The sequence below is a fragment of the Cellulophaga sp. Hel_I_12 genome (assembly GCF_000799565.1).
Lineage (GTDB): Bacteria > Bacteroidota > Bacteroidia > Flavobacteriales > Flavobacteriaceae > Cellulophaga.
Window position 1 is genome coordinate 1,555,631 of the sequence record NZ_JUHB01000001.1, and the last position, 115,343, is coordinate 1,670,973.

99 protein-coding genes and 1 tRNA gene (1 of these 100 cut by a window edge) are annotated in these 115,343 nt (G+C 36.0%); 54 read left to right on the forward strand and 46 right to left on the reverse strand.

Going from position 1 to position 115,343, the window contains the following annotated elements; translation table 11 throughout:
* Position 1 precedes the first annotated feature (1 nt).
* Together rpsG and rpsL are read right to left on the reverse strand one after the other, a co-directional pair.
* Positions 2-478, reverse strand: a complete 477-nt coding sequence (gene rpsG, locus GQ45_RS07095; protein WP_047416287.1) for a 30S ribosomal protein S7 — start codon at positions 476-478, stop codon at positions 2-4.
* A gap of 20 nt (positions 479-498) precedes the next feature.
* Complete coding sequence (rpsL, locus tag GQ45_RS07100; protein ID WP_013305196.1) at positions 499-873, reverse strand: 30S ribosomal protein S12; 375 nt, start codon at positions 871-873, stop codon at positions 499-501.
* Between the two features lie 331 nt (positions 874-1,204).
* On the opposite strand from rpsL, the gene rlmB reads away from it, so the two are divergent.
* Positions 1,205-1,939, forward strand: a complete 735-nt coding sequence (gene rlmB, locus GQ45_RS07105) for a 23S rRNA (guanosine(2251)-2'-O)-methyltransferase RlmB (RefSeq protein WP_047416292.1) — start codon at positions 1,205-1,207, stop codon at positions 1,937-1,939.
* 57 nt (positions 1,940-1,996) lie between these two features.
* On the opposite strand, the gene GQ45_RS07110 is transcribed toward rlmB, so the two are convergent.
* Complete coding sequence (locus GQ45_RS07110; RefSeq protein ID WP_047416294.1) at positions 1,997-2,725, reverse strand: rhomboid family intramembrane serine protease; 729 nt, start codon at positions 2,723-2,725, stop codon at positions 1,997-1,999.
* Between the two features lie 182 nt (positions 2,726-2,907).
* Here GQ45_RS07110 and GQ45_RS07115 point away from each other — a divergent pair, with 182 nt between their 5' ends.
* Positions 2,908-4,185, forward strand: coding sequence for a replication-associated recombination protein A (locus tag GQ45_RS07115; protein ID WP_047416296.1), 1,278 nt, complete (start codon positions 2,908-2,910; stop codon positions 4,183-4,185).
* On the opposite strand, the gene GQ45_RS07120 is transcribed toward GQ45_RS07115, so the two are convergent.
* The 7 genes from GQ45_RS07120 to murC form a co-directional block, all read right to left on the reverse strand.
* Positions 4,182-5,018 (reverse strand): hypothetical protein, encoded by an 837-nt coding sequence (locus tag GQ45_RS07120; RefSeq protein ID WP_047416299.1) that lies wholly within the window; start codon positions 5,016-5,018, stop codon positions 4,182-4,184. The genes GQ45_RS07115 and GQ45_RS07120 overlap by 4 nt on opposite strands.
* A 14-nt stretch (positions 5,019-5,032) precedes the next feature.
* Positions 5,033-6,481, reverse strand: a complete 1,449-nt coding sequence (locus tag GQ45_RS07125) for a DUF5723 family protein (protein ID WP_047416301.1) — start codon at positions 6,479-6,481, stop codon at positions 5,033-5,035.
* Entirely contained in the window at positions 6,478-7,032 is a 555-nt protein-coding gene (locus GQ45_RS07130) for a hypothetical protein (protein WP_052188148.1), read from the reverse strand. Before GQ45_RS07130 ends, GQ45_RS07125 begins: the two co-directional genes overlap by 4 nt.
* Before the next feature lie 62 nt (positions 7,033-7,094).
* Positions 7,095-7,784, reverse strand: coding sequence for a YjjG family noncanonical pyrimidine nucleotidase (locus GQ45_RS07135; protein WP_047416303.1), 690 nt, complete (start codon positions 7,782-7,784; stop codon positions 7,095-7,097).
* Complete coding sequence (locus GQ45_RS07140) at positions 7,777-9,024, reverse strand: polysaccharide deacetylase family protein (RefSeq protein WP_369798280.1); 1,248 nt, start codon at positions 9,022-9,024, stop codon at positions 7,777-7,779. The genes GQ45_RS07135 and GQ45_RS07140 overlap by 8 nt, the downstream gene beginning before the upstream one ends.
* An 89-nt stretch (positions 9,025-9,113) precedes the next feature.
* Positions 9,114-9,812: a DNA repair protein RadC gene (radC, locus tag GQ45_RS07145; RefSeq protein WP_047416306.1), complete on the reverse strand. Its 699-nt coding sequence runs from the start codon at positions 9,810-9,812 to the stop codon at positions 9,114-9,116.
* A gap of 129 nt (positions 9,813-9,941) precedes the next feature.
* Positions 9,942-11,300 carry a UDP-N-acetylmuramate--L-alanine ligase gene (gene murC / locus GQ45_RS07150; protein WP_047416308.1) on the reverse strand — a complete coding sequence of 453 codons (1,359 nt, stop codon included), beginning with the start codon at positions 11,298-11,300 and terminating at the stop codon, positions 9,942-9,944.
* 98 nt (positions 11,301-11,398) lie between these two features.
* Here murC and GQ45_RS07155 point away from each other — a divergent pair, with 98 nt between their 5' ends.
* From GQ45_RS07155 to GQ45_RS07165, 3 genes are all read left to right on the forward strand, one after another.
* On the forward strand, positions 11,399-11,716 hold the full coding sequence (locus GQ45_RS07155; RefSeq protein ID WP_047416309.1) for a cupin domain-containing protein: 318 nt from the start codon (positions 11,399-11,401) through the stop codon (positions 11,714-11,716).
* Between the two features lie 89 nt (positions 11,717-11,805).
* Positions 11,806-12,591 (forward strand): SDR family oxidoreductase, encoded by a 786-nt coding sequence (locus GQ45_RS07160; protein ID WP_047416311.1) that lies wholly within the window; start codon positions 11,806-11,808, stop codon positions 12,589-12,591.
* Positions 12,592-12,778: 187 nt separating this feature from the next.
* Complete coding sequence (locus GQ45_RS07165) at positions 12,779-18,838, forward strand: alpha-2-macroglobulin (protein ID WP_047416313.1); 6,060 nt, start codon at positions 12,779-12,781, stop codon at positions 18,836-18,838.
* 160 nt (positions 18,839-18,998) lie between these two features.
* On the opposite strand, the gene GQ45_RS07170 is transcribed toward GQ45_RS07165, so the two are convergent.
* From GQ45_RS07170 to GQ45_RS17790, 9 genes are all read right to left on the reverse strand, one after another.
* A complete protein-coding gene (locus tag GQ45_RS07170; protein WP_047416315.1) occupies positions 18,999-19,742 on the reverse strand; it encodes a LytTR family DNA-binding domain-containing protein in 744 nt (247 codons plus the stop codon).
* Positions 19,739-20,791 (reverse strand): sensor histidine kinase, encoded by a 1,053-nt coding sequence (locus GQ45_RS07175; protein WP_047416316.1) that lies wholly within the window; start codon positions 20,789-20,791, stop codon positions 19,739-19,741. The genes GQ45_RS07170 and GQ45_RS07175 overlap by 4 nt, the downstream gene beginning before the upstream one ends.
* A complete protein-coding gene (locus GQ45_RS17530; protein ID WP_052188149.1) occupies positions 20,792-21,874 on the reverse strand; it encodes a sensor histidine kinase in 1,083 nt (360 codons plus the stop codon).
* A 237-nt stretch (positions 21,875-22,111) separates the two neighbouring features.
* A complete protein-coding gene (locus GQ45_RS07185; RefSeq protein WP_047416318.1) occupies positions 22,112-22,480 on the reverse strand; it encodes a hypothetical protein in 369 nt (122 codons plus the stop codon).
* A 30-nt stretch (positions 22,481-22,510) separates the two neighbouring features.
* A complete protein-coding gene (locus GQ45_RS18000) occupies positions 22,511-22,651 on the reverse strand; it encodes a hypothetical protein (protein WP_156125373.1) in 141 nt (46 codons plus the stop codon).
* 313 nt (positions 22,652-22,964) lie between these two features.
* Entirely contained in the window at positions 22,965-23,348 is a 384-nt protein-coding gene (locus GQ45_RS07190) for an ankyrin repeat domain-containing protein (RefSeq protein WP_047416319.1), read from the reverse strand.
* A gap of 288 nt (positions 23,349-23,636) precedes the next feature.
* Positions 23,637-24,161 carry a DUF4136 domain-containing protein gene (locus GQ45_RS07195; protein ID WP_047416321.1) on the reverse strand — a complete coding sequence of 175 codons (525 nt, stop codon included), beginning with the start codon at positions 24,159-24,161 and terminating at the stop codon, positions 23,637-23,639.
* 158 nt (positions 24,162-24,319) lie between these two features.
* Positions 24,320-25,321, reverse strand: coding sequence for a GTPase ObgE (obgE, locus tag GQ45_RS07200; protein ID WP_047416322.1), 1,002 nt, complete (start codon positions 25,319-25,321; stop codon positions 24,320-24,322).
* Positions 25,322-25,526: 205 nt separating this feature from the next.
* Positions 25,527-26,633, reverse strand: a complete 1,107-nt coding sequence (locus GQ45_RS17790; RefSeq protein ID WP_081980966.1) for an adenylate kinase — start codon at positions 26,631-26,633, stop codon at positions 25,527-25,529.
* Positions 26,634-26,749: 116 nt separating this feature from the next.
* Here GQ45_RS17790 and GQ45_RS07210 point away from each other — a divergent pair, with 116 nt between their 5' ends.
* From GQ45_RS07210 to GQ45_RS07320, 22 genes are all read left to right on the forward strand, one after another.
* Entirely contained in the window at positions 26,750-27,922 is a 1,173-nt protein-coding gene (locus GQ45_RS07210) for a 5-(carboxyamino)imidazole ribonucleotide synthase (protein WP_047416324.1), read from the forward strand.
* A 33-nt stretch (positions 27,923-27,955) separates the two neighbouring features.
* The gene (locus tag GQ45_RS07215) at positions 27,956-28,135 is read left to right on the forward strand and encodes a hypothetical protein (RefSeq protein ID WP_047416325.1); all 180 of its coding nucleotides are present in this window, start codon (positions 27,956-27,958) and stop codon (positions 28,133-28,135) included.
* Positions 28,132-28,506, forward strand: a complete 375-nt coding sequence (locus tag GQ45_RS07220; protein WP_047416327.1) for a type II toxin-antitoxin system death-on-curing family toxin — start codon at positions 28,132-28,134, stop codon at positions 28,504-28,506. The genes GQ45_RS07215 and GQ45_RS07220 overlap by 4 nt, the downstream gene beginning before the upstream one ends.
* Before the next feature lies 1 nt (position 28,507).
* Entirely contained in the window at positions 28,508-28,999 is a 492-nt protein-coding gene (purE, locus tag GQ45_RS07225; protein WP_047416329.1) for a 5-(carboxyamino)imidazole ribonucleotide mutase, read from the forward strand.
* A 162-nt stretch (positions 29,000-29,161) separates the two neighbouring features.
* Positions 29,162-31,177 carry a M3 family metallopeptidase gene (locus GQ45_RS07230; RefSeq protein WP_047416331.1) on the forward strand — a complete coding sequence of 672 codons (2,016 nt, stop codon included), beginning with the start codon at positions 29,162-29,164 and terminating at the stop codon, positions 31,175-31,177.
* Between the two features lie 440 nt (positions 31,178-31,617).
* Positions 31,618-32,184: a class I SAM-dependent methyltransferase gene (locus GQ45_RS07235; protein ID WP_047416333.1), complete on the forward strand. Its 567-nt coding sequence runs from the start codon at positions 31,618-31,620 to the stop codon at positions 32,182-32,184.
* 153 nt (positions 32,185-32,337) lie between these two features.
* Entirely contained in the window at positions 32,338-33,207 is an 870-nt protein-coding gene (locus GQ45_RS07240; RefSeq protein WP_047416334.1) for a hypothetical protein, read from the forward strand.
* Between the two features lie 2 nt (positions 33,208-33,209).
* Positions 33,210-33,608: a hypothetical protein gene (locus tag GQ45_RS07245; RefSeq protein ID WP_047416336.1), complete on the forward strand. Its 399-nt coding sequence runs from the start codon at positions 33,210-33,212 to the stop codon at positions 33,606-33,608.
* Between the two features lie 252 nt (positions 33,609-33,860).
* Positions 33,861-34,691 carry a hypothetical protein gene (locus GQ45_RS07250; protein ID WP_047416337.1) on the forward strand — a complete coding sequence of 277 codons (831 nt, stop codon included), beginning with the start codon at positions 33,861-33,863 and terminating at the stop codon, positions 34,689-34,691.
* A gap of 61 nt (positions 34,692-34,752) precedes the next feature.
* Positions 34,753-35,307 carry a hypothetical protein gene (locus GQ45_RS07255; protein ID WP_047416339.1) on the forward strand — a complete coding sequence of 185 codons (555 nt, stop codon included), beginning with the start codon at positions 34,753-34,755 and terminating at the stop codon, positions 35,305-35,307.
* 73 nt (positions 35,308-35,380) lie between these two features.
* Positions 35,381-35,581, forward strand: a complete 201-nt coding sequence (locus GQ45_RS07260) for a PspC domain-containing protein (protein WP_047416340.1) — start codon at positions 35,381-35,383, stop codon at positions 35,579-35,581.
* Positions 35,582-35,981: 400 nt separating this feature from the next.
* Entirely contained in the window at positions 35,982-36,581 is a 600-nt protein-coding gene (locus GQ45_RS07270) for a GNAT family N-acetyltransferase (protein ID WP_231555165.1), read from the forward strand.
* A gap of 145 nt (positions 36,582-36,726) precedes the next feature.
* A complete protein-coding gene (locus tag GQ45_RS07275) occupies positions 36,727-37,365 on the forward strand; it encodes a viroplasmin family protein (protein ID WP_047420153.1) in 639 nt (212 codons plus the stop codon).
* Between the two features lie 3 nt (positions 37,366-37,368).
* Positions 37,369-39,522, forward strand: coding sequence for a UvrD-helicase domain-containing protein (locus GQ45_RS07280; protein WP_081980897.1), 2,154 nt, complete (start codon positions 37,369-37,371; stop codon positions 39,520-39,522).
* A gap of 60 nt (positions 39,523-39,582) precedes the next feature.
* Positions 39,583-40,182 (forward strand): GNAT family N-acetyltransferase, encoded by a 600-nt coding sequence (locus tag GQ45_RS07285; RefSeq protein ID WP_231555166.1) that lies wholly within the window; start codon positions 39,583-39,585, stop codon positions 40,180-40,182.
* A 152-nt stretch (positions 40,183-40,334) separates the two neighbouring features.
* Positions 40,335-41,018, forward strand: coding sequence for an ankyrin repeat domain-containing protein (locus GQ45_RS07290; RefSeq protein WP_052188150.1), 684 nt, complete (start codon positions 40,335-40,337; stop codon positions 41,016-41,018).
* Positions 41,019-41,040: 22 nt separating this feature from the next.
* Positions 41,041-41,610, forward strand: coding sequence for a hypothetical protein (locus tag GQ45_RS07295; RefSeq protein ID WP_047416348.1), 570 nt, complete (start codon positions 41,041-41,043; stop codon positions 41,608-41,610).
* A 190-nt stretch (positions 41,611-41,800) separates the two neighbouring features.
* Complete coding sequence (locus GQ45_RS07300) at positions 41,801-42,274, forward strand: hypothetical protein (RefSeq protein ID WP_047420159.1); 474 nt, start codon at positions 41,801-41,803, stop codon at positions 42,272-42,274.
* A gap of 205 nt (positions 42,275-42,479) precedes the next feature.
* Entirely contained in the window at positions 42,480-42,944 is a 465-nt protein-coding gene (locus tag GQ45_RS07305; protein WP_047420161.1) for a hypothetical protein, read from the forward strand.
* Positions 42,941-44,101: a serine hydrolase gene (locus GQ45_RS07310; RefSeq protein WP_047416350.1), complete on the forward strand. Its 1,161-nt coding sequence runs from the start codon at positions 42,941-42,943 to the stop codon at positions 44,099-44,101. The genes GQ45_RS07305 and GQ45_RS07310 overlap by 4 nt, the downstream gene beginning before the upstream one ends.
* 149 nt (positions 44,102-44,250) lie before the next feature.
* Positions 44,251-45,030, forward strand: a complete 780-nt coding sequence (locus tag GQ45_RS07315; protein WP_047416351.1) for a HipA family kinase — start codon at positions 44,251-44,253, stop codon at positions 45,028-45,030.
* Complete coding sequence (locus GQ45_RS07320) at positions 45,020-45,403, forward strand: DUF3037 domain-containing protein (RefSeq protein ID WP_047416353.1); 384 nt, start codon at positions 45,020-45,022, stop codon at positions 45,401-45,403. The genes GQ45_RS07315 and GQ45_RS07320 overlap by 11 nt, the downstream gene beginning before the upstream one ends.
* A gap of 200 nt (positions 45,404-45,603) precedes the next feature.
* Here GQ45_RS07320 and GQ45_RS07325 read toward each other — a convergent pair whose 3' ends face one another.
* On the reverse strand, positions 45,604-45,921 hold the full coding sequence (locus GQ45_RS07325; RefSeq protein WP_231555167.1) for a rhodanese-like domain-containing protein: 318 nt from the start codon (positions 45,919-45,921) through the stop codon (positions 45,604-45,606).
* Positions 45,922-46,085: 164 nt separating this feature from the next.
* Between GQ45_RS07325 and GQ45_RS07330 the strand changes: the two genes are divergently transcribed.
* Positions 46,086-46,646, forward strand: a complete 561-nt coding sequence (locus tag GQ45_RS07330) for a sigma-70 family RNA polymerase sigma factor (RefSeq protein ID WP_047416355.1) — start codon at positions 46,086-46,088, stop codon at positions 46,644-46,646.
* 220 nt (positions 46,647-46,866) lie between these two features.
* On the opposite strand, the gene GQ45_RS07340 is transcribed toward GQ45_RS07330, so the two are convergent.
* Positions 46,867-47,691 carry a hypothetical protein gene (locus GQ45_RS07340; RefSeq protein ID WP_047416359.1) on the reverse strand — a complete coding sequence of 275 codons (825 nt, stop codon included), beginning with the start codon at positions 47,689-47,691 and terminating at the stop codon, positions 46,867-46,869.
* 138 nt (positions 47,692-47,829) lie between these two features.
* On the opposite strand from GQ45_RS07340, the gene gcvP reads away from it, so the two are divergent.
* From gcvP to GQ45_RS07410, 14 genes are all read left to right on the forward strand, one after another.
* Positions 47,830-50,679, forward strand: a complete 2,850-nt coding sequence (gene gcvP / locus GQ45_RS07345) for an aminomethyl-transferring glycine dehydrogenase (RefSeq protein WP_047416361.1) — start codon at positions 47,830-47,832, stop codon at positions 50,677-50,679.
* Between the two features lie 168 nt (positions 50,680-50,847).
* Complete coding sequence (locus GQ45_RS07350; protein ID WP_047416363.1) at positions 50,848-51,906, forward strand: 3-oxoacyl-ACP synthase III family protein; 1,059 nt, start codon at positions 50,848-50,850, stop codon at positions 51,904-51,906.
* Between the two features lie 14 nt (positions 51,907-51,920).
* A complete protein-coding gene (locus GQ45_RS07355) occupies positions 51,921-52,445 on the forward strand; it encodes a methyltransferase (protein ID WP_047416364.1) in 525 nt (174 codons plus the stop codon).
* A 94-nt stretch (positions 52,446-52,539) separates the two neighbouring features.
* Positions 52,540-53,034 (forward strand): DUF1905 domain-containing protein, encoded by a 495-nt coding sequence (locus tag GQ45_RS07360; RefSeq protein ID WP_231555168.1) that lies wholly within the window; start codon positions 52,540-52,542, stop codon positions 53,032-53,034.
* A gap of 174 nt (positions 53,035-53,208) precedes the next feature.
* Positions 53,209-54,252: a HAMP domain-containing sensor histidine kinase gene (locus GQ45_RS07365; protein ID WP_047416366.1), complete on the forward strand. Its 1,044-nt coding sequence runs from the start codon at positions 53,209-53,211 to the stop codon at positions 54,250-54,252.
* A gap of 491 nt (positions 54,253-54,743) precedes the next feature.
* The gene (locus GQ45_RS07370) at positions 54,744-55,286 is read left to right on the forward strand and encodes a DUF4287 domain-containing protein (RefSeq protein ID WP_047416368.1); all 543 of its coding nucleotides are present in this window, start codon (positions 54,744-54,746) and stop codon (positions 55,284-55,286) included.
* A 295-nt stretch (positions 55,287-55,581) separates the two neighbouring features.
* On the forward strand, positions 55,582-56,571 hold the full coding sequence (locus GQ45_RS07375; protein ID WP_052188152.1) for a M28 family peptidase: 990 nt from the start codon (positions 55,582-55,584) through the stop codon (positions 56,569-56,571).
* A 156-nt stretch (positions 56,572-56,727) separates the two neighbouring features.
* Positions 56,728-57,321 carry a Crp/Fnr family transcriptional regulator gene (locus GQ45_RS07380; protein ID WP_047416370.1) on the forward strand — a complete coding sequence of 198 codons (594 nt, stop codon included), beginning with the start codon at positions 56,728-56,730 and terminating at the stop codon, positions 57,319-57,321.
* 81 nt (positions 57,322-57,402) lie between these two features.
* Positions 57,403-57,912, forward strand: coding sequence for a YceI family protein (locus GQ45_RS07385; RefSeq protein ID WP_047416372.1), 510 nt, complete (start codon positions 57,403-57,405; stop codon positions 57,910-57,912).
* A 405-nt stretch (positions 57,913-58,317) separates the two neighbouring features.
* Positions 58,318-58,998 carry a hypothetical protein gene (locus GQ45_RS07390; protein ID WP_047416374.1) on the forward strand — a complete coding sequence of 227 codons (681 nt, stop codon included), beginning with the start codon at positions 58,318-58,320 and terminating at the stop codon, positions 58,996-58,998.
* A 73-nt stretch (positions 58,999-59,071) separates the two neighbouring features.
* A complete protein-coding gene (locus GQ45_RS07395; protein ID WP_047416376.1) occupies positions 59,072-59,752 on the forward strand; it encodes an RluA family pseudouridine synthase in 681 nt (226 codons plus the stop codon).
* A gap of 111 nt (positions 59,753-59,863) precedes the next feature.
* The gene (locus tag GQ45_RS07400) at positions 59,864-62,059 is read left to right on the forward strand and encodes a heavy metal translocating P-type ATPase (RefSeq protein ID WP_047416378.1); all 2,196 of its coding nucleotides are present in this window, start codon (positions 59,864-59,866) and stop codon (positions 62,057-62,059) included.
* Positions 62,060-62,195: 136 nt separating this feature from the next.
* Positions 62,196-62,858: a hypothetical protein gene (locus GQ45_RS07405; RefSeq protein WP_047416380.1), complete on the forward strand. Its 663-nt coding sequence runs from the start codon at positions 62,196-62,198 to the stop codon at positions 62,856-62,858.
* 192 nt (positions 62,859-63,050) lie between these two features.
* Positions 63,051-63,935 carry an FAD-dependent oxidoreductase gene (locus GQ45_RS07410; RefSeq protein ID WP_231555169.1) on the forward strand — a complete coding sequence of 295 codons (885 nt, stop codon included), beginning with the start codon at positions 63,051-63,053 and terminating at the stop codon, positions 63,933-63,935.
* A 203-nt stretch (positions 63,936-64,138) separates the two neighbouring features.
* Here the strand turns inward: GQ45_RS07410 and GQ45_RS07415 are convergent, their stop codons facing one another.
* The 3 genes from GQ45_RS07415 to GQ45_RS07425 all read right to left on the reverse strand — a co-directional run bounded on the left by GQ45_RS07415 (position 64,139) and on the right by GQ45_RS07425 (position 68,730).
* Complete coding sequence (locus GQ45_RS07415) at positions 64,139-64,771, reverse strand: response regulator transcription factor (protein ID WP_047416382.1); 633 nt, start codon at positions 64,769-64,771, stop codon at positions 64,139-64,141.
* A gap of 849 nt (positions 64,772-65,620) precedes the next feature.
* Positions 65,621-67,393, reverse strand: coding sequence for a PorP/SprF family type IX secretion system membrane protein (locus GQ45_RS07420; protein WP_047416384.1), 1,773 nt, complete (start codon positions 67,391-67,393; stop codon positions 65,621-65,623).
* A 74-nt stretch (positions 67,394-67,467) separates the two neighbouring features.
* The gene (locus GQ45_RS07425; protein ID WP_047416386.1) at positions 67,468-68,730 is read right to left on the reverse strand and encodes a PD40 domain-containing protein; all 1,263 of its coding nucleotides are present in this window, start codon (positions 68,728-68,730) and stop codon (positions 67,468-67,470) included.
* A 242-nt stretch (positions 68,731-68,972) separates the two neighbouring features.
* On the opposite strand from GQ45_RS07425, the gene GQ45_RS07430 reads away from it, so the two are divergent.
* A complete protein-coding gene (locus tag GQ45_RS07430) occupies positions 68,973-69,821 on the forward strand; it encodes a glycosyltransferase family 2 protein (RefSeq protein ID WP_047416388.1) in 849 nt (282 codons plus the stop codon).
* A gap of 129 nt (positions 69,822-69,950) precedes the next feature.
* On the opposite strand, the gene pafA is transcribed toward GQ45_RS07430, so the two are convergent.
* Entirely contained in the window at positions 69,951-71,660 is a 1,710-nt protein-coding gene (gene pafA, locus GQ45_RS07435; RefSeq protein ID WP_047416389.1) for an alkaline phosphatase PafA, read from the reverse strand.
* Positions 71,661-71,899: 239 nt separating this feature from the next.
* Here pafA and GQ45_RS07440 point away from each other — a divergent pair, with 239 nt between their 5' ends.
* On the forward strand, positions 71,900-72,637 hold the full coding sequence (locus tag GQ45_RS07440; protein ID WP_047416391.1) for an ABC transporter permease: 738 nt from the start codon (positions 71,900-71,902) through the stop codon (positions 72,635-72,637).
* Positions 72,637-73,404 (forward strand): ABC transporter ATP-binding protein, encoded by a 768-nt coding sequence (locus tag GQ45_RS07445; RefSeq protein ID WP_047416393.1) that lies wholly within the window; start codon positions 72,637-72,639, stop codon positions 73,402-73,404. Before GQ45_RS07440 ends, GQ45_RS07445 begins: the two co-directional genes overlap by 1 nt.
* Positions 73,405-73,504: 100 nt before the next feature.
* Here GQ45_RS07445 and GQ45_RS07450 read toward each other — a convergent pair whose 3' ends face one another.
* From GQ45_RS07450 to porV, 9 genes are all read right to left on the reverse strand, one after another.
* Entirely contained in the window at positions 73,505-75,007 is a 1,503-nt protein-coding gene (locus tag GQ45_RS07450; protein ID WP_047416394.1) for a DUF389 domain-containing protein, read from the reverse strand.
* A 3-nt stretch (positions 75,008-75,010) separates the two neighbouring features.
* Positions 75,011-76,090, reverse strand: coding sequence for a mannose-1-phosphate guanylyltransferase (locus GQ45_RS07455; RefSeq protein WP_047416396.1), 1,080 nt, complete (start codon positions 76,088-76,090; stop codon positions 75,011-75,013).
* 4 nt (positions 76,091-76,094) lie between these two features.
* The gene (locus tag GQ45_RS07460; RefSeq protein WP_047416398.1) at positions 76,095-76,697 is read right to left on the reverse strand and encodes a SprT-like domain-containing protein; all 603 of its coding nucleotides are present in this window, start codon (positions 76,695-76,697) and stop codon (positions 76,095-76,097) included.
* Positions 76,698-76,881: 184 nt separating this feature from the next.
* Entirely contained in the window at positions 76,882-77,562 is a 681-nt protein-coding gene (locus GQ45_RS07465) for an SDR family oxidoreductase (RefSeq protein ID WP_047416400.1), read from the reverse strand.
* Positions 77,562-78,593: a M20/M25/M40 family metallo-hydrolase gene (locus GQ45_RS07470; protein WP_047420168.1), complete on the reverse strand. Its 1,032-nt coding sequence runs from the start codon at positions 78,591-78,593 to the stop codon at positions 77,562-77,564. Before GQ45_RS07470 ends, GQ45_RS07465 begins: the two co-directional genes overlap by 1 nt.
* 106 nt (positions 78,594-78,699) lie before the next feature.
* Positions 78,700-80,370 (reverse strand): pyruvate dehydrogenase complex dihydrolipoamide acetyltransferase, encoded by a 1,671-nt coding sequence (locus GQ45_RS07475; protein ID WP_047416402.1) that lies wholly within the window; start codon positions 80,368-80,370, stop codon positions 78,700-78,702.
* A 4-nt stretch (positions 80,371-80,374) separates the two neighbouring features.
* Positions 80,375-81,373, reverse strand: coding sequence for a pyruvate dehydrogenase (acetyl-transferring) E1 component subunit alpha (pdhA, locus tag GQ45_RS07480; protein ID WP_047416404.1), 999 nt, complete (start codon positions 81,371-81,373; stop codon positions 80,375-80,377).
* A 210-nt stretch (positions 81,374-81,583) separates the two neighbouring features.
* Positions 81,584-82,066, reverse strand: a complete 483-nt coding sequence (cdd, locus tag GQ45_RS07485) for a cytidine deaminase (protein ID WP_047416406.1) — start codon at positions 82,064-82,066, stop codon at positions 81,584-81,586.
* Between the two features lie 138 nt (positions 82,067-82,204).
* A complete protein-coding gene (porV, locus tag GQ45_RS07490) occupies positions 82,205-83,359 on the reverse strand; it encodes a type IX secretion system outer membrane channel protein PorV (protein ID WP_047416408.1) in 1,155 nt (384 codons plus the stop codon).
* A gap of 427 nt (positions 83,360-83,786) precedes the next feature.
* On the opposite strand from porV, the gene gldJ reads away from it, so the two are divergent.
* From gldJ to GQ45_RS07515, 5 genes are all read left to right on the forward strand, one after another.
* Complete coding sequence (gene gldJ, locus GQ45_RS07495) at positions 83,787-85,442, forward strand: gliding motility lipoprotein GldJ (protein ID WP_047416410.1); 1,656 nt, start codon at positions 83,787-83,789, stop codon at positions 85,440-85,442.
* A 160-nt stretch (positions 85,443-85,602) separates the two neighbouring features.
* Complete coding sequence (gene murF / locus GQ45_RS07500; RefSeq protein ID WP_047416412.1) at positions 85,603-86,877, forward strand: UDP-N-acetylmuramoyl-tripeptide--D-alanyl-D-alanine ligase; 1,275 nt, start codon at positions 85,603-85,605, stop codon at positions 86,875-86,877.
* Between the two features lie 230 nt (positions 86,878-87,107).
* Complete coding sequence (gene pta / locus GQ45_RS07505) at positions 87,108-89,201, forward strand: phosphate acetyltransferase (RefSeq protein WP_047416414.1); 2,094 nt, start codon at positions 87,108-87,110, stop codon at positions 89,199-89,201.
* 20 nt (positions 89,202-89,221) lie between these two features.
* The gene (locus GQ45_RS07510; protein ID WP_047416416.1) at positions 89,222-90,412 is read left to right on the forward strand and encodes an acetate/propionate family kinase; all 1,191 of its coding nucleotides are present in this window, start codon (positions 89,222-89,224) and stop codon (positions 90,410-90,412) included.
* A gap of 273 nt (positions 90,413-90,685) precedes the next feature.
* On the forward strand, positions 90,686-91,453 hold the full coding sequence (locus tag GQ45_RS07515) for an exodeoxyribonuclease III (RefSeq protein ID WP_047416418.1): 768 nt from the start codon (positions 90,686-90,688) through the stop codon (positions 91,451-91,453).
* A gap of 245 nt (positions 91,454-91,698) precedes the next feature.
* Here the strand turns inward: GQ45_RS07515 and GQ45_RS17795 are convergent, their stop codons facing one another.
* From GQ45_RS17795 to GQ45_RS07535, 5 genes are all read right to left on the reverse strand, one after another.
* Positions 91,699-91,905 carry a DUF2892 domain-containing protein gene (locus GQ45_RS17795; protein WP_081980899.1) on the reverse strand — a complete coding sequence of 69 codons (207 nt, stop codon included), beginning with the start codon at positions 91,903-91,905 and terminating at the stop codon, positions 91,699-91,701.
* Between the two features lie 17 nt (positions 91,906-91,922).
* On the reverse strand, positions 91,923-92,228 hold the full coding sequence (locus GQ45_RS07520) for a hypothetical protein (protein WP_047416420.1): 306 nt from the start codon (positions 92,226-92,228) through the stop codon (positions 91,923-91,925).
* A gap of 139 nt (positions 92,229-92,367) precedes the next feature.
* Complete coding sequence (locus tag GQ45_RS07525) at positions 92,368-95,607, reverse strand: efflux RND transporter permease subunit (RefSeq protein ID WP_081980901.1); 3,240 nt, start codon at positions 95,605-95,607, stop codon at positions 92,368-92,370.
* A 133-nt stretch (positions 95,608-95,740) separates the two neighbouring features.
* Complete coding sequence (locus tag GQ45_RS07530; RefSeq protein ID WP_047416422.1) at positions 95,741-96,820, reverse strand: efflux RND transporter periplasmic adaptor subunit; 1,080 nt, start codon at positions 96,818-96,820, stop codon at positions 95,741-95,743.
* 65 nt (positions 96,821-96,885) lie between these two features.
* Complete coding sequence (locus GQ45_RS07535; protein ID WP_047416424.1) at positions 96,886-98,187, reverse strand: TolC family protein; 1,302 nt, start codon at positions 98,185-98,187, stop codon at positions 96,886-96,888.
* Between the two features lie 262 nt (positions 98,188-98,449).
* Between GQ45_RS07535 and GQ45_RS07540 the strand changes: the two genes are divergently transcribed.
* Positions 98,450-103,459, forward strand: a complete 5,010-nt coding sequence (locus GQ45_RS07540; RefSeq protein ID WP_047416425.1) for a translocation/assembly module TamB — start codon at positions 98,450-98,452, stop codon at positions 103,457-103,459.
* Between the two features lie 59 nt (positions 103,460-103,518).
* Positions 103,519-105,837, forward strand: a complete 2,319-nt coding sequence (locus GQ45_RS07545) for a BamA/TamA family outer membrane protein (RefSeq protein ID WP_047416427.1) — start codon at positions 103,519-103,521, stop codon at positions 105,835-105,837.
* 260 nt (positions 105,838-106,097) lie between these two features.
* On the opposite strand, the gene GQ45_RS07550 is transcribed toward GQ45_RS07545, so the two are convergent.
* The 7 genes from GQ45_RS07550 to GQ45_RS07580 form a co-directional block, all read right to left on the reverse strand.
* Positions 106,098-106,172 (reverse strand) — tRNA-Val (locus GQ45_RS07550).
* Positions 106,173-106,252: 80 nt separating this feature from the next.
* Positions 106,253-107,470 carry a folylpolyglutamate synthase/dihydrofolate synthase family protein gene (locus GQ45_RS07555; RefSeq protein WP_047416429.1) on the reverse strand — a complete coding sequence of 406 codons (1,218 nt, stop codon included), beginning with the start codon at positions 107,468-107,470 and terminating at the stop codon, positions 106,253-106,255.
* A 3-nt stretch (positions 107,471-107,473) separates the two neighbouring features.
* Positions 107,474-108,364 (reverse strand): energy transducer TonB, encoded by an 891-nt coding sequence (locus GQ45_RS07560; RefSeq protein WP_047416430.1) that lies wholly within the window; start codon positions 108,362-108,364, stop codon positions 107,474-107,476.
* Positions 108,364-108,750 carry a biopolymer transporter ExbD gene (locus GQ45_RS07565; protein ID WP_047416432.1) on the reverse strand — a complete coding sequence of 129 codons (387 nt, stop codon included), beginning with the start codon at positions 108,748-108,750 and terminating at the stop codon, positions 108,364-108,366. The genes GQ45_RS07560 and GQ45_RS07565 overlap by 1 nt, the downstream gene beginning before the upstream one ends.
* Before the next feature lie 30 nt (positions 108,751-108,780).
* Complete coding sequence (locus GQ45_RS07570; RefSeq protein ID WP_047416434.1) at positions 108,781-109,473, reverse strand: MotA/TolQ/ExbB proton channel family protein; 693 nt, start codon at positions 109,471-109,473, stop codon at positions 108,781-108,783.
* A gap of 49 nt (positions 109,474-109,522) precedes the next feature.
* Positions 109,523-110,857: a sodium:proton antiporter NhaD gene (gene nhaD / locus GQ45_RS07575; protein WP_047416436.1), complete on the reverse strand. Its 1,335-nt coding sequence runs from the start codon at positions 110,855-110,857 to the stop codon at positions 109,523-109,525.
* A 13-nt stretch (positions 110,858-110,870) separates the two neighbouring features.
* Positions 110,871-112,097: a Glu/Leu/Phe/Val dehydrogenase dimerization domain-containing protein gene (locus tag GQ45_RS07580; RefSeq protein WP_047416437.1), complete on the reverse strand. Its 1,227-nt coding sequence runs from the start codon at positions 112,095-112,097 to the stop codon at positions 110,871-110,873.
* Positions 112,098-112,412: 315 nt separating this feature from the next.
* On the opposite strand from GQ45_RS07580, the gene GQ45_RS07585 reads away from it, so the two are divergent.
* Together GQ45_RS07585 and gltB are read left to right on the forward strand one after the other, a co-directional pair.
* Complete coding sequence (locus GQ45_RS07585) at positions 112,413-113,555, forward strand: acyl-CoA dehydrogenase family protein (RefSeq protein WP_047416439.1); 1,143 nt, start codon at positions 112,413-112,415, stop codon at positions 113,553-113,555.
* A 318-nt stretch (positions 113,556-113,873) separates the two neighbouring features.
* Positions 113,874-115,343: the 5' end (the start) of a glutamate synthase large subunit gene (gltB, locus tag GQ45_RS07590; RefSeq protein WP_047416441.1), read on the forward strand. The gene runs 3,039 nt beyond the window's last position; 1,470 of the gene's 4,509 nt are visible here — the first part of the coding sequence; its start codon is at positions 113,874-113,876; the stop codon falls past the right edge of the window.

A 115,343-nucleotide genomic window follows, 5' to 3' on the forward strand; every position in this document is an offset into this window, starting at 1 on the left:
ATTAAAATCTAAAGTGAGAGAAAGCCTTATTGGCTTCTGCCATTTTGTGAGTATCTGTTCTTTTCTTAACCGCAGCACCTTCTTCTTTGGCTGCTGCTAATATCTCCCCAGCTAACTTTTGTGACATAGCTTTCTCGTTTCTTTTACGAGAGTAACTAATTAACCACTTCATTGCTGTTGAAATTTTTCTGTCCGGTCTAATCTGCATCGGAATTTGAAAGGTAGCCCCACCAACTCTTCTACTTCTAACCTCTACATGCGGCATAACATTAGAAAGAGCATCTTTCCATATTTCTAAAGCCGTTTTTTCTTCGTCCGTTTTCTTTTCTGCTACGATATCAATCGCATCATAAAATACTTTGTATGCTATTGACTTTTTACCATCCCACATCATCATATTAACGAAACGAGTTACTAACTGGTCGTTAAATCTTGGATCTGGCAAAAGAGGTCTCTTTTTAGCCTGTTTTTTTCTCATTGCTTCTGTTTAAAGTTTGATTACTTCTTAGGTCTTTTAGCACCATACTTAGATCTACGTTGGGTTCTTCCAGCAACACCTGCTGTATCTAAAGCACCTCTAACGATATGATACCTAACACCTGGTAAATCCTTAACTCTTCCGCCCCTTACTAATACTATCGAGTGCTCTTGTAAATTGTGACCCTCACCTGGGATGTATGCGTTTACTTCCTTACCATTTGTTAACCTAACCCTTGCAACTTTACGCATTGCAGAATTTGGTTTCTTTGGTGTAGTTGTGTAAACACGAGTACAAACCCCTCTTCTTTGAGGACACGAATCTAAAGCAGCCGATTTACTCTTCTTAGTAATCGTGGCCCTTCCTTTTCGTACTAATTGTGAAATTGTTGGCATACTATAATTGTATCTATATATAATTTACCCTTTTTTAAGGGTCGGCAAATGTAGTAATATTTCGTGATAATTCAAACTTAGAGTAATTTATTTTGAATTATTTTTTTGATCATGAATTTACAAGAAATAATTATTGCGTTCTTATTTCCCAAAAATGAGCTTTTTTGCCTTCCCGAAAACACAATTCGTCATCAGCGGTAAAAACAAGCAAAAATCTACCTAAGTCGAATTTTTAAGAAAAATAATTTCCCGTTTTTGTTTTTTTTAAATTTTCTTTAGAAATATAATTTGAAACCTACTAAAAATTTTGATTTAACATATATTTGCAGTGATGGAAAGCAACACTCAAATTTACGGTATAAGGGCTATTTTAGAAGCGATTAAAGCAGATAAGCCCATTGATAAGGTATTTATTCAAAAAGGCTTAAAAGGCGATTTATTTAAAGAGCTCGAAACTTCGATCCGTAAAAACGGAATTAATTCATCGTACGTGCCGATTGAAAAGTTAAACCGACTTACCAAAGGCAATCATCAAGGTGCGGTAGCTAATATATCGCCTATCACGTTTTACGAACTTGAAAATTTAGTCGAGAAAGTTAAAGCGACCAAAGAAGCTCCCCTATTTTTATTATTAGATCAGCTTTCTGACGTTCGTAATTTTGGTGCTATTATCCGAACCGCAGAATGCACTGGTGTCGACGGAATTATCATCCAGAAAAAAGGTGCTGCACCTGTTACTGCCGATACGATAAAGACCTCAGCAGGCGCTGCATTTAAAATTCCAATTGCCAAAGTAGATCACATAAAAGATGCTGTTTTTTATTTACAAGCTTCTGATATAAAAGTTATCGCTGCCACCGAAAAAACAGAAACTAGTCTTTATGATGTAAATTTTAAAGAATCATGTGCTATCATCATGGGGTCTGAAGATCTGGGGATTTCTCCTTCTATTTTAAAAATCGTAGATGACAAAGCTAAACTGCCCTTACTAGGCGAAATAGGGTCTCTTAACGTTTCTGTAGCCTGTGGCGTATTCTTATATGAAGTTGTGAGGCAAAGGCGGTAAGTCAGAATGTCGAAAGTTGCTATAAAAGAGGCTTGGCTTAAACGTTAAATGAATTCTCTATTTTGGTTCTTCTTTGTAATGATACCTAATGGTAATACTTTGTTCCTCAAAAGTTTCTTCTGACTTTTTTTCTATAAAATTACCGTGTTCGTCAAAGTGTTGTAAAAACTCATCCTCTTCTTCATTAAAATCATCTTTTTCCCATTCGTATTTTTTAAGGTCTGGAATAGGTACCTTGATAAGTACCGCAAATAGTAGACCTGCTAAAAAACCTCCCAAATGCCCTTCCCATGAAATGGTAGTATCGATAGGAAAAATAAACCACAACATACTGCCATAGATGAAAACAACGATTAATGAAAGAGCCACTAATCGGTAATATTTAGTAAAAACCCCCTTGAAAAATATAAAACTAGCCAAAACATAAATTAAGCCACTAGCCCCAATGTGATACGATTCTCTGCCTATACACCAGGTTATAATTCCCGATAGTAAAATCCCATAAAAAAGAATCTTAAAAGCCGCCTTTCTATAAAAATACAAGACCGAACTCGACAAGAGCACTAAGGGTATAGTGTTATTATACAAATGCTCTATAGAACCATGAATAAAAGGGCTAAATAAAATACCTTTTAAACCCGAGAGCTTTCTAGGCAACACCCCGTAGGTATTGAAGTTCATCCCTAAACGCACTTCAATTAAAAAAACAATCCAAATCAAGAGCATAAGCGCTAATGGCACTAAAATTACCCTATTTGAAAACTTAAAATGTGTGATCTCTGACATGTTATATTCTATAACGCGGATTCGGCTAAAAAAAGTTTATTACTTAGCAATTAAAAAAAATTCGTGAGAATTAATTGATTTAAGTTCATTTTCTCCACATCTTTTTACAATAGGTCTCAAAAACGTCACCATAAAATACAAACCTGTTAAATTGTCATACCCATAATTTGTATTTTTGTGGCATGAATGAACCACTTGCAGAAAGAGTACGCCCAAAAACCCTAGATGACTATATTAGTCAAAGTCATTTGGTTGGCGAAAATGGCTCGTTAACACATCAAATTAAGAAAGGAATTATTCCTTCGTTAATTCTTTGGGGACCTCCAGGGACAGGTAAAACAACTTTAGCCCATATTATTGCTAAAGAAAGTGGAAGACCTTTCTATGCTTTAAGTGCTATTAACAGTGGTGTTAAAGATATTCGAGACGTCATCGATAAAGCCAAGCAAAGTGGCGGCTTATTTACCTCTAAAAATCCAATTTTATTTATTGATGAAATTCATAGATTCAGTAAATCGCAGCAAGATTCACTTTTGGCGGCTGTTGAAAAAGGTTGGGTTACGCTCGTTGGTGCCACAACAGAAAATCCAAGTTTTGAAGTTATTCCTGCACTACTTTCTAGATGCCAAGTATATATATTGAATGAATTTGGGAAAGAAGATTTAGAAGCGCTACTCCATAGAGCTTTGAAAGAAGACGGTATTTTAAAATCAAAAAAAATAACACTAAAAGAAACGGAGGCTTTACTGCGTTTGTCTGGAGGCGATGGAAGAAAACTATTAAATATTTTTGAACTCGTTATTCATTCGGAAAATTCAGATACGATTGTGATCACGGATGAATTGGTGATGCAAAAAATTCAAAAAAACACAGTTCGCTATGATAAAACTGGTGAGCAACACTACGATATTATCTCAGCTTTTATAAAATCTATTCGTGGAAGTGACCCGAACGCTGCTGTCTATTGGCTAGCAAGAATCATTGAAGGTGGTGAGGATGTGAAATTTATTGCACGGAGAATGCTGATTGCGGCTTCTGAAGACATTGGCCTGGCAAACCCTACGGCTTTAGTTATGGCCAATACCACTTTTCAAGCTGTTACTACCATTGGATACCCTGAGGCGCGTATTATTTTGAGTCAATGTGCTATTTATTTGGCGACCTCCCCAAAAAGTAATGGAAGCTATATGGCAATAAATAATGCTTTGAACACCGTAAAACAAACCGGCGATTTATCAGTGCCTTTGCCCTTGAGAAATGCACCGACTAAATTAATGAAAGACATAGGCTATGGTGCAGACTATAAATATGCACACAACTATCAAAATAATTTCGTGGAAGCCGAATTTTTACCTAAAGAAATTTCAGGCACATCATTCTATGTTCCCAATAAAAATCCGAGAGAAGACGCTATTAAAGAGTTTTTAAAAAATAGGTGGAAGGGCAAGTACAATCTTTAAAATTTGATTCTTAAAGATTTCACTAGGAGTGTCGTATCTTCATAATACTCAAAAAACCATGCTCCCTTTTCACCCGCATAAATAATCCCTGAATAGCCATTGATTTCTTCGGCCAAAAAAATATTGGATTTTGATGTAGCCAACATTTTCATTACTATTTTTGGAGAACTATCTACCAGTTGATAGCCGTTTTCAATAGGTTGCGCATAGTAGTCCACTTCTGAAATGCCTGTGTTTTCGAGGGGTACTACTTTTACTATTTGTTCAGCAATACTCGCACTATTTTCGGCCTCCCGATTTTTAAGCGCTCCACTAGACGACTTTGCTTCTGAGCCAGCATTCTGAACTTTAGGGGCTATATTTTTTACATCGTTTTGAAAAGAAACGACTACTGGTTTTGATGCTTGTTCTGTGTACTGGTAATTCATAGTATTTAAGGAGCTTAAGGCATTTTTAATAGCCTCATTATAAGAGCCTTTATATTCTTTAATTTTACTTGTGCCCTCAGCGGTCGTATATACTATTTTCGTTTGACAATCTTTAAAAGCAATGGCTGTTTTAGTCGTAAACATGTTCGAATTATTGACTAAAACTACCAAAAGACCTAAGCATCTATTAGCGTTTAGTTCACTAGGCAAATCGTCATCATAGAAGACATTAAAGCCTTGATTCTCGAGAACGTATTTTACCAAAGTACTTGTTTGATATTGGTTTTCTTCCTTAAAAGTTTCGAACTGTTTAGGAACAATAATGTATTTATAGTTGTTCAATTGTTCTTGAGCAAAAGATGTTGCCGTAACAATTAGCAGTAACAAGATGCTATATTTTTTCATGTAGAAGTATGGTATTATTTCTTGCCCCAAGATATAATATTAAAACCAAATTGAAATGATGCGTAGCGAGAATCTGCAATATTCCTGTAGCTCAAAAGATTATCAGCCATAAGATACATGTTTACAGCACCCATCTGGATACTTCCGCCCAATCCAATATTGGTAGCAGAAAATTTATCGACGGTATAGGTGCTTTTTAATGACATTATAGTTCCAAACCTGTATTGATAAAAAGCGGTCAAGGCTGCTTGCGGTCCACGCGGTCTGTTGATGGCATAAAGATGAGCTCCAAAACTATTTTTATACAGCTGTCCTCGATTATTACCTCCCACTGTAGAGGTACAATAACAATTTTCTCTAGATTCAATTTGTTTGCCAAAATCACGACGGATCGATGCATTTAGTTTTGTTGGCCTAAACGTGAGGTAATTTTCACTGGACTCCGTGTAAGGCACCAAAGCTTCTAATTCATCCACTAAATTTCGCCATTGATCCTCAGGGTTATTTAAATCGGCGGGAATAAAAAAGGATATTCCTTCTGTACTTGCTGTACCCCTTAAGGAATAGGTTCGCGTATCTTTGGTATGATAAATAAAGCCTACATCTAATACACTTGCTGTAACCGTTGTTCTTTGGTCTAAGTTGTAGGTAAAACCGGCATCAAAACCTAGTCCTAAATTACCCCCTAACAAAGCTCTTTTGGTTAAAATACTTGAAATTCCCGAACCATTAGCTACTGCATCGTCATCTAAAACATCTTTCAGTTCAAAAATGCCTGAGGTTCTAATTTCTATATCTGCGTCTAAAGTAGTTCTGAGTAGGTTATTCTGACCTTCGGTAGTTAAAAAATATCCTTTGTTCTTTGTGGAAGAAAAATTTAGAAAACTAGCATATAGTTTAGCTCGAATACCCACTGATAACTGATTTGATACTCTTTTGTTGATCCCAAAATGATATACATTCAAGATTTCTCCTCTGGTTTTCAAATGACTTAAATCAAATTTTTTATTTAAATTATTTGTATTTCCTTCATAGGCTAACTGCGCATAATCCTTAAAATAATAGCCAATAGCATCTCCTTCATTATAGGCCCCGAAAGAGTAGAATACGTCGTCATTTTTTCGACTTCTAAAGCCTATATTTATTAGTTCTATTTGGTACGTACCACTGAGCTCATCTCTAAAACTCATGCCATTAATAACCTTTTCTCTAAATTTAGTATTAAAGTCTACACCGTCAACAGCAAACAAGTCATTTGAAGTGATTCCACTACTTCCTGCTTGAAAACTAATGCCCGAAATTAAAGGAATACCTGCATACCATTTAAAAGAAGTAGCCATACCAGGATTCAATAACAAGGATTGTGGTACCTCGTTAAAATCGTAAAGCAACTGCTTGTTTTGCCCTACACAAGTTACACTGAATAGCATAAAAAGGATGGTAAGCCTCAGTGTTTGCCTCATTCTACTAATCTTAACTTAAAGCTTGCGCTAGACTTAAAAATTAATTTAGGGTTTGAGAGTGATGAAACACTAGTATTATCGCTAGCATTCACATAGGTTAATTGAATGCTCGACGTATTTCTTATAATCGCTATGTTTCGGCCAGAAGGTGGCCCGTATGCCACTTCTAACTCACTTGTGGTTTCTGGCGGTGCTGCTAAAGCCGTGACTTGAAAAGAATCTAAAGGGACTCCCGAGGCATCAAGAAAATCAATTTGCACCTGCATATTTTTACTCGTTGTATTTTCTAATTGAAATTTGACAGACCCTGAAATTACCTTGTCGGAAAATATACTGGAGGTAAAGGCATCGAAATTAATGTTTTGAGTAATTGTACCCGGTGAAGTACTATTAATAATCGCCTCTGTAGTTTCTACATACACTATGGATCCCGACACGTCTGGAATAACTTCTAGGTCTTTAGCTTGATTAAAATCTTGTGGTTCAGAACAAGAAAATAAAAAAAGAAAACAAAGACTATAAAAAAATATAAGTGGGTTTATTTTTTTCATAAGAAATCATAAAGACGAAAATTAAGGTTCGCCATAGGTGACTGTGTTCTACTATGATAACTCTATAAGTACGATTTTATTTCATTTAAGTCTGTAATCATGATAGATAAATCGTGTTTTTCTTCTTGATGAGCATTAAAATGTAGTGTGTGAATGCCTATCGCCTGCGCCCCTAAAATATCTGCTTCCAAACTATCACCAATCATCATGGCTTTTTCTGGTAGTACATTTGCCTTTTCCAGTGCCAGTTTAAAAATAATAGGATTCGGTTTTTTTACCCCTGCCATTTCTGCATTTATGATAATGCTAAAATAATCGAAGATACCTGCATTGATCATTTTTTTATCTTGAATCTCTTGAAACCCATTGGTGATAATGTGCATCTTGTACTTGGGTTTTAAATAATTTAAAACTTCAATGGTATTAGGAAAAAGATGGTTGTAATTCGTTAAATTTTCAATATACTCTTCTGCCAAACGATTGATGGTGGCGTCAGACACCTTCATTTTTAAGGTATCAAAAGTTAATTTTAACCGTTGGTATCGCAAATCTGATTTACTGATTTTTTCATCTCTAAACAGTTTCCAAAAAATTAAATTATTAGGTACATACACCTTGAGGAAATCGGCCAACTCAACCTTCACCTCATTCGCAGCTAAAATTTTTTCAAAGGTTAAGGCTGAATTTTTCTCAAAATCCCACAACGTATGATCTAAATCAAAAAAAACATCAGTTACTTTAGTATTAAACATTGTAATTTTTTAAAATATGTTCGTAAATTTCTTTCCATGAAACGCTGTTGGCTTCTCCAAACAATTCGTTCGAAAAAACAGTGGTAAAATTACCATTAACTTGATGAACTTGCTCGTAAAGTGATGCTAATTTTTCTTGAATTTCCTGACTATCTTTCATTTTTAAAAATGAATAATCATGAGCGGCAAAAGGGTGGATTTTGATGGGCTGTTGCACTTCTAAATTAATATCATAGAAATAAAATGGATGCGCTGTACTGGCACGAAAACCTAATTCGTGCGTATATCCCATGGTATAATCATCTGTAAATTCTGCAGCTACCAAATCTCTATAGGTTAAGGGGATATCTACCCTATTGTATCTCATCCGAGAGGAATTTACAGGCCTATTGATGACATTAGAAAGTGCCTTTTTTTCTTTTTTGAGTAAGCTTACATTGCCAAAGGAACTGTACGAAGCGCTTAATGACACTTTGCTATAGTCCGATATAGATTTGATAAGATAAATAAATTTATGGTTATGTGTCGATACGTTTTTGTCGAAGGTTGAATAGGCGGCAAATTGAAAAAAATACAAGCAAGTGATATCATATTTTTTATGAGAAGCAATAAACCAATCATAGTTGTTATAAGGATCTTTTTGCGGGTAAAACCAAACGTTAATTCTTTCTGCAACGCGTTTAAATCTCAAACCAGTAAAATCTAAAAACAAACCCGCGAAACTACGAACTAAACCTCTATGAGCATAACAATGCGAAGCGGTCACATCCAAAATAGAAGTATAGGCATACTTCTTTGGATTGGATTGCAGGTCTGGGAAACGCTCTTTTAATTTTTTAAGTACTTTTAAAGCCCAAATATCAACAACAGGCAATGCTAAGAATTGATTTTTATAGGCTAGGCTTTCGGTAGGTGGAAACCTACCATGGCTATCTTTTACATGCGGTAAATATTCTTCATACCTACTTAATAAATAAAAACTCGCTGAAAAAATATCAAAAGGAATACTACTGCGTTCTCCAGCATTAAAAAAACAGGGAACTCCTTCCCAATCACCCACCTTAATCTGCAAATCATTGATTCCTTGTTCAAACAATAAATCGTTACTTCTGACAAAAAATTCGTTTTGTAGCGGAAGCTTCGTATAGGTAATTTTAGCACCAGAATGCTTTATAAAATCTTCTACTTTTGCTGTAAATAAAATTTCAATACCCAAAATACGCTGAAATATTTGTTTCATTACGAAACTAAATCTAGGCGTTATTTTATGCGTATAAATTAAAAGCATATTTTTTAAATTCTAAGTTGAACATCACGGAATTAGGTTGGCTAAAGTATATTGTCATCTGCAAAACTAAAATATTCAGTTTGTGTGATAATCAGGTGGTCTAAAACCTTAATATCTAATCCTGTCGCAGCATTTTTAATTTTTTCTGTAATTTGCTTGTCAGCCTCACTTGGCTTCAGTGTACCCGAAGGATGATTATGCGCCAGAATCATGGCTACAGCACCTAGTTCCAAGGCTTCTTTCATAATTAACCTTACATCTACCAAGGTTCCTGTGATAGAGCCTTTACTTTGCTGAACGCTTTGCAAGACTTTATTAGAATTATTCAAATAAACAATCCAGAACTCTTCATGAGGTAAATCACCCAAAAAAGGATGTAAAAGTTCAAAAACACTTTTGCTACTGGTGATTTTTGTAATTTTTTTGACATTTTCTCCTCTTCGCCGCCTTCCAATTTCTAAAGCTGCTGCAATAGCCACGGCTTTAGCTTCTCCAATCCCCTTAAACTGCATTAATTTTTGAACCGATAAAGTACCTAATTTGTTGATGTTATGATCAACAGATGCCAAAATTCTTTTGGATAGTTCTACAGCACTTTCATTTCTGTTACCCGAACCAATTAAAATGGCAATTAACTCTGCATCAGACAACACTGATCTACCTTTGAGCATTAGCTTTTCTCTTGGCTTATCATCGTCTGACCAATTTTTAATGGAAAACGAATTTTGGTTTTCTTGCATTGGTTAAAGATAATAAAGAATTTATTTAGAATTAATGTGTTAATTCGTATTCGGTAGACAGTTATAGTGAGCAGTTCTATACCAGTAACTCCTAAAAACTGCTTGCTGCATAGTACAACTACCTACTCCTTAAGCTTCTACACGCTCTTTTAATGCCTTTAAATCTAAACCTCCATAGGTGCCAGAACTCATTAACAAAAGTACGGTATGGTCTAAACTTTGGCCGTTTACAAACTTTTGCAATTCGTCTGAAGTGGTAAAAATATTCAAATCTTCACGCTGAAAAGCGGTTCTAATTTGTGCCTCTGAAACAGGCGCTAATTTTTTTATGGCCACTGATTCGGGCAAATAGAAAACAATAGGCATATCGGCTGCATTTAAAGCACCGTTGTATAGTTTTATAAATTCAGGATTAAAGCTGCTGTAGGTGTGTAATTCTAATAAGGCAATTAATTTACGCTCCGGATATTGTTCTTTTACTGCTTTTGTAGTAGCCGCCACTTTACTAGGCGAGTGTGCAAAATCTTTAAAGACTACACAAGTTGCACTTTCGGCAATTTTCTCTAAGCGTTTTGATGCTCCTTTAAAGGTGGCGATGGCTTCATAAAAATCATCCTCATCAACCCCCATGTTCTGGCAAATCCATTTTGCACCGGAAAGATTGCTTAAATTATGGGCTCCAAAAACTTCAATAGGCATTAAGCCTTCAGGAGTTTCTAATAAGGTTTCTCCGTTTTCAACGCTATACTGAGGAACTGTATAGGCTAATTTTCTAATCGCATTTTCGGAAGCCTGTACTACCTTACACACATTTTCATCGTCTTGGTTATAGGTAATACTGCCCCCTTTTACAATACTATCCACAAAAATTTGAAACTGTTCTACGTAATTTTCAAAGCTTGGAAATACATTGATATGATCCCAAGCTATGCCGCTTATTAAGGCAATATTAGGTTTGTACAAATGAAATTTTGGTCTTCTGTCTATAGGAGAAGACAAATATTCGTCGCCTTCTAAAACTATAAAATCGTTCTCTTCGGTTAAGTGCACCATACGTTCAAAGCCATCTAATTGTGCTCCAACCATATAGTCTACCTCACGACCATGATATTTTAAAACATGCAAAATCATGGAGGTAATCGTAGTTTTCCCATGGCTCCCGCCAATCACTACTCTTGTTTTATTTTTCGATTGCTCGTATAGAAATTCTGGATAGGAATAGATGGGCAATCCTAATTCTTGTGCTTTTAGTAATTCTGGATTATCTGCTTTAGCGTGCATTCCTAAGATAACAACGTCTATAGCATTTGTGATTTTTTCAGGAAACCACCCAAACACCTCTGGCAATAAGTTTTTTTCTGCTAATCGAGTTTTGGAGGGCTCAAAAATAACGTCATCGCTTCCTGTGATGGTATCCCCTTTATGGTTTAATGCTAAGGCTAGATTGTGCATAGCACTTCCACCAATGGCAATAAAATGTATGTTCATGTAACGTAAATTATACGGCAAAGATAAGAATAGAAAAGTCGTATTCAAATTGAAACCTATTTCATTCTTTATTTTTACCTTAGGTGAAAATTTACAAAATGAATTTAAAGTTATCTGAAATAGTTGCCCAAGAAATTATGCCTGGTTACCACGGCAAACTCGTCCACACGAAAAACATGAGCTTAGCTTTTTGGGAGGTAGAAAAAGATGCCGTAGTGCCGGAACATTCGCATGTTAATGAGCAGGTGATGCAGGTTTTAGAAGGGAAGTTCGAATTTACTTTAAACGGAGTAACCAAAATTTATGAACCGGGTGATTTAGTAGTGATTGGTTCTTTTGTGCCCCATAGCGGAAAGGCACTCACCCCTTGTAAATTAATGGATGTTTTTAGTCCGACAAGAGAGGAATATAAATAAACGCCCCCTAACCCCCAAAGGGGGAATTAAAAACTCCCCTCTCCGTAGGGAGCCGGGAGTTTAAAAAAAATATAAATAATTTTTAAAAAATGAACATCTCTTTAAAAGGTAAAAAAGCCTTAGTCGGCGGAAGTAGCGATGGTATCGGAAAAGCAATTGCTATTCAACTTGCCGAATGTGGCGCTAGTGTAACTTTGGTCTCTAGGTCTGAAGATAAATTGAAAAAACTATTAAAAACACTTGCTAGCACTGACGGACAAAAGCACCAATACATCCTTGTGGACTACACTAATTTTGACGATTACAAAACTAAAATTTCGAGTTTTTTTAAAACGAATTCTATAGATATTTTAGTGAATAATACCCAAGGACCTGCCGCTGGAAATACCTTAGAGAAAAATACTGAGGATTATCAAGCGGCATTCGATTTACTGTTTAAAAATACCGTTTTTACCACTGAATTGGCCCTTGAAACTATGATCAAAAACAAATGGGGACGTATCATTAATGTGGCTTCTGTTTCTGTAAAAGAACCCTTATCGTATTTAGCCCTATCCAATACCATAAGAGCCGCTGTGGTTACTTGGGGAAAATCTTTGGCTGGTGATGTTGGCCCCCATCAGATTACCGTAAATAGTGTATTAACGGGTTTTTTTGACACCAACAGAATTGCACAATTAAACGCGAGCAAAGCCAAGCAACTACAGATTTCAGAAGCAAAAGTGCGACATGAAATGGAAGAAAAAGTAGCCTTGAAACGTATTGGAAAACCAGAAGAATATGGGTATTTAGTGGCTTTTTTAGCTTCGGATCATGCCGCCTATATTACAGGAACTTCTATCCCGATTGATGGTGGACTTTTAAAAACTTTATAAAAATTGTGTGCAGGATTCAGTGTTCAGTATAATCAAAAAAAAAAAAACTGTGCACTGTTACGGTACACTGCTCGCTTTTTAATAATCTGATGTAACTTCACTCACCGAAATCAGGGTTTTACGCATTTTAACTTGTAGGTACATTGGTTATCATTCATATTTGCTTTAAAATTTAAATGAATTCTTTATGAAAACAGCATCGCTTCTTATTGCCCTTCTTATATGTACTCAGCTGGTGACTGGTCAAGAAAATTCAGATTCCTACGAGGTACTATGGAAACAAGTGGCACAATTTGATACTGAAAATCTACCGAAATCAGCACAAAAAGTAGTCGGTGTGATTACAGAAAAGGCTAGAAAAGAAAAAAATACGCCGCAGCTCGTTAAGTCACTTATCTATGCATCAAAATATACCTTAACACTCGAAGAGGAAGCACAACTAAGCATCATAAACGATTTTAAATCTGAAATTGAAAAAGCAGAATTGCCCACAAAAAATATTTTGGAAAGCTATTTAGCCAATTTATATTGGCAGTACTTTCAACAAAATAGATATTTATTTTATAATCGTACAGAAACTGCTGAAAAAGTAGATAGTACTGATTTTAGAACTTGGGATTTAACGACACTTTTTAATGAAATAAGCATACATTTTGAGGCTTCTTTACAAAATAGCGCTGCCTTACAAAAAATAAAAGTTTCAGATTTTGACGTGATTTTGAATCAACAAAAAAATTCTGAAAAATACCGCCCTACACTTTATGATTTATTAGCGCATACCGCTTTAAACTTCTATAAAACAAGTGAAAATAGTATTACAAGACCTGCAGCTAAATTTGAAATAGATCGCATTGATCTCTTGTGTGAAGGGTATCAATTTATCCAAAAAGAAATTAAAACTACGGACGAAACTTCCTTACAAGCGAAAGCATTATTGATGTATCAAGAATTATTAAAATTTCATACCCAAGATACTTCTCTAGAGGCCTACACGGCTATAGATATTGAACGTTTACAATTTATTAAAGAAAATGCCACTTTTGCTGACAAAGAACTACAGTATATATCCGTATTAAAAAATTCGGCAGAGCAGGTCAAAACAAATGCCATTTGGGGCCTTTACCAACATGAAATAGCGGCACAGTATCAACAGTGGGGCATGCAATATGAGCCAAAGCATCAAGAAGAATACCGCTGGAAACTTAAAGAAGCTTTGGAAGTATCCGAAGCTATTATTTTAAAATACCCTGAAAGTGTTGCTGCAGAAAAAAGCAAAAGCTTAATTGCCTCTATTTTGAGCAAAGAGCTAAGACTTACCAATGAAACCTATATTCCTATAAACGAAATTTCAAAGCTACTCATTCAACATAAAAACATAGACCTTGTAAGCCTTACTGCGTACAAAAGTAGTCCTGAACAACTAGAAAAATTAAATAACTTTTATGATAAGGATGAAAAAATAGCATTTATAAAATCGTTAAAACCCCATAAAAATTGGAGTTCCATTTTAAAAAATGAGGGGGATCACCAAAGCCACCGTAGCGAAGTTGCAATCCCTGAATTAAAAAACGGCTATTATATTTTGGTCGCGACCAGCAATCCTGATGCTATAGATTCTTTTGCCTATAGCGGTTTACAAGTCACAAATATGGCCCTTGTTGAATCACAAAACGATAGGACGCACACCTTTCAAGTAATTGACAGAACTAATGGAAAACCTATAGCTGGCGCATCTTTACAGTTAAATTACAGGATTAATTACGATAAAAAATTCTTATCTAAAACCTTCACAGCTGATGCTAAGGGTCAAATACACATCTCAAAATCTTTAGAAAATTGGACAGAGATTAAAGCCAAAGTTAGCTACGCCAAAGAAACTGCTCTTTTTAGTCCCTATTATATTAATAGCGACTATACTAACAACCCCTCTAAAGAGATCAGCTATTCTTGTTTTTTATTTACGGATCGCAGTATGTACAGACCTGGTCAAGCGCTTTATTTTAAGGGTATTGCAGTGTCTAGAACTGCGGACAAACAAGCTGTTTCACCAAATACTACAGTTATAGTATCACTCTATGATACGAATGGTCAAGAAGTTGCACAGCAAACGTTAAAAACCAACGCCTATGGGTCTTTTGCTAGTGAATTTATGCTTCCAAATAACGGTCTTACGGGTAATTATAGCTTGCGCGTAAACTCAACTCAAGTGAACATCAATGGATATACTAGTTTTACTGTTGAAGAATACAAAAGACCAAAATTCGAGGCTACTTTTCTACCAGTAACGGAAACCTACAAAGTAAATGATGTCATTACTGTAAAAGGTAAAGCTCTGGCCTATGCCGGAAGTACTATTACCGATGCTAAGGTAAGCTACCGCGTAAAACGCGTAGTGAATTTTCCTAGGTGGTATTATTGGTATCGCCCTTATTTTAATTCCACGCCACAAGAAATTACTTTTGGAGACACAACAACAGATGGTTCTGGTGAATTTAAAATTGATTTTAAAGCACTACCTGACACCAGCACTTCAGCAACTAATTTACCCACGTTCAGCTATGAGGTTACTGCTGATATTACAGATCTTAATGGGGAAACACACAGCGCTAGCACTACAGTACATGTGGGGTATCATGCGCTAACGGCCAGCATCGAAATGGCAAGCAGCATAGATAAAGATAATCCTGAACAACGAAAGCTGCGTATCGGCACCTATAACTTAAACGGACAATTTGTGGGGGCTAAAGGCACGCTTAAAGTCTATAAATTAAAAGCTCCAAATGATGTTCTTAGACCCAGAGTTTGGGCTGCGCCCGATTATGACACTTTTGGTGAAGAAAAGTTTAAGACCTTATTTCCACATGATGCGCATAACAATGAACACGATAGTAACCAATGGGAAAAGGAAAAATTAGTTTGGGAAACGACTTTTGATACCGAAACGTCACAAGAAGTAAAGCTACCCAATCTTAAAAAATGGAGGTCTGGCAAATACATGATCGAACTAGAAACAAAAGATACATTTGGTCAAATCGTCGAAGAAAAGGCACAAACAAGATTGTTTAGTGACAGTGATAAATTTCCTGCGGATAATGAATTATTTACCATGACGTCCGATAAAACAAGTTATGGCATTGGTGATACCGTAATATTAAAATTAAGCAGCGCTGCGAAAGACCTTTTGGTCACCGTTTCTATTGAAAAAGACAGGGAAATCATCGAGACTAAAATTGTGAAACTATCCCGTAATTCTGAAACACTGACCATTCCTGTACACAAGGAAGATATAGGCGGGTTTGCGGTGAACTATAGTTTCTCGGCTTTTAATTATTTTCAATCTAATTCTTTAGTGATTCCAGTACCTTATCCATCTACAGATTTAGAGGTTGAAACCCTTACTTTTCGTGATCAATTACAACCAGGTACAGATGAAACATGGTCGTTTAAAATAAAAGGCGCAAAAGGCGATCAGGTTACGGCTGAACTTTTAGCCAGTATGTATGATGCTTCTTTAGATGCTTTTAAACCACATAACTGGAATTTTCATCCCTTAGACCAACCCTATTATTATTCAAATCGACGCAGTAATGCCACTCAAAGTTATGGGATAAATGGTTTTAGGACCTATTGGAATTTTGGTGAGGGTTATTATTACAAACCACAGTATTATGATGCTTTTGATTGGTTTGGATTGCAGTTTGGGAATTCGTACTTTGCCTATGGTCGCGCACGTAGTACGGCAAAAAATAGTTCTGGCGCACCTATTGAAATGGAACTGGCAGCATCTGCCATGGATATGGAAAATGATATGTCGGCTTTGGATGAAACAGTGGTTGTTGGTTATGAAGTAAAAAATGATACTACTGAAAAACCAACTAAAACTGATTTTGATGCTATTAAAATCCGAAAAAACCTGCAAGAAACCGCTTTTTTCTTTCCGCAATTACAAACTGATGCAGCAGGAAATGTCTCATTTAGTTTTACCACACCCGAGGCCCTAAGCCGATGGAAGTTGCAGTTGGTAGCACACACCAAAGACCTGCAAAGTGCTACCCGAACCTTACAAACGGTGACCCAGAAAGAGTTGATGCTAACACCTAATGCACCTCGTTTTTTAAGAGAAGGTGATACCATCATCATTAGCTCAAAAATTGCTAACCTCACAGACAAAATTTTAACTGGAGCTGCCAAATTGGTACTAACGGATGCCCTTACCAATAAAGAAATTAATTCCTTAATTTCAGGCGGTGAGCAAAAAGAATTTAGGGTCGATGCTAGCGGCAATACGCAAGTTTCTTGGACGCTTAACATCCCTAAAGGCTTACAAGCGGTACAGTATACAATAGTAGCTAAAGCAGGCGATTTTAGTGATGGTGAACAAAATGTATTGCCTGTTTTAACCAACCGAATGTTGGTAACAGAGTCATTACCTATGTGGGTACGTAGCAATCAAACTAAAACTTTTAGCTTAGATAAGTTGCAAAAAACGACTTCGACTTCGCTCAGCCACCATACGTTGACCTTAGAAGTAACCTCTAATCCGGCTTGGTATGCGGTACAGGCACTACCCTATTTAATGGAATATCCGTACGAGTGCAATGAGCAAACCTTTGCGCGGTATTATGCCAATAGTTTAGCTAGCTATGTTGCGAATAGCAACCCTAGAATTCAAGAGGTCTTTAACCAATGGGCTTCTTCAGGCGCTATGCTCAGCAATCTTGAAAAGAACGAAGAATTAAAATCGCTTTTAATTCAAGAAACACCTTGGTTGCGCGATGCCCAATCAGAGACCGAACAGAAAAAACGTATAGCATTGCTTTTTAACTTGAATAAAATGAACGCTGAACAAGCAACAGCCATGAAGAAATTAGAGCAAAATCAGCTCTCCTCAGGTGCTTGGGCTTGGTTTGCCGGCGGTAAAGAAAATCGGTACATCACACAACACATGGTTACAGGTTTGGGGCATTTAGATAAATTGACTTCTACTCAGCTCAATCAAAGCTCGGTGGCTGAACAAGCTCGAAGCCAAATGATTATAAACGCAATTTCGTATTTAGACGCTGAATTTATTGCTGAGTACGAGTATATGAAAAAGCGCACTTCAAACATCAATAACGACCATTTGAGTACTACGCAAGTGCATTACTTATATATGCGAAGCTTTTTTAAAGACCTTAAACCGTCTAAAAAAGTTGCTGAAATTATTACTTATTATCAAGGACAAGCACAGAAATACTGGAAAAAGAAAGATTTATATACCCAAGGGATGCTTTCCTTAGTACTGTATCGGATGAATGATACCATGACGGCGAAGGCTATTATAAAATCCTTAGATGAAAATAGTATTACTAGTGAAGCCTTAGGCATGTACTGGAAAGAAAACACCAGCTCTTGGTACTGGTATCAAGCACCGATAGAAACGCAGAGTTTATTGATTGAAGCCTTTTCTGAAATTCAAAATGACCTTGCTACTATTGACAATTTAAAAATATGGTTGTTAAAAAATAAGCAAACGAACCAATGGAAAACTACTAAAGCAACTACCGAAGCTGTTTATGCGCTTTTATTACAAGGCAGCGATTGGTTGTCGGTTACTGATGCCGTTGAAGTTTTAGTTGGTGGAGAAAAAATAAATTCTACAAAACTAGAAAATGTAAAGGTAGAAGCTGGCACGGGCTATTACAAAACCTCTTGGAATAAAGATGAAATAAAGCCTAAAATGGGCGAAATTCAAATGAGCAAAAAAGGAAATGGTATTGCCTGGGGCGCTTTATACTGGCAATATTTTGAGGACTTAGATAAGATCACCTCAGCGGAAACACCTTTAAAATTAAAGAAGAAATTATTCCTTAAAAAAAACACAGCCACAGGAGAACAGATAAGCGAAATAACTGCACAAACAAAACTAAAGCTTGGCGATGTCGTTCGAGTTCGGATTGAGTTACGGGCTGATCGTGATATGGAATTTATTCATATGAAAGATATGCGCGCTGCTGGTTTTGAGCCGATTAACGTACTATCTCGCTACAAATGGCAAGATGGTTTAGGCTACTATGAAAGCACAAAAGATGCCAGTACCAACTTCTTTTTTGATGATCTACCAAAAGGCGTTTATGTTTTTGAATACGATGTACGGGTAAATAACGCAGGAGATTTTAGTAACGGAATTACCACCATTCAAAGCATGTATGCCCCTGAGTTTAGCAGTCATAGTGAAGGGATTCGGGTTCATATAACCACTGAATAGATTGTTGAATGGTACTACCTGATGGGTAATTTGATAGTTTAGGGTATAGCCATATTTCTATAGGCAACACCTTTCTAGGTCATATCGCCACCTATGTGGTTAAAGTAAAGCCCTTTTAGTGTTTACTGAACACGGCTACTGCCTACTTTTTTAAGTAAAACTATAAACTCATTTTATCTTTGAATATATAGGACTGTCTTCGAGACACCTCTACTTCTTCACCATTATTCATCATTAGTTTTAGTTTGCCATTGAACCAAGGAACTACATTTTTAATATGATTCATGTTGATGATTTGCTGTCTGTTTACCCTAAAAAAGTTTTCCTCAGGTAGCTTTTCCTCGACTTGATTTAAAGACTTATACAACATAGGTTTTTGATCTTGAAAATAAACTCTAGAATAATTTCCAACGATCTCAATGAGTAAAATATCTCCAATTTTTACCAACCAACACTTTTCGCCATCCTTGATAAAAATCTGACTCGTATTTGTTAATTTTTCAATGGTTGACGTGGGTTTCGATTCCTTATCCTTAGCTGCACTTTCTAGTTTTGCTTTTACCTTCTCGATGGCCACACCAAAACGCTTATCGTTTATAGGTTTTAATAAGTAATCGAGCGCATTATATTCAAAAGACTTAATCGCGTATTCATCAAATGCTGTGGTAAAAACAGTAATGGGTACTTCATCTAGCATTTCTAACAGCTCGAAGCCATCTTTCTCGGGCATATTAATATCTAATAACAGCAAATCTGGTTTTGTAGCCGTGATCAATTCAAAACCTTCATCTACATTTTCAGCCTCACCCACCAAGATCAATTCGGGATATTGTTTTAATAACTCTTTAATTTCGTTTCGTGCTAAACGAGAATCTTCAACAATAACTGTTTTTATAGTTTTCATAGGATAGGTATTTTTATCATGGCCAGCACATGACCTTCAATTTCATCTAAGGTGAACTCAGCTTTTACGCCGTAAAGCAACCGCAATCGTTGTTGTATGTTCTTTAAACCCAATTTAGTTGAATTTTCACTAATCGCCAAGTGACCTGTGTTGCGAACTTCGATATGCAACTCTTGTTGGGTAACACGAGTGCTTAGGCTAATGATGCCTCCATTCTTTAAATTGGCAATACCATGCTTAGCCGCATTTTCCACTAATAACTGAATAATCATTGGCGGAATTAAAACAGATAAGCTGTTTTCGTCGATATGTTTCTGATATTCTAAACGATCTTCCATCTGAATTTTAGCTAGGGCAATATAGTTATCGACCATTTCTAATTCCTCACTAAGCGCTATGGCATTAACCGTATTTTTGGATAAGGCATACTGCAACATTTCAGACAGTTTGCTGATCATCTCTCTTGATTTTTCTACATCTTCTAGCATTAAACCTCTAATATTATTAAGGCTATTAAACATAAAATGAGGATTCACCTGCCCTTTCAAGGTATTTAACTGCGCTTCTTTCAGCGTCGATTGCAGTTCTAAATTCTCTAATCTATTTTTATTTATACCAATGATGAATTTGATACCCGAATAAATAATAGTCCATGCCAGTATGATGAAGGTGGTACTTAAAAGGCTATACAAAAAAGACGATTTATCCTCAAACCATTGTGTTTCTAGGGGCGTTTTTTGCCATAGTAGTTCATAAAAATAATCGGTAAAAATAAATAGGAAATAGTAGGTTGCCACACATATTATAAAGCTAAAAAATAGTTTAATTAGATTTTTTTTCTTGAAACTATTAAAATCTATATGCTGTTTCAAGTAGTAGCGATACCCACTTGTTGCAAGAATAGCTACCGCAGTTCCGGTGAAAAAAGAGTAGATCTTATAGGTATTTGTAAGTTCTGGAATAATGAACATCACAGAACTCAACATACTCCAACCCACGAGTTGTAGCACCCAAAAAAGTAATTCAGAATACTTATTTTTTAAGTCCATCTAAGCCTCTGGTTTTGTGTTGGCCTTTACAGGCAAAACCACCCATAAGGTATGGGTGTCTAATTCGTGATTCGACATAAAAGTAGCTTCATTACCATACAATAATTTTAGCCGCTGTTTTAATGTGTTTTCTAATACTTGACGAGGCTTACTTAAGGTCATAGGCCCTGTATGTAAAATACTTATTTTTAAACTCTGGTTTTTTAGTTCACTTTTCAAACTAATCGTATCCTCATTTTTAGTAGAAAGCACACCATATCTTGTGGCTAATTCTATCAAGTTTGGCAATAGTAAAGGAGGTACCTGTAAGGATAGCGTCTCGGGAGCTATATGGTACTTCGTGTGCAATACTTTCTTATTATCAATCATTAATAAGTCCATATAGCTTTTGGTAATGACTATTTCTTCGTCTAAAATAACAGTATTGATATCGGTTTTAGTTAATGAATACCGAAGCAATTCAGATAGGGTGGTCAGCATGGCTCGCGCTTGTTTTACGTCTTCTAACATTAAGCCTTTTATATTTGTTAATGCGGTAAAAATAAATTGCGGATTAATATGGCCCTTTAAGGTATTTAGTTGTGCTTGTTTTACCTGATCTTTTAAACGTAAACGCCGTAGTCTTTCGTTGTTAGAATTTCGAATGAGTTTTATGATGAAAAAGAAAATTGTCCATCCACCCAAAATAATCGTATAAATAATGTACTTCCCAAAGGTATTGGGTTCGGAAGGTGGTTTATTGAAAATTTCTTTACTATCTACGAAGACAAACTTGCCAATTTTTCCGACACCATAACCCACATAGTAGGTGACCGTAGGCGTTAACATGGCTACTATAAAGACGGCAACAACTATCTTAACCAACATGATGGGTTTAAAATTTTCTAGCGGTGCAACCTTATTTAAAATCCAACGCAAGAAAGAAGTTATCCCAATAAATACCACCATATTCCCTATGGTAATCACCAAAATGCCCTTCCAATTTTCACTTAAATTAGCAACGAATGCTAAAAACAAGGAAAAAGCGCCCCAACCCAAAAACTGAAGGATCCAAAATAAATTTTTAGAAAAAAATCGTTGCATTAATGGTTTTTAATTACTGAAGACATTGGGGCTTATTGTTGGCTTACTGTCTTTAAAGCAAGATAAGACTTAAAATAAGTTCTAAGATAATTTTAGCTAAAGTAATCATGGTTTTAAATTTTAAAGTTAATATTTTACCAGGGCTTAAAACTAGTAGGTATTCGATTCATGTTGGTCACAATTATGGCGAACGGTAAATACGACCTAGTGAACGGTAGGGTAAAGATGTTTTTCATCCTATTTTAATCGTATGCAATCTTCAATACTCGCTTTCGTAAAATTTTGGGAGTCCTCGAATTCTAAAATAATAAGCGCATCTTCACATAGTTTTGAATCATTTAAGGCTTTTATAATGGTATCGATTTGAGCTTCAAAATTTACAGTAGTGCAATCTGTCATTTGAAATTCATAGCGCTGACCCAGGCTTGAGGCATCCTCTTTTGAAAAGGTAATTCCGTATGTGGCTATCATGGGTTCAACCGTTGCGCAGTCACAATTATTTTTTATCAGCTCGGCAATCTTATCATTAGAATCCGTGGCACTCGTACAAGCAAAAACGAGTAATGTGCTGACTAAAGTGGTAAAAAGTTTAAAGGTATTTTTCATGGTGATTATTTTTATAGGAACAACTTTTAATTAAAATCCTATTTGAGCGATATATGTACCTACTGCATGTCCTAGATGATAGAGGACATATCCCGCAATTACTATACTGAATAGGCTTGCTTGAATTATTTCTTTTTGTTTAATACTAGTACTGTTTGTTGTTGCTTTCATCTTGTTGATTTTTAAGTTATTTTTTTAGATACTATAAATTTAGGCTGATTATCAACACTTTAAAACCCAATTATGATGAACGGTAAAATTTAATCCGTAAACGGAAAGTCAATTTGTAAGACTATACAGATGCGCTACATATGAGGGGCAAAATTGCTCTTAAAGTCTTGTATAGCGGGCAGCACTACAACTTACGATGACAAGAAGTGCTACCTTTAGAAAACACCATCCTAAAACTTAAACATCTTGAAAAAAAAAGCCATCTCAATCGTTGAGACGGCCTGTTTCTTCATGACATATGAATTGGTGTTGATTATTTTAAAAGAGAAGCTACATCTTTAGCTCCAGATAATTCGGCATAATCTAAAGCGGTATAGCCTAGTTTTGAAGTAGCGTTTATATCCGCGCCATTTAGCACTAATACGTTGACCATTTCTACATTATTATAACGTGCCGCATACATCAAAGGCGTCATACCGTTTACTTCTGTTTTTATTTCGATATCCGCTCCGAACTCTAAAAACTTTTTTACCGTTTCTAGATCACTCTTGGCTACGGCAATGCTAAGCGGTGCCACATCTTTAATACTTGTTGTCGCAATTTTTACATTTTTTGTAGTTGGATTTACATTAGCATGGCTCATGTTAGAGAGTGCCATACTTAAAACGATGCCTAAGGTAATTACTGAATTTTTCATAGTGTTAATTTTAAAAGATTACTATTTGTTTTTTATTTCTGATGTAAAACTACAGGGAAAGTGACGCTTTTAAAACGAGTATATGACCAACGGTAAAATTTAATCACTGAACGGAAATAAAGAAGGGAAAAGCAAAAAGATTGCCCTAGCAGGCGTTATTTGCCCTTTGTGCCCATGGCATCATCGTTTTTCACGAGAGGTAATCAAAACTAATTTTAATAACACAAGAAATGCTCATGAGGTATACTCATGATGAAGAACAGCAGCTCTTATACTAAAAGGCTATGACTATTTAATTTCTGGAGGATACTTTACAAATACTTTATTCGTAATTACTCTTAAATTTTCTTCCCGCAGTTGAGGAGATACGTTTTCTTTAAAAGGACTGGCACTCACTGCCTGCCAAAACAACACATCTTTTTGGCTATCCACAAAATCGAACTTTATTTCACGCTCTAGTTTTGGTTGCCCTACAGGAATTCCGATAGAAATACCGCCACCGACATTTCGACCACCACCACCAAGGCCAACGCCTACATTGTTATTCTGTGAGGCGCTATAGGAAGCACTTTGAATATTGATGTAAAAATCAGGTTCTTCTGAATATAAAATTCCTTTGGCTAGCATGGTAGAGTCTACCAGCACCAATAATCGCTGCGTATCTAAATCACTTAACCCTGTTTGCATCTCTGGTAAATAGCTATAGGTCGTATAGGCTGAAAAGTCTGCCTTTTTATCATAATCATAGTTCACACGAACCGTTGTACAGGATACGAAAGAAAAAACCAATAAAAAATAAACGAGAAATTTCATAGTGTAAAAATTATTATAGCGTAAGAAGATTAAAGATAAGTCATACGACTTTCAAATACAATAACGGCCGAAGAAACAGTTAGCGGATAGGTATACTTCGTAAAACAAATCGTTTTAAGTGCGCCTTTCTCACGCTTCGAAAATATAATAAACGAGCTTTAATCGTTTAACATTTTCCAAAGCATATCTTTAAGTTCGGTTAAGCCCATTTGTGCTACAGAGGAAATAAACATAAAAGAAACCCCGGTAAGTTGAGCATCTAATTCTGTTTTCATTTCAGCTTTCAACTCTTCATCGAGCATATCGCTCTTAGAAATGACCACTAAACGTTCTTTATCTAGCATTTCCGGATTATACCTGCGTAATTCATCCAAAAGAATTTCATACTCTTTTTTAATGTCTTTACTATCTGCTGGAATTAAAAATAATAGCGTAGAGTTACGCTCAATATGTCTTAAAAAGTAATAGCCTAAGCCTTTCCCTTCGGCAGCACCTTCAATAATTCCTGGAATATCGGCCATCACGAAACTCTGAAATTCGCGGTATTTTACAATCCCTAAATTTGGCTTCAGGGTCGTAAATTCATAATCGGCAATCTTAGGTTTTGCCGTTGTTAAAACAGAAAGTAAGGTCGACTTTCCCGCATTCGGAAAACCTACTAAACCTACATCCGCTAACAATTTCAATTCCATTATGATGGCTAGTTCCTGCCCAGGAATTCCCGGTTGAGCGTATCTTGGTGTCTGGTTGGTAGAGGTTCTAAAATGCCAATTACCACGACCCCCTAAGCCTCCAGGAAGAATTATTTTCTCTTCACCTTCATCGGTAATCTCCATGATAACCTCTTCTGTTTCGGCATCTTTAATAACGGTACCCAAGGGTACGTCTAAATACACATCTTCTCCATCGGCTCCTGTACTTCTGCTCTTCGCCCCATGTTCTCCATGACCAGCTCTAAAACTTCGGCTAAATTTAAAACTTAACAAAGTCCATAAATCTTTATTCCCACGAATAATCACATGACCACCGCGACCTCCATCGCCACCATCAGGACCTCCTTTGGTAATAAATTTTTCGCGATGTAAATGAACAGAGCCTTTACCACCGTTTCCCGATGTTAAATTAACTTTTACATAATCTACAAAATTGCCTTCTGTCATGGTGTTTTAAATGTGTTGTAATGATTAGTCTTACATGTATTCTTGACCGCTATAATGCCACAAACAAAATTGCGGTGCTTATAGCGTCAAAAACTTAGACTTTTTCTTTTCCCTACCTCGAGAATTCGGGGTAGCTGGTTAAATATAATTTGGTGTGCACTGTTCCGAGATTTTACTCCAAGGAAATGCTTGGCACCTGTACTGCTTAAAGTTTATCAATAACCGTTTTAATTCTTTCTGTAATCTCTGCGATGTCGCCGATACCGTTTACGCTATACAACTTGTTTTTACCTTGGTAGTAGTCTATTAATGGTGCCGTTTTTTCGTTGTATTCTTCAAAACGATTTCTAATTTTCGTTTCATCTTGATCATCTGCTCTACCACTTACTTTTCCACGGCCTACAATACGCTGAATTAAAACCTCATCATTGGCCTCAAGCGCAATCGTAGCATTTATTTTCATGTCTTTTGAATCTAAAAAAGCATCCAGAGCCTCAGCTTGTGCCGTAGTTCTCGGGAAACCATCAAAAATAAAACCATTGGCATCGGCATTTTTATCAACCTCATCTTCAAGCATTTTAATGGTCACTTCATCGGGCACTAAATCACCTTTATCCATGTATGATTTCGCCAACTTACCTAATGCTGTATCGTTTTTGATATTGTATCGAAAAACATCCCCAGTAGAAATATGCTTTAAATTATATTCCGATTTTAAAAATTCTGCCTGTGTGCCCTTGCCAGCACCTGGTTTTCCGAATAACACAAGATTAATCATAGTATTTTGGTTTAGTTGGTAAACTTCATTTAAATTTCTACCTAGCTCTTTATAATCTAGGCCGTATCCCACAATAAATTTGTCAGGAATTTCCATGCCTACATAATCTATATTGTATTCTCCATTATATACCGTTGGCTTATGGAATAAGGTGGCAATTTTAAACTCCCGGACATTTGAATTTGAAAATAAATGCACCAGCTCTTTTAAGGTACGTCCGGTATCTATAATATCTTCAAGAATAATAACGCTTTTACCTTTTACATTTTCTGGAACATCTAACAGTGTTTCTACAATACCGGTAGAGGTCAATCCGCTGTATGAGCTTAATTTTACAAAAGACACTTCACAAGGATGCTGATATTCCTTTAAAAAATCAGCTACAAACATAAAAGAACCATTCAAAACACCCACAAAAATGGGGGTTTCCTCTTTATAATCGGCCGCAACTGCCAAGGCCACTTTTTTAACAGCCGCCTGGATTTGTTCCTGACTTAAAAATGGTTTAAAATGTTTGTCGTGCAGTTGTATCACCTTTATTTTTTTAAGAACGACAAATATACTATTTTGATTTCTCTTTTTTGCGCTAAGTAAGGTCGTTTTAAGAAATCGGTGTATTTTTGTAAAGAACACAGAATTCATTTCATCATATGCCAAATCAAAATTCAACAAGCTATTTTTCGTCGGACTTTAAACTCGGAATATTAGGAGGTGGGCAACTAGGAAAAATGTTACTCTACGAGACCAGAAAATTTGATATTCATACCAAAGTATTAGAGGCCTCTAAAGATGCACCGTGTAATATTGCCTGTGATGAGTTTATTATTGGTGATTTAATGAATTTTGATGATGTGTATCAATTTGGTAAAAAGGTAGATCTTTTAACCATTGAAATAGAAAACGTAAACCTTGATGCCCTAGAAAAACTAGAAGATGAAGGTTTAAAAGTATACCCCCCAACAGAAACCTTACGAACCATACAAAATAAAGCCAGACAAAAGTTATTTTATGTAGACCATGGTATTCCTACGGCCGATTTTTCACGTTTTGCCTATCTAAGTGAAATTAAGGACAGTATTAACAATGGTGGCATTGAATTTCCCTTTGTATGGAAAGCCACTCAGTTTGGGTATGACGGTCAAGGCGTTAAAATAGTACGTAATTTTCAGGATTTAGAAAACTTACCCAAAGGCGAATGTATTGCTGAGGCGATGATTCCGTTTAAAAACGAACTCGCCGTGATTGTAGTTCGTAATTTAAAAGGCGAGGTGGTGACCTATCCTGTGGTGGAAATGGAATTTCACCCTGAAGCCAACCAAGTTGAATATGTGATTTGTCCTGCTCGTATTGAAGCTAGCGTAGCTAAAAAAGCCACGGAGATTGCTTTAAAAGTATCGGAGCACATGAAGCATATTGGTATTTTAGCGGTAGAAATGTTCCAAACTAAGGACGATCAAATTTTAGTCAACGAAGTAGCTCCAAGGCCGCACAATAGTGGTCATTACAGTATTGAAGCCAGCTATACCAATCAGTTTGAACAGCATATACGGGCTATTTTAAATTTACCTTTAGGAAGTACAGAAAGTAAGCTCGCCGGGATTATGGTGAATTTAGTAGGCGCCGAAGGCTATACCGGTGATGTTATTTACGAAAACATGGAAGAAATTTTAAAACTCGAGGGCGTAACCCCACATATTTACGGTAAAAAACAAACCCGCCCATTTCGTAAAATGGGTCATGTGACCATTGTTCATAAAAATCTTGGATTGGCAAGAGTAATTGCTCAAAAAGTAAAGGAAACGATAAAAGTGATCAGTAAATAGGATTTTTGTAAATTTGATATAAATCGGACTGTTATGACGGCAATAGAGAAGAAACAAAGACTGATAAAAATAATTGATAACCTTCCGGAAGGGCATTTAGATGAATTATTTTTTATCGTTGAAGATTTGTCAAAAAAAAATGAAAACAGAACTGAATTTGTCAAAAACCTTTTACTAAAAGAAGAAGCACTTTTTAAAAGACTTGCTGAATGATTTCAAAAGAGCTTGTTTTAAATCTAAATAAAATTATAGCCGAATTTTCTGGCGGTTCTGCTGGAATTAGAGATGAAAAATTACTTTTATCAGCCATCAATAGGCCTTTTCAAACTTTTGACGGAAAAGAACTGTACCCTTCGGCCATTGATAAATCTGCAGCTATTTTTCAAAGTATTATTATAAATCATCCTTTTATAGACGGTAATAAACGTATGGCCTATGCTTTTTTACGATTGATGCTTTTTGAAGATGGTCTCGATATTGATGCTTCGGATGATGAAAAATATCAATTTGTAATGGAAGCTTCAAAAGGTAACTTAGATTTTGACCAAATAAAACATTGGATTATTAGTAATTTAAAAAAATAATATGAGTAAAGTAGCCGTAGTGATGGGAAGTACAAGTGACCTTCCAGTAATGCAAGAAGCCATTGATATTTTAAAAGGCTTTGATATAGAGGTTGATGTAGATATTGTTTCTGCGCACCGTACGCCCGAAAAACTATACGATTTTAGCAAAAACGCCCACTTAAAAGGCTATACAGTTATCATTGCTGGCGCTGGTGGTGCTGCACATTTACCGGGTATGGTAGCCTCCATGTCGCCCCTACCTGTCATTGGGGTTCCTGTAAAAAGCAGCAACTCTATCGATGGTTGGGATTCGGTTTTGTCTATCTTACAAATGCCAGGTGGTGTTCCTGTAGCCACCGTAGCTTTAAACGGCGCAAAAAATGCGGGTATTTTAGCAGCTCAAATTATTGGCGCTTCCGACAAATGCGTGCTGGACAAAATTATTTTATACAAAGAAGGCTTAAAACAGAAGGTCTTAGAAGGAGCGAAATCAGTGAACAGTAAACAGTGAGCAGTGATCAGTGAGCAGTAAACAGTAAAAAAATAGTTATTGTTTTACGACCATACCTGAAACTTTTCTACAGTAAACATTAGATACCTTTATAAAAAACCAGAAACCTGAAACCTGAAACTTTTCTACATTAGACATTAGACATTAGACATTAGACAAAATATGAATCCACTTTTAAGCGCTTTTGATACCGCTCCATTTTCTCAATTAAAAAACGAACATTTTATGCCTGCCTTTGTGCAAGCCATTGCCGATGCCAGAGCTGAAATTGATGCGATTACCGATAACAAAGCAGTCCCAAGCTTTAAAAATACCATTGCTGCCCTCGATTATTCGGGCAAACAACTCGATAGAGTCTCCAGTGTATTTTTCAATCTTAATTCGGCAGAGACTAACGATGAAATTCAGAAAATAGCCCAAGAAGTTTCGCCACTTTTGTCTGAGTTTGGAAACGATATCACTTTAAATGTTGCTTTATTCAAAAGAGTAAAAGCCGTTTACGACCAAAGAGAGTCTTTAGATTTAACCGTAGAAGAACAAACGCTATTAGACAAAAAATACAAAGGTTTTAGCCGAAATGGCGCTAATTTATCCGAAGACAAAAAGAAACGACTGCGGGAGATTGATGCGGAATTGGCCAAACTAAAACTCACTTTTGGTGAAAATGTATTGGCAGAAACCAACGCTTACCAAATGCACCTGACTGATGAAGCCGATTTGGACGGTTTACCAGAGGGTGAGAAGGAAGCTGCCGCGCAATTGGCGCAATCAAAAGATAAGGAAGGCTGGCTCATAACACTGGATTATCCCAGTTATATTCCGTTTATGAAATATGCCACCAATAGAAAATTACGCAAAGAATTATCTATTGCCTTCGGGAGCAAGGGTTTTCATAAGGATGCTTTAGACAACCAAGAAAACGTATTAAAAATTGCCCGCTTACGCCATGAAAGAGCAGCTCTTTTAGGCTATGCCACCCATGCCCATTTTGTATTGGAAGAGCGTATGGCAGAAACGCCTGAAAAGGTACAAGAGTTTTTAAACGAATTATTAGCCAAAGCAAAACCGGCAGCGGTTAAAGAGTTTCAACAACTAAAAGACTTCGCTAAAGAATTAGATGGTATTGAGCAGCTCCAAAAATGGGACGCCTCGTACTATTCTGAAAAGCTAAAGCAAAAACTATTTGACCTAGATGACGAAAAACTAAAGCCCTATTTTAAATTAGAAAATGTAATTGCGGGCGTATTTAAAGTTGCTGAAAAATTATTCGGGTTACAATTCCAAGAAGTTTTTGATATCGACACCTACCATAGTGATGTAAAAACATACCGCATTTATGATGAACATAAAAAATTAGTTTCCTTGTTTTATGCTGATTTTCACCCTAGAGCCGGAAAACGTGGTGGCGCTTGGATGACTTCATTTAAATCGCAATATGTAGAAAATGGCCTTAACGAACGCCCACAGGTCTCGAACGTATGCAATTTTACCAAACCCACAGCAAGCAAACCCTCCTTATTAACCTTTAATGAGGTAACCACTTTATTCCATGAATTTGGGCATGGCTTACACGGCATGCTGGCCAATACCGTATACCCTAGTTTATCGGGAACCTCAGTATACTGGGATTTTGTGGAATTACCGAGCCAAATTTTAGAAAACTGGTGCTACGAAAAAGAAGCGCTAGCCCTTTTTGCCACCCATTACGAAACCGGCGCTGTTATTCCTATGGAATTGGTACAAAAAATAAAAGATTCTGCCACCTTCCAAGAAGGCATGCAGACCCTACGCCAATTGAGTTTTGGATTGCTTGATATGGCTTGGCATGGCGCAGACCCGAAGGCCATTACCGATGTAAAAGCACATGAAGACCAGGCTTTTGAAGGAACAGACCTATACCCTGCTACGCCCGAAACCTGTATGAGCACCTCTTTTTCTCATATTTTTCAAGGGGGCTATGCTTCAGGCTATTATAGCTACAAGTGGGCAGAGGTTTTAGATGCTGATGCTTTTGCCTATTTTAAGGAAGAAGGCATTTTTAACAAAGAAGTCGCCACCAAGTTTAAAGAGCATATTTTATCAAAAGGAGGAACGGAAAACCCGATGGAATTATACAAAAAATTCCGTGGTGCCGAACCTAAAATTGAACCGCTCTTAGAGCGTGCTGGCTTGCTGTAACGAGTAGCTAAGTCTTTTAAAAGTCCGAATATAGTTTTGCTATTTCGGACTTTTTTAGGTTTAAAAAATCTTTACAATTAAATTGCTTTGTCAGTTTTAGTGTTTTTAGCGCAATGAAATAAAGCTAAAAGTGTATCGAGAACTACCCAATCTTATGTCAGTTCGCGTGTTTTTAGCGAAATGAAATGAAGCTAAAAATGTATCGAGAACCCTCGCCACCGAAAAGACTTCTCAACCTGACGCTATACGCGTATCCACAAGGCAAAAAATAACCGTTCACCGATGATTTTAAGCACTACAACCAATAGTTGATAAATCCTACATATCTTGTGGAAAAGCGCAGGGTTGTTTAGAAAATAGCTCTTATTTTTAGTTGCTGAATTAGAAATAACAGTAATCATACCTATAGCCGTATGTTGTGCTTAATGTAAAAAGACCGAATGACAGTAACCTATGACAAATACTATCAGACAAAAAACTTATTTGGAGAACCTTACCCCGAATTGATTAAGTTTTTTGCTGAATTTCCAAGGAAAGGAAAAGTACTTGACCTAGGTTGCGGACAAGGAAGAGATGCAATTGCTTTGGCGCGACTTGGCTACTCTGTGACAGGAATTGACAACTCAAAAGTCGGTATCAACCAAATGAACGAAATCGGACAAAATGAAAAATTGGATTTGGACGGACAAGTCGGAGACATTTACGCTTTTGACCGTTTTAGTGAGTTTGACTTTGTTCTTTTAGACAGTATGTTTCATTTCGCCAAGAAGGACAAGGAACAAGAAATAGGACTGATTATGAAAATCGTTTCGGATATAAGAAACGGAAGTCGTGTGGTCATTTGCATTCAGGACACAGGAGATAAAGTCCAAACGCTCAACAAAGCAATTGACATTGAAAGAAAACATAAACGATTATTCGACAAAGAGTTTAAGTACATATTTGAAGACAGTGACAGTGGACATAAATCTGAAACTGATTATCGAATGATAGTAATTGAAAAATAAAGAAAAACACTAAGCACAACATCGGCTATAGCAAATGCGGGCTGACTGCTTAAAAATGAAAATATCACAACTAAATAACATTCGGTCTGGCAGACAAAGATTCGGCATCAAAACCCCGCACTTACCATAGCCAAGGCCGTTGGCAAACATTTCATGAAAGAGAGAATCCCATATTTATTAGAAATTTATCAAGCTTTTAAATCAGATGATATCAAATCTCGGTTGAAGCACTTTGATATACTTACAAATTCTCTTTTTACACTCACTCAAAGTCTCTTTGATAATAAAGTTCAAATCGAACATCATCATGCAGAAATTGAAAATAAATATTTTCGATATGGAATGGCAAATCATAGCATAAAAAAACTGCTAGGAGGAAATCGTTTTTTTATTATTAATAAAGAAATAGACATTACGGATTTGTTTTCAGCTTTTGCTTTAACTAGAATGCAAATAGAGTCTTTTGCTATCATGCACTATCTATTCTTTGACAAAGTTGACACAATCGAAAAGAATTTTAGATATGAAATTTACAAATTACATGGTCTTCAAAAGCAAAATAAATTTCCCGTAGAATTTGAAAAAAATAAGGAGAAAAAGAAAAAAATTGAAAGTGATATTCAAATTCTAGTTGAAAAAATAAAAGGTTACGAAAGGTTTCAAAATTCCAATGATAAACAACAAAAAGTATATTTAAATCCTAAGCATGCTAAACTAGAAACAACTAAAGACATATTAGTTAAAAGTGGAATTGATTCCAACCGTATTAATGATATGTGGAACTTGTATTCGAATCATGCTCATGGGGAACATATAAGTGACAGACAATACAATTACATTTATAAAAACAAAAAGTCCACATTAGAGGAGTCTATGACAGTTATATCTCTAAATACAATTTTGACTTCGACCCTTTGTAAATTAATTTCTGAAGAGTTTGAAGGAGTAAAAAAGAAATACAAGGAACTGCATTTAGGAGATAAAGTACAAATAGAAGTTTGGAGTAATTTAAAGAAAAAATAAAAATGGCAAAAATGACTATTAATGTAATGGGCCTTGAACAAGGGAAAAGAATCATGGATGTCATAATGCAATCCGTAAGAAGAGAGGGAAAATATGAATTGCCTGTTAGGAATAGCGTACAACCAGAAGACTTAATGGCAAACAAACTGGTTGGCTATAAAGTTTTGACAAGAAAATTTGTTAGAAATCATCCTAGAGCAGCTGATGTATATGAATATAATGCTGGTGAATATTTTGCAAATGCTGATATTAAAGGCGCTCACAAATTTATAGAAGAAGAAAAGAAAAGGCTTGACCCTTCATATATTCAGCGAAATTGGAATAAAATAAGTAATAACGCATTAATTTCTGGCATTATTGGAGCTATAATTGGTGCTATAATAACTTTGATTTTTGCATGAAAAAATAAAAACGATTTGCCAACAATGCCTAAACGTAATGCGGACTTTAGGGCTAAAACGAAAGGTCTGTGTATATTTATAATGTCGCTAAATCTTATGGATTTAGCTTTGGAACAAAAAAAGAAAAAGCAAAACAATAAGCTTTAGCTTCGTGCGTAGACGGTAACGAAAAGTTTCCTTGCCTGCCCCACTTGCCATAGCCTAAACGCTAGGTACAATTAGATTAAACATTAGGAAAAGCAAAATAATCGAATGATAACAATACTTTATTTAACTGATTTATATTATAATGCGAAAGGACGAAAATATTATGAAGAAGATTTATTTATTACGTCAAAACTAAAAGAGCATTTTAACATTCTTATTGGGAATCCACAGCAAGCAATTTCACATCTGAATTATGTAGACATTGTGATTTTCAGAAATACCGGAGTAGTCATGTATTTTAGTGACTATTTTCAAAAATTTCTACATGAAGTTTCTAACAACAACATTTTGACCTTTAATTCTTTTGATGGTAAAGCTGATATTAGAGGGAAAGAGTATTTATTAAACTTAACAAATATAGGGTTCCCAGTTATTCCAACAATTGATAAATTGTCTGACCTAAGTCAATTAGGCAACCCAGAAAAGTATCTGATAAAGATTAAAAATGGAGCGGATTCTATTGGAATGGAAATTCTCAGTAAAGAAGAACTATTAGATACTGAATTAAAAAATAAACTTATACAGCCTTACCTTGATTTTGAATATGAAATCTCTTTTTATTATTTGAATAATGAATTTCAATATGCTCTGTATGCTCCCGATAAAAATAAAAGGTGGGAACTTAAAGAAATTGAAGCATCGCTAGAAGATATAAAGTTCGCAGATAAATTTATTACATGGAACAATATTCAACATGGAATTACTCGAGTTGATGCCTGTAGGCTCAGAGACAATTCACTATTGCTTGTAGAGTTAGAAGATTTGAATCCATTTTTATCCATTGAATTATTAAGCGAGCAAAAACAAGAAGAATTTATATCTAGATTAATAAAAACATTAAAGACGCTTAAAAAAACTGTACCTAACACTATATAAAAATGCATTGAAACGTATTTTACATTAAACGTTAGGATGCATTTAATAACAGACGAAATAAATGAATGAAATTGATGTTGAAAAATCTATAGAAAATAATAGATTGATTTGCAGAAGCTTAATTTTAAAAGTAACTGAAGTAATTTATATTATTTTGCTTTTTGGTTCTCTACTTTTTATGTTTACAATTGATTCATTCTTAAAAATTGAAATTGATAATATAGGAACTTTAATGATCCCACTTATAACAATTATTATTTCTACCTTATTTATTTATTGGTATTTAAAAAATGACAAGTTACATCGCGAAAAGAATATTTTAACTGATAAAAATAAACTGATTATTGAAAAATATTTATTTCAACTAACTGAACAAAGAGAATGGAGTTTTACTGAAAATTCTGAATATTTAAAAATTATGAATATTCCTATGTGGCAGATACAAATTGGAAACTATAGTAAATTATATTTAATTTACGATCATGATGATTTACTTTTAAACTTCTCAAGCTATGGTTTGTTCGGACTTAAATTCCCTGTAAATTATATTTGTAATCGCAATGTAGAACAAAAGCTTATTCAGAAAATAAAGACTAAAATAAAAAACGCACCCTAACACCATATAAAAATAATTGAGGTTTAGTGCTTAATCAAAGGTAGTTGTGTGTAACTAAATAACCATATGAAATATGAATACTAAAAAACTTAAGAAATCTAATGACAAAATGATCGCTGGAATTTGTTCTGGAATTGCTGAATATCTTGGTTGGCAAACTTCGCACGTAAGAATACTATTCGTTGTCGCTACAATGTTAGGCGCTGCTGGATTAATCATATATACTATTTTAAGCTTCGTGATGCCTAATGCTAATAATGACTCTTTAGTATAGCGGTTTAAAAACAAACAAACGAAGCTAAACACAAAGCCGTGTATAATTAATAGCTAGTACTTGACTACTTACAAAAATCCAAGGCAGATTTTATATTCGGTTTGTATGTGCTAAATTGGGTACTTAAAACACCTTGCCATACATTAGGGAACGCAACAATTAAGTAGTTAAATTAAGAATTTTGAAACCATATTTTTCATGAAAAAAGCAGGCTTAATTAGCATTGCATTAGTTTGGATTTTAGCTTTACTAATTTTAATAATAGCGCTGACTGACTTGTACCCGAATACTATTTTTAGAGACTATCGCTTCATAATGGTAATTGCATTTATTGCTCTAACTAGATTTTTAAAACCAATTTATAATGCTGTTATCCATATAAAATAAGCACAAGCAACGTATGATGATGAACTTTAAAGAAGAATATATTCTTGAAAACAGCATAGTGAGGTTAACCCCTGTAAAAGCAACTGACTTTGATCATTTAGTGCACTTTGCAACGAATGAACCTGAATTATGGACCTATTCTTTAATTCAAGCAAGTTCAGCTGAAAAAATGAAAATCTATATTGACAAGGCACTTGAAGCAAGAAAAAATAAAAATTCATATGCCTTTCTTGTATTTGACAAACGGAAAAATCAATATGCAGGAAGTACAAGATTTTATGATATTCAAGTAGATAACGCTTCCTTACAACTTGGCTATACTTGGTACGGAAAAGAATTTCAAGGAACTGGAATAAACAAAAATTGTAAATTATTGCTTTTAGAATTTGCTTTTGATGTTCTGAAAATGCAAAGGGTAGAATTTAGAGCGGATCATAAAAACCAAAGAAGTATAAATGCTATGAAAAGTATGGGTTGTGTTGTTGAAGGAGTGCTAAGAAGTAACACCTATACACCAAATGGAGAACGAAGGGATAGCATTGTTTTGAGTATACTAAAAGACGAATGGAACAACAGCGTAAAACAAAAACTTCAAGTATATGCCAACCACTAACAATGAATATAAAAAATAGGCAAAACAGTAATGAATTCAAAGCTTTTGGCTCGCATCAAACTTTGTGCTTAACCGAAAGTTTCGTGCTTCGAAATCGCCTACTTTTTATATACTAAACGTTAGCTCCAAGTTTGAACGAAATATCGTGAGTAAAAAAAAGAAGAAATATTATGTCGTTTGGAAAGGTTCTAAAACTGGAATTTTGGAATCTTGGGAAGAATGTAAAAACGCAATTCACGGTTTCAAAGGTGCTGAATATAAATCATTCACAACTCTTGAACTTGCTAAAAAAGCATATTCTGAAAACTATGAGGAATACAAAGGCAAAACCTTTTTTGAAAGTACTCTATCAAAAGAACAACTTGAATTAATTGGAGAACCAAACTTGGAGTCTGTTTCAGTAGATGCTGCTTGTAGCGGAAACCCTGGAATTGTGGAATATCAATGTGTTGACACCAAAACAAAAGAAATAATATTTTATTTTGGACCTTTGTATGATTCTACAAATAACGTTGGAGAATTTTTAGGTTTAGTTCATACGCTTGCACATATGAAAAAAGCAAATGACAAAAGACCTATCTATACAGACAGTAAAACAGCGATAAGTTGGGTAAAGGGTAAGATATATAGAACAAGCCTTGAAAAAAGCCACCAAAATAGCAAATCATTTGAATTAATGGATAGAGCTGTTAAATGGTTGAACGAAAATAAAATAGAAAATAAAATTTTAAAATGGGAAACTCAAGCTTGGGGAGAAATTCCAGCTGATTTTGGAAGAAAATAAACTATGCAGACAACCAAAACTGATTTAAGCGGATTAAATGAAAAACAAAGTCAAGCGGTAGTTTCCGAATGCAAAAGACTTCTTGTTCTTGCAGGTGCAGGTTCAGGAAAAACTAAAACACTTCTTCAAAAACTAATCTATCTCATTGAAGAAAAAGCTGTAAATCCAAACAATATTTTGGCAATCACATTTACTAAAAATGCTGCTAATGAAATGCTTGATAGATTAATCATTTCAGCAGACGACACGGAAGAATATGCTGAAATTCTTGCAGACAAAAATCGAACAACCAAAGAGAAAGATACTGAACGCTACTTTTTCACCAAAAAGCACAAATGGATTGACAACTTAACTTTAAGAACGTTTCATAGCCTCTGTTACAGCATTATCAGAAACTTTGGTGTAAATGAGTTTGACAACAAATTCAAAATTATTGGAGACACTAAAGCAAAAGATGATGAATTTGCCAAATACTCGGCAACAGAAACTGCTTTTGAGGTCAATCATAAAATCTTAATCGAGAACTGTGAATCTAATGAATATCTACTCGATTTGAAAAGGTATATTTTAGATTATATGATTGATAAAATTCATATTGAAAAAGACAAACGTATTTCTTTACCAAAAGATGGTAAATTCTATACAACATTAAATGGAACAAAAGTTAGGTCTAAATCTGAACAATATATAGCTGATTGGCTTTATCGCCACAGCGTTAAATTTGAATATGAGCCTAACGTAAACTTTAGAGATTTTGATTTTCGACCAGATTTCTATATTCCAGAAGCTAATTTATATTTGGAGCACGTAAGTCAAAAAAGCTACCCAACAAAAGGGAAAGAGCAACAATTCAATAAAGCAAATAAATTACTTGTTAAAACATTTGAGCATCAAACAAAAGATACTGCTCTATTTAATTTAGCATTAGAACGCATTGTAAAAAATAAGCTTCCTTCAAACTATCATTTTTCAACTTCTTTATCATTTGAAGAAGAATTCAAATATTACCACAAAGAAGTTAAGGACTTTTTGCGTCAAACAATGCGAGTGATTGATATGATTAAAGTGGAAAACTTTCCAACGAAAAACGTTTTAGAACAATCACAAGAAGACCAACACGAAAGAGTAAGAGACTTTTATAAACTTGCAATTCCAATCATCGAGCAATATCAATCATTTTGCACTAACAAATCATATCTCGACTTTAACGATATGATTACAAGAACTATTTCGTTATTCAAGAATCACAAGGAAATTGCAGACAAGTTTAGAGGAAAATATGAGTACATTCTTGTAGATGAATTCCAAGACGTGAATAACTTACAAGTTGAATTAATAAAACTTCTACTAACAGACAATAATCAACTTTTCTGTGTTGGAGACGATTGGCAAAGTATTTATGGTTTCAGAGGCTCAAATGTAGATTATATAGTTAACTTCAAAGACCACTTTAAAGAATCAGAAACTTTAAAGTTGAGTATGAATTACAGAAGTACTGAATACATTGTTGGTGCTAGTAATGAAGTAATCAAACACAACAAATTTAAGGTTGACAAAGATGTTCGCTCAAACAAAAAGTCAAATAGTAAAATTCGCGTTTATGCAGGTAAAAACCAAGCTGAAAACATTGAATATGTACTTGATCAAATCAATACGCTAAAAGATAAAGGGTATACAAAAGAAGACATTCTATTTCTATATCGAAGAAGTAAAATGTATAGCCCATATTTTGAAAGATTTAAACAAGAACGAGTATTTGTTTCAGGCAAAACAATTCACGCTTCTAAAGGACTTGAAGCAAAAGCAGTATTCATAATCGGCTTAACAGAAGGTAATGGAGGCTTTCCTGACATTTGGATGGAAGACAGAATTTACCAAGTAATCAAAAAATCAAATCACGATTTGTTGGTTGAAGAAGAAAGGCGACTGTTTTACGTTGCAATTACAAGAGCAAAAGATGAATTATTCCTTATTACGGAGAAAGGAAATGAATCAAGTTTCTTAAAAGAAATTCCAGATGATTTTACATTCAAGACAAGTATTCCTTTTAAATCTGTAATTGAGGATATAACACTATGTTCGAATTGTAGCAACCGATTAGACGAAGGATTCGCATTTTGTCCATATTGCGGCGAAGAACAGAAATTTGATGAATAAAAAACAAAAACCATAAAAAAAGGGCATGTTTTAAGAAAATAAAATAAGCACAAGCAACGTATGATGATGGACTTTAAAGAAGATTATATTCTTGAAAACAGCATCGTGAGGTTAACCCCTTTAAAAGCAACTGACTTTGATCATTTAGTGCACTTTGCAACGAATGAACCTGAATTATGGACCTACGCTTTAATTCAAGCAAGTTCAGCTGAAAAAATGAAAATCTATATTGACAAGGCACTTGAAGCAAGAAAAAATAAAAATTCATATGCCTTTCTTGTATATGACAAGCGGAAAAATCAATATGCAGGAAGTACAAGATTTTATGATATTCAAGTAGATAACGCTTCATCACAACTTGGCTATACTTGGTACGGAAAAGAATTTCAAGGAACTGGCATAAACAAAAATTGTAAATTATTGCTTTTAGAATTTGCTTTTGATGTTCTGAACATGGAAAGGGTAGAATTTAGAGCGGATTATAAAAACCAAAGAAGTATAAATGCCATGAAAAGTATGGGTTGTGTTGTTGAGGGAGTGCTAAGAAGTAACACCTATACACCAAATGGAGAACGAAGGGATAGCATTGTTTTGAGCATACTAAAAGACGAATGGAACAACAGCGTAAAACAAAAACTTCAAACAAATGCCAGCCGCTAACCGTAAATCAAAGCAATACCGGTTCAGGTAAAAAATGGAACTTTTTTGTATTTTACAAAGTATATGACGTTCCAAAAGTACGCGTGTTTTAATGCACCACTACTTTTATACGAAGCATGGTATAGGATACCTAAAACATAGCACCACTGAAGATGAAAAAACTAATTGAACTAATTAAAACAGGAGATAAGGTACAATTAGCGGATACATTGAATCAAGACCCTTTACTTGCAGCGATTAAGACTGACCAAGGAATTTCATTATTGCAATTTGCTGCGTATTGCAGAAATGCTGAAGCGATAGCCATTCTAAGAGAACACATACCTCATCTCGATATTTTCGAAGCAGCAACGTTGGGAGATCTTGAACACCTGAAGCTATTATTAAATCAAAAACCAGAATTATTACATGGCTATTCGGCTGACGGTTTTACCTTATTGGGACTTGCTGCGTTTTTTAATCATTTAAACCTAGCTCAGGAACTTCTCAAAAAAGGGGCTGACCCCAATGTTGCCGCAAATAACTCATTCAAAGTTACGCCACTGCATTCCGCTTGCGCAAGCTCGAACCTAAAGATGGCTGCACTTCTAATTCAAAATGGTGCTGACGTGAATGCAAAACAAATGCAAAACATAACGCCTCTTCATGCTGCTGCCCACAACGGACAAACAGCGCTTGTACAGCTTCTTGCTGACCATGGAGCAGACCTTAAGGCAAAAACAGATAATGGCAAGACCCCTTTGTCAATGGCAGAAGAATCAGCATTCACCGAAACTGCAGAATTGATACGACAACTAGTTAGCCATACAAGCACGAACGCAAAAAAAAAGCAATAAGCAGCAAAAGAACCTCGAACCCATGAAGAACATTTTAGTCATTTTTATAGTCCTTATAATTTCTAGTTGCAGCGAAAAAAACAATACGCCTTCTGAGTTAATCACGGCGTACTTCAAAGGCTTTAAGAATGCGGACTATAGCCAAGTAAAAAAAACCATAGCGGATAGCCTTATCACTATCGAAGGCGATTATACCATGGCCTTTTCCCGTGAAAGTTACTATGAAAAATTTAAATGGGATTCTGTTTTTAAGCCTACTTACAAATTGCTGAGCATAGACACTCAGGCGGAGCAAACAATTGCCACCGTTTCTTTGACTTCTTTAAAACTTGAATTTTTGAAGAATAGCCCCATGACCTGTCGCTATCAGTTTTATTTTACATCAGGAAAAATAAGCAAAATTGAAAACATAGCCTGTAGTGATGCCGATTGGGAAGTATGGGAAAAAGAAGTAAACACTTTAGTGCAATGGGTGCAGCGCAACCACCCCGAACTAGACGGTTTTATTTATGACTTAAGCATGAAAGGTGCCATAGACTATGTGAATGCTATAGCCTTGTATAAAAAAAGTCAAGCTAAGGCCAAGGAGTGAAGATCAGTGGCCAATTGCGTAAAAAAATAACTACTCCTCCCCTTTTCACGAAGCCCGAAGCCTAAGGAATCTTGGTTTTTCTATTCAGTTTTAATTGGCTAACTTTCGTGCTGTACTGCACCATAAAGCCAACGTAGGCCTAAGGGCAACGAGCTTAAAAAGCTGGGGAAACAAGCATCAAAATCTAAGGATGAAAAAACAAGAACATCAACTAAAGCTCCTATGCTATGCCATATCTACTTTGGCGGCGCTAGTCATCCTAGTTGATTTTGTTGCGCCGGGAAGCCTTGTAAACGATGACATCATCGAGGTACAACAGGTGCGACAAAACTATTACAATGCCGCCAGAAACTACCATTATTCGTATAAAGTAATCACTAACGATCATTCATTTTTAGTGACCAAAGATTTTGCGGCCTTAGAACTGGAAAATAAAAAAATCGAATACGCTGTTTCTCCCCTATTTAAAGAAGTAAACTGGTATCGATTGCTTGACTCTGAAAAAAAATCTTATTCTTCTTTAAGAATTGTATCTGCACTTGTTCTTCCCTTACTAGCGCTCATTGCAATTTTTTTGGCCTATGGGTATCACAAGAAAATAGGGAGTCTAGTTTTTATACTTCAGCTACTATTGCTAGCAGATCTGGTTTTTTTAATAACCTAAAGCAATACCCTTACCTCCTAAAGCTGTGCATACTGATGGCTTAAGACCAGTTACCTGCCCTAAGCATCTTTACACTTCATTTAAGAAAATAGTCCCTAAAACATTTAAATTCTTTTTTAAATTTCGCCTTACTAATAATTTTGTCGAATTTAGAGCTGTCCTAAAATGGGAAAGCCCAAAATGCTGCTTCCTAAAAAGTATAACCATGGAAATTAAGGAACTAAAGAAAAGATCAAGTATCGCTGAAAATAAAAAGCTAATGAGCGCCGTTACGCAATTCAACGAACTTTTAAAGCAATTGAAAACCAGAGAACTTTCTGATCCACTGATACTAGCTATCAATACCCATATAGATCAAATTAACGCTATTTCAGGTTCAGAAAAAGAGTGGGGAAAACAAATCAGAAAGAGTCAGTCAAGTATACTGCAACTGCTAGAGAAAGAGCTTAAACTCGTGACAAAAAATCACTATCGAAATACGTGGTTGGCCCTTGGCATGGCCACATTTGGGATTCCTATTGGAGTGGCTTTTGGAGCCATTCTTAAAAATATGGGATTGCTTGGCATTGGGCTACCTATCGGAATGGCCATTGGGATCGCGGTAGGCAGCAAAATGGACCAAAAAGCATTAAAAGAAGGAAGACAAATTAACTTAGAAATAAAATTATGAAAAATAGCATTCTACTAGTTGTATTCAGCCTATGCTTTTCTATGGTAAAAGCACAGACCAATTATTTTCCAGACGAAAACTGGCAAGTAAAATCAGCGGCTGAACTAAAGTTGAACAAGACTTATTTGGATAGCGCCGTTACTTTTGCTCTAAACAATGAAAACAAGGTTGAGAGAGATTTGCGCATTGCCAATCTCAAAGCCTATGCAAGAGAACCGGAGTATAAGATGTTAGGCCCTATGAAAGAACGCGGGGGTCCAGCGGGTCTCATCTTAAAAAATGGCTATATCGTAGCCCAATGGGGAGATATTCATCGTGTAGACATGACCTTTAGTGTCACAAAAAGTTTTCTTTCTACCATGGCAGGGTTGGCCGTTGACGAAAAGCTTATAAAAAGCGTCAATGACAGTGTAAAAAATTATGTTTGGGATGGTACTTTTGAAGGGAACCATAATAAAAAAATTACCTGGGATCATTTACTCAACCAGTCTTCTGATTGGAGCGGAACGCTATTTGGACTGCATGATTGGGCAGACCGACCACCGAGGGAAGGAAATATAGATGATTGGAAAAACAGGAAGCTCAACGAGCCGGGCACTGTGTATGAATACAATGATGTGCGCGTTAACCTGCTTGCCTATTCGTTACTTCAAGTTTGGAGAAAACCATTGCCTGCCCTACTTAAAGAAAAAATTATGGATCCCATTGGGGCCTCTACGACCTGGCGTTGGTATGGCTATGAAAATTCGTTTAGCAATGTGGATGGCTTGATGATGCAGTCGGTTAGTGGTGGTGGCCACTCAGGTGGTGGTATCTTTATCAGTGCCATAGACCAAGCTAGGTTTGGCCTATTATTTTTAAGAAAAGGCAAATGGAAAAATCAACAATTACTATCCGAAAAATGGGTGCAGATGGCCCATCAACCTTCAGCTGCACAGCGCAATTATGGCTATATGTGGTGGCTCAATACCGATAGAGGGGGTAATTTGGGTAAAGAATGGAAAGACGTTTCTTCTGAGGTGTACTTTGCTGCTGGTTTTGGTGGAAATTTTATTGTTATTGATGAAGCCAATGACTTGGTGGTCGTGACACGATGGATGGACAACAGAAGCATGAGCGAATTCATGAATTTGGTGAACCAAGCCCTAAAAAAGTAAGCAATGTCTAGGGAAGTACGCACAGCCCACATGCATTTTTGAGTTTTGGTGAACTTATGATACGATTTATAAACTACCGTATTCAGAAAGTTACACTTTATTAAAATGCACCACTACAACCTGCACATTCTTTTTTTATCTTCGTAGCCATGAATAAGCTTGAAATAAGGACGGTTAATGTGGTACAATACATAAAGCCTTTACGCGAAGGTGGCTCTTTGCCTGCTATTGTAAAGGCTGATGACGACTTTTTGTATGTACTAAAGTTCAGAGGTGCGGGGCAAGGTAAAAAAGCCTTGATTGCCGAGCTCTTGGGGGGCGAACTTGCTCGGGCTGTCGGGTTAAAAATGCCTGAATTGGTGTTTATGCATTTAGAAGATACCTTCAGCCAAACCGAACCAGATGAAGAAATTCAAGACTTATTAAAGTTTAGCGTTGGGCTTAATCTGGGCTTACACTTTTTATCGAGTGCTATTACGTATGATCCTTTGGTCTCTACCATAGATGCTTTAACAGCATCAAAAGTACTGCTTTTAGACAGCCTTATCAGCAATATTGATCGTACAGCCAAAAACACCAACCTACTCGATTGGAATCGGGAATTATGGGTGATAGATAATGGTGCTAGTTTTTATTTTCATCATAATTGGAGTACCTATAAAAACCATTTAACGCGAAGCTTCCCCATGATTAAAGATCATGTGCTTCTAGAGCCTGCGACTGTATTGACAAAAGCATCGCTAGACATTCAACAAGCCTTGACGGATGAAAAAATAAAAGAGATTATTGCATTAATCCCTGAAGAATGGTTGCAGAATGAAACAGATGTGATGACACCTAACGAAATGCGGCAGGCGTATTTGGAGTACTTGAAAGCAAAACTTGCGATGATTGATGTACTGGTTAAAGAAGCGGAAGATGCACGATAGCGTAAAATACGAGTATGCCATTATCCGCATTGTACCTAAGGTAGAGCGCGAAGAATTTTTTAATGTCGGGGTCATTTTATTCTGCAAGTCAAAAAAATTCTTAGGCATAAGCTACCATATAGATCCTAAAAAATTAAGCAGTTTTTGTTGTGAAAAAGACGTTGAAGACCTCAAAGCCTATTTAAAAGGTTGGGAATTGGTATGCAAAGGCGAAGCTTCTGGTGGTCGTATCGGAAAACTAGATCAGGTAGATCGTTTTCGTTGGTTAACGGCGTCTCGCAGTACCATCATACAAAGTTCAATGACCCATACGGGCTTGTGCACAGATCCAGAAAAAGAATTATTGGCTATTTTTAAGGCCTGCGTTTTGTAAATTAGTAGTATGTGAGCTACTACCCAAAATAGCCTTTTAAAACAATGAAACGTATACGTATGGGTTTTGTAGTTGCGCCAATCCCTACAAAGCAGCTTGAGACCACTTTATAAGTACATTATAAAAAATACCACCTACCCTAGTCACAGTATTTTTATTGTAACCTAAGGTACGGGCAGCAACAGAACAGCGTTTATTGGCTAGTTATTCCCTTTAGACTCGATCTTCTTTAAGTAGTGCTCCGTTTTTTGATACGCCTGATACCCACCTTCTAAATCCAGTATCGTATACCCCAAAGCGATTAATTTCTCAGCGGCCAAACCACTACGTCGCCCCGACCTACAGTACAGATAAATAGTTTGGTCTTTTGGAAGTGCTTTATCTGCTTGGTCTAAAAAGTCTTCATCGAACCAATTGATGTTTAAAGCATTTGGTATATGACCTTCACTAAATTCTTCTGGAGTGCGTACATCGAGTAAAACCACTTTACTTAATTCCTCTGCTGTCACTTCAGCCATAGGTTTACTTGGTATTTGAGAGCATCCAAAATTGATAAAAAGAAAAAAAAAGAAAACTATCCGGTGTTGCATATATGGTTTAGGTTGAAATTAAAAACATGTCTAAAAATAATACTATTTCATCAGAAAAAAATTAGATACCTTTGAAGATACTAAAAATAACCATGGTTACGAACACTTTGCATCCTGAAACTTGGGTTGATCAATATGCAGATTACCTTTTTAATTATGCTGTTTCGCGCGTAAGCGATGCTGAAATTGCTAAAGATTTGGTACAAGACACCTTTATTGCAGGGCTAAAGTCTGCTAAAAATTTTAAGGGTGATGCCGCGGAACGCACTTGGCTTATCGCTATTTTAAAGCGCAAGGTGATTGATCACTATCGTAAAATAAATTCTAATAAAGGCAAAGCTGAAGTGCGTATGAACTACAGCACCCAAACCGATGCCCAAGGCGATTGGCTAGAAGAAAAGGTAGCAGACCCCTATAGTTTATTAGAAAACGACAGCATTGAAAATGAAGAATTAGGCATCGCTATTCAAGACTGTATTACCAAACTCCCTAAAAAACAAGCTTTGGTCTTTACCATGAAAACCATCCAAGGGATAAGTACCGAAGATATTTGTAATGAATTAAGTATCAATCCGTCTAATCTTTGGGTAATGATCCATAGGTCTAGAACAACACTTATGGAATGCCTTAATAAAAATTGGTTTAACCTATGAATTCTTGCGAAAAAGTTGCTATCATATGCAACAAAGCCCAGTATCACGAAGCTACTTTACTTGAAAAGTTACAGCTTAAATTTCATGTGCTTATGTGTAAAAGATGTTCTAAATACACTAAAAAAAACACCAAATTATCGAGCCTATGCGATAAAGCAAATCTTCAAGCCTTATCAAACGCTGATAAAATGAGTATGAAAGAAAACCTAAAAAAAACAAATTAAAAAAAATACTGTAGCCATAACAATATCCCAAGCCAAAAAATAGGGATCGCCTCAACCCAAAAAGAGGAGAAATAACGTGATTGTTTTGGTTTTGTACGATACATAGTGAACCCCAAAACTAAAAAAAGAATACCTTTTCCGAGTATATCAACCATCAAAAAACTATCCTTCAAAAAAGTTAAGACGTAGAATAGAAGCACTCCAAACGAGGCATAAATTTTTGTACGGGTCACCCCGAAACGCTGTGGCAACGTTTTTAATTCAGGTACATCGTAGGCTAAATCTCTAATTTCAAAAGGAACTAATAAAATAAGCACCACCAAAAAACGCTGTACGGTTTCTATCATCACATCCCAAGAAATGGCTATGCCCTCTTTTATAGCGGGAAAAATAACCGTGGTTCCTGCCCAAACTAAGGCTACAATAAAAATTTTTAATCCGCCTAGGTTTCTAAGGTTTTTGGTATGCGGCAAAACAGGAATGGCATATAAGCCCGTTAAGACCAGTATTCCAAGTAAAAAATACCAACTGCTTTTATCTAAAAAACTAAGATGATATAGGGCAATTAGCGCACAAAAAATACTGAATATTTGAATATATTTATGATAAGGTGTAGCGACTAAAACATACTTTTTAGCCTCTACTCCATATTTTATAAAATTATAGGCAGTGATCGTGCCAAAAAAAACAAAAAAATTTAAATGTATATCTATCGAAATGTTTAACAAAACATCGGTAGCGTACAACAAAGAAACTACCGCTAAAGCTACGTGGATACTAGCATCAATATAAAAATTGAAAAACTGTTTTAAAAGCTTCATTAAACAAAAATAACGAAACTGTTTATAACCGCTGCTTTTGGTTCAAAACTTTAGTTATACAATTCTTAAAAGGTCTTTTTTGAGCAAATTAATTCTTATTTTTGCAGCTTCAAATTCATCCAAAAAAAAATTTGTTTCATGAGGACAGACGTGTTTGCATCACGCCATATTGGCATCAGAGAAGAAGACCTTCAACACATGTTAGAAAAAGTGGGCGTTGAAAATCTAGAACAATTAATTTACGAAACTATTCCTACTGATATTCGTTTAAAGAATCCGCTGAAGCTGGAAGCAGCCATGAGCGAAAATGAATTCTTAGAACACATTCAACAGCTTTCAGAAAAAAATAAAGTTTTTTCTACCTACATTGGCTTAGGATATCACGAAAGTATTACCCCTTCGGTGATCAAGAGAAATATTTTTGAAAATCCAGGATGGTATACGGCCTACACGCCTTACCAAGCTGAAATTGCACAAGGTCGCTTAGAAGCTTTGTTGAATTTTCAAACCATGATCTGCGACTTAACAGGTATGGAGTTGGCAAATGCATCACTTTTAGATGAAAGTACAGCTGCTGCCGAAGCCATGACCATGCTTTTCGAAGTGAGAAGCAGAGATCAAAAGAAAAATAACGTAAAAAAATTCTTTGTTTCTGAGGAGTTATTACCGCAAACCAAATCGCTTTTAGAAACAAGAGCCGTTCCCTTAGAGATTGAATTGGTTATTGGCAATCACGAAACCTTTGATTTTAGCAGTGATTATTACGGCGCTATTTTACAGTATCCCGGAAAACAAGGTCAAATTCACGATTATCAAGGCTTTGTGACTAAAGCCAAAGAAAATGATATTAAAGTAGCGGTTGCTGCTGATATTTTAAGCTTGGTACTTTTACAAGCGCCAGGTGAATTAGGGGTTGATGTGGTCGTAGGTACAACGCAACGTTTCGGAATTCCATTAGGCTATGGTGGCCCTCATGCGGCATTTTTTGCCACAAAAGAAGAATACAAAAGAAGTATTCCTGGACGTATCATTGGTCGTACTATTGATACTGATGGTAACCCTGCACTACGTATGGCCTTACAAACCAGAGAGCAACATATTAAACGTGACAAAGCAACATCAAACATTTGCACGGCTCAGGTTTTATTAGCTGTTATGGCGAGTATGTATGCCGTTTACCACGGGCCTAAAGGATTAAAATATATCGCCAGTAAAGTGCATGCTTCAGCAGCAACACTGACTGATGCTTTAGAAAAGTTAGGGCTATACCAAGTAAACACCTCTTACTTTGACACGATTACTGTAAAAGCAGACGCTAGCTTGGTAAAACCAATTGCAGAGCAACACGAAATAAACTTTTTATACAGCGAGGATAATAGTATTTCTATTTCGCTAAACGAAGCTACATCGCTAAAAGATTTACAGGATATTATCAACGTCTTTGCAAAAGCCTTAGGAAAAGATAGTATTCATATAGACAGCTTAACAGCGACTACTGCGATTCCTTCGAAGTTAGCGCGCACCACAGCTTTCTTAGAAAACGCAGTTTTTAACTCGTATCATTCTGAAACACAAATGATGCGTTATATCAAAAGATTAGAGAATAAAGATCTAGCGTTAAACCACTCGATGATTTCTTTAGGTTCCTGTACCATGAAATTAAATGCAGCTACAGAAATGTTGCCTTTGGGTTCTGCGCAATGGAGCAACATACACCCATTTGTTCCTGTGGAACAAGCCGAGGGCTATCAAATTATGCTTGCTGAATTAGAGAAAGATTTAAACGAAATTACTGGTTTTGCAGGAACATCATTGCAACCCAATTCTGGAGCTCAAGGGGAATACGCCGGTTTAATGGTGATCCGAGCCTACCATGAATCTAGAAACGACTCACATAGAAATATCTGTATTATTCCTGCTTCTGCACACGGTACTAACCCTGCTTCAGCTGTTATGGCTGGGATGCAAGTTGTTGTCACCAAAACAGATGAAAAAGGAAATATTGATGTTGCTGACTTAGAAGAAAAAGTAGCCAAGCACTCCGATAATTTAGCGGCTTTAATGGTTACCTACCCTTCTACTCACGGTGTTTTTGAATCATCAATAAAACACATTACCCAATTAATTCACGATAACGGTGGACAAGTGTATATGGATGGTGCCAATATGAATGCCCAAGTAGGACTAACGAATCCTGCAACGATTGGCGCTGATGTATGTCACTTAAATTTACACAAAACCTTTGCTATTCCACATGGTGGTGGTGGCCCAGGAGTTGGCCCTATCTGTGTGGCAGAACAACTGGTGCCATTTTTACCTGGAAATCCAATTATAAAAACCGGTGGTGATCAAGCCATTACGGCTATTTCTGCTGCTCCCTGGGGTAGCTCATTAGTATGTTTAATTTCATATGCCTACATAAAAATGTTAGGTGAATTTGGACTGAGACACTCTACTGAAATTGCTATTTTAAACGCCAATTATATCAAACACAGATTGAGCGGCAATTTTGAAGTTTTATACACCGGAGAAAAAGGTAGAGCTGCACACGAAATGATTATCGATTGCCGACCATTTAAACAAAATGGCATCGAAGTTACTGACATTGCAAAACGCTTAATGGATTATGGTTTTCACGCACCAACAGTATCTTTCCCTGTGGCCGGAACGGTGATGATTGAGCCTACAGAAAGTGAAGGCTTGTCAGAATTAGATCGCTTTTGTGATGCCATGATTAGTATTCGTAAAGAAATTAACGAAGCTTCAGAAGCGGATGCTGATAATGTCTTAAAAAACGCACCACACACCTTAAAAATGGTGACCAGCGATGCTTGGGATTTTCCATACTCTAGAGAAAAAGCTGCTTTTCCATTAGCCTTTGTTTCTGAAAATAAATTTTGGCCAACGGTTCGTCGTGTGGATGATGCGTATGGGGATCGTAATTTAATTTGCACCTGCGCACCTATCGAAGCGTACATGGAAGCTTAAGAAGCTAATAAAATCAATAGACACAAGCCCCTTTACCATCATGAAGGGGCTTTTTCTTGCGCTAATTTCATCTTAAACGACCCTTGAACATCATGTTATTTGCTATGCATGCATAATAGTTATCTCAATTTTTAATATCTTGCCCTACCTTATCACAATACCAAAGCAATGAAAATCGGAATTACTGGAACAGGCTCATACATCCCCGCTGTTTTGACTAAAAATTCAGCGTTTAATCATCACGAATTTTTAAATGAGGATGGTACTCCCTTTGCCCATGAAAACGAGGTAATCATAGAAAAGTTTAAGGCCATTACAGGTATCGAAGAGCGCCGGTATGCACCTGATACTTTAAATACTTCCGATATGGCTTTTTTTGCGGCCGAAAAGGCGATTGCAGATGCCCGTATCGATAAAGAAACTTTAGACTATATTATTTTTGCTCATAATTTTGGCGATGTGAATCACGGTGAGTCGCAAGGAGATACCTTACCCAGTTTAGCAACACGTGTAAAACATCATTTAAAAATTAAAAATCCTAAATGCGTTGCCTATGATATTCTTTTTGGCTGCCCAGGGTGGATTGAAGGGGTGATACAGGCGTATGCCTTTATCAAAAGTGGTATGGCTAAGAAATGTTTAGTAATTGGCGCTGAAACCCTTTCTCGAGTAGTGGACCAATACGATCGCGATTCTATGATTTATTCTGACGGTGCTGGGGCTACCATTATTGAAGCTTCGGACGCCAATGGTGAAATTTTAGCCCATGCTTCTGCCACCTATGCTTTTGAAGAAGCCAATTTTCTATTCTTTGGAAAATCATACGCTCAAAAAGATACTAGCGGTACAAAGTTTATAAAAATGCACGGTCGTAAAATCTATGAATTTGCGGTCATTAATGTGCCCAAAGCCATGAAAGAGTGTTTAGACGACAGTGGACTTGCCATTAGCGATGTCAAAAAAATATTCATTCATCAAGCCAATGAAAAAATGGATGAAGCCATCGTAAAACGATTTTACAAAGCTTACGGTATGGCGATGCCTGAAGGTATTATGCCTATGAACATAAAAGAAAACGGGAATAGTTCCGTAGCCACGATCCCTACCCTTTTTGACATGGTTAAAAAAGGAAAATTAGCCCCTCATAGCGTCACTAAAGGAGATGTTGTTATCTTTGCAAGTGTTGGTGCAGGAATGAACATCAACGCGATTATTTACAGGTACTAATTTTTTTTATTTACATGTACGAAAATACGTTTCCGAATACGCGTTTTAAGCATACCTTAACCTTTCTTCAAAAGCACATAGCAACTAGCGAGTCTATTTTAGATTTAGGGGTGGAGAATCCCTTTACAAAAATAATGGTTGCTCACCACTACAAGGTGGCCAACACACATGGTGAAGATTTAGATTTTGATTTTTCAAGTGTTACTGCCTCAAACGCCAAGGTGGTCACTGCCTTCGAAATTTTTGAACATTTACTTGCACCACTTAACGTATTGCGAGAAATTAAAGCAGATAAATTAGTGGCTAGTATTCCATTACGCCTGTGGTTTTCCCCCGCCTACCAAAGTAAAACCGATGCTTGGGATCGGCATTATCACGAGTTTGAAGATTGGCAATTCGATTGGCTTTTAGAAAAAGCAGGATGGAAGATTATCGACCGCACAAAATTTACAAACCCTGTCAACAAAATAGGATTTCGCCCTTTACTTCGGAAATTTACGCCACGATACTACTTGGTGTATGCGGAGCGTATCGTATAATTTTGATGTATCTTCCTTTTTGTAACTTCTAAAATTTTTAGGTGCTATATACCATTATAAGCAGTCATGTAAACTAGCGATTAAATTGAAGTTTATGGACCATTCAAAGAATGAAAAACGTATGAATTACATTATCGAGAATGAAGAATTAACGCTTCAATATATTCCAGGAAATGGGGCTTGGACGTATCAATTGATAATTCCAAATACAAAAGATATTAAAGGGAAATGGGGCGATTTAAAAGTTTCGGGAACAATAGATGCTTATGAAATAAAAAATAAGAATTTAGGGCCAGTAAAAAATTCAGACAAAAAAATGTCTATAAATTCTGAAATTAGAAAAGCAATAAACAAAGATGGCGGTGATACTGTAATTGTAACTTTATATCTCGAAAATCAAACCGAAAAAAATGACAGTTCTGAAATTTTGGAGTGTTTTAAAGACGCACAGGTTTTGTGGATATTTAAACAGTTGAACAAAATAGAGCAGACTGAAATTCTTAACGAAATCTGGACTACGGCAACAGAGGACCAAAAAGCGGAAAAAATAATCAAGGCAATTGAAAATCTACAGAGTAACAAAAGATAAGCGTGCGAAAAACACTACTGCCAATACGATATATAATTTAGTCTTAGGTATAGCCTACTTACCAAAGTCCTCTCGGACTTTCTATTTTCCACAAATAATTGCGAACTTTCGCGCACTATGACACAACTTTTTCTTTACAAAACCGTTAGCAAAAATTAGAATCCACATATACCTATGAAACTTTATTCCAATCTTTCTAAAATTAGCTTTCTTAAAAAGTATTCCACTAAATTTTTGGCGATTGCTTTCTTAGGGATTCATATTCCATTGATAGGATTAATTATATTTCTCACCTATAATGAAGGCGTTTTATCCCCAACAATAATATTGATTTTTACCTTAATTTTTACTTTGGGAGCGACTGCTATTACTCTATTTATACTTAATAAACTTCTGGAACCCATTAAGCTTGCAAGAAATTCACTTAAGGTGTATTTAGAAAATCAAGAGCTTCCCGCTTTACCTATCTATTTCAAAGATGAGGTAGGGGAGCTTCTAAAAGACCTACAATTTTCTATAGAAGTCTTTGACAACCTTATTGATTCTAAACAACAAACCATCGCAATTTTATCTCATGATCTTAGAAATCCTTGTGCGGGAATAATCATGTTAATCGATTTATTAAAGGAAGAAGAAAGCGCTAGTGAGCGAGAAATTTTGATGGCTAATATTAAATCATTAGCCGAACAGCAATTGGCTTTAATGGAAAGCACATTATCTAATTTAAGAAATGAATCTAAAACTCAAGGAAAATTAGAAAAAGTAGCATTAGATTTAAAGAAAATTATAACCGAAGTACTTAGTACTCAAAAAGTGGCTTTGGATCAAAAGAAAATTAAATTAGAATTCAATTGTGATTCCGCATTAATCCTACGCGGAAATGAAACTGCATTCAGGCAAGTATTCCTTAATTTAATCAACAATGCGATTAAATTTTCTCATACCAATGGACAAATTTGGATCAATGCCGAAAAAACCAAATCGGAAATAAACATCGCTATTATTGACCAAGGTTTAGGGTTTAAAAAAGAAGTATCAGAAGCTCTTTTTAAACCGTTTACAGAACATTCTCGTTTAGGAACTCAAGGTGAGTCAAGCCAAGGAATGGGCTTGTTTATCACAAGAAGATTTATTAATAAACATTCAGGCACCTTAATGGCGAGAAGTGAAGGTCTGAACAAAGGATCCACATTTTCAATTCAATTACCGCTTGATTAAAGACACCTAAAATTATACCTTACTTGGCGCAAGCGAAGAACTGAGGTAAAAACAATTCTTTTCTTCGTAAATTCAGAAGGCCAATATTCTAAGCTCATAGATTCATTACCCTGATTCTTTGAGCTTTTATTTTTTATATTAAATTTTAGGACATGTACCTTCGAGTCTTGTACAATGAATTTCAAAGCGCTGTGTAAAGCGCGTTAGGGAAAATCTGCTAAATTTTCCTAAGCCTATTTCTTTTTGCTATCTTAGTACTCAACCTAACTACAATAAATACGCTAACACAGAGGGCGAATCAACAATTATAGGACTTCTTTTTTGAAGCATTGGGCATTTCAAAAACAAAAGTGACCTCTTTAGGAATTGGTTACAAAAACAACGAAAAATATAAATCCTTACTGCAGTTTTTTATAAAAGGTAATGAACAATCCTATCGCAATCTTATTTCATACCTTGAAACGGGTAAACCCTCAATTACTTATTAAATTATGGAAAAAGCACTACAAACAATGATTGACAATATGCCTGAAAAAACAGGCAAGTCTTTGAACGAATGGAAAAAAATACTAAAGACTAAGTCTTTTAAAAAGCATTCAGAAGCTGTAAACTTTCTTAAAAAAGAGCATCAAGTCACGCACGGGTTCGCAAATACCATCGTTACCTTGTCTAAAGAGGAGCAAACAACACCTAGCGACCTTGTTGAAAATCAATATGCTGGGAAGGAGAATTTAGTTCCGATATACGAGGGCCTATTAAAAGTGGTGAAATCCTTCGGTACTGACATTACCATTACCCCAAAAAAGACAAGCGTAAGTATTATCAGAAAGCGACAATTTGCCTTAATACAACCTGCCACCAAAACCCGAATTGATTTAGGGCTAAAATTAAATGACAAACCTACTACCGACCGACTTGAAAATTCAGGACCATTTGGCACCATGTGTACGCACAGGGTAAAATTATCTAAGCTTAGTGAGATCGATAACGAATTAAAAAAATGGCTAAAAGAATCATATGAGCAAGCAGAATAAAACCTTAGCTAGAAAATAGAAAAAAATGGGCGCTTTAAACCCTAAAGTCAATTCCTTACATTTGCTACCTCCCTATTGTTCATGGCTAAAGTCCCCTGCCCTAAAACGCTTTTAATCGTCACAGGCTTGGTATTTAATTCAAAGGTTTCCGTATATTTAGGACTATAAAAATTAAAAAAATTTGGCCCCCATACCAAGCACTTAAACCAATACCATTAAGCCTGACTCATCGCATTGCTGTCTGTGTCAAACTGCAAATTTGCTAGAAGTCTCGCCCCAATTAGATACTACAAAAATGATGAAAAATTACATGTACATTATTGCTTTTTTAACCCTAGTCGTAGGCTGTAAAAACAATTCTTCCAAAAAAAGTATCGCTATAGATAAGGAAATGTTACTTTACAACTTAAGGGTACTATCGCACGACTCGATGCAAGGCAGATTTTTTGGTACTGAAGGGAATTATAAATCACAAAGATTCATCGCAGAACAATTTGATGCTCTTGGAATAAAACCAGCCTTCGCTTCTGGAAGTATTCAAAAATACCCTTATACCTTTACAGGAGCTTTAAGGCAAAGGCTGTATCCTATTCCTAATGCATTAGAAGACTTTAGCAATGTGCCAGATACCACCGTAATAGGTGGCAATGTGGTTACCATGATTCAGGGAAAAAGTAAAAAATCAATTGTAATTACAGGACATTTAGACCATTTAGGCATAAGAGACGGCCAAATTTATAACGGTGCCGATGATAATGCTTCTGGAGCGGCAGCATTACTTAGCATAGCCGATTATTTTAAAAATAAAATTCCTCAGCATACTTTGATTTTTGCTGCAGTAGATGCTGAAGAAATTGGGTCTTTAGGAGCTGAATACTTACTCAATAATTTTCCATTTCCTATAGAAAGTATTGCTCTGAATATTAATATGGATATGATTGCACATAATGATTCTTTACAACTTTATGCTTCTGGCTTGTACCATTATCCACAATTAAAACAACCCTTAGATAATTTAAAAGCCACCAACATAAACCTGCTTTTTGGTCATGATAATCCAAATGAAAATGGGGTTTCTGATTGGACTTTTCAATCTGACCACCGCGTATTTCACAAAAGACAAATTCCGTATATTTATTTTGGCGTAGATGACCATAAAGATTATCACAAGCCAACAGACACCTATGAAAATAGTACTAAAGATTTTTACCTTGAAGCTGTGCGATTAATTATTGAAACTATTGAAGCTTATGATACCTTTCTGGTAACTGAAGCTGAAGACTAGTATAAAATTAATACATCAAAAATAGTAGCTGCGGCAAGCTAATTTTTACTGACTTTCTGCTCGTCTTTAGTGAGGTTTGGTTTTTTAGTACGGAATTAGTTCTGAATTTCAATCCAAATCCCTAGAACACGATTTTAAAACTCAACAAAAGTATCCATGAATCATTCTAATTTTAAGGCATTTTTAACCTCAACCATGGATATTGATGAAATTGAAATTTTATCATTGATTGAACATTGTGTACTCAAAACAGTAAAAAAAGAGGAGTTTTTATTACGAATAAACGAAGATTGCAAGCATTCATTTTTTGTAGAAAAAGGACTCTTAAGACAATATGCCATTGATGAAAAAGGTAAAGAACACATCTTGTCATTTGCTCCTGAACGTTGGATTGTCACCGACAGAGAAAGTGTCTACTTTAATCAACCATCGGCCTATTTCATCCAAGCCTTAGAAAATAGCCAAGTTATTTTGTTAGATGAAAATTTTTTCGATTTGCTTTCAAAAAGATTTCCAAAATTTACAGATTTTAACAACAGGTTGCTTCACAACCACATTCGCCATTTAAAAAAAAGAATTAATCTTTTGTTAAGTGCTGTCGCAGAAGATAGGTATTTAGAATTCCTAAAAATGTATCCCGCTATTGTCAATAGAGTTCCACAAACAATGATTGCATCTTATCTAGGAATTACACCGGAAAGCCTTAGTCGGGTTCGCAAAGAATTGGCGCTAAAAAAATTCAAAGAGTAATTACTTACCATACATCAATGCGTATATTTCTTTTTCTAAGTTATTTTGTTTTATAAATTATTAATCCCTAAAAAAAGTAAAATGAATTGGAAAATAGATAATGCTCATTCAGAAATTGCATTTAAAGTAAAACACATGATGATCTCAACCGTAACAGGTCATTTTGAAAATTTCGATGCGACTATTCACACAAATGATGAAAGTTTTAATAGTGCAAGCTTTGAATTTAGTGCAAAAATAGGGTCTATAAACACTAAGAATAAAGATCGAGATACGCACCTTAAATCTGATGACTTTTTCAATTCGGAAAAATTTCCAGAAATGAAATTTGTTTCTAAATCTTTTAATGGTGAAAAACTAACTGGCGATTTATCGATACGAGATATTACCAAAGTTGTTGAATTAGATGTTGATTTCAACGGTGTTGCTGTTGACCCTTACGGACAGACTAAGGCAGGTTTTGAAATACGCGGAGAAATTAATAGAAAGGACTTTAATTTAACATGGAATGCTGTTACCGAAGCGGGAAATATTGTGGTTTCTGATAAAGTAAAGTTAGTTATCGACGCACAGTTTATAAAACAATCTTAGCCTGATAGTAAAAAACTTTGTGATTTTTGTTTCGCACTAATAGCGCAAAACAAACCACAGAGGAGTATCAAAAAATACATAACTGATAAAGCGCAAACCCAAGGGTTTGCGCTTTTTTATGGGCTATGGTTTGTCTTAGCTTTGGGTGTTCTATAGCACACTACACTTTTAAAAAGAAACAGGTATATTTATACGTATAAAAGTAATTAGCTTGACTAAACAATAGAAATTATCCTGCGTTTAAGAAAAATGTTTTTTGCTCAATTCACTAGTTTGCGCGTATTTGTTTTTTATTTATCTTATCTTGTAAGTCAATACCTATAGGCTATAAATTTCGCCCAAAAAACCAACTCAAACCCCTAGTAAGCTTAAAATAAGTCATTGAATCCCTAAAATAAATAAAACATGAAACAGCTAATTACAGTATTTGTTTTTACAGGTCTTTTAATTTCCTGTAATTCATCAGACAAAAGTAAAACTACAACCCAAGAATCGGCTTCTACAGAAATTGTTTTAGACAGTACCACCGATGATCACAAAAAACAATTTAAGGTTATCGCTACTGAGGCTGAATTAATCGCAACATCATTAATGGCCGCCCCTAAAGAAAGTAGGTCGGGAGCTAAAGTTATTGGTTACAATAGCGCTGGTGAACTTGTAACGCTGAAAGAAGGCGATAATGAATTTATTGTTCTTGCCGATGACCCTAAAAAAGATGGATTTCATGCGGCGTGTTATCATAAAGATCTAGAACCCTTTATGGCAAGAGGAAGAGCCTTGAGAGCTGAAGGAAAAACAGCGCAAGAGGTTTTCGATATCCGTGAGGAAGAAATGAAAGCAGGGAAACTTAAAATCGAAACCGGTTTAACCCTGCACATCTATTATGGTCCAAAAATCATGTATGACCCTGAAACTTCAAAAGTAGAAGAGGCACAACTCCGATACGTCGTCTATATGCCTTGGGCAACAGCAGCATCAACGGGTTTGCCCGAAGCGCCAATGGCATCAAACCATCCCTGGATCATGAATCCTGGAACACATAGAGCACATATTATGATTTCGCCTTTACCAGAAACTAACGAATAAGCTAAAATCGTTCCCAAATTGATGTATCCCTGAGCATCTCAATTCACGAACTTAAGCCTGTCAATTTTAAATTTTGAAAAGAAAAACACAACCACCAAAGCTTGACGTCGTGTATGAAAATAACGATTATATAGTCGTCAATAAACTAGCCGGACTTATAAGTGAAAAAAGCCCTTTTGAGGATGACTCCGTAGAGGATCAAGTGTTTCAGCACATTTTAAAAAATAAACAAAAGCCCTATGTCGGCGTAATACATCGATTAGATAGGGTGACCAGCGGCGTACTTCTTTTTGCGAAGAAAAAAAGTATTCTTGTAGCATTTAACACCTTATTTAGCAGTCGAAAAGTGCAAAAAACATACTTAGCTATTGTGAAAAATAAACCCGCAAAGACTAAAGCTAACCTAGTGAATTTCTTGATAAAAAATAACTTAGAAAAAAGATCAGAGGTGGTCCAAACAAAATCAAAAGACAGTTTAGAATCCACGCTTTCCTATACCGTCATAGGTCAAAACAATTTTGGGTACCTCTTAGAAATAAAACCAAAAACAGGTCGATTTCATCAAATAAGAGTGCAGTTAGCACATTTAGGATTGCCTATCGTTGGCGATAAAAAATACGGCTCAGAAGAAGAATACCTTCCCTTAGCTATTTGCCTCCATGCATGGAAATTAAGCTATCAAGATTCAGCCATGAAAGAATTTAAAACATTCGAAGCTCCCCCACCAAAAAATGATTTTTGGACATTCCATTAAATTCATCAAAATGAAGATTGAAAAGTATAACTTAATCTTGTACTTTTAATACTACTTAAGGTATGCCTACAATAATTCAATAAACTAAAAGACAGGCCCACCCCTTCATTAATGAATACACTAAAGCTTGAAATAGGAGAAATTAAAGACATTCGCAAAATTCGAAGAATTGAGCAGATTTTGAGTACAAAAAAAGGAGTGCATCAGGTCTCGGTGTCCGCTTCGGGGATGGTTCACTTAGATTGGAGTGGTGATGAAGCCATTAAATCTGAGATTATCGCATCGGTTAAAAAAATAGGCCTGACTATTCGCGATATAAAAGATAGTACGGGAAATGGGCATCATGAACACCATCATGAAATAGCCTCCAAATTTCAGATTTTAGGAGAAAACACAGAGCTCTATTTCGCTATTCTTAGTGGCATATTCTGGTTAGGTGGCGTTATTTTATCCTTCGTTGATGGTATTACAGCCTATCCCTCGACCGTTCTCTTTATGATTGGAGCTGTTCTTGGAGGTGTTTTTACTTTTATTACCGCTGGGGAAGATGTACTTCGGGGGAAATTTGAGATCGATTTTTTGATGCTATTTGCAGCCATAGGTGCGGCTGCCTTAGGTAAATGGGGAGAAGCCGCTTTACTACTTTTTCTGTTTAGTTTAGGTCATGCCTTAGAGCATTATGCCATGAAACGAGCAAGAAAATCTATTGCTGCGCTTTCTGATTTAGCACCACCTATGGCCTTGGTAAAACGCAATGGGGAACTGAAAGAGATAAGCATAGAACAGCTTAACCTAGGCGATATCATTGTCGTAAAACCAAATTCTAAAATTGCCGCAGATGGCGTCGTTATTAAAGGAACAAGCCCCGTTAACCAAGCCTCTATAACTGGAGAAAGTATCCCGGTCGAGAAACGCCCGAGAGAAAATTGGCAAGATGAAAATGAGATTAATACACTATTACCGGAACATCGTGTTTTTGCGGGCACCATAAATGGCAGTGGCGTATTAGAAATAAAGGTGTTGAAAGAAGCAAAAGACAGTACGCTCTCTAGACTCATTATGCTAGTCAAAGAAGCCGAAACCCAAAAATCACCCACCCAACACTTTACCGATAAGTTCGAAAAATACTATGTCCCCATTGTTTTACTGGTGGTTACCGTATTAATGCTCGCTTTCCTTATCCTCAATGAAACCTTTGAACAGAGTTTTTATAGGGCTATGTCAGTTTTAATTGCAGCTTCTCCTTGTGCCTTAGCTATTTCAACCCCTAGTGCTGTATTGGCTGGGATTGCGCGTGCTGCGCGCCAAGGTGTTTTAATTAAAGGCGGACGACCACTTGAAGATTTAGGCGGCTTACGAGCCATTGCTTTTGATAAAACAGGAACCTTAACCGAAGGTAGACCAACCTTAACTCACGCCATCCCCTTTGGGAAAACAACTAAAGTAGAGCTCTTAAAAATCGCCGTTGCAGTAGAGGCTTTAAGCGATCACCCATTAGCAGCAGCCATAGTTGAAGGGGGTAAAAAAGAGCTGGGAAACATCCCTATTTCTAAGGCTGAAGATCTAAAAGCCTTAACGGCAAGAGGAATTAAAGCCACCTGGGAAGCTGGTTTGGTACATATTGGTAATCGAAGGCTTTTTGAAGAATTAACGGGACAGGAAGTTCCTAAAGAGATAGACTCAAAAATGGCCGACTTAGAATCACAAGGGCACACGGCTATGATTATTCATAAAGACAAAAACTATTTAGGTATTATTGCCGCCATGGATATTGCACGACCCGAAGCCAAAGCCACGCTGGCTGCTTTGAAAAAAATGGGAATTAAGCGAATGGTAATGTTGACAGGGGATCATCAAAAAGTAGCGGATGCTATCGCAAAAACAATTGGAATTACAGATCCCATGGGCAGTTTATTACCAGAAGACAAAGTAAAAGCTATTGAAAGTCTAAAACAAGAAGTAGGTAATGTAGCCATGGTAGGTGATGGGGTAAATGACGCACCCGCCATGGCCAAAAGTACCGTAGGTATCGCTATGGGTGCTGCAGGCTCGGATGTTGCCTTAGAAACAGCCGATATTGCACTTATGGCTGACAAACTAGATAATCTTCCCTTTGCTATTGGACTTAGTAGAAAAGCAAGGCAAATCATCAAACAAAATTTAGTGATTAGCTTAGGAATGGTGGCTATTTTAGTACCCATGACCATCATGGGTACCATTGCTATTGGACCCGCTGTAGTTGGTCATGAAGGCTCTACACTTTTAGTAGTGCTCAATGCTTTGAGATTATTGAGGTATGAAATCTAAAACTTCTGGAAAGCTCTATCCTATTATAGCTGCTGTAGTTTTAAACAACTCAGCACTTTAAAACTACACTTGGGTTTAGTAAAGACGGTAAGGCCTAAATAATTGTCGATTTTTGAAATATTAAAATCTAGCAGTTATGGAAGCAACCATCAAAACATTCATTTACATTCATGCATTTTTCGGCGGATTAGGTCTTATTACGGGTATAGGAAGTATCATCTGTACCAAGGGAAGTAAAGCGCACAAAAGAATGGGAAAATTATTTTCTTTAGGCATGATCACAAGCTCATTAATAGCAATACCTATTGCTTGCATGCCGAATCACGAAAATGTATTGCTACTGTTAATAGCACTCTTCACTATTTATTTAGTCGTTTCTGGCAATCAAATAATGACCTTTAGGTCTAACCATAAAAAAGAGGCCACAGCCATCGATAAAATAATTTCGGGAACAATGCTTTTATTATCAAGCCTAATGATTGTATATGGCTCCTATGGCTTAGCACTGGGTAATATGGGCTCCCTACTTTTTGTTTTTTTTGGTGGCTTCGGACTTTCTTTAAGCATCCGCGATTTTATCTTTTATAAAAAATTTCGCAACACAAAAAAGGGATGGCTTGCCAATCATATCGGAAAAATGGTCGGTGCCCTTATTGCCTCTTTTACCGCTTTTATAGTGGCAGGTTTGGGGCAAGATACGTTGGTGGCTTGGACACTACCTACTATTCTAGGAACAATTTATATCGTGTATTGGAGAAGAAAAATGAACGCGAAAATGCCGGTAAAACCATTATCCTAATGGCTTCATTTAATTCCAAAATTTTTCTCAATTGCAAACAAGCCTGTTACCAAAGCTGTTAATCTTTAGTATAGCAAGGCCTTTTTTTTTGAAATAAAGTACTTTTTGTAAAAGTTCAAAACTTTTAGTAGATCAATTAAAAAATAAAATTTAAGCAGCCAGCACATCGTTTTACTTCAGTATTTTTGTACAATGGTTATAATTATTGGCGCCGGACTGTCCGGACTTTTAACAGCGTACAACTTAAAAAAAGAGGGAATACCTTTTAAAATTTTAGAAGCAAGATCAAGAATTGGCGGACGAATAAACACCGTTTTACAAACAAATAATACACCCATTGAGATGGGCGCAACTTGGTTCAGTGCACAACACCAACATTTAATAACACTTTTAGCCGAATTAGAACTTGATTATTTTCAACAGTTCATGGAGGGTACTGTATTTTTTCAACCCTTTTCTACGTCTCCTGCCCAAGCAATTCAGATGCCAAATCAAGCTCCAAGTTATCGAATTTCAGGCGGTAGCTTTCAGCTTATAGAGGCCTTGTACCGAAAACTAAACCAAAAAGATATTCTACTGAACCAGACGGTGAAAGAAATTACATTTCATTATAATACCGTGCAAGTGACGGCCAATGAAACCTTTGAAGCGAACCAAGTAGTTTTGGCGATTCCACCTAAATTATGGGCTAAAAAAATAGTTTTCGAACCTGATTTACCCAACAATGTAATGCAGATTGCACAGCAAACACATACATGGATGGAAGACTCCATTAAAGTTGCACTAACCTATCAGGATCCTTTTTGGGAACAAGAAAAACTATCAGGTACCGTTTTTAGCAATACAGGGCCCATCACAGAACTCTATGACCATTGTAACCACGAGCGTTCTAGCTATGCGCTTTGTGGTTTTATAAATTCATCCTATAAAACCCTAAAAGCTGTAGATAGGCGTGCAGCTGTTATTAGCCAATTAAAAACCGTTTTTGGCGCAAAAGCAGCAGCCTTTATAGCCTATGATGAATGCGTTTGGAGCCAGGAAAAACATACGTTTGAACCTTCAGAAATATCACTATAACCACATCAAAATAATGGAAATCCAGTATTTTCAGCGTCTTATTTCAATAATAAACTACTGATCTCTAGTTCAGAAGCTGCAACAGAATTTGCTGGTTATATGAATGGTGCTGTTTTAGCCGCCCATAAAACTGCAACTAAAATTATCTCAACCATATAATTCAACAGCACTACAAATACTTGCAGTGCTGTTGAATTGGAGCATTAAAACTGCATTTCTAGAGCTCTTAGTTTTACCAGAGCTTCTGATTTTGAGTTTACATTGAGTTTTAGATAGATGTTCTGAATGTGAAAGTTTACAGCACTGGCGGTAATAAATAACTTTTTTGCAATGCTTTTATAGGTTTCACCTTGGCATAGATGGTCTACAATTTGGTTTTCCCGGTCTGAAAAATTAGTATATGATTTTCTATGAAACATAGCGATGACCATTTTTGCAATATCACTGCTCATGGTAGCACCCTCAAACTTTATGGCATCTAAAGCACTATGAAGCCGTTGTTTGGTTACCGGTTTTGTCAAATACCCATTAGCCCTACTTTTAAAAGCTTTTTTAACGAGCTCAAAATCGCTTTGGGTACTTAGCATTATTATTTTAACCTCTTCATCTAGTTTTCTAAAATGAGAGATGGCTTCAATTCCGCCAATATCTGGAATATCAATTTCAGAGACAATAATATCTGGTTTGACATCGTTATAAGCTAATAAAGCATCTTTTACACACGTGTAAATTCCGACTAGTTGATAGGATAAATAGGTCTCAAAATAATAGCGATACGCTTCATGATATTGTAAATCATCATCGAGTATCATGATTTTTAAAATATTTGATTTCATACTATGGGGGTTTTGTTCAGTAGGTTGTTTTTTGCCAAAGCAATAGCCTACTAAAGGATTGGCATTTTTAATTTAATGACCCTAAAGTGCTCAAAAAAAGACACAAAAAACCTGCTTGAAAGTGCTTACTTTCAAAATTTAAGCCATTCGCAAAACACAGAACACATGATGACAAAGTCGCTCATGATCCGTTTGTTAAGAAAGGATTAGCCTTTAAAAGGCTTAGCAGTTGTGCTATTTCAGCACCATAAGGTAGTTAGTTACCTAAGCTAAGGTTTTAAAAGGAGTAGAAAGTTTTTAAAAAATAATTGGAAGAAAATGTTGTGCTTAGCACTAATTTTCGATTGGGATGCGAGGTTAAGTTTAATCTTCATAATTTGGGGGTTTAATGAATTTTAATTTTCGTTCAATACACGATACTATTTTAGTAAAAAAATAAGTCCTCTAATGATAATTATGGGATACTTTTTAACATTAGAGTCTTTAGCTTTTATTAAATGTACTTATTAATTTGATAAAATTAGAATTAAAAGTAGTCTTTTTCCTACTTTTTTAAATTTTTTCGATAAAGTGTTCCCCGTTAAACTATAAGTATTTGTTCTACAGCATGTTAAATAAATAGGTCTTGGTAGACCGTTCATCGAAAATAAAACGGAAGTTCTTATACATAAAGAAACCTGCTAAAATGAAAATCATTTTAGCAGGCCTCAACCTCACCTTTATCCAATTAACTACCTTAATTTTTTAGCCCTTGCCAAGTACTCAAAGCAAATACAATCCTCATTTGAAATCATTGACGAACTATGAGTTTATTCTTTCTCTTCGTTTTTTCGCAATGCTTGTATTCAATTAATCCTCATACATATTCGCCACAGTGGCCGTTGCATTTACATTATCTACTTGCATAATCCATTTTTCATCATTGTATTTCCCGTTTAAGTTAGAAACATAAGCAGTTTCAGCATCTTGTTTGATATCAAAATCAGCTAAATACACATAATACAGACCGTTTTCTTTGTTGTAAAATTGTTTTGCATTTAATCCCTTTTCTTCAAGCTTTTTTATAAAAGCGTTTAAGTATTTCTCTGTCTTATATACATTGGCAATAACATAGTATCCTGATTTCACGCCTATAATATTAGACTGATTTAATACTTCAATGTTTAATTTTTTAAATCCGGTAGTAGCCGATGTATTCACTTTATTCGTTTGAGTAGCGGCGTAACCTGAAGCCTGATGGCCCTCATTCGCTTGCGTTGCTGTACCGTTGTTATTCTTTAAATCACTACGCAATATGCGAACAATTGCTTCGAAACGTTCTTCAAATTGTTGGTTACGAATACTCTCAATAGAGTCTTGTCGTAAGATAAGCTCGTCTAGAATAAGCCGGTTTTCATAGGCTAAAGTATTCTCATTTTCTCCATCAGTACTTGCCATACGGCCTAAACCTGCTCCAGATTCAATAGTTTTTCTACTTTTTGATGGCTTACGGCTAGGCTTTGATGGTGATATACTTTCTATAGCCTCCATACTCTTTTCTGAGTTTTCCTCATCATCGTTGGTGTTTTGCTCTTTTTGATTGGCTATTAATTTTAAAATTTGATCTTCATAATTTCTAATGATGGCATCAACCTTACTATCTTGAGAGTTATCTGCCAAATCTGCAGCGCTATTCTTATTGCTTTTAAACGTATAGGCAACAGATAATTCATGATTCCAACCTAAGTCTGCCACTTCATTAACGACATCTTTTTCCATCAAATACCCTAAAGACATTTTTTTATTGAGGTTAAAACCAAAACCCATAGACAATCCATATTCATCATCAAAAGTACTTTGTAACCAACCGTATTGCGGTAACTCTAAAACCACCGAGCCCACATAGGTTAACTTGTTATCTTGATTTCTACTTACTTGTACAAGCGGCGTTAATTTTCCATTTTCAAATAAGCCTCTTCTAGGGCCTAAAAGATGCGTATACTGTACCGAGGCAGTAATACTTTTATCGCTTAAATTAGTTAAAAAAGCATTAGTAGTTTGGTTGTAGTTTAATAAGTCTTTGGCATATACACTAAAATCGAACTTCCCCACAGATAAAGTAATTCCTGGTTGAATAGCAATTTTACTTTCTTTGGTGGCCGCTGCTAATTCTGGATCCTCTTCTGATGCCACTACCCTATTTCTATCTAAACCGTCACTAAAATAGGTAATGTTTGCACCGAAGGTTAAGCTGCTCGTACTTCCAAGTTGCACTGATCGTGCATAATTTGCATTAAAACCAAACTCCTGAACCACTCCTGACCATTGGCTGTAAATACCAATTCCTAGAGCCGTATTGTTATTTATTTTATTACTGAAACCTATAAAATAATTCTGATTGTTATCTTCAAAAGTACTGTATTGGTTTCGGTGTAAAATATTAAGGTATGATTTTTCCTCGCGCACTAAAGAGAACGTAGGATTGATTAAAAATCGATTAAAAAATAATTGATTGTGATAGGTAGTTTTAGAGCTAAGATCAGTTACCGTTTCCTGAGCGGATACAGTCACCGTACCAAAAGCCATACCTATGACCAAAAAAATGGCTATTTTATATATTCTGAGGGTCGTTAAATAGTTCATAATTGAAAAGATTAAGATTGTTCTACTACTGCATGTTCAGATACTCATACGTGTATCAGCGGAGATCAAAAAAGCTATTCGTTATCTTCAAAAATAGAACTGGAGTAGTTGATCTTTGATTCGGTATTCAAAGCTTCCAAAATGTGATACTCTTTGCGTTTTTGTTTGGCTCTTAAGCTTGGATCATCATAAGCATAAGCAACACGCTGCGTGTTTCCATAGTTTTGTCCTCTTTGTAAAACAACATAACCTGTTTCTTTATCGGTGATGAGCTGAATAGAAAAATCATCTTCCCTACTGTTTATGGGACTTCCAAGGTTGACGGTAGCGCCAACCTTGTTACTTGCCACTTCGACCATATAAACATCTAATCCCCCATAGCCTTGATGTCCATTTGATGCGAAGAAAAGCGATGTCCCTCCCATAATATTCGGATACAAATCGTCCTCGTTTGTATTTACTTTTTGACCTAAGTTTTTAGCGACTCCCATGGCGCCATTTTTTTGAATTGTGGCAACATAAATATCGAACTTACCAAAGGTTCCTGGCATATCTGAAGCAAAAAATAAGCGACTTCCATCCTCAGAAATTGTTGGATGCATAACAGATGCATTTTTTGGACCTAAGGCTACTTCTCCTGTGGTTGTCCAAGTTCCATTGCTATAGTTTGCTTTGAAAATTTTATGCACTAGCTCCTTTTTAGAAAAAACACCATATAATGGTTTTACAGCTACCTGCTTTGTGTAATAGGCTGTATTGCCATCAACGGTCATTGCAATTGGAGACTGGTTTTGAAGGTTTTTTGTGCGATTATTTTCCGAAATCGATTCTTGATTAAATTCTTGTACAGTTTCTTTAGCTACAAAAGCCTCTAATGCTTTTACTTTTTGATTGTTTCCGAAATTAAAATCTTTGAATTTAGCCTGATGCTGCTTATTTGGAATTTTATAATCTTCTTTTACTTGAGCTACCCAATCTTTTTCCGAACTAGCTAAATTTAGGTTAGGATTGTTCGTCGCTTTTAGGGCGAATTGATACCGCTCGTAGTAGTTTTTACTAATGTTATTACCATCACTCAATTTAAAAAGTTTGGTGTACCAATACATGGCTGTTTCATAATTTTTGTTTAAAAAATTAGCATTGCCAAGGTCTTCGAAAATGGCTATTTCGTTATACCCAAGATCTTTAAGAACTTTATAATTTTCTTGTCGTTTTTGGGTCTCGTTTAGACTTGTTAAGTCTGAAACTTTTGTGACTGAATTTTGCGCCTGTAGGCTGTAGTTTACCACTACAATAATTAGTGCAAAAAGTACGTTGTAGGTGTTCGTAGTTTTCATAACAATTTGGATAAGGGGTTAATTTCTTCGACAAAATTCAATAATAATTCTGAAGCATTACCTAATAAAAATTCATAGGTTTTTAGTTTAAAAGTGTATTTCATCGAAATTATGTACTTTTAAACGACTAATTTTTAAGTTTCCGATACTTTGCTGATTTATTTTTGCCTAAATAAAAATAATTGGTTTTCTCCATTTTAAAATATTAATCCGATATTTACTATCCAATTTCAATTTTAAAAATGGAGTATTACATTGTCATCCCCGCTCATAATGAAGCACTTTTTTTAGAGGACACCTTACAGTCTATTACCAATCAAACTTTAGCACCTAAAAAAGTGATCATAGTGAACGATAATTCCACAGATGATACAGAGCTCATTATTGATAGGTATACCGCAAACGGCCGCTTTGTAAAATTAAATACCAGCTCCTCGGAGGAGCATTTACCCGGTAGTAAGGTTATTCATGCCTTTTCGAAAGGTTTAGCCCTGCTTGATGAGCAATACGATTTTATCGTAAAGCTCGATGCAGATGTTATCCTACCCAAAAATTACTTTGAAGAAATTTCAGCCCTTTTTAAGTCTGATCCAAAAATTGGTATTGCAGGGGGATTCATTTATGAAAAAGATACTCTTGGCGAATGGAAACTAAACCACCCTATGCATTTAAAACATGTTCGCGGGGCCATAAAAGCCTATTCTAAAGCCTGCTTTAAAGCTATCGGTGGATTAAAATGTGCTATGGGATGGGATACGGTAGATGAATTATTAGCTCAATATCATGGTTTTGCTATTAGCACCGAGAAGACCCTGCAGGTAAAACATCTTAGACCAACAGGTGATCGGTATAACAAAAAAGCAAAACTATTGCAAGGAAAAGCCATGTTTACGATGCGTTACGGAATTATGATTACGTGTATTGCATCCTTAAAGATGGCCTGGAAACAAAATAAGGCAGCTGCTTTTTTCGATAATATGAAGGGCTATTTTATGGCAAAAAAAACAAAAGAACCCTTTTTAGTATCACCCTTAGAAGGCCATTTTATACGTACGCTACGATGGAAAGGCATCAGAAAACAATTATTTTAAACCATGCGCAACTACCTAACACAGCCCTTAAGCTGGTCAGGTAGCCAAAGCAAAATTCATTGAGCATCCTTGAATTTGATGTATAAAATTTTCAGCCAAGCACCCGTATCCTCGGTGTTTTTTTGACAACTACTTACGCAACACTTCCACAATAGGCTGTCCCGTGGTTCCACTAGGAAAAGAAATACCTAACAAAGCAGCAATAGTTGGTGCAATATCCGGAATTGTTGTTTTTTCAAAAGTTTCACCCTTCTTAATTCCTTTCCCATAAAACAACAAGGGTACGTGTGTGTCATACGGAAACGGAGACCCGTGTGTGGATCCTTTTGACCTTGCACTAGCACTAATATAACCAGAGTTTAATACTGTTATAACATCCCCTGAGCGTTCCTGGCTATACCCATTTTGAAGAATATGAGGTATGCCATGGGTATAATTATTGGCCCACATTTGCTCACCGGTATACACATGGCTATACTCCCCGTACGACATGAGCTCTTTAGCAAAATGCTCTTGTACTTCTGCTAAATTTAAATCTAAATTTTTGATGATGTTGTGATCTAAAAAGAGCTGTCCGTTAGAGCTATTTTTTACAATATCTTCTGAGCCATAGCTGTATTTTAAAAATTCGCTAAACCGCTCTTTTGTGCTTTTTGAATCTGTATAACCACCAGGAATTTTCATGTCCTGTAAAAAAGCGGGTACATGCACTGCTGCGTGATCTGCTGTTAAAAAAACAGTATACTCACCTTTGCCAACTTTAGCATCTAAGGTTTTTAAAAGGCGTTCAATATCTTGATCAAGCCTTAAATAAGTATCTTGTACTTCTTTAGAATTCACTCCATATTTATGACCTACATAATCTGTACTCGAATAACTTACTGCTAAAAAATCGGTAATGGCGTCAGCACCTAGGCTTTCACCATCTAGTGAGGCTATTGCGAAATCTGTAGTTAAATTATTACCATAGGGCGTTGCTTTCAAAATATCAAATTGATCATTAGTATCCCATAGCGCAGGCAAATCGTGAGGAAATGCTGAATTTAGCTCTCCTTTAAACAAACCTTCATAGTTATTTATATCGGTACCACTCTCCACATAGGTTGAAATATCCTTTAAGCTTGTCCATGGTTTTTTATAAGATTCTGCCATATCCGAGCTATTGAAATCACTTACCCATTTTGGTAATTGGTTCATATAAAAAGTACTTGTTATCCAACTCCCTTCATTTTTTCCATGAAACCAATAAGCTCCATTCGCGGCATACCCCCCTGGCAAAACTGCACCTCTATCTTTTAGCGAAATAGCAATGACTTTGCCTCGCATTTGCGTATGCAAACGCAGTTCATCCGTGATCGTAGACACCTTGTTTCTAAATGGAGACATTTGACCCGCATCTGAGGTGGTACCCACTGAAGCATAACTATCGTCACTAACACAATACACTTCTGTATCGCTTACTTTATCGTACCAGTTATTGCCAATGATACCGTGTGTAGCAGGTGTTGCTCCTGTATACACCGATGCGTGCCCAGGCCCGGTATAGGTTGGAGCGTAGTTAAAATGATTGTTTTTACAATTAAAACCTTCCCCTACTAGGCGTTTAAAACCACCTTCACCGTAATGATTCCAGAATCTAGTTATATAATCAAAGCGCATCTGATCCACTATAATACCTACGACTAACTTTGGAGATGTGTAAGGGGTCGTAAAAACTACCTCTTGCTTTTGACTTTGATCTTTATCCTTATTTTTTGATTTTCGTTGCGCTTGAACAACACTAGCAGAAAAACAAAACGCTACTAAGAGCCACAAGGAGACTATTTTATTCGTATTCATGAAATAAATTTTAATTACAAAAGATAAAAATACTCAAATAAACACTTAAAAAAATACAACTTAAGGTTAAATTAAAGTAATTTTTAAAGTTGGCTAACGCTCTAGACAAGGCATCATAGCTACCCCGAATTCTTTCTTTTTCTTCTTTTGTTGTAAATTCAAGTTACAACCAATTTAATATTATTATTTTTACACTAAATTGGTTGGTTCCAGTTTATCACTTAAGATTCCCTTAATTAATGAATTACCTAGCAGCAATTGGCAGTTATTTTATTATGATTCGTGAGGTTTTTAAAAAACCTACTAAATGGAGAATAATGAAATCGCTTATTTTAAAAGAAATAGACGAGCTCATTTACAGCTCTCTAGGAATTATTATATTTATTTCATTCTTTATTGGTGCTGTAGTGACCATTCAAACAGCACTCAACCTAACGAATCCTATTATCCCAAAAAACCTGATTGGCTTTACCGCAAGACAATCGGTGATTTTAGAGTTTGCCCCCACTTTTGTATCCATAATTATGGCCGGTAAAGTAGGTTCTTATATTACGTCTAGTATCGGAAGTATGAGGGTTACCGAACAAATTGATGCCTTAGAGGTTATGGGCGTAAATGCGCTGAACTATCTGGTATTTCCAAAAATCATTGCCATGCTTTTTTATCCTTTTGCAATTTCTATTGGCATGTTTGTAGGTATTTTTGGCGGATGGGTCGCTGGAGTTTTTGGTGGCTTCTTAACAAGTGCTGATTTTATAGACGGACTTCAGTTAGATTTTAATCCGTTTCACGTAACCTATGCCTTTCTAAAAACGATTGTATTTGCTTTGATAATTGCAACAGTCCCTTCTTTTCACGGATTTTACATGAAAGGTGGTGCTTTAGAAGTAGGTAAAGCAAGTACTACAGCTTTCGTATGGACCAGCGTGGTAATTATTGTTGCAAACTATGTTTTAACTCAACTTTTATTAGGCTAATGATCGAAGTAAACGATATACACAAATCTTTCGGAGATACTGAAGTTTTAAAAGGAATAACTACTTCTTTTGAAAAAGGAAAAACAAATTTGATTATTGGTCAAAGTGGTTCTGGTAAAACAGTATTTTTAAAATGCTTATTAGGCCTTTTTCAGCCCGAAAAAGGAACTATTGTTTACAATGGAAATGCGTATTCTGATTTAAAGCCTGAACAAAAAAGGAGCCTACGCCAAGAAATGGGGATGGTTTTTCAAGGCAGCGCTTTATTTGATTTTATGACTGTTGAAGGCAATGTTATGTTTCCTTTAGAAATGTTTACCAAACAGTCAAAATCTGAAATGCAAGACCGCGTTAATAGTGTATTAAAGCGTGTTAATTTAATTGATGCCCACAAACGATTTCCAGCTGAAATTTCAGGTGGAATGCAAAAAAGAGTAGCTATTGCTAGAGCGATTGTAATGAATCCTAAATTTTTATTTTGTGACGAACCTAATTCTGGTTTAGATCCAAAAACGGCGATTCTCATTGATAATCTAATTCAAGAAATTACCGAAGAATATGACATTACTACCGTCATCAATACGCACGACATGAACTCTGTGATGGAAATTGGCCAAAAAATACTCTTCCTTAAAAACGGACTTAAAGAATGGGAAGGGACCAATAAAGAAATTTTTAAAACCGATAATGCCGCCGTGACCGATTTTGTGTATTCATCTGACTTGTTTAAAAAAGTACGGCAAATGTACATTGAGGAACGCAATTAAGATGTTTCCCTTAGAAACAAAAAAATCTAGCCAGTCAAAAAAAATTAGCCCTAGTATTTTAGTGCCACAAAATACCACTGTTCTTGTACTAAGCCTATGACTATCTCAACTGTATTTTATTATTCTTCAAACGAAGTCGTAGCCAATCCATAAGTTTTTTGCCATCAGCGGCGGCTTGAGCGTCTTTTATGTTCTTTTTCCATTGCGCTTCAAATACCGGAATCGTGTCTGTTTTTTGAAAATCAGTGGTAATGGTATAGGAATAACTTAAAGATGCCAAATTTTCATAATTAACTTTAGCTTCAGCACTAATGTCTTGAAAAGGTATTTGTGTAGCCGCCAATTTTTCTAAGCGCACTAAATCTAGTTCTAATAACTTAATACGCTCATCTTTACTTAAAAGCTCTGCCTTCTTTGTTTCATAAAGCTCACTCACGTACTTAAACTGATCAATTTCTTCATTTTTAGATCCCTGAATGATTCTCAGCTCTACTTCCTTAAGATATTGAAAATCACCATCCATAATATTATTCCAACTTGAAATGATATTATCAGGCACCAATTCATCACCCATAAACACCACCTCAATCAATGAATTTTCAGCTTTTGCTTCCTTGCGAAAAATTAAATCAAACAAAGATTTATCGTTCCCATGGTATTCAATATTTGTAAAATCACTCAGAAAATAACCATTGCCTGCAAATTCATATTTAGCAATAGTATTATTTATAAATTGTTGTGCATCACTTTTAAATCTAGACTCTCTCCATGCCTGAAAAAAGGTCCATGTTGCAGGAATCATTACTGCAATGGCCACTAATGATGCTATTCTTGAAATTGTTCTTCTACGTTGTGAGTTCGCATATCGAACCATAGGAAATTTCAAAATTTTGATCACCAAAAAAGTCGCTAAGCCAATAAAAATGGTATTGATTGTGAACAAATACATAGCTCCCGTGGCATAATCCCAGTTGCCAATGGCCAAGCCGAAACCTACGGTGCACAAGGGCGGCATTAAAGCCGTTGCAATGGCCACCCCAAAAATTACACTCGCGATAGTTCCTTTTTTTGCTCTGGCAATCACCAAAGCCAAACCCCCGAAAAAGGCAATTAAAACATCGCGAATATCAGGAGCAGTACGCGCTAAAAGTTCCGAAGATTCATCACGCAAAGGAAAAAAAGCAAAGAATAGATACGCGGTCAAAATACTCAGTACCACCATGACCGCAAAATTCTTTAAGGAACGCCTTAAGGTGTCTACATCATTAATAGCCAATGAAAGACCCATACCTAAAATAGGTCCCATTAAAGGCGAAATTAACATCGCACCAATAACCACAGCCGTAGAATTTGCATTTAAGCCTACCGATGCAATAAAAATAGAACAGATTAGAATCCAAGAGGTATGCCCTTTAAACGGAATATCCGCGATAATAGACTCTCGTGTTGCTTCTTGATCGGTGTTATTCCGAATGTCAAGCAAATCAGATAAAAAATGTTTTACAGAACCCAAAAGTCCTTTAAAGTCTTTTTTTACATTTTCACTTTTAGCACCTTCATTGCTATTAGGAGAAACGTGATCTTTGTTAACTTCGTCGTGCATATATTAAGTATACTGGTTACCAAACTTATTTTTAATCTTAACAAGAACTTGTTTAATATCTTGTTCTTTCGATTTAGGGTAAATTAATAAAACGTCTTCCTTATCTACAATGATATAATCTTTTAAACCATCAACCACAATAATTTTATCCTTTGAAGACCGAATCATGTTGCCACTAGCATCTTGACTCAGCACTTTACTGTTTACAACAGCATTATGATGTTCATCTTTATCTAATTTATCATATAACGAGCCCCAAGTTCCCAAATCATTCCAATCAAAGGTGGCTGGCAATACAAAAATGTGCTTTGAAGGTTCTAAAATAGCATAATCTATCGATATATTTTCAGCTTTCGGATAATTCTCATTGATAAAAGCCTGTTCGTCTTTGGTATTGTAAACAGCTATTCCTTTTTCAAATAAAGCAAACTCAGAAGCTTGATACTTTTTAAAGGCATTAATAATTGTCGTTACACTCCACATAAAAATACCCGCATTCCATAGAAAATTACCTTGTGCAATAAAATCTTTAGCGGTTTCATAATCTGGTTTTTCTCTAAATTGATGTACTTTTTTGAGACCCACACCACTGGCTTTTTCAAATTCAATATACCCAAAACCCGTATTCGGAAACGTGGGTTTTATGCCTAAAGTGCAAAGCACATCTTCCTTTTCACATTTGTCAAAACACTGTTTCACATCATTGGCAAAGGCAGTTTCGTCTTCAATCCAATGATCGCTGGGTGCCACAATCATCACCGCATCAGGATTTTGCTTTTGAATTTTCAAAGCGGCGTACAAAATGCAAGGTGCTGTATTTCGCATGGCAGGTTCTAACACCACTTGGTCTTGTTTTACCAGTGGTAATTGCTGCAGCACCAAATCATTATAGCGCTCGTTCGTCAGAATTAAAATCTGCTCCGTAGGAACAAATTTATTTAGGCGTTTAAATGTTTTTTGTATTAAGGTATCACCAGTACCTAACATGTCATGAAACTGCTTTGGGTTATCGGTGGTGCTCATAGGCCAAAAACGGGAACCAACGCCACCCGCCATTAATACGGCGTAATAATTTTTATTCATTTTTTTAGTCTTTTATCAATTCAACTTCGGCATTAGGCTGAAACAGGTATACTTTTCCCGTGGCCAACTCTGCACATTCGTAACGTTTTACTTTTTTATTTCCTTTTTTAAAGAGGCGTCCATTATGGATTCTGAAAATACTCCCGATAGGCAATTCAAAAACATAATTGGTATCAGTGGCTTGAACATCATAATTTTTCAGGGCTAATGATAATTTTGCATCGGTATCACTACTCGCACTTGGATTTCTAAAATGATTCGCTATCAGGGGTAATACTCTTGGCGGATATACCTCAGGACGAATAAAAGGCAACATTAAGGCCTGAAAGGTACGTTTCCATTCTAAGCCGTGTGGCTTAATGCTTCTGCCATATTTTTCAAAAGCCACTAAATGGGCAATTTCATGCACTAAGGTCATTAAAAATCGGTATTTATTTAAAGAGGCGTTCACGGTAATTTTGTGAGACCCATTAGGCAAACGTCGATAATCACCATGCCGGGTCACCCGCTGATTTACAATTTTTAAATTTACACTATGTACCTTAATCATCTCTATACACAACGGTATTGCGCGTTCAGGAAGGTATTTTTCTAGTGTTTTTTGCATACTGTAAACTTAGTATAAATTGAAGCTGTTGTAAAATAAGAAAATTAAAAATCAGAACGCTAAATAGTAAATAGTCCTTTGTACCTATGGTTTTCGACACTAATTTTCTCTCCCTGAGCAACAACATAGTGCTCAATTATGGTTTCACACGCTTTTCCTATCGTTATTTTTAAAAAATTTTACATTAAGGTGTGCTACTACTCACTTGCAAAAGTTTCCCATTATAAAACTTGCTTCCTGTCAAAGCAAATTCTTTTATATAGCTCGCCATTTCCAAAGCTGTCGTTGGTGCTTGGTAGCCAGGAAAAGCTTCTTCTAACATTTCGGTTTGTACGGCTCCTAAGGCCAAAACATTAAAAGATGGGCCTGTCTCCTTGAACTCTTCTGCCCATAATTCGGTTAAGGTAATAACCGCTGCCTTACTGGAACTGTACGCCGCTAAACTTGGGAACTTCATACTTCCTTGTACACCTCCCATAGAACTTATGGTGATCACATGTCCTGTTTTTGGCATTTTGGGCACCACCATTTTTGTGACACTAGCCACACCAAAAACGTTTACTTTATACACCTCTTCAAACTCCGTTTCTGTGGTTTCTAAAAAAGGCTTATTCAGTAATCTACCCGCATTATTAATCAAAACATCTACTTGCTTCCAATTTTTGCTTAAAAAATCATCTAGCTTTTTTAAATCATCGGGTTGAGCCAAATCAAATGGAAAAGTAAAAATATTTTTATGCTTTAAATCGGAAATAGGTTTATCGTTTCGAGATAAAGCCAATACTTGATGCCCTTCATCTGCAAAAAGCTGTGCCATCTCAAAACCGATACCTCTGCTTGCCCCAGTAATAATAATAGTTGCCATTAGTTGTTGTATTTTATTTCTTTTGTAGCTGCATTTATAATACCTGAAACCATCGGAATAGATTTATTTACAACGGTTGCCATGTGATCAAAATCCATTTTAGCGGCTTCGTCACCCACCTTATGGTAATGGTCAAAATTGGTGAAATCAAAGGTGCAAAAAGTTTGAGACGGTACATTAAAGGCGGTATGAAAAGCATAATTATCAGAACGCTTAAACAAGTTCATTTGCTTGGCCGAAGGTAAAAACCCAATTAAATTTTCTCCACTATAGGCGTTGGCAACTTCTGCCATATTTGAATTTTCGTAACCGGTAACATACATAAAGTAATCTTTATCTTGTAAAGCCACACCCACCATTTCAAAATTCAGCATGGTGTATAAGTCTATATTGTCTTCTTTTAAGCGTTCCGCTAAATCCTTTGATCCCAATAATCCCTTTTCTTCTGCGGTAAATAGTGCAAAAATAATGGTACGCTTATTTGTTTTTGTACTGGCAAAATAGCGTGCCATTTCCAACACGGTAGTTGTTCCAGAAGCGTTATCATTAGCGCCATTGGCAATAGCGTCTCCGTCTTGTGGAGCAAGCTGACCAATGTGATCGTAATGTGCACCGATGATCACAACTTCGTTTTTAAGCTTGGCATCATTCCCTTCAAGAACACCCACAACATTATACGCCGGTTTGTTGAAATTTGAGATGCTGTCTTTATAAAATTCAAAATAAGGTTTTATCCCGTTTTTCTGAAATATGGCCTCAATATAATTTGCGGCTTTCTCAATTCCTTCGCTTCCTGCTTCCCTACCTTTTAATTCGTCGGATGCTAAAAAAGTAATAATATCTCCTACATCTTTGCTTTTTGAAAAAGAAACCGCAGGAACTACTTTTCTGATTTCTGTTTTAGTTTCAGTGTTCGTTTCTTCAGGAGCTGTAATTTCTATGATATTTGATGAATCTGTTTCAATAATTTGTGGCGTTTTGCAGCTGTAAAAAGCAAGGGCCATTAGAACAACACTATAAATAATTTTCATTTCGTTAATTTTAGTCTGATTTAAATATGTAGGATAATGAGGTTTTAAAGATAAAAAAAGCATCCTAATAAGTAGGATGCTTTTTATAAATTTAAACTATTAGTTTTTAAGCCAACATGGTAACTGGGTTTTCAATATACGAACGCAGTGTTTGTAAAAACTGAGCTCCCGATGCACCATCAACTGTTCTGTGATCCAAGGCTAAAGTAAGTTTCATGGTATTACCCACTACAATGGCTCCATTTTTAACCACGGGTTTTTCGATAATCGCACCTACCGAAAGTATAGCAGAATTAGGTTGATTGATAATCGAAGTAAAACTTTCGATTCCAAACATTCCTAAATTAGAAACCGTAAACGTACTACCTTCCATTTCGGCCGGTGTTAATTTTTTGTTTCTTGCTTTTCCCGCTAGTTCTTTTACCATTCCGCCAATATGCGAAAGACCCATTTGATCTGCAAATTTTAACACAGGAACTACTAATCCGTCTTCAACAGCTACAGCAACTCCAATATGAATATGTTGGTTATACCTTGTTGTTTCGCCTTTCCATGAAGTGTTTACTTGAGGATGCTTTCTTAAGGCCATGGCGCAAGCTTTCACAACCATATCATTAAAGGAGACTTTGGTCTCTGGCAAATTATTTATTTGTACTCTAGAGCTCATGGCGTTGTCCATATCTACCTCAATATTTAAGTAGTAGTGTGGCGCTGTAAACTTAGATTCTCCCAAGCGCTTGGCAATTACCTTACGCATTTGGTTATTTTTCACCTCTTCAAAACTTTCTTCGCCAACAGGAGCCATCATGGGCGCTGCCGGGGCTGGAGCAGCTGTGCTAGTGCCTGCATTTTCAACTGGCGCAGCTTCCGACACTTTTTGGGAAGGAGTGAAATTTTCAACATCTTTTTTAGTAATTCTACCGTTATCGCCAGAACCACTAACAGATGCCAAGTTTATACCTTTATCTGAAGCTATTTTTTTAGCTAAAGGAGATGCAAAAATACGCTGGCCATCATTGGTTGTTGGCGCTGTATTTTCTTCCTTTGTTGTTTCGGTTTTTGCTGTTTCTTTAGACGCTTCATCAGGTGTTGAAGCCTCTTTTTTTGTTGTCTTAGGTTTCGCATTTAAAACACTGTCTACATCTGTACCTTCTGGACCTATGACCGCAAGAACGGCGTCGACAGGGGAAGATTCTCCTTCTTGAATACCAATATATAGCAAGGTTCCTGAGTAGAATGATTCAAACTCCATCGTAGCCTTGTCGGTTTCGATTTCTGCTAAAATATCACCTTCTTCAATTTTATCTCCTACTTTTTTTAACCAAGAAGCTACGGTACCTTCTTCCATAGTATCACTAAGGCGCGGCATTTTTACAACCTCAACGCCTTCAGGAATTTCAGAAGCTTCTGCAGTTTCGTCAACAGTAGAAGCTTGTTTCGATGAATCGTCTTTTACGGCCTCTTTTTCAGGAGCTTCCTCTTTTTTGTCCGAATCGCCTGTTGCATCTGAACTATTTAATAATCCAGAAATATCCTCACCTTCTTCTCCAATAATTGCTAAAAGTGTATCCACAGGAGCACCATCTCCTTCTTGAATTCCAATGTGCAACAAAACGCCTTCATGAAAAGACTCAAATTCCATGGTAGCTTTATCAGTTTCGATTTCCGCTAGAATGTCGCCTTCCTGAATTTTATCTCCAACTTTTTTTAACCACTTAGCGACAGTACCTTCTTCCATGGTATCACTAAGTCTCGGCATATTTATTACTTCTGCCATCTAACTATAATTTATGTTTTAAAAACGGGTAATCTTCTTGATCGTAAACCATATCGTATAATTGACTTATCGGCGGATAATCAGATTCGTCAGCAAACTTTTCACATTCGTTCACCAATTGTTTTACCCTCTTATCTATTGCCTTAATCTCTTCGTCTGTGGCGTACTTATTATCCTTAATCACCTGTAAAACTTGAGTAATAGGATCTATTTTTTTATACTCTTCTACCTCATCTTTCGTTCTATATTGCTGCGCATCCGACATGGAGTGGCCTCTATATCTATAGGTCTTCATTTCTAAAAATGTTGGTCCACCACCACTTCTGGCTCTTTCAATAGCCTTATTCATTTCTTTAGCTACCGTTACAGGATCCATACCATCCACAGGTCCGCAAGGCATCTCGTAGCCTAATCCTAATTTCCAAATATCGGTAGAGAATGACGTTCTTGCCACAGAAGTTCCCATCGCGTAGCCATTATTTTCACAGACAAAAACCACAGGTAATTGCCATAACATCGCCAAATTAAAGGTTTCATGTAAAGAACCTTGACGTACTGCACCATCTCCCATATAACAAAGAGTTACAGCATCATTTTTTTTGTATTTATCAGCAAAAGCAAGCCCGGCTCCTAATGGAATTTGACCACCCACAATACCATGCCCACCATAAAAACGGTGTTCCTTAGAAAAAATATGCATAGAGCCTCCCATACCTTGCGATGTACCTGTAACTTTTCCGTACAATTCGGCCATTACTCGTTTAGGATCAACACCCATCCCAATGGGCTGAACGTGATTTCTATAGGCTGTAATCATTTTATCTTTGGTAAGATCCATGGCATGTAAAGCCCCAGCTAATACAGCTTCTTGCCCATTGTAAAGATGCAAGAATCCTCGAACTTTTTGTTGAATATATACCGCGGCTAGTTTATCCTCGAATTTTCTCCAGAACAACATATCTTCATACCATTTAAGGTAGACCTCTTTTGTGATTTTTTTCATTAAATGCGATTTTAAAAAAAGAACTAATTGCTGCTATTCAATTTTTGGGTTTAAAAATTGAATAGCAAAAATACACATATAAATCAATAGGGGAAAAAAATTAAAGAAAAAGCTTAACCCACCATAGAAAATAAAGTAGGGATTAAAAAAACTAAGGATTTCATAATAGCAGCTTCTTTTTCTGCGATTTTGGCAAAAAAAACAAGATAGCTATAGGAATGAACTACTGAAAGCTAATGGCAAAATATCCGCTAAAGAATGAAATAAGACAACCTGACCTTCTTCTCCCATTAATAAAACTCTAATGGGCTGCTGTTGCTTTTGCTCGTACTCAATCATAGATTGACGACAATTACCGCAAGGTGCAGCTGGCTCTTTAACAACATAGTTTTTAGAGGTAGCCGTAATTGCAACCGTTTTTATTTCTATTCCAGGATACCTAGCACCTGCTTGAAAAATAGCAACACGCTCTGCGCATAGTCCCGAAGGATAGGATGCGTTTTCTTGGTTATTTCCTATAACAACCTCAGCATTCCCCAGCAAAACAGCAGCACCTACATAAAAGTTAGAATAGGGCGCATAGGCGTTACGACGTGCTTCAATGGCCGATTTCATAAGTAGTTTATCTTCTGTATTTAGACTGTCAAGATCTGGATAAACATGGTAATCAATAATAATTTGGTGTTTTTTCAAGATATATTTTTTTAATCAAGGAAAGGTAACAAATTTAAAAGATAGCTCTTTCAATTGAACACCTATTTAAAATAAAAAAGTCCAAAACTAACATGAGTATTAGTTTTGGACTTTCGGTATACGAAACTTTAGAAAAAATTAATCATTAAACATTTCTTCTCCTAAATTAAAGGTTAAAGAAAATCGCAACGAATTCTCTAAAGGATTTTGAATTCTTGAGGATGAAAATAAATACGACAAATCAACTTGGGTGGCTTTAAATTTAAAGCCAGCACCTAAAGAAAAGAATTTACGAGCTCCCTTTAAGTTACTTTCATTAAAATAACCTGTTCTCAACATAAATGCATTTTGATAGCTATATTCAGCTCCTAATGCCCAGGTAATTTCTTTTAACTCTTCAGAAATACCATCGGGAGCATCTCCAAAGGATTGAAACACACCACTTAAAAAACCTATGTTTTGATATTCTTCGTTATCATTCCCATTGATAACACCATCGCCGTTGAAATCTTGAGGCGTAGGTACCAATAGCTTATTAAACTCTGTAGTAATAGCAAGGGTGTTGTCCATATCAAGAATAAAGTCAAAGCCAATTCCAGCTTTAAGATTAGTGGGTAAAAAGTTTTCTTGACCGCCTTCATCATAGGTGATTTTATTTCCTAGGTTTGATATATTAAAACCAGCCCTCCAACGTCCGCTAAACTTATCATAAGCGATTTCTCTTGAGCGATAAAAACCTGCCAAATCTACGGCAAATGTATTTGCAGCTTGCGTATCTGAAGATCCCGTTTGATCAGGGAACCTTAAATTTGAACTGATAAATCGACCTGCAACAGCCATGGAAAATGTTTCGGATAATTTCAGGGAGTAAGAACCATCAATAGCCACTTCGTTAGGTTTTACAATTCTACCTTCCTCTCCTGCGGTTTGTCTAAGTTCTATTTCGCCAAGCGTAAAATACCTAAGACTGGCTGCAAAAGCACTACGATCATTTATCTTATTATAATAGTTGGCACTTAAAAGTCCAATATCATTCACTAAGCTTTCTAAATAAGGGGCATAACTGATACCAAAACCCATTTTATGTTCTGCAAAGGCAAACTTTGCAGGATTCCATTGTTGTGAATAGGCATCAACAGACGTTGCAACGCCAATATCTCCCATACCCGATGCTCTCGCATCTGCAGTAATAGTTAAAAAGGGAACCCCTGTTGGTATTGGTCGACTTTCTTCTTGTTGTGCCGACATTTTAAAAACAATTAATAATAAAGTTGCTGTTACTATTTTTTTCATTTTTCGTCATCTAAATCTAATTATTTTCTGAAAAGTAGCATCCCAAAAAACTATTAGATATTATTCTATACTACTAGGTAACGTAAGATTTAAAAAAAAGGTATACCAGCCTTCAAAAAAAATAGCATTTTTATCCATCGGTATAAAGTACTTCCGTTGAACTCTCTATTTAAATCTCCCCTGTATCGTAAAACAATTAGTCTTTTGCTTAATTTATGGAAAGTAAAATACTAATCCTGTTTTTGCTGCGTTATTGAAATGTAATGCTCTCAGATTTCATGAACATCTTTTTCAAATATTTTATAGTTCACATAAAATATTCTTTTAAAAACATCGTTCTAAAAGCCGGAAGCAATAATTGCAAACAGAAAATAACAAATTACCAAACTACATTTTGTAGTTAATTTATTGAACTCAAGTCCTAATTATGAAAAAACAATTCATCAAAGTTGTACTCTCTTGTGCTGTAATCGCAGGCGGTTTTAGTAGCTGTAAAAACGCTTCTTCTTCTAAAAACACATCTAGAGCTACTGGTTGGAAAATAAACGCTAAAGAAGGTGGCTTTCAACATAATACAGATTACAAGGAGCAAGAAACTGCCCCTGGATTAGTATTTGTTGAAGGGGGTACTTTTACCAAAGGTAAGGTTCAGGATGATGTGATGCATGACTGGAATAACACGCCAACACAACAGCATGTCATGTCTTTTTATATGGATGAAACTGAGGTAACTAATTCTATGTACTTAGAGTACTTAGATTACCTAAAAAGTGTTTATCCCCCTGAAGATCCAAGATATACAAACATTTACACAGGCGCCTTACCAGATACTTTAGTTTGGAGAAACCGATTAGGTTTTAACGAAACGATGACCAATAACTATTTGCGTCACCCAGCCTATGCAGAATATCCTGTGGTTGGTGTCAACTGGATTCAAGCCGTGCAATTTGCGGAGTGGAGAACAGATCGCGTTAACGAAATTATGCTCGAGAGAGAAGGGTATCTTTCTGAAGAGGCTAAGTATAAAGTTGTAAACGGGGATATCGAAGGTTCTTTTAGTACAGAGGCTTACTTAAACAGACCAGAATCTGTATATAATGGTCAAATAGACTCTTTACAAGGAAAAATGAAGAAAGATTCTATTTCGAACTTTGCAACTCGTAGTACTGGAATTATTTTACCAGAATACAGACTACCCACAGAAACAGAATGGGAATATGCCGCAGCTGCACAAGTTGGATCAAGAGAATACAACAACTACAGAGGTAGAAAAAAATATCCATGGGAAGGTGATTATACTAGAAATGGTCAACGTGTTGGTCGTGGTGATCAATTAGCCAACTTTAAACAAGGAAAAGGTGATTACGGCGGAATCGCTGGTTGGTCAGACGATGGTGCTGATATTACTGCCGAAGTTAAATCATACAAACCAAATGATTTAGGCCTGTATGACATGGCTGGTAACGTAGCAGAATGGACTGCCGATGTGTATAGACCTATCGTAGACGACGAAGTAAGTGATTTTAACTATTATCGTGGAAATGTGTACATGAAAAGTGCTATTGGCGAAGACGGTAAAGTAAGTGTTATCCGAGATTCTATCGCTTACGACACTTTACCTAATGGGAAAGTGATTGCAGTAAATTTACCAGGAGAACTTAAAATGGTCGCTGTTGATGAGCAAGAAACCTATTTACGTACAAACTTCTCTTCTAGTGATAATAGAGGCTATAGAGATGGTGAGCCAGGTTCTTCAAGATTTTATGATAAATTTAGTGATGACGAGGAAAATAAGAAGAAAATGTACAACTCTCCTACTTTTAAAGTAGAAAAAGATTCTGTTGGTAATATTTCTAGAGAATATGACAAATCAAATTACAGAACTACCTTAATTAACGATGAAGTTAGGGTTTTCAAAGGGGGTTCTTGGAGAGATAGAGCGTATTGGTTAGATCCAGCACAACGTAGATTTTTACCACAATATATGGCTACAGACTACATCGGGTTTAGATGTGCTATGTCAAGAGTTGGTTCAAAATCGAAAACAAAAAATAAAACCGTTAGAGGTAAAAAAGCTAAATAATCGCTTCTTATATAAAAAATAAAAAAAGTCCTGATGCCTGCATCAGGACTTTTTTTATACTTTAGTTTCAAAAATGTACCTTACGGCTATTTTTAAAGTATACTCTTTGTGACCTTAAGCATACCTTAAAAAATTGCCCTACTAATGAATCTTTATTTCCATGAATATTGAAAAACTATACGAGCTCTTTTTGCAGTTCCCCAACGTATCGACCGATACACGAAAAATAACTAAAGACTGTTTATTCTTTGCTTTAAAGGGTGATCATTTTAATGGCAATTCCTATGCCCAACAAGCCATAGAAAAAGGTGCTGCCTTTGCTATTGTGGATGAAGAAGCTTTTGCTCATCACCCATCTATAATTTTAGTTCAAGACAGCCTAGAAACATTACAGCAATTAGCGAATTTTCATAGAAAAAAATCAAAAGCTAAAATTATAAGTTTAACAGGGAGTAACGGAAAAACAACGACTAAAGAGTTGATTAGCTCTGTCCTAGCGACTAGCTATAAAACCATAGCCACGGTGGGGAACTTAAACAATCATATTGGTGTTCCATTAACCTTACTCAGCATTAAAAAAAATACTGAAATCGCGATTATTGAAATGGGCGCAAACCACCAAAAAGAGATCGAATTTCTATGTGCCATAGCGGAACCTGATTTTGGTTATATTACCAATTTCGGAAAAGCACACTTAGAGGGTTTTGGTGGTGTCGAAGGTGTTATTAAAGGAAAAAGTGAGTTGTATAATTTTATCATCGAACAAAATAGAACCATTTTTTTTAATGCTGATGATGCCATACAAGTATCCAAGTTAAATGCTTACGAAAAAAAGTATGGTTTTAGTCAAGAGAAAAATGAATACCATCATATAAAGTATATTTCTGCCGACCCTTTTGTGAAACTTCAATTTGAAGACAAAATTATACACTCTAAATTAATCGGGGTTTATAATTTTGTAAACTGTTGTGCAGCCATCCTCATGGGTAGTTATTTTAAGGTGTCTTTTGAAAATATTAAAAAGGGAATTGAAAATTATATACCCGTAAATAATCGTTCTCAAATCATCGATAAAAATGGCCATCAGATTATTCTAGACGCCTATAACGCTAACCCAAGTAGCATGATCGTAGCCTTAGAGAATTTTAAAAATTTAAATGTTGATCCTAAAATTATATTTTTAGGTGATATGTTTGAACTAGGCGAAACTGCTCCCGAGGAGCATCAAGCAATTGTAGACTTAGCAAGTTCAATGCGTTTTGATACTGTCTTTTTAATTGGTAAAAATTTCGCAAAAACCAAAAATAAAGAACAAACCTTTGAAACTTTTGAAGCCTTGGCATCGTTTCTTGAAAAAAATCCCATACCAAAAAGTAATATCCTTATAAAAGGTTCTCGCGGAATGGCTTTAGAGCGACTTTTAGAACTTTTATAATCTTTATTTATCTTTGTAGCCCTTACTGATGTATGATAAAAATCATATTTTAAATTAGTATTGAAAAGTAATTTTGCCATCAATCAAAAGGCAACTTATGCCGGGTAGTTCGCTTACGTAAGCCCCGTTTGTTCATTGTGATTGGCCTCGCTTTAAGAGTTCAATTTTTTTAATTTTAACATCTCCTTTCTAGCCAAACAAAGGCTTAGGAAGATTTACAAACACCATACATGAGTAAAGCAGTTTATATTGCCACTACAGAACCCAACAGTGGAAAGTCTATTATTTCATTAGGATTAATGCAGATTTTATTAGGAAAAACAGCTAAAGTTGGGTATTTCAGACCAATTATAGAAGACTTTGAAAAAGATAAGATTGATAATCATATCAAAACCATTTTAACTCATTTTGAAGTTGATTTAAAACCAACTGATGCCTATGCTTACACGCGAAGTGACGTAGTGAAGCTTAAAAATCAAGATAAAGATGATGAAATCATCAACCATATTATTCACAAGTTTAAAGCGATTGAAGATCAGTTTGATTTTGTTTTAGTAGAAGGTAGTGACTTTTCAACGGAGGGTAACATCATTGAGTGGGACACCAATGTGCTCATTGCAAAAAACTTAGGAATCCCTGCTATTTTAATTACAAGCGGAAAAGATAAAACGATTGAAGAGGCGGTAAGCAATTTATATATGGCTTACGATTCATTTAAAGACAAGGGTGTTGAAGTTTTAATGGTTGTTGCCAACAAAGTGGCGCAAGAAAATCGCGAACGCTTAATGACTAGCTTAAAAAACAAAGTTCCGTCTAAAGTATTGATTGGGGTCATCCCCTTAAACCCTACTTTGGGAAACCCGACTGTTAAAGAAATTGTACAAGAACTAGAAGGTAAGGTGCTTTTTGGCGAAGCACATATAAACAATCAGGTGAACGGTTTTAGTGTTGGTGCCATGCAACTGCGTAACTATTTAACCCATTTAAAAAAAGATAGTCTTGTGATTACTCCAGGGGATAGGGCTGATATTATTTTAGGAGCGCTACAAGCAAACATCTCTTTAAATTACCCCAACCTTTCTGGCATAATACTTACGGGTGGCCTAATTCCAGAGCCCCCCATTATAAAACTTATCGAAGGGCTTTCCGATGTTATTCCTATTGTTTCCGTAGACGGGGGCACCTATGGGGTAACCAATAAAATTGGTGCTATTAGACCGAGAATGTATGCGGAAAATACAGAGAAAATAGTTACCTCTATCCAAGAGTTCGAAAAGCACATCCCTGTAAACGAATTAACAGAACGCCTAATTACCTTTAAAGCGGAGGGTATAACTCCAAGAATGTTCCAGTATAATTTACTCAAAAGAGCAAAATCTTCAAAAAAACATATTGTGCTACCCGAAGGAAGCGATGAACGAATTTTAATGGCTGCCAAACAATTAATCGATGCAGATGTGGTATCCCTTACGCTTTTAGGGGATGAAAAGAATATCAAAGCAAAAATAGCTGCCTTAGATATTGGTTTAGACACCCGTAAAATTTCTATTATCGATCCTAAAACATCGGCTAATTTTTTAGCCTACGCCACCACCCTATTTGAACTCCGTAAACATAAAAATGTAAACTTGGCGATGGCAAAAGATTTAATGGAAGACGTATCGTATTTCGGAACTATGATGGTGCATATGGGTCATGCTGATGGTATGGTTTCTGGAGCTATTCACACCACCCAACATACTATTTTGCCAGCACTTCAGTTTATTAAAACGAGACCAGAGGTATCCATAGTATCGTCCGTATTTTTTATGTGCTTGCCTAATCGGGTAACCATTTTTGGCGATTGCGCCATTAATCCAAACCCAAGCGCAGAGCAATTATCTGAGATTGCCATTTCATCGGCAGCTACGAGTACTGCTTTTGGCATAGAACCCAAAATAGCGATGTTGTCCTATTCCTCGGGAGCTTCTGGCGTTGGAGAAGACGTAGATCGTGTTCGTAAAGCCACCGAAATTATACGATTAAAACGTCCAGATTTAAAAGTAGAAGGGCCTATACAATACGATGCTGCGGTAGATAGCAAAGTTGGTAAAAGTAAACTTCCGAATTCTGAAGTAGCTGGTCAGGCAAGTGTTTTTATTTTCCCAGATTTAAATACAGGAAACAACACCTATAAAGCGGTACAAAGAGAAACAGGCGCGTTGGCCATTGGCCCCATGCTACAAGGTTTAAATAAACCTGTAAACGATTTAAGTCGTGGGTGCACGGTAGATGATATTTTCAATACCGTAATTATTACCGCGATACAAGCACAAGGGCTTTAACGAGATAAAAAACCAATAAAGTGAATATACTTATCATAAATGCTGGAAGTTCTTCCATAAAATATCAGTTGATTGAAATGCCTTCAGAAAAAATTAGTTGTGAAGGTCTTTTAGAGCGCATTGGAAGTGCTGACGCTATTTTAAATTATAAAACATCAAAAGTAACAATTACCGATACTGTAGAAATCCTGAATCATAAATCGGGTTTAGAAAAAATTGCTGCCTTGTTATTAGATCCTGAAAAAGGCGTGATACAAAATGTAAAAGAAATTGATGCGGTAGGGCATCGTGTGGTTCATGGAGGCAACACGTTTTATAAAACTACCCTAATCGATGCTATGGTGAAGGAAAAAATAAGGTCTTTAATTCCCTTGGCGCCTTTACATAATCCTGCCAATTTAGAAGGTATAAAACTTGCCGAACAAGTTTTTAGTCACGCTAAACAAGTGGCTATTTTCGATACTGCTTTTCATCATACCATACCTACTAAAGCAAAAAAGTTTGCCATTCCAAATGAATTCTATACCCAGCATAACATACAAGTCTATGGTTTTCATGGTACGAGTCATAAATATGTATCCGAAAAAGCTATCGCCTATTTAGAAAAAGAGCAGTCGAAAATTATTACTATTCACCTAGGAAACGGCTGTAGCATGACGGCGGTTCAAAATGGAAAAAGTGTAGCTCATTCTATGGGTTTTGCACCATCAAACGGATTAATTATGGGTACGCGAAGTGGCGATATTGACCATTCGCTCATAACGTATATGGTTCAAAAATTAGGCTATAGTTTAGAAGAGGTACATACGATACTAATCAAAAAAAGCGGTATGCTAGGCTTAACAGGCTATAGCGATTTAAGAGATATACAGGCAGAAGCCGAAAAAGGGAATGAAGATTGTATGTTGGCTTTGGCCATGAACGCGTACCGAATTAAACAATATATAGGCTCATATGCTGCTATTATGAATGGCTTAGATGCTATTGTATTTACAGCAGGTATTGGAGAAAATTCTGCTGTTATAAGAGCTTTAGTTTGTGAAGAAATGGACTATTTAGGCCTGCAGCTTAACGAAAGTAAAAACAATACAAGAGCTAGCGAATTAAGAGAAATTAATGCTGCTGCTTCAAAAACTAAAATTTTGGTCATACCAACAAATGAAGAATTGGAGATTGCCAAGCAGACGTATAATTTAGTGGTTAGTGGTTAGTGGTTAGTGGTTAAAAAAATATGATCATAAAAGCAGGGGTTACATAATTTTGAAGTGTATGTATTTAAGCTTTATTCTATGGTTAGCTCCGTGAATTGTTTGTGTAAGTCTGCGAAATAGCTATCACACGGCGTTGCGCTGCGTAAAAATGAGCTGCACAAAAAGTGAAGGTATGAGATAAAAATAATATCGTTCGTTGAAAATGAAAAATTATTCAATTAAACAGGTTTACCTTTGGATATTTTAGATATTAGACCCTAAAACAGATGAGATATGAAAATAATTTCTTGGAATGTAAATGGTATTCGAGCCTCAGTAAAAAAAGATTTTTTTGAGGATATTGAAAAAATGGATGCTGCCATCTTGTGTTTGCAGGAAACCAAAGCGCAAGATGATGAAGTTTTAGCGGCTTTAGCACCACTAGACACGTTCAGCATTAATTCTAATTCGGCCCTTCAAAAAGGCTATTCTGGAACAACAATAGTTAGTAAGGAAAAAGTTAAGAGCATCATGCCTGATATGGGTATTGATGAACATGATGCCGAAGGTCGTGTTATATGCGCGGAATATGAAAACTTCTATTTGGTCAATGTATACGTGCCAAATTCCGGCCAAAAACTAGAGCGTTTAGACTATAGAAAACAATGGGATAGCGATTTTCTGAAGTATTTAAAAAACTTAGAAAAAACAAAACCAGTCATCGTTTGTGGCGATTTTAATGTAGCCCATAAAGCTATCGATCTAAAAAACGACAAGAGCAACTACAACAAAACAGCAGGCTATACCCAAGTTGAGATAGATGGGATGGATAATTTTATCCAAGCTGGTTTTGTGGATGCCTTTCGAATGTTATATCCTGAAGAAATTGCCTATACTTTTTGGAGCTACCGCTTTAAATCACGGGAACGCAATACGGGTTGGCGTATTGATTATTTTTTAGTCAGCAAATCAATTGCAGATAAGGTAAAAGATGCAAAGATATATAGTACTATTATGGGTTCTGACCACTGCCCTATTGGCTTGGAGGTAGATTTTAGGTAAAGTAAATACTTAAAGAGAAGGAGTCCAAAATAGGAATGACGCTAGTTTACATTTTATTCGTACTAGGTTCCGAAAATTGCATAGAAACATCGGTTTGAGAAATTGTTTATTAAAGAGTAAAGTATTCCCGAAAATTGGGCGTATCTAGAACTTCTTTTAACCTAAATCAGTTCTCGAATCCTTGAAAAAGACATTAGAGCCTTAGCTCCCCTCCTTTGGAGGGGTTGGGAGGCCAAAATCAATCTCTAATTACTGCAGCTAACAGGTCCTTTTTTGACCCCTAATTTCTGCAAAATAGTTTCTAGCAGACACCATTTTGTAAAGGCAGACTGTATTAAATTAAGGCCAATAAAAACCGTGAACCACATCCAATTTGGACTTACGTAAACACTAAGCACTACGCTTAACAATACCATGACACCAACAATAACTCTAAAATACGTATTTAACATTTTAATTAATTTTAAGTTTATATACTTCTTTCAATAGGAACCACAACCGCTTTTATCGGGTTGTTTGTTTCTAAATTTTTATTGAATTTTTCAATCAATTCAAATAAGGCATCAATATTTATATCTTCTGTAAACGAAAAAAATAAATTCGATGCTACACCTTTCTTCTCACTCGGAAACCAACTTGATGTTTTTACCACCGAAGTAGGATTTTTAAAACCATCAATATCAGAACTGCTAAAGCTCTCAATATTGGCTTTTTTAAATAGTGTCAGAATATCTTTTTCGAATTCCTCCACCACGGTTACAATTAATAGTTTCATAGCTAAAATTTTAATTCATTCCCAAGAAGTAGGGAATTTGTTTATTTTTTAATATCTCTGTACACTTCCTGCAAGTGCTCATTTTTTTTATCAGTATCAGTCCTTCCACTTTTGCTAAGCATAGTAGATATGTCTGTGGCTAGGAGGCTTTTTCACCTTCTGTTTTCTCCCCAGCATCAACTCCCCCTTCGGGGGTCGGGGGGCTTATCATGTAATACACTAATGGCACCACCAATAAGGTAAGTATCGTCGATACAATGGTACCACCCATTAACGAAATCGCTAATCCTTGAAAAATAGGATCGAATAGGATGACAAATGCCCCAATCACTACTGTTCCTGCCGTTAACAAAATAGGAGTTGTACGCACTGCTCCAGCTTCAATAGCAGCTTGTTTTAAAGGAATACCCTCTGCTGTTCGAAGGTTGATAAAATCGATTAACAATACCGAGTTTCGAACCATAATACCGGCTAAGGCAATCATTCCGATAAAAGACGTTGCTGTAAAGAACGCTCCCATGATCCAGTGTCCTAGAATAATACCAATTAACGATAAGGGAATCGCAACCATCATTACAATTGGTGCTTTAAAGTTCTGGAACCATCCTACTATTAAAATGTAAATCAAAATAATTGCTCCTAAAAAGGCTATACCTAAATCTCTAAATACTTCTAATGTAATTTGCCATTCTCCATCCCATTTTACCGTATAATTATCTTCATATTCTGGCTGACCCAAATACATTTCGTTGAGTTCAAAACCTTGTGGTAAGGTAATTTCTTTCAACTTCTCCTCCATTCCTAAAATAGCATAGGCAGGACTTTCCAATTCTCCAGCCATATCCGCCATCACATAAACCACACGCTTTTGGTTTTTTCGGTAAATACTTTTTGCGGCTGTAGTTTCATTAATAGTCACCAAATCTGCAATTGGCACCAAATTGCCCTGTTTCGATTTCACTTTTAATTGTGAAATATCAGAAATCGTCGATTTTTCCTTTTCCTCTAAAGTCAAAACTAAACCAACTTGGTTAGCTGCATCTTCATCATATAAATTAGTGATGGCTCTGTTAGACAATGCCATATTCATGGTGTATGCGATTTGCTGTGGTGCCACACCATATAACATCGCTTTTTCTTTATTGATTTCAAATTGATATTCCGTTTGGTCTGCTTCAACCATCCAATCAACATCAACCACATCAACTGTATTTTGTAAAATATTCTTAACGCTGTTTGCAATTTTTATTTGCTCATCATAATCAGGTCCATAAACTTCAGCCACAATTGTTGATAAAACTGGTGGTCCGGGAGGCACTTCCACCAACTTGACGTTTGCATTATATTTTGCGGCTATTTTCTGAATATCTGGACGCAATAAGGAAGCAATATCATGACTTTGTGCAGAACGTTTGTCTTTCCCTATTAAATTCACTTGAATATCTGCCATATTAGATCCACCACGTAAATCGTAATGACGTACCAAACCGTTAAAGGTTATGGGTGCAGATGTACCCACATAATTCTGGTAATTCACAACTTCTGGTCGCGTAGATAAATATTGCGAAATCTCTTGAGTCACCACTCCGGTTCGTTCCAGAGTTGTACCTTCTGGCATATCAATGATTACCTGAAACTCATTTTTATTATCGAAAGGCAACATTTTTACAGCCACCGAATTGGTGAAAAACAAAGCCATCGTTCCCAGTAACACTAAGAATGTTCCCCCTAAAAACAACCAACGTTTTGTTTTACTTTCTAATAATGGCCCTTCAAATTTGTTATAAATTCTATAAATTAAAGTTTCTTCTAATGGTTTTTCTATTTTTTCTGGTTGTCCTTTTTTATCTTTTTCTCTCAAGAAAATTAAACCTAAATAAGGTGTTATGGTTAAGGCTACAAATAATGATAAAATCATCGCAATCGATGCTCCAATTGGCATTGGCGCCATGTATGGGCCCATTAATCCGGAAACAAAAGCCATAGGTAAAACCGAAGCAATCACCGTAAATGTTGCTAAAATTGTTGGGTTACCTACTTCATTAATCGCATATAAAGCCGCTTGTTTAAAAGGCAAGCGTTTCATCTTGAAATGCCTATGCATATTTTCGGCAATAATAATAGAATCATCCACCACAATACCTGTAACAAATACCAAAGCGAACAATGTAATTCGGTTTAACGTGTAGTCCATCATATAATAACTCAACAAGGTCAATGCAAACGTAATTGGAACCGATAAAAACACGACCAATCCACCTCGCCAACCCATTGCCAGCATCACTACCAAAGTTACTGCAAAGATAGTCCCTATAAGGTGCCACAACAATTCAGATACTTTTTGAGAAGCCGTTTCTCCATAGTTTCTACTAATTTCAACTTTTACATCATCAGGGATTAAAGTGGTACGTAAATGGTCGACCTTATCAATTATAATTTCCGAAATTTTCATCGCATCTGCGCCTTTTCGTTTGGAAACAGAAATAGTAACTGCAGGATATTCCGATTTATATTCGTCCGCTTTTACACTTCCTTTTCCAAACCCTAAACTCACATAATTTTGTGGTACTTCTGGACCATCAATAATTTTGGCAACTTGCTTTAAATAAATAGGCTGATTTTGTTGTACACCAACCACCAAATTTTCAACATCCGTAACCGTTTCCAAAAACTTTCCAGTATTAATCAAGAATTCAGAATCATTTTTATCAAAACTTCCTGAACTCAATTGGCTATTACTCGCGGTAATCATTTCAGAAACCGACAAGAAATCTAATCCGCTCGACGCCAATTTATCCTTATCTAAAACCACGCGCAACTGACGGTTTCTGCCACCAATTTTATGGGTAATTGCGACGTCATTTACTTTTTTTATCTCACTTTCTAATTCTTGTGCTATTTGGTTTAACTGGTAATCGTCGTAATTTTCACTCCATAAGGTTAAACCCAACATGGGCACATCGTCAATCGCTCTAGTTTTGACCAACGGAAACGTAACACCAGCTGGCATTTGGTCCATATGTTTGTTAATTTCGTTGTATAATTTCACGAAAGAACGCTCAATATCTTCGCCAACATAAAACTGTACGATCACCATTCCTTGCTCTTTCATAGAGGTGGAATACACATATTCTACACCTTTAATATTCGAAATTAATTGCTCTAATGGCTTTATCACGCGTGATTCAACTTCCGTTGGACTTGCCCCCGGATAACCCACAAAAATGTCTGCCATTGGCACATCAATTTGCGGTTCTTCCTCACGTGGAATTAAAAACGAACTCCATACCCCAACAACCATAAATACAATCATTAACAAGACTGTTAACTTAGATTGCATAAAGACTTTGGCAATTTTTCCTGCGATACCTTCTTTCATAATGAGCCCCTTTAATTCCCCAAAGGGGAAAAACTAGTACGGGATATTTTTTAGTTACTATTTACTTTTTTTGAATACCTACACCGTTATTTGAAACCTTGCAGGATATATTGAAAACTATGACTGAGACTGCTTACTGCACTGTTATTTTAGCACCGTTGTAAAGCTTTCCTTCGGCTGAAACGATGTACGCTTCATCTGAATGTAAACCAGATAAAACTTCTACCTGGTTTCCATAAGTTCTACCCAAACGCAACCAACGTAAAATTGCTGTATTGCTTTGACTTACCGTATACACTCCAGATAATTGTCCGTTGGTAATAATAGCTTCAATTGGGATTAAAACCAGTTCGGTTTTTGCCTTTCGTTCTACTGGAAACTGAACCGTTGTAAACATTCCTGATAAAATAGCAGCATCTGTTTTGTCTAAATCTATTTTTACTAAATATTGCCCACCCGTATTTTTAGCAGATGTACTTACTTCGCTTACCTTACCTTTTATAGTTTGGTTAATAGATTTTACTAAAACAGCTACCGTTGATCCATTTTTTATTTCAGAAATTTCTGTTTCAGGAACCATTGCCATTACTTCAAAATTACCAGGTGCTTCGATACTTATTAGTGGCATTCCTGGATTCGCCATGTTTCCAGCTTCCACATTTTTGCTTGTTACTATTCCGCTAAAAGGTGCTGTAATATTACTGTATGTAAATTGTGCATTGACTTCGTTTTTCATTTGCTTAGCCGATTCTAATTGTGCTTTTGCTATTTCGAAATTAGCTGTCATATCATCCATTTCTTTTTGTGATGCACTTTTGTCTGCAAACAAACTTTTAAAGCGGTTGTAATCTTTTTGAGCATTCTCAAAACCAACAGTTGCCTGTGTAATGCCAGCATTTACTTGTGCACGTTTTGCTTGTAAATCGGCATTATTAATCGATACTAATAATTGTCCTTTTTGTACTTTATCTCCAACATTTACGTGTACCTTATCAACGTAGCCCATCATTCTAGTGCTTAAATCTGCACTATTTGTTGCTTCAATTTTTCCGCTTACTGATAGGAAGGGACTGTTTTCATTAGCTTCAACCTGACTAGTTTTAACAGCAATTGCGGGTGTATTATCTGCAATGGCTTTTTTGTCTTCGCTTCCACAGCTAGCCAGCAACAAGGTTAAAGAAAATGCTACAATGGTATTTATTTTTATATTCATTTTATATGTTTTTTAGATCAAGCTTGTTCGTCTTTAATTTTGGTTCTTTTTTCTTGTTTCTCTTTTTATTCTTTAGTTAAAAATTGCACATACGCTAAAGCGTAATTATGATTGAAAATTGTAGTAAAATATTCTAAATGTTTCTGTGCAAATTGTGTTTCTGCCGCCAGTAAATCGGTTGTTTTTTCTAAACCTTGTTCAAACCTATTTTTTCGAATTCTTAAAGATTCTTGGGTTTGAGATAAAGCAAGCGTCGTGAGCTCCAAATTATTTTTTGCATCTTGCAGCATACGTTTTGCTCTGTTTAATTCTACTTGACTTTCAGCTTTGTATTGGTCTAATTCTAATTTAGATTTCTCAAATTCGGCCTTACTCTTTTTAAATTTTCCAAAACGCTTTCCGCCTTCAAATAGTGTCCATGTTAATGCTGCTCCTACTAAATAACCATCAGTGGCACCTTTAAATAGTTCATCATCATGAAGTTCATAGGTTCCGAAAGCATTAAGACTTGGCAAAAAACTCATCTGATCTGCTTTATGCATATCGCTATAGGCCTTAGTTGCCGATTCCATAGCCAGAATATCTGTTCTAGTTTCAGAGAAAAACATAGTTTTTGTGTCAGCCGATGCTATTGTCAATGAATCTGAAGGTTGTAACATAGCATAGGTATCATCATTCATTAAAACAGATAGACCATTAGAAGCGTTTTGAATGTTACTTTTTGCGTATTGTAACTGATTTTCTATTTCCGTAACACGAACCTCAACAGCCAAAACATCAGATTTTTGCAAATAGCCTTGAACAAAGTTGTTCGTCGCAATTCGCTTATTTTCTAGAGCTGTTATCTTAGCCTTCTCCAGAACTTCTACTGCTTTATAGGCTAGTTGCAATTGCATATAGGCCTTTTCAACTTCTAATTCTAAATAATCATTTACACGATTTGCTTGTAATTCTGTGGCATTTAATTTTGCTTTTGCCGCTTTACGCTGATAAAAACCATCGAAATTTAACAAGGGTTGCGCTACCGTAATTCTGGTAGCGTAATCTTGAACTTCCGAGGGGTTATTTAATATCGCAGGATTAAAATCGCCTTGTGTTAAAATACCTTGATTTAATTTACTACCGAAAGCCATAAGTGGATTGGTGGTTGCTATTGCCGTATGTGAGGCACTAATATTTGGCAATAAAACTGCGTTTGTCTGTTCATAATCACCTTTTGCCATCAGAACATCTTGCTCAGACATTTTTATAGTGTTGTTGCGCTCTTGCACTGCTGCTAAAACATCAGCTTTTGAAACAACTATCATTTCTTGAGCTCCTAGATAAAATTGAAATAATAAAAAAAACAGAACTAGAATATTTCTCATTGACTTGGATTTATTTTTATGCAAAATTAACCTAGATTCAAACCTAAGTCAGTAACCTTTGTTACAGTAGTAAAGAATAATTTAAAGCTGCGTAATTTACATGAAAAAGTTGCTGCTATTTTATTCCTTTATTCTATACCCTTTGAAGTAATAATATTATGGAATAAGACATCTAGAACAACTATTTCTAATTAATTTTGAAAAAAGTCAGAAGTGTTAAAAATTAAGCCTGTTCTTCTTGAACCAAATTTTAAAGTAGCAAATGCAAAAGAAAAAAAGTAATTATCGTTTTCTAAGACGCATTTTAAGGCTTATTGTTGTACTTATTTTATTGATTTTTGGTTTGTTATTATTTATAAGAAGTCCATGGGGTCAAAGCATTATTGTCGCTAAAGCTACTCGCTTTGTCGCCAACAAAACAGGCACAAAAGTTGAAATTAAAAAACTTTTTATCACTTTTTCCGGAAACGCTTTTATAGAAGGTTTATATCTAGAAGACAAAAAAGGAGATACATTAATCTATTCAAAATCACTCGAAGCCAATATTCCTATCGCTCCTATATTATTTCAAAATAGTATCGCTATAAAATCTTTGAACTGGGATGGTTTACAGGCTAATATTTCTAGAGATGAAGGATCAGAAGATTACAATTTTAGTTTTTTGATAGACGCATTTGCTTCTACTGATACTACAACTACAGATACTACAACACAAATTGAGCCCATAAAAATTGATATAGGCACTCTAGATTTCACCAATTTCAAAATCGATTTTAGGGACGAATTCGCTGGTTTATTTGCAAAATTAAACTTAGAAACTTTATTGCTTTCTTTTGATAAAATAGATCTAAATGCTATGGCCTTTGAAGTTGATAAAATTATACTTAGCAATACCAATATCAACTATAGCCAAACAAAACCTAGTCTTTCAGACGAAACGACAACGGCAACGTTACCATATATCAAAATAAATGATTTAAAATTTAAGAATGTAAATGCTATTTACGAGTCACAACTCGATGGTTTTGGGGCAAACATTTTTCTTAATGAATTTCAACTAAAATTACCAAAAGCGGATCTTGCAAAAAACAGCTTTCATTCCTCCGCACTCAAGCTAAAAAATTCATCTATTGCTTTAAAGCAAAGAAGTGTAAATCTCAAAGATTCCACATCCAGGGTAGCTACCACTAATTTTGAGTGGCCTGAATTTTTTATTAAAGCAGAAGATATCGATGTTGAAAACAATACGATTAGCTACGTTCAAAATGAAAATTCTGATCTTAAAAATGAATTTAATCCCGAAAACCTGAAGTTTGAAAATTTTAACTTAAAGCTCAAAAAATTAAACTATGAACCTGAAAAGGCAAATGTAGACCTTCAAAAACTGTCTTTTAGAGAACAAAGTGGTTTTCAATTACAAAACTTCAGTATTGATGCAAATTTGAATAATACCTCAGCATCTGTAGTTAAATTAAACGTACTAACCAATAGGAGTAGTTTAAATGGCATCCTAAATTTATCGTATAGCTCTCTTTCGAATCTTCTAAAACAAACCAAAAACTCAAGGATTAAAGCTGAATTGTCAGACTTTAAAATCGATTTAACTGACGCCTTATATTTTAAACCTGAGCTTAGAAACAATACTAATTTTATAAAAGCATCCCATGAAACTATAAGCGGAAATTTAAAAGCCGAAGGTACTTTACAGCAATTAAATATTGCTGACTTTAAGCTGTTATGGGGAGAGAACACCTCGCTTTTGGCCAAAGGTTCACTTAAAAACCTCACGGATACAGCTACTTTAGAATTCGATTTCAACAACATAGAAGCGAGAACAAACAGTGCAACAATACTAAGGTTTATTCCTCAAGACAGCTTAGGCATATCAATTCCTCCTACACTTTTTCTAAGCGCTAAGGCGCAAGGGAAACTAAATGATATCACTGCTGACGCGTTCTTAAAAACGAGTGAAGGAACTATTAATCTTACCGGTAATTTTAAAAATTCTTCCACTATCGAATTTAAGGGAAACCTTGCCGTTGACAGCTTGCAATTAGGAAAAATTCTCAATAACGAACAACTGGGAATACTCGATTTTACCTTAGATTTTGATGGTAAAGGCAGTAGCCTAAACAGCCTAAATGGAAAACTAAAGGCCGAATTTGAGCAATTAACTTTTAATGACTATGATTTTTCGAACCTAGAGGTAGACGGAACCATTGTTGACGGGAAGGGCGCTATCAATGCCGATTTTAAGGATGAAAACTTAAACTTAAGGTCTAAGGCAACAATTGTTCTTGATCCACTCACTACGGCTATAAAGTTAAAAGTGAATTTAATAGGAGCTGATCTATTGCGCTTAGGTTTTTCAGAAGAAGATATTAAAATTGCAGTAGAACTAGAGGCCGATCTAAAAAATAGCCCTGAGAATTTTAATTTAGATGCTCAAGTTTTTAATGGGGTTGCAGTATACGAAAACCAACAGTACCGATTGAGTACTATTGACATTAGCTCAAAAATTAATGAATTTACTACCGAGGCCCGTATTGAAAGTGATTTTCTAAAAGGAAATTTAAAAGCAAATGCGTCACCTTCAGCCCTAACCAAAGCCCTAACCAAGCAGTTCAAAAATTATTTTTCAGATAGTCTGCCTCAAATTTCACAAACCGATAGTGTTCAATTAAACTTTAAATTAAGCTTGCTGCCAGACCCTATTATCACCAAAGTATTTTTTAAGGAAATAAAACAGCTAGATAGTATATATGTACAGGCTGATTTTGATGCGCAAACAAAAAAACTAAACGCCAAACTACAAATACCTACCGCAAATTACAATGGCGTCACTTTAGATAGCCTTGCTGTTGATATTGTTGGTGATGCAGAAAATTTGAAATTTTCCGCTGGTTTTGAAAAGATAAACGCGTATCCTGTGATGATCAAAAAAACAGCATTGACTGGCGTTTTAGAGGATAAAAAACTACAATTAAATTTTAAAGCGAACAACGAGAAAGAACTATTGGTGCGTATTAGCTCAGAAGTTACGATGAAAAACGACATGCTTAAATTCTATGTCAATCCATCAAACTTGGTTTTAAACGCAAAAAAATGGATGCTACCAGAAACGAATGAAATATCAGTGCTAGATGGGGATTTAAATTTTAAAGATTTTATACTGAATCGAGAAACTCAAGAAATAGCTATTAGCAATCGTATGGATGGCATTGAGAAAAAACATTTAGGTATCCGTTTTACAAACTTTAAACTTCAAAGCCTCTTAAGTATTTTAAACTCTGATGAAGCATTGGCATCCGGGATCGTAAACGGAACCTTTATTTTGGAAGATAACAATGGTGCTTCGGGCATTATTGCTAATTTCAATATTTTAGACCTTCAAGCTTTAGAAATTCCCTTAGGAAATTTAAACCTCAACGCAACTTCTAAAAATACGAATAGCTATAATTTTGATTTAGCCTTAAAAGATGCAGGTATCAATTTAAATTTAAATGGAGATTATACCGCTGCAGCAACAGGGGCAGTTTTAAATTTAGACTTGAATCTTGATAAAATAGAACTCAAAACACTTGAAAAATTCTCTAAGGGAAGTATTAAAAATACAGAAGGTTTTCTTTCAGGAAACATTGATGTTTCTGGAACAACAAGCGCGCCCGAATATGAAGGAATTATTAAATTTAACAGTACTAAATTCACTATTGCTGCTTTAAACACCCCTTTTAAAATCACGGACGAATCACTCAGAATAAATAATAAAGGTTTGTATTTTGACACCTTTTCAATGGCTGATGTCAATAATAATACCTTTAGCCTAACAGGGAGTATCACTTCTGAAAATCCTATAAATCCTACTTTTGATATTCAGCTAAAGGCAGAACAATTTCAAGTTTTGAACTCCACAATCGAAGATAATAGCTTATTTTATGGGCAAGCTAGTTTTGATGCTGATATGAGCCTAAAAGGCAATCTAAAGCTGCCCAAAGTAGCTGGAAAATTGCGTGTTCGAAAAATAACTGATGTAACCTATGTTATTCCTGAGTCGCAATTAGATGTACAGGAACGAGATGGAGTAGTTATTTTCGTGAACCGCGAGAATCCCGATAATATTCTGACCCGTAACGATGAGCAAGAAAAACTACCCTTTTTTAGAGGTTTTGATGTAAAAACTATTTTAGAAATAGCCGACGACGCAAAATTTAATGTGATTATCGATGAAAAAACAGGAGATAATCTGGCTGTTTCAGGGGATGCAAGTCTTAACTTAAGCATAGAACCGAACGGAAGAGTAAATCTCAGCGGTAGGTATGAATTAAATTCTGGTCACTATGAAACAAATTTGTACAATTTAGTCAGTCGTAGATTTGAAATTAACCCAGGAAGTACAATCACCTGGCAAGGAAATCCTCAGGATGCAAAACTAGATGTAACAGCAGTGTACAAGGTAGAAACCTCGGCATCGCCCTTAATGTCAAGCCTTACTTCAGGGCAAGATATTAGTCAAACAAGAAAATACCAACAAGTACTGCCTTTTGTCGTGTATTTGAATGTAGATGGGGAATTACTGGAGCCGCAATTATCTTTTGGACTAGATATGCCTAGAGATGAACAAGGTGCGCTGGGAGGTGCCGTTTATGGCCGAGTGCAACAACTCAACCAACAAGAAGATGAGTTGAACCGACAGGTTTTTTCTCTTTTAGCCTTGAATCGTTTTTTTCCTGATACAGGGAGTGATGGAAGTAGCGGGGGAACCGCAGCCATTGCTCGGGATAATGTAAATAGAGTATTATCAGATCAATTGAATGTGTTTTCTAGCGAAATACTCGGCAACTCTGGGTTTGATCTCGATTTTGACCTCGATAGCTTTACCGATTATCAGGGAGAAAACCCACAAGACAGGACACAATTAAATATAAATGCCAAGCAGAAATTATTTAACGACCGACTTATTGTTTCCGCAGGAAGCGCTGTTGATGTAGAAGGAAGTGCGCAAGCCGGACAAGAACCCACACCAATTATTGGCAATGTAAACCTTGAATATTTATTGACAAAAGATGGCAGATACCGACTCAGGGGCTTTAGAAAAAATGAATATGAAAATATCATTGACGGACAATTGATTGTGACCGGTGTGGCCCTTATTTTTAATCGAGAATTCAATAAATTTAGCCAGTTATTTAATCCTTTAAAGGATGAAAACAATAAAATCAAAAACGAAGACGAAGACAAAGACAAAGACGAAGACGAAGACAAAGACAAGTAAAAATATATTCAGCATAAACAGATGACCACCTCCGTGGGAATTAGGAAAGAAAATAAGCCTTGAAGCAAACAAAAACATACCCGCAAATTATCGTCATTTTACTCCTTATGATGCTACAATCCTGTAGCCTTAGTAAATTTATTCCCGAGGATGAAATGCTATATACTGGAGCAGCAGTAGCCATCGTAGCAAATGATAGTCTAGAACTATCAAAAAATATGGAAAGTGAATTAGAAAATTTACTTACACCAGAACCCAATACCAGCTTTTTAGGAATGCGATTAGGACTGTATTATCATTACAAAGCACAAAAGAAAAATCCTGGATTCATCAATAAATGGTTGAATAAAAAAATTGGTGAAGCACCTGTTTACTTATCTCAAGTAAATACACAGCGCGTTGAAACACTTATTTTAAACAGGTTAGATAATAACGGTTTTTTCTACAGTAAGGTCAGCTCAGAAATTGCAACTAAAAAAAAGTTTGCCCAAATAAATTATAACACAACACCCACAGCGCCCTATGTGCTTAATGAGCTTAAACTAGATACCATTGCGGCTCCGCTTTACAGCGAAATAGCTGAAATACTAAAAAATACAGCATTAAAGGCAGGAACTAGATTTAATCTTGATGCCATGAAATTTGAGCGAGAACGTATTGACCATACATTAAAGCAAAAAGGATATTATAATTTTAATCCAGATTTTTTAATTTTTGAAGCAGACACCAATCGCTATAAAGAAAAAAAGTTTGATTTATTTTTGCGGCTAAAAAAAGGAACACCAAAAAAATCTATAATACCTTACATCATAGATTCTATAACAGTGTACCCGAACTACGCTATTGAAAGTGACACCTTGACCCCTAAGAATAACAAGACTGTTGTGAATGATATTCACTTTATACAAAAAGAACGGTATTTTAAACCCGATGTATTAGAAGCCTACATTTTATTGGAAAAAGGACAAAAATATAATCCAGAAACTGCTCGTTTAACCAGTAATAGACTTTCGGCATTAGGAAATTACAAGTTCGTCAACTTACGTTTTAATGAAAAAGATACTACCGCCGTGGACTTGGAAGGAAGGCTATCTGCGGATTTGTTTTTATCACCACTTACCAAAAGGGCATTACGAGCAGAACTTCAAGCGGTAACAAAATCTAATGGTTTTGCCGGCCCTGGAATTGCGGCTAGCTATACCAATAGAAATGTTTTTAACGGAGGAGAACGCATCAGTATTTCTGCAAATTTTGCCTATGAAACACAAATTGCAAACAGCAGTGCAGGCTTAAGTAGTACCGCCTTGGGTTTAAAAACAGATCTGATTTTACCAAGATTAATCCCATTTTCACCTAAAAGATTCAAATATGCTGTGCCCAGCACCAAAATAAGTTTAGGAGCTGACTTACTCCAGAGAAGCAAATTATATACCTTAGCTTCCTTTAATACCTCGTTTGGGTATGAATGGAAAGCGAATAAATACGTTTTTCATGACTTAAACCCTATCCGAATTACCTATGTAAACCTTTCGAATACCACCGATGAATTTGATGCCATATTAGAGAAAAATTCGTTTTTATCCAACAGTTTTGAGCAACAATTTATTGCAGGCTTGAACTATACTTTTTCTTATAATGAACTTGCCGATAAAAGAAAAAATAATCCTATTTATGTTGCTACCAGTATAGATCTTGCAGGAAACACATTGAGTTTATTAAGTGGTGGGAAAAAGAAGGTTTTAGGCTTAGAATATGCTCAATACAGCAAAGCAGATGTTGATTTTAGGTACTATTTTAAAACAGGAAAAGAACAAACACTTATTTCAAGAATTTATGCCGGCTGGGGAATCCCTTACGGAAACTCTAGTACGCTGCCTTTTGTAAAGCAGTTTTTTTCAGGCGGGCCCTATAGCGTTAGAGCATTTCAAATTCGATCGCTAGGACCGGGAACTTTTAGCTCCGAAACGAGTCCAAATACCACTACATTTTTTGATCAATCCGCAAATTTAAAACTAGAAGCTAATGTAGAATATAGATTCCCCATATGGTCTTATTTTAAAGGGGCACTATTTGCCGACGCCGGTAATATTTGGTTAACCAACGAAATACCCATAGCTACCGATGCTTCTGCAGAAAGCATAGCCTTTACTAATGAATTTACAGAGAAAGGAAAATTTGGTACTGATTGGGTAAAAGAATTGGGTATTGGTGTAGGTTTTGGATTAAGGGTAGATGTACAAAGTTTTGTCATCCGATTTGATTTAGCGTCTCCATTACAAGTCCCCTATTTTGAAGAAGGCGATAGGCTAAGAACTCCTTTTTTCGGCGGTGGAGCTAATAATCTTATCTTTAATTTTGCGATTGGCTATCCCTTTTAAAAAACTTTAATAGCTTACATTTCTATAAAATTGAACCGCTATGCCTTTTTTACCTTTGAGCCTATGAAGATCATTGCAAAGTACAGGTGATAAACCTGTAGGCTTGGTCTATGCACATGATATACCAACGCACAATTTCGTTCTATCATGAATGCCACAACTTTTGTACAAATACCTAAAATTAGCAGTAGGAAGAATTGTTGTACTGATGAAAATACAAAAAGCCTTTCAATTTCTTGAAAGGCTTGTCTTTGTTACTGTGGGCCCTGTAGGATTCGAACCTACGACCCCCTGCTTGTAAGGCAGGTGCTCTAAACCAACTGAGCTAAGAGCCCGATTTGCTCATCGTTGTTTGATTAAGCGAGTGCAAATATAGAATAGTTTTTGATATTGCAAAAGAAAAAAATAATAAATTTTAAACAACTTCTGCAACCACAAAGGTACTGCCTCCAATATAAATAAAATCATTTTGTTTTGCATTTTCTAAAGCTGCTTCAAATGCTTTATTTACAGTGCTATAGGAATCACCAAATAGACCAAACACTTCAAATTTATCTTTTAAAATTTCCACCTCCAAACCTCTTTCAATGGCGGGTTTACAAAAATAATATTTTGCATTTTTTGGAAATAGCGGCGCAATAGCCTTCAAATCTTTGTCTTTTACAAAACCCAGCACCAAGTGTAAAGCATCAAAGCTTTGTTTTTGCACTTGTTGCATGACCAGCTTGAGTCCTTCTGCATTGTGTGCTGTGTCGCAAACAACTTTTGGATGTTCAGAAAGTATTTGCCATCGACCCAGTAAGCCCGTATTTGCAATGACATTTAAGAATCCGTTCTTAAGGTTTTCTTCGCTTACTTGATACCCTTTTAAAACTTTAAATACTCCTAAAACTCCTTTATTATTCTTGGCTTGATAGTCCCCTAACAATGCGCTTGGGTATTGCGCTATCCCAGAGAACTCTTCATCGGCAAATAAAATTTCCGCATGATGCTGTAGGGCTACCTTTTTAAAAACTTCCCGTGTTTCGGGCTGTGTTTCACTAATCACCACGGGGCAATTTGGCTTTATAATTCCTGCTTTCTCAAAAGCGATTTTTTCAAGGGTGTCACCAAGAATATCGACATGATCAAAACCAATATTCGTAATCAATGAAACTTCTGGAGTAATAATATTGGTTGAATCTAAACGCCCCCCCAAACCAACTTCTATTACAGCTATATCGACTTTTTTTGATGCAAAATAATCGAATGCCATACCAACGGTCATCTCAAAAAAAGAAAGTTTATTTTTTTGAAGGTACTCTAAGTTCGTTTCAATAAAATCGACCACCTTTTGTTTGGGAATTACTTTCCCATTAATTTTAATACGCTCTCTAAAATCTTTTAAATGTGGGGAAGTATACAAGCCAACGGAATAGCCTGCCTCTTGTAAAATAGAAGCTATCAAATGGCTGCTAGAACCTTTTCCATTGGTTCCTGCCACATGTATGGTTTTGATTTTCTTTTCAGGGTGATGAAGGTGTGCAACAAAAGATACAATGGCTTCTAACTTACCAGAATGCGCAGAGACGCCTTTATGCTGGTACATGGGAAGCTGGGCAAACATCCAGCTTAAAACCTCTGTATACGTCATGGATTACTCTCGTAATTTAAAATTGATGACGACAAAACCTACTTGTTGGCTAGGGGCGTTGGCATCTGGCTTCCAAGTATGTGAACGTGCGGTAAGCTCTGCGGGTTTCATTAAACAAGGGTTCGTATTGGTAGTTCCCTTTACTCCGGGTGTAGCACTAATCACTTTACCAGACCTATCAACAACAATTTTAACGACAACTCTACCCTCTTCATTACAATCTTGTTGCACAGAACTGTTCCCAACTAAACTTCTGCCATTTAATCCATAACCGCCAGTACCTCCATTACCAGAACCTGGGGCTCCGTAATAACTCGTTGCATAAGGATCTCCATTAGGGTTTCCTTTGTCACCGGCTTGGGTATCTGTACCTTCGCTTCCACTTGCGGAACCGTCAGACTTATTCAGGCCACCCATGAGTTCGTCTAACTTTCGCTTCTTAGCGTCTTGCTCTTTTTGTGCCTTTTCTTGTGCTTCTTTTTTCTCCAATTCAATTCGATCAGCTTCCGCTTGTGCTGCTTTCGCAACAGCATCTGCCTTACGTTTCGCCTCCTTTTGTTGCTTGATTACAATCGATTCTTCACTCTCTTGGGTAAGTACTTTTTCAGAGGCCTGTTCTTTAGCTGAAACTTCTTTGGGTACCATCTCTTCTACTTTTTCTTGCTGACTTGGTGGCGTTATGGGTTTGTCTAAAGGTTCTGATTTTATTTTCTCTTTGGGCTGTACGTCTCCACTACCAAATTCGGTTGTACCAAAATTGATGGCAATTCCTTTTTCAATAGGCGGGTCTAAATAGCTTAATCCTATATAAAAAAGCAAAACAAGTAATACACTTAACAAAATAGAGGTAAGTGTAAATGATTTTTTCTTATGTTTTGTGTCTAGTAATGGCATTATTTTGGGCGCACTGCCAAAATTACCTTGTAATTATTCTTATTTGCAATATCCATAACGTTCACAGCTTCTCTAATCGCAACGCTTTCTTCTGCTCTAAGAATTATAGTAGGGTCCTCTTGTCCTTTTAATGCTTTTTTTAGTTCAATTTCAATATATTCTCCGTTTATTCTCTGATTATTCACAAAGTACTGTAAATCTTTATCAATACTGACAGAAACATTCTGTGTGTTCGTTGACTTGCCTTTTGCTTTCGGCAACAGTAAATCTAATGCGTTTGGTGAGTTAGAAGTCAACATAAAGAAGACCAATAACAAAAAAACGATATCTGTCATCGACGACATGCTGAAATCTGGACTTACTTTATTTCTACCTTTTAGTTTCATCTTATTTTTATTTTGTACGTTTCGATGAAATTAAAGTGGTTCATTCAACAAGTCTAAGAAATCAACCGCATTCGCTTCCATTTTATGCACTACTTTATCGGTTCTATTCACTAGATGATTATAGCCAATATACGCAATAATCCCGACAATTAAACCTGCAACCGTTGTGGTCATCGCTGTATAAATACCCGATGCCAAGGAACCCATTTCTGCTTGTCCGCCACTTGATGCCATCTGATGAAAAGCTAAAATCATACCAATTACAGTTCCTAAGAAACCAATCATTGGCGCTGCTCCGGCCACCGTAGCTAAAACACTTACGTTCTTTTCTAATTTGTATACTTCTAAGGTACCCGCATTTTCAATGGCGGTGTTAATATCATCCAAAGGTTTTCCTATACGTGAAATTCCTTTTTCTGTTAAACGAGCAACAGGAGAATCTGTTTGTGCGCACAATAGTTTTGCCGCTTCCAATTTTCCGTTCGATACATGGTCTCGAATCTGATTCATAAAGTTTTTATCAATCTTAGAGGCCGCCTTAATGGCAAACAAACGTTCAAAATAAATATATAATGCCACAAAAAGCATTACAAATAAAACAGAGATAATAATGATACTTCCCATACCACCACCGACAATCAAATCGATTATAGATAAAGTTTTCTCTTCAGCAATAGGTTCTCCAATTTGAGCTTCATTCACAAGGTCTTGAAACAATGACATACACTAATTATATTTAAGTTGTGTTTATAACGGTATTTTATCGATTAAATTATACGTTCAAGACAAAATCTCGCATCAAAATAAAAACACCTGCTCCAGCAACAAAACCAATCAAGGCTAACCAAGCAATATTCTTTAAATACCAAAAGAAATCTATTTTCTCCATACCCATAGCAACCACTCCAGCAGCTGAGCCAATAATTAACATACTGCCCCCTGTTCCTGCAGAATAAGCGATAAAATGCCATAATGGATTGTCCATGTTTTCGGAGAACATTCCCATACTGGCAGCAACCAAGGGTACGTTATCTATCACGGCCGAGCCAATACCAAAAAGCATAACTACAATGTCGGTATTCGGAATCGCCTCGTTTAAACTACCTGCTGCATGAAATAAAATACCCAATGATTCTAAAGCCGCAACGGCTAGTAAGATTCCTAAGAAGAATAATATGCTTGGTAATTCAATTTTTGACAAAGAATGATGTACAGGACTGTGATGACCAGCAGCCTCTCCTTCTCCTCCATCTAAAGTGGTAATATTAAATTTAGATTTACTAAATATCTCCGCAAAAGTAGCTACAACAGCTAGGGATAGCATCATGCCTACATAAGGAGGTAAATGTGTTACCGTCTTAAAAAGAGGCACAAAAACAATAGCTCCCAGTCCTAAATACAACATCGTTGAACCATATTTTGATTTCACCACTTCTTCTTCAAGGCTACCATCAATCTGACCTTGAAAAACTTTAAATCTACTGGCCACAAGTACTGGAACAACCATACAAACAATAGACGGTATTAACACATGTTCAATAAGCTGTAAGGCAGAAACTTTATTGGCTATCCATAGCATGGTCGTGGTAACATCTCCAATCGGCGACCAGGCACCGCCTGCATTTGCTGCAACAATAATAATACCCGCAAACCATAAGCGTGTCTCGCGTTCTTTAATTACTTTTTGCAAAATGGTTATTAAAACAATCGTGGCTGTTAAATTATCTATGATAGCAGATAATATAAATGCTAAAATTGAAAATAACCAAAGTAATTTTCTTTTACTTTTAGTTTTTATAAACCCCTTAATAGTTGCAAAACCATCGAAGTAATCTATTATTTCTACAATAGTCATGGCACCCAGCAGGAAAAATAGAATTTCAGCTGTTTTCCCAAGATGATGTAGTAGAATTTCATCAATGTGCGAGGGCTCCAATTCCCTTAATTCAGTATTCACCTCAAAAACTGGCATATGAGCCAATGCAATAATCGCCCATAACAAAGCCATCATAGCTAATGCAGGAATAAGTTTGTCTATTTTAAGATTATGTTCTAAGGTTATAGCTAGGTATCCTAAAACAAATACAATTACAATAATGGTTTCCATAGAGTGATTAAATTTAAATTAATTGTTTTAATGCTATTTCAAAAGCTGTTTTGCTTAAGTTTGTTTTTGTGGAATTTTGTTTAAAGATATTCAAAATTGCATTTTGAATGGTCACGGAAGTATCATTAAATATTAAATCGTCATCCATGGCGACCCTACCTTCCATGAAATAAGCGAAGACCCTAGCCATACCACAATTTGAAATAAAATCTGGTATTAGACTTACTTGCTCATCTGTATATTCCATAATGGGACCAAAAAAGATTTCTTTATCTGCAAAAGGAACGTTTGCTCCGCAGGTAATCACTTCTAATCCCGATGTTATCATTCTAGTAATTTGTGCTTTTGTCACCAATCGAGATGCAGCACAAGGGGCAAAAATTTCGGCTTTTAAATCCCAAATACGTTCATTTATTTCCTCAAAAGGTATCATTTCACTGGATACTAAAGTATTGCCATCTTTGTTTTTATACAGCGCTACGATTTCCTCAAAAGTAAATCCTTCTTCATTTATCACACCACCTACCCTGTCTATGACACCAACAACCTTAGCTCCCATTTTTGACAAATAAAAAGCAGCGGCAGCGCCTACATTTCCAAAACCTTGTACTATAGCCTTTTTACCCACCACAGATCCACCAAAAATATCGTAATAGTGCTTTACCGCTTCTGCTACACCATAGCCTGTTATCATATCTGCTACTGTGTACTTTCGTGCAATATCAGGAGAATAATTATTCGCCTCTAAAACCTTGATAACACCGAGTCTTAATTGACCTATTCTATTTATTTTATCAGCCTCAGTAGGTTTAAAATGACCATTAAACACTCCTTCTTGAGGGTGCCACACGCCAGCATCTTCCGTAATTGGTATTACTTCGTGTATCTCATCAATGTTTAAATCTCCTCCTGTGCCATAATAACTTTTAAGCAAAGGGGCTACTGCATGGTACCAACGTTCTAAAACTCCCTTTTTTCTCGGATCTTTCGGGTTAAAGTTAATTCCAGATTTTGCTCCTCCAATCGGTGGTCCAGAAACTGTAAATTTAACTTCCATTGTTTTTGCCAGCGACAAAACTTCATTTACGTCAAGTCCTTCACGCATTCTAGTGCCTCCACCAGCCGCTCCTCCTCGAAGTGAGTTGATAACCGTCCAACCTTCTGCTTCTGTTTCTGGGTCTTTCCAATGAAAAACTATTTCTGGTGCCTTATTCTCGTATTTTAAAAGTAAATCTTTCAAGTATTTGATGTATTAAATTAATTTGACTAAACTAGTTTTTTACGCTGTATGTTTCGGAAGTAGTATTGAATAGCACCCCGAGGGGTTAGTGTTGCCTCATAATTATAAATATATCATTAATACGTGTAATAAGAATAGCAAATATAAAAATAATGACACGCAATAACAGCGTTTAATCAAAAAGTAACTATTATTTTTTCACAAAGGCTAAATAAAAAATCCTATTACTATATTCTTCAAAAAAAAGATACATTACTAATTATATGATAATATTGATTTATCTTTGTTTGAGTTTTTTAATTATATCGTAATTATATGGATTTTACATTATCAGAAGAGCAACTAATGATTCAACAAGCAGCAAGAGATTTTGCTCAAAATGAATTACTACCAGGCGTAATTGAAAGAGATGAAGAACAAAGGTTTCCAAAAGAAGAAATTAAAAAACTAGGCGAACTAGGTTTTATGGGGATGATGGTGGATCCTAAATATGGCGGAAGCGGTTTAGATACCATGTCGTACGTATTAGCAATGGAAGAACTATCAAAAATTGATGCTTCTACCTCCGTTGTGGTATCTGTAAACAACTCCTTAGTATGTTGGGGATTAGACACTTTTGGCTCTGAGGCGCAAAAAGAAAAATACTTAACGCGCTTAGCTTCAGGAGAAGCCATTGGCGCCTTTTGTCTTTCGGAACCAGAAGCAGGCAGTGACGCGACATCTCAAAAGACTACAGCGATAGAAAAAGACGATCATTACGTCATCAACGGCACAAAAAACTGGATTACAAGTGGAAGCTCGGCTGAAATTTATTTAGTCATAGCACAAACTCACATCGACAAAAAGCACAAAGGCATCAATGCTTTTATCTTAGAAAAAGGAATGCCTGGTTTTGAAATTGGACCCAAAGAAAATAAATTAGGAATTAGAGGAAGTGACACCCATTCATTGTTATTTAACGACGTTAAAGTTCCTAAAGAAAACAGAATCGGTGAAGATGGCTTTGGTTTTAAATTTGCAATGAAAACATTAAGTGGTGGAAGAATAGGTATCGCAGCTCAAGCCCTTGGAATTGCTGCTGGCGCTTATGAATTGGCTTTAAAATACTCTAAAGAGCGAAAAGCTTTTGGTACCGAAATATGCAATCACCAAGCAATTGCCTTTAAATTAGCAGACATGCATACCGAAATTGAAGCGGCAAGATTACTCGTTTATAAAGCTGCGATGGATAAAGATACAGGCAAAAATTATGATTTATCGGGTGCCATGGCCAAACTCTACGCCTCTAAGGTAGCCATGGAAACAAGTGTTGAAGCGGTACAGATTTTTGGCGGAAACGGATTCGTAAAAGACTATCATGTAGAGCGCTTAATGCGTGATGCTAAAATCACTCAAATTTACGAAGGAACTTCTGAAATACAGAAAATTGTTATTTCTAGAAGTATTATAACTCAATAAAATAATCTACTAAACACAAACACCCCTAATTTATTAGGGGTGTTTGTGTTTCAATAAGGTTTAAAATGCATTTAACCCTTTATTTTTAAATATATCATTAAAAATAAATCCATCAATCAGCAACAAACCCCTTAAGCAACAGAATTTTACCTCTGTTAAGGGCTGAAATTATCAATTTGATAAATTATGGACAACAAATAGTTAATAATGAATAATTATTAAGGTTTTATTTAAAACGTTGCTTTTTTTATTGTATTTAATCCAAAACACTATACATAACGCATATAATAAGGTATTTTTGAGAAAATACTTTAATTTATGGCGCTCAAAAAACAAGGTTTATACTTACCAGAATTTGAACATGATAATTGTGGAGCAGGATTTATATGCAGTCTTAAAGGGAAAAAATCGAATGACATTATTCATAAAGCCCTTGAAATATTAGAAAAATTAGAACATAGGGGTGCTGTAAGTTCTGATGGGAAAACCGGTGATGGCGCTGGAATTTTAATTGATATTCCTCACGATTTTTTCCAAGACGAATGCAACTTTGAATTACCGCTGCCTGGAAATTATGCGACAGGTAACATCTTTTTCCCTCAAAAACAAAACCAAAGAGAATTTTGTATTTCTGTTTTTGAAGAAAATATTAAAAAACAGGGATTACAATTATTGGGATGGAGAAATGTACCTGTAAACAGATCAATTCCTGGAAGAATTGCCATGGAAACCGAACCCTTTGTACAGCAACTCTTTGTTGCAAAAGAAAATCCAGAACAAAGTTATTTCGACTTTAATTTAAAATTATACATTGCCAGAAAAGTCACAGAACACACGATCATAAACTCAAAATTATCTGAGAATAACTTTTTTTATGTGCCCAGCTTATCTACTAAAATTATCATCTTCAAAGGCTTATTAATGCCCGAAGATATTAGTCTTTATTTTAAAGATTTAATGGATCCTCGAGTGGTTACAAGGTTAGCTTTAGTGCACCAGCGTTTCTCCACAAATACCTTTCCTACTTGGGATTTAGCACAACCTTTTAGGTATATGTGCCATAATGGAGAAATAAACACCTTAAGAGGTAATGTAACCCGCATGCGTTCTCGTGAAGAATTGTTAAAAAGTGATTTATTTGGAGACGAAATAAAAAATATACTTCCGGTAATCCTACCCGGAAAATCGGACTCTGCCACTATGGATATGGTGGTCGAATTATTGTTAATGACAGGACGCTCTTTGCCCGAAGTCATGATGATATTAGTGCCAGAAGCTTGGGAGAAAAATCCTGAGATGTCAGAAGCTAAAAGAGCATTTTACGAATACAACTCATGCTTATCTGAACCCTGGGACGGACCCGCTTCTATCCCATTTACAGATGGTAATTATATTGGTGCCGTATTAGATCGTAACGGACTAAGACCATCGCGCTATTCGGTAACTAAAGATGGGTATGTAATTATGTCTTCAGAAGTCGGTGTTGTTGACATAGCTCCTGAAAATGTTGAATTGCATGGCAGGTTAGAGCCCGGAAAAATGTTCTTGGTGAATATGGAAGAAGGTCGCATTATTAATGATGAAGAAATTAAAGAAGAAATAGCCCAAAGATATCCTTATAAAAAATGGCTTGATAAAAACTTGGTACATCTTAAAGACATCCCTTACAACGATTGTCCATTATTTTTAAATGAAGCTTCTTTGGAAAAAAGAAAGGCAGCTTTTGGCTACACTCTTGAAGACATCCATACCATTATTTTACCGATGGGTGAAAAAGCCATTGAACCA

What these genes read in the sequence shown, in the direction of transcription:
- rpsG (WP_047416287.1), bottom strand. Translation starts at nt 478, where the DNA reads ATGAGAAAAAAACAGGCTAAAAAGAGACCTCTTTTGCCAGATCCAAGA.
- rpsL (WP_013305196.1), bottom strand. Translation starts at nt 873, where the DNA reads ATGCCAACAATTTCACAATTAGTACGAAAAGGAAGGGCCACGATTACT.
- rlmB (WP_047416292.1), top strand. Translation starts at nt 1,205, where the DNA reads ATGGAAAGCAACACTCAAATTTACGGTATAAGGGCTATTTTAGAAGCG.
- GQ45_RS07110 (WP_047416294.1), bottom strand. Translation starts at nt 2,725, where the DNA reads ATGTCAGAGATCACACATTTTAAGTTTTCAAATAGGGTAATTTTAGTG.
- GQ45_RS07115 (WP_047416296.1), top strand. Translation starts at nt 2,908, where the DNA reads ATGAATGAACCACTTGCAGAAAGAGTACGCCCAAAAACCCTAGATGAC.
- GQ45_RS07120 (WP_047416299.1), bottom strand. Translation starts at nt 5,018, where the DNA reads ATGAAAAAATATAGCATCTTGTTACTGCTAATTGTTACGGCAACATCT.
- GQ45_RS07125 (WP_047416301.1), bottom strand. Translation starts at nt 6,481, where the DNA reads ATGAGGCAAACACTGAGGCTTACCATCCTTTTTATGCTATTCAGTGTA.
- GQ45_RS07130 (WP_052188148.1), bottom strand. Translation starts at nt 7,032, where the DNA reads ATGAAAAAAATAAACCCACTTATATTTTTTTATAGTCTTTGTTTTCTT.
- GQ45_RS07135 (WP_047416303.1), bottom strand. Translation starts at nt 7,784, where the DNA reads ATGTTTAATACTAAAGTAACTGATGTTTTTTTTGATTTAGATCATACG.
- GQ45_RS07140 (WP_369798280.1), bottom strand. Translation starts at nt 9,024, where the DNA reads ATGAAACAAATATTTCAGCGTATTTTGGGTATTGAAATTTTATTTACA.
- radC (WP_047416306.1), bottom strand. Translation starts at nt 9,812, where the DNA reads ATGCAAGAAAACCAAAATTCGTTTTCCATTAAAAATTGGTCAGACGAT.
- murC (WP_047416308.1), bottom strand. Translation starts at nt 11,300, where the DNA reads ATGAACATACATTTTATTGCCATTGGTGGAAGTGCTATGCACAATCTA.
- GQ45_RS07155 (WP_047416309.1), top strand. Translation starts at nt 11,399, where the DNA reads ATGAATTTAAAGTTATCTGAAATAGTTGCCCAAGAAATTATGCCTGGT.
- GQ45_RS07160 (WP_047416311.1), top strand. Translation starts at nt 11,806, where the DNA reads ATGAACATCTCTTTAAAAGGTAAAAAAGCCTTAGTCGGCGGAAGTAGC.
- GQ45_RS07165 (WP_047416313.1), top strand. Translation starts at nt 12,779, where the DNA reads ATGAAAACAGCATCGCTTCTTATTGCCCTTCTTATATGTACTCAGCTG.
- GQ45_RS07170 (WP_047416315.1), bottom strand. Translation starts at nt 19,742, where the DNA reads ATGAAAACTATAAAAACAGTTATTGTTGAAGATTCTCGTTTAGCACGA.
- GQ45_RS07175 (WP_047416316.1), bottom strand. Translation starts at nt 20,791, where the DNA reads ATGGACTTAAAAAATAAGTATTCTGAATTACTTTTTTGGGTGCTACAA.
- GQ45_RS17530 (WP_052188149.1), bottom strand. Translation starts at nt 21,874, where the DNA reads ATGCAACGATTTTTTTCTAAAAATTTATTTTGGATCCTTCAGTTTTTG.
- GQ45_RS07185 (WP_047416318.1), bottom strand. Translation starts at nt 22,480, where the DNA reads ATGAAAAATACCTTTAAACTTTTTACCACTTTAGTCAGCACATTACTC.
- GQ45_RS18000 (WP_156125373.1), bottom strand. Translation starts at nt 22,651, where the DNA reads ATGAAAGCAACAACAAACAGTACTAGTATTAAACAAAAAGAAATAATT.
- GQ45_RS07190 (WP_047416319.1), bottom strand. Translation starts at nt 23,348, where the DNA reads ATGAAAAATTCAGTAATTACCTTAGGCATCGTTTTAAGTATGGCACTC.
- GQ45_RS07195 (WP_047416321.1), bottom strand. Translation starts at nt 24,161, where the DNA reads ATGAAATTTCTCGTTTATTTTTTATTGGTTTTTTCTTTCGTATCCTGT.
- obgE (WP_047416322.1), bottom strand. Translation starts at nt 25,321, where the DNA reads ATGACAGAAGGCAATTTTGTAGATTATGTAAAAGTTAATTTAACATCG.
- GQ45_RS07210 (WP_047416324.1), top strand. Translation starts at nt 26,750, where the DNA reads ATGCCAAATCAAAATTCAACAAGCTATTTTTCGTCGGACTTTAAACTC.
- GQ45_RS07215 (WP_047416325.1), top strand. Translation starts at nt 27,956, where the DNA reads ATGACGGCAATAGAGAAGAAACAAAGACTGATAAAAATAATTGATAAC.
- GQ45_RS07220 (WP_047416327.1), top strand. Translation starts at nt 28,132, where the DNA reads ATGATTTCAAAAGAGCTTGTTTTAAATCTAAATAAAATTATAGCCGAA.
- purE (WP_047416329.1), top strand. Translation starts at nt 28,508, where the DNA reads ATGAGTAAAGTAGCCGTAGTGATGGGAAGTACAAGTGACCTTCCAGTA.
- GQ45_RS07230 (WP_047416331.1), top strand. Translation starts at nt 29,162, where the DNA reads ATGAATCCACTTTTAAGCGCTTTTGATACCGCTCCATTTTCTCAATTA.
- GQ45_RS07235 (WP_047416333.1), top strand. Translation starts at nt 31,618, where the DNA reads ATGACAGTAACCTATGACAAATACTATCAGACAAAAAACTTATTTGGA.
- GQ45_RS07240 (WP_047416334.1), top strand. Translation starts at nt 32,338, where the DNA reads ATGAAAGAGAGAATCCCATATTTATTAGAAATTTATCAAGCTTTTAAA.
- GQ45_RS07245 (WP_047416336.1), top strand. Translation starts at nt 33,210, where the DNA reads ATGGCAAAAATGACTATTAATGTAATGGGCCTTGAACAAGGGAAAAGA.
- GQ45_RS07250 (WP_047416337.1), top strand. Translation starts at nt 33,861, where the DNA reads ATGATAACAATACTTTATTTAACTGATTTATATTATAATGCGAAAGGA.
- GQ45_RS07255 (WP_047416339.1), top strand. Translation starts at nt 34,753, where the DNA reads ATGAATGAAATTGATGTTGAAAAATCTATAGAAAATAATAGATTGATT.
- GQ45_RS07260 (WP_047416340.1), top strand. Translation starts at nt 35,381, where the DNA reads ATGAATACTAAAAAACTTAAGAAATCTAATGACAAAATGATCGCTGGA.
- GQ45_RS07270 (WP_231555165.1), top strand. Translation starts at nt 35,982, where the DNA reads ATGATGATGAACTTTAAAGAAGAATATATTCTTGAAAACAGCATAGTG.
- GQ45_RS07280 (WP_081980897.1), top strand. Translation starts at nt 37,369, where the DNA reads ATGCAGACAACCAAAACTGATTTAAGCGGATTAAATGAAAAACAAAGT.
- GQ45_RS07285 (WP_231555166.1), top strand. Translation starts at nt 39,583, where the DNA reads ATGATGATGGACTTTAAAGAAGATTATATTCTTGAAAACAGCATCGTG.
- GQ45_RS07290 (WP_052188150.1), top strand. Translation starts at nt 40,335, where the DNA reads ATGAAAAAACTAATTGAACTAATTAAAACAGGAGATAAGGTACAATTA.
- GQ45_RS07295 (WP_047416348.1), top strand. Translation starts at nt 41,041, where the DNA reads ATGAAGAACATTTTAGTCATTTTTATAGTCCTTATAATTTCTAGTTGC.
- GQ45_RS07300 (WP_047420159.1), top strand. Translation starts at nt 41,801, where the DNA reads ATGAAAAAACAAGAACATCAACTAAAGCTCCTATGCTATGCCATATCT.
- GQ45_RS07305 (WP_047420161.1), top strand. Translation starts at nt 42,480, where the DNA reads ATGGAAATTAAGGAACTAAAGAAAAGATCAAGTATCGCTGAAAATAAA.
- GQ45_RS07310 (WP_047416350.1), top strand. Translation starts at nt 42,941, where the DNA reads ATGAAAAATAGCATTCTACTAGTTGTATTCAGCCTATGCTTTTCTATG.
- GQ45_RS07315 (WP_047416351.1), top strand. Translation starts at nt 44,251, where the DNA reads ATGAATAAGCTTGAAATAAGGACGGTTAATGTGGTACAATACATAAAG.
- GQ45_RS07320 (WP_047416353.1), top strand. Translation starts at nt 45,020, where the DNA reads ATGCACGATAGCGTAAAATACGAGTATGCCATTATCCGCATTGTACCT.
- GQ45_RS07325 (WP_231555167.1), bottom strand. Translation starts at nt 45,921, where the DNA reads ATGGCTGAAGTGACAGCAGAGGAATTAAGTAAAGTGGTTTTACTCGAT.
- GQ45_RS07330 (WP_047416355.1), top strand. Translation starts at nt 46,086, where the DNA reads ATGGTTACGAACACTTTGCATCCTGAAACTTGGGTTGATCAATATGCA.
- GQ45_RS07340 (WP_047416359.1), bottom strand. Translation starts at nt 47,691, where the DNA reads ATGAAGCTTTTAAAACAGTTTTTCAATTTTTATATTGATGCTAGTATC.
- gcvP (WP_047416361.1), top strand. Translation starts at nt 47,830, where the DNA reads ATGAGGACAGACGTGTTTGCATCACGCCATATTGGCATCAGAGAAGAA.
- GQ45_RS07350 (WP_047416363.1), top strand. Translation starts at nt 50,848, where the DNA reads ATGAAAATCGGAATTACTGGAACAGGCTCATACATCCCCGCTGTTTTG.
- GQ45_RS07355 (WP_047416364.1), top strand. Translation starts at nt 51,921, where the DNA reads ATGTACGAAAATACGTTTCCGAATACGCGTTTTAAGCATACCTTAACC.
- GQ45_RS07360 (WP_231555168.1), top strand. Translation starts at nt 52,540, where the DNA reads ATGGACCATTCAAAGAATGAAAAACGTATGAATTACATTATCGAGAAT.
- GQ45_RS07365 (WP_047416366.1), top strand. Translation starts at nt 53,209, where the DNA reads ATGAAACTTTATTCCAATCTTTCTAAAATTAGCTTTCTTAAAAAGTAT.
- GQ45_RS07370 (WP_047416368.1), top strand. Translation starts at nt 54,744, where the DNA reads ATGGAAAAAGCACTACAAACAATGATTGACAATATGCCTGAAAAAACA.
- GQ45_RS07375 (WP_052188152.1), top strand. Translation starts at nt 55,582, where the DNA reads ATGATGAAAAATTACATGTACATTATTGCTTTTTTAACCCTAGTCGTA.
- GQ45_RS07380 (WP_047416370.1), top strand. Translation starts at nt 56,728, where the DNA reads ATGAATCATTCTAATTTTAAGGCATTTTTAACCTCAACCATGGATATT.
- GQ45_RS07385 (WP_047416372.1), top strand. Translation starts at nt 57,403, where the DNA reads ATGAATTGGAAAATAGATAATGCTCATTCAGAAATTGCATTTAAAGTA.
- GQ45_RS07390 (WP_047416374.1), top strand. Translation starts at nt 58,318, where the DNA reads ATGAAACAGCTAATTACAGTATTTGTTTTTACAGGTCTTTTAATTTCC.
- GQ45_RS07400 (WP_047416378.1), top strand. Translation starts at nt 59,864, where the DNA reads ATGAATACACTAAAGCTTGAAATAGGAGAAATTAAAGACATTCGCAAA.
- GQ45_RS07405 (WP_047416380.1), top strand. Translation starts at nt 62,196, where the DNA reads ATGGAAGCAACCATCAAAACATTCATTTACATTCATGCATTTTTCGGC.
- GQ45_RS07410 (WP_231555169.1), top strand. Translation starts at nt 63,051, where the DNA reads ATGGTTATAATTATTGGCGCCGGACTGTCCGGACTTTTAACAGCGTAC.
- GQ45_RS07415 (WP_047416382.1), bottom strand. Translation starts at nt 64,771, where the DNA reads ATGAAATCAAATATTTTAAAAATCATGATACTCGATGATGATTTACAA.
- GQ45_RS07420 (WP_047416384.1), bottom strand. Translation starts at nt 67,393, where the DNA reads ATGAACTATTTAACGACCCTCAGAATATATAAAATAGCCATTTTTTTG.
- GQ45_RS07425 (WP_047416386.1), bottom strand. Translation starts at nt 68,730, where the DNA reads ATGAAAACTACGAACACCTACAACGTACTTTTTGCACTAATTATTGTA.
- GQ45_RS07430 (WP_047416388.1), top strand. Translation starts at nt 68,973, where the DNA reads ATGGAGTATTACATTGTCATCCCCGCTCATAATGAAGCACTTTTTTTA.
- pafA (WP_047416389.1), bottom strand. Translation starts at nt 71,660, where the DNA reads ATGAATACGAATAAAATAGTCTCCTTGTGGCTCTTAGTAGCGTTTTGT.
- GQ45_RS07440 (WP_047416391.1), top strand. Translation starts at nt 71,900, where the DNA reads ATGAATTACCTAGCAGCAATTGGCAGTTATTTTATTATGATTCGTGAG.
- GQ45_RS07445 (WP_047416393.1), top strand. Translation starts at nt 72,637, where the DNA reads ATGATCGAAGTAAACGATATACACAAATCTTTCGGAGATACTGAAGTT.
- GQ45_RS07450 (WP_047416394.1), bottom strand. Translation starts at nt 75,007, where the DNA reads ATGCACGACGAAGTTAACAAAGATCACGTTTCTCCTAATAGCAATGAA.
- GQ45_RS07455 (WP_047416396.1), bottom strand. Translation starts at nt 76,090, where the DNA reads ATGAATAAAAATTATTACGCCGTATTAATGGCGGGTGGCGTTGGTTCC.
- GQ45_RS07460 (WP_047416398.1), bottom strand. Translation starts at nt 76,697, where the DNA reads ATGCAAAAAACACTAGAAAAATACCTTCCTGAACGCGCAATACCGTTG.
- GQ45_RS07465 (WP_047416400.1), bottom strand. Translation starts at nt 77,562, where the DNA reads ATGGCAACTATTATTATTACTGGGGCAAGCAGAGGTATCGGTTTTGAG.
- GQ45_RS07470 (WP_047420168.1), bottom strand. Translation starts at nt 78,593, where the DNA reads ATGAAAATTATTTATAGTGTTGTTCTAATGGCCCTTGCTTTTTACAGC.
- GQ45_RS07475 (WP_047416402.1), bottom strand. Translation starts at nt 80,370, where the DNA reads ATGGCAGAAGTAATAAATATGCCGAGACTTAGTGATACCATGGAAGAA.
- pdhA (WP_047416404.1), bottom strand. Translation starts at nt 81,373, where the DNA reads ATGAAAAAAATCACAAAAGAGGTCTACCTTAAATGGTATGAAGATATG.
- porV (WP_047416408.1), bottom strand. Translation starts at nt 83,359, where the DNA reads ATGAAAAAAATAGTAACAGCAACTTTATTATTAATTGTTTTTAAAATG.
- gldJ (WP_047416410.1), top strand. Translation starts at nt 83,787, where the DNA reads ATGAAAAAACAATTCATCAAAGTTGTACTCTCTTGTGCTGTAATCGCA.
- murF (WP_047416412.1), top strand. Translation starts at nt 85,603, where the DNA reads ATGAATATTGAAAAACTATACGAGCTCTTTTTGCAGTTCCCCAACGTA.
- pta (WP_047416414.1), top strand. Translation starts at nt 87,108, where the DNA reads ATGAGTAAAGCAGTTTATATTGCCACTACAGAACCCAACAGTGGAAAG.
- GQ45_RS07515 (WP_047416418.1), top strand. Translation starts at nt 90,686, where the DNA reads ATGAAAATAATTTCTTGGAATGTAAATGGTATTCGAGCCTCAGTAAAA.
- GQ45_RS17795 (WP_081980899.1), bottom strand. Translation starts at nt 91,905, where the DNA reads ATGTTAAATACGTATTTTAGAGTTATTGTTGGTGTCATGGTATTGTTA.
- GQ45_RS07520 (WP_047416420.1), bottom strand. Translation starts at nt 92,228, where the DNA reads ATGAAACTATTAATTGTAACCGTGGTGGAGGAATTCGAAAAAGATATT.
- GQ45_RS07525 (WP_081980901.1), bottom strand. Translation starts at nt 95,607, where the DNA reads ATGAAAGAAGGTATCGCAGGAAAAATTGCCAAAGTCTTTATGCAATCT.
- GQ45_RS07530 (WP_047416422.1), bottom strand. Translation starts at nt 96,820, where the DNA reads ATGAATATAAAAATAAATACCATTGTAGCATTTTCTTTAACCTTGTTG.
- GQ45_RS07535 (WP_047416424.1), bottom strand. Translation starts at nt 98,187, where the DNA reads ATGAGAAATATTCTAGTTCTGTTTTTTTTATTATTTCAATTTTATCTA.
- GQ45_RS07540 (WP_047416425.1), top strand. Translation starts at nt 98,450, where the DNA reads ATGCAAAAGAAAAAAAGTAATTATCGTTTTCTAAGACGCATTTTAAGG.
- GQ45_RS07555 (WP_047416429.1), bottom strand. Translation starts at nt 107,470, where the DNA reads ATGACGTATACAGAGGTTTTAAGCTGGATGTTTGCCCAGCTTCCCATG.
- GQ45_RS07560 (WP_047416430.1), bottom strand. Translation starts at nt 108,364, where the DNA reads ATGCCATTACTAGACACAAAACATAAGAAAAAATCATTTACACTTACC.
- GQ45_RS07565 (WP_047416432.1), bottom strand. Translation starts at nt 108,750, where the DNA reads ATGAAACTAAAAGGTAGAAATAAAGTAAGTCCAGATTTCAGCATGTCG.
- GQ45_RS07570 (WP_047416434.1), bottom strand. Translation starts at nt 109,473, where the DNA reads ATGTCATTGTTTCAAGACCTTGTGAATGAAGCTCAAATTGGAGAACCT.
- nhaD (WP_047416436.1), bottom strand. Translation starts at nt 110,857, where the DNA reads ATGGAAACCATTATTGTAATTGTATTTGTTTTAGGATACCTAGCTATA.
- GQ45_RS07585 (WP_047416439.1), top strand. Translation starts at nt 112,413, where the DNA reads ATGGATTTTACATTATCAGAAGAGCAACTAATGATTCAACAAGCAGCA.